Annotated in this window: 102 protein-coding genes, 1 tRNA gene, 2 rRNA genes and 2 pseudogenes (2 of these 107 cut by a window edge); 59 read left to right on the forward strand and 48 right to left on the reverse strand. The window is 70.1% G+C overall.

Translation table 11 applies throughout. The features are described 5' to 3' along the window. Nucleotides 1–3,048 (forward strand): 23S ribosomal RNA (locus OG711_RS21180) (it extends 74 nt beyond the left edge of the window). Nucleotides 3,049–3,163: 115 nt separating this feature from the next. Next, a 5S ribosomal RNA gene (rrf, locus tag OG711_RS21185) occupies nt 3,164–3,280 on the forward strand. A gap of 126 nt (nt 3,281–3,406) precedes the next feature. Here the strand turns inward: rrf and OG711_RS21190 are convergent. Both OG711_RS21190 and OG711_RS21195 read right to left on the reverse strand, forming a co-directional pair. Next, nucleotides 3,407–4,078, reverse strand: coding sequence for a response regulator (locus OG711_RS21190; protein ID WP_266517417.1), 672 nt, complete (start codon nt 4,076–4,078; stop codon nt 3,407–3,409). Next, on the reverse strand, nt 4,075–5,412 hold the full coding sequence (locus OG711_RS21195) for a sensor histidine kinase (protein ID WP_456341300.1): 1,338 nt from the start codon (nt 5,410–5,412) through the stop codon (nt 4,075–4,077). Before OG711_RS21195 ends, OG711_RS21190 begins: the two co-directional genes overlap by 4 nt. A gap of 190 nt (nt 5,413–5,602) precedes the next feature. On the opposite strand from OG711_RS21195, the gene OG711_RS21200 reads away from it, so the two are divergent. Beyond that, nucleotides 5,603–6,163 carry a GNAT family N-acetyltransferase gene (locus OG711_RS21200; RefSeq protein WP_329560062.1) on the forward strand — a complete coding sequence of 187 codons (561 nt, stop codon included), beginning with the start codon at nt 5,603–5,605 and terminating at the stop codon, nt 6,161–6,163. 299 nt (nt 6,164–6,462) lie between these two features. Here the strand turns inward: OG711_RS21200 and OG711_RS21205 are convergent, their stop codons facing one another. From OG711_RS21205 to OG711_RS21235, 7 genes are all read right to left on the reverse strand, one after another. Further along, nucleotides 6,463–7,566, reverse strand: a complete 1,104-nt coding sequence (locus tag OG711_RS21205) for an IS110 family RNA-guided transposase (protein ID WP_405673086.1) — start codon at nt 7,564–7,566, stop codon at nt 6,463–6,465. Between the two features lie 209 nt (nt 7,567–7,775). Next, nucleotides 7,776–9,551, reverse strand: coding sequence for a type IV secretory system conjugative DNA transfer family protein (locus OG711_RS21210; RefSeq protein ID WP_329560063.1), 1,776 nt, complete (start codon nt 9,549–9,551; stop codon nt 7,776–7,778). 96 nt (nt 9,552–9,647) lie between these two features. Next, entirely contained in the window at nt 9,648–11,057 is a 1,410-nt protein-coding gene (locus OG711_RS21215; protein WP_073796121.1) for an ATP-binding protein, read from the reverse strand. Between the two features lie 222 nt (nt 11,058–11,279). Further along, nucleotides 11,280–12,845, reverse strand: coding sequence for an SCO6880 family protein (locus tag OG711_RS21220; protein WP_073796117.1), 1,566 nt, complete (start codon nt 12,843–12,845; stop codon nt 11,280–11,282). After that, nucleotides 12,842–14,164, reverse strand: coding sequence for a hypothetical protein (locus OG711_RS21225; RefSeq protein ID WP_073796157.1), 1,323 nt, complete (start codon nt 14,162–14,164; stop codon nt 12,842–12,844). Before OG711_RS21225 ends, OG711_RS21220 begins: the two co-directional genes overlap by 4 nt. Nucleotides 14,165–14,246: 82 nt before the next feature. Further along, nucleotides 14,247–15,128 (reverse strand): hypothetical protein, encoded by an 882-nt coding sequence (locus OG711_RS21230; protein WP_073796115.1) that lies wholly within the window; start codon nt 15,126–15,128, stop codon nt 14,247–14,249. Between the two features lie 637 nt (nt 15,129–15,765). Continuing rightward, nucleotides 15,766–16,074: a hypothetical protein gene (locus OG711_RS21235; protein ID WP_073796155.1), complete on the reverse strand. Its 309-nt coding sequence runs from the start codon at nt 16,072–16,074 to the stop codon at nt 15,766–15,768. 452 nt (nt 16,075–16,526) lie between these two features. Here OG711_RS21235 and OG711_RS21240 point away from each other — a divergent pair, with 452 nt between their 5' ends. Then, a complete protein-coding gene (locus OG711_RS21240) occupies nt 16,527–17,540 on the forward strand; it encodes a C40 family peptidase (protein ID WP_073796113.1) in 1,014 nt (337 codons plus the stop codon). Between the two features lie 395 nt (nt 17,541–17,935). Then, nucleotides 17,936–18,637 (forward strand): phosphatase PAP2 family protein, encoded by a 702-nt coding sequence (locus OG711_RS21245; protein ID WP_073796111.1) that lies wholly within the window; start codon nt 17,936–17,938, stop codon nt 18,635–18,637. A 65-nt stretch (nt 18,638–18,702) separates the two neighbouring features. Here OG711_RS21245 and OG711_RS21250 read toward each other — a convergent pair whose 3' ends face one another. Both OG711_RS21250 and OG711_RS21255 read right to left on the reverse strand, forming a co-directional pair. After that, entirely contained in the window at nt 18,703–20,337 is a 1,635-nt protein-coding gene (locus OG711_RS21250; RefSeq protein ID WP_329560064.1) for an FAD-dependent oxidoreductase, read from the reverse strand. A 219-nt stretch (nt 20,338–20,556) separates the two neighbouring features. After that, nucleotides 20,557–20,745 carry a hypothetical protein gene (locus tag OG711_RS21255; RefSeq protein ID WP_266517401.1) on the reverse strand — a complete coding sequence of 63 codons (189 nt, stop codon included), beginning with the start codon at nt 20,743–20,745 and terminating at the stop codon, nt 20,557–20,559. Between the two features lie 183 nt (nt 20,746–20,928). Between OG711_RS21255 and OG711_RS21260 the strand changes: the two genes are divergently transcribed. Then, a complete protein-coding gene (locus OG711_RS21260; protein WP_073796153.1) occupies nt 20,929–21,717 on the forward strand; it encodes a hypothetical protein in 789 nt (262 codons plus the stop codon). Nucleotides 21,718–21,810: 93 nt separating this feature from the next. Continuing rightward, nucleotides 21,811–21,990: a hypothetical protein gene (locus OG711_RS21265; RefSeq protein WP_073796105.1), complete on the forward strand. Its 180-nt coding sequence runs from the start codon at nt 21,811–21,813 to the stop codon at nt 21,988–21,990. A 110-nt stretch (nt 21,991–22,100) separates the two neighbouring features. Here the strand turns inward: OG711_RS21265 and OG711_RS21270 are convergent, their stop codons facing one another. Next, nucleotides 22,101–22,487 carry a metal-sensitive transcriptional regulator gene (locus OG711_RS21270; RefSeq protein WP_073796103.1) on the reverse strand — a complete coding sequence of 129 codons (387 nt, stop codon included), beginning with the start codon at nt 22,485–22,487 and terminating at the stop codon, nt 22,101–22,103. A gap of 218 nt (nt 22,488–22,705) precedes the next feature. Here OG711_RS21270 and OG711_RS21275 point away from each other — a divergent pair, with 218 nt between their 5' ends. Then, entirely contained in the window at nt 22,706–23,326 is a 621-nt protein-coding gene (locus tag OG711_RS21275; protein ID WP_073796101.1) for a DUF47 domain-containing protein, read from the forward strand. Nucleotides 23,327–23,332: 6 nt separating this feature from the next. Continuing rightward, complete coding sequence (locus OG711_RS21280; protein WP_073796099.1) at nt 23,333–24,331, forward strand: inorganic phosphate transporter; 999 nt, start codon at nt 23,333–23,335, stop codon at nt 24,329–24,331. A 728-nt stretch (nt 24,332–25,059) separates the two neighbouring features. Here the strand turns inward: OG711_RS21280 and OG711_RS21285 are convergent. Then, complete coding sequence (locus OG711_RS21285) at nt 25,060–26,061, reverse strand: asparaginase (protein WP_329560065.1); 1,002 nt, start codon at nt 26,059–26,061, stop codon at nt 25,060–25,062. A 62-nt stretch (nt 26,062–26,123) separates the two neighbouring features. After that, a complete protein-coding gene (locus tag OG711_RS21290) occupies nt 26,124–26,759 on the reverse strand; it encodes an RsiG family protein (RefSeq protein WP_073796095.1) in 636 nt (211 codons plus the stop codon). Between the two features lie 181 nt (nt 26,760–26,940). Between OG711_RS21290 and dtd the strand changes: the two genes are divergently transcribed. After that, nucleotides 26,941–27,366: a D-aminoacyl-tRNA deacylase gene (gene dtd, locus OG711_RS21295; protein ID WP_073796093.1), complete on the forward strand. Its 426-nt coding sequence runs from the start codon at nt 26,941–26,943 to the stop codon at nt 27,364–27,366. Nucleotides 27,367–27,412: 46 nt separating this feature from the next. Here dtd and ygfZ read toward each other — a convergent pair whose 3' ends face one another. The 3 genes from ygfZ to OG711_RS21310 all read right to left on the reverse strand — a co-directional run bounded on the left by ygfZ (nt 27,413) and on the right by OG711_RS21310 (nt 29,634). Then, entirely contained in the window at nt 27,413–28,384 is a 972-nt protein-coding gene (gene ygfZ, locus OG711_RS21300) for a CAF17-like 4Fe-4S cluster assembly/insertion protein YgfZ (protein ID WP_266517386.1), read from the reverse strand. Between the two features lie 34 nt (nt 28,385–28,418). After that, nucleotides 28,419–28,919, reverse strand: coding sequence for a Fur family transcriptional regulator (locus OG711_RS21305; protein WP_329560066.1), 501 nt, complete (start codon nt 28,917–28,919; stop codon nt 28,419–28,421). Nucleotides 28,920–29,061: 142 nt separating this feature from the next. Beyond that, a complete protein-coding gene (locus OG711_RS21310; RefSeq protein WP_073796089.1) occupies nt 29,062–29,634 on the reverse strand; it encodes an FABP family protein in 573 nt (190 codons plus the stop codon). Nucleotides 29,635–29,914: 280 nt separating this feature from the next. On the opposite strand from OG711_RS21310, the gene OG711_RS21315 reads away from it, so the two are divergent. Continuing rightward, the gene (locus OG711_RS21315; RefSeq protein ID WP_329560067.1) at nt 29,915–30,277 is read left to right on the forward strand and encodes a DsrE family protein; all 363 of its coding nucleotides are present in this window, start codon (nt 29,915–29,917) and stop codon (nt 30,275–30,277) included. A 29-nt stretch (nt 30,278–30,306) separates the two neighbouring features. On the opposite strand, the gene OG711_RS21320 is transcribed toward OG711_RS21315, so the two are convergent. The 7 genes from OG711_RS21320 to OG711_RS21345 form a co-directional block, all read right to left on the reverse strand. Next, complete coding sequence (locus OG711_RS21320; protein WP_073796087.1) at nt 30,307–30,558, reverse strand: DUF3099 domain-containing protein; 252 nt, start codon at nt 30,556–30,558, stop codon at nt 30,307–30,309. Between the two features lie 174 nt (nt 30,559–30,732). Further along, nucleotides 30,733–31,020 carry a DUF1416 domain-containing protein gene (locus OG711_RS21325; protein WP_073796085.1) on the reverse strand — a complete coding sequence of 96 codons (288 nt, stop codon included), beginning with the start codon at nt 31,018–31,020 and terminating at the stop codon, nt 30,733–30,735. A gap of 36 nt (nt 31,021–31,056) precedes the next feature. Then, nucleotides 31,057–31,896 carry a sulfurtransferase gene (locus OG711_RS21330; protein ID WP_073796083.1) on the reverse strand — a complete coding sequence of 280 codons (840 nt, stop codon included), beginning with the start codon at nt 31,894–31,896 and terminating at the stop codon, nt 31,057–31,059. 200 nt (nt 31,897–32,096) lie between these two features. After that, complete coding sequence (locus OG711_RS39170; protein WP_353961799.1) at nt 32,097–32,204, reverse strand: putative leader peptide; 108 nt, start codon at nt 32,202–32,204, stop codon at nt 32,097–32,099. Between the two features lie 214 nt (nt 32,205–32,418). Next, entirely contained in the window at nt 32,419–33,159 is a 741-nt protein-coding gene (locus OG711_RS21335) for an LmeA family phospholipid-binding protein (protein ID WP_266517369.1), read from the reverse strand. Between the two features lie 493 nt (nt 33,160–33,652). Continuing rightward, on the reverse strand, nt 33,653–34,978 hold the full coding sequence (locus tag OG711_RS21340; protein ID WP_329560068.1) for a hypothetical protein: 1,326 nt from the start codon (nt 34,976–34,978) through the stop codon (nt 33,653–33,655). Between the two features lie 10 nt (nt 34,979–34,988). After that, the gene (locus OG711_RS21345) at nt 34,989–35,243 is read right to left on the reverse strand and encodes a MoaD/ThiS family protein (RefSeq protein WP_073796077.1); all 255 of its coding nucleotides are present in this window, start codon (nt 35,241–35,243) and stop codon (nt 34,989–34,991) included. A gap of 1,173 nt (nt 35,244–36,416) precedes the next feature. On the opposite strand from OG711_RS21345, the gene OG711_RS21350 reads away from it, so the two are divergent. Both OG711_RS21350 and OG711_RS21355 read left to right on the forward strand, forming a co-directional pair. After that, complete coding sequence (locus tag OG711_RS21350; protein ID WP_073796075.1) at nt 36,417–37,172, forward strand: response regulator transcription factor; 756 nt, start codon at nt 36,417–36,419, stop codon at nt 37,170–37,172. Nucleotides 37,173–37,384: 212 nt separating this feature from the next. Further along, on the forward strand, nt 37,385–38,407 hold the full coding sequence (locus tag OG711_RS21355) for a LacI family DNA-binding transcriptional regulator (RefSeq protein WP_073796072.1): 1,023 nt from the start codon (nt 37,385–37,387) through the stop codon (nt 38,405–38,407). Between the two features lie 952 nt (nt 38,408–39,359). Here OG711_RS21355 and mshD read toward each other — a convergent pair. Then, a complete protein-coding gene (gene mshD / locus OG711_RS21360) occupies nt 39,360–40,283 on the reverse strand; it encodes a mycothiol synthase (RefSeq protein WP_329560069.1) in 924 nt (307 codons plus the stop codon). 201 nt (nt 40,284–40,484) lie between these two features. Here mshD and OG711_RS21365 point away from each other — a divergent pair, with 201 nt between their 5' ends. From OG711_RS21365 to OG711_RS21375, 3 genes are all read left to right on the forward strand, one after another. Beyond that, nucleotides 40,485–42,323 (forward strand): bifunctional metallophosphatase/5'-nucleotidase, encoded by a 1,839-nt coding sequence (locus OG711_RS21365; RefSeq protein ID WP_073796066.1) that lies wholly within the window; start codon nt 40,485–40,487, stop codon nt 42,321–42,323. 216 nt (nt 42,324–42,539) lie between these two features. After that, complete coding sequence (locus tag OG711_RS21370; RefSeq protein ID WP_073796063.1) at nt 42,540–42,842, forward strand: DUF6087 family protein; 303 nt, start codon at nt 42,540–42,542, stop codon at nt 42,840–42,842. Between the two features lie 233 nt (nt 42,843–43,075). Beyond that, entirely contained in the window at nt 43,076–43,543 is a 468-nt protein-coding gene (locus tag OG711_RS21375; RefSeq protein WP_329560070.1) for a MarR family winged helix-turn-helix transcriptional regulator, read from the forward strand. 13 nt (nt 43,544–43,556) lie between these two features. Here OG711_RS21375 and OG711_RS21380 read toward each other — a convergent pair whose 3' ends face one another. Next, nucleotides 43,557–44,180, reverse strand: a complete 624-nt coding sequence (locus OG711_RS21380; protein WP_329560071.1) for an NAD(P)-dependent oxidoreductase — start codon at nt 44,178–44,180, stop codon at nt 43,557–43,559. Between the two features lie 59 nt (nt 44,181–44,239). Here OG711_RS21380 and OG711_RS21385 point away from each other — a divergent pair, with 59 nt between their 5' ends. The 5 genes from OG711_RS21385 (at nt 44,240) to OG711_RS21405 (ending at nt 48,288) form a co-directional block, all read left to right on the forward strand. After that, complete coding sequence (locus OG711_RS21385; RefSeq protein ID WP_329560072.1) at nt 44,240–44,656, forward strand: winged helix-turn-helix transcriptional regulator; 417 nt, start codon at nt 44,240–44,242, stop codon at nt 44,654–44,656. 159 nt (nt 44,657–44,815) lie between these two features. Beyond that, nucleotides 44,816–45,808, forward strand: coding sequence for a hypothetical protein (locus tag OG711_RS21390; protein ID WP_329560073.1), 993 nt, complete (start codon nt 44,816–44,818; stop codon nt 45,806–45,808). 75 nt (nt 45,809–45,883) lie between these two features. After that, nucleotides 45,884–46,759 (forward strand): glycosyltransferase family 2 protein, encoded by an 876-nt coding sequence (locus OG711_RS21395; RefSeq protein WP_329560074.1) that lies wholly within the window; start codon nt 45,884–45,886, stop codon nt 46,757–46,759. A gap of 180 nt (nt 46,760–46,939) precedes the next feature. Further along, a complete protein-coding gene (locus OG711_RS21400; protein WP_266517344.1) occupies nt 46,940–47,080 on the forward strand; it encodes a hypothetical protein in 141 nt (46 codons plus the stop codon). A gap of 92 nt (nt 47,081–47,172) precedes the next feature. Beyond that, nucleotides 47,173–48,288 carry a methyltransferase domain-containing protein gene (locus OG711_RS21405; RefSeq protein ID WP_329560075.1) on the forward strand — a complete coding sequence of 372 codons (1,116 nt, stop codon included), beginning with the start codon at nt 47,173–47,175 and terminating at the stop codon, nt 48,286–48,288. A gap of 72 nt (nt 48,289–48,360) precedes the next feature. Here OG711_RS21405 and OG711_RS21410 read toward each other — a convergent pair whose 3' ends face one another. The 3 genes from OG711_RS21410 to OG711_RS21420 are packed head-to-tail and all read right to left on the reverse strand — an operon-like array spanning nt 48,361 to nt 49,610. After that, nucleotides 48,361–48,585 carry a DUF397 domain-containing protein gene (locus OG711_RS21410; RefSeq protein ID WP_329560076.1) on the reverse strand — a complete coding sequence of 75 codons (225 nt, stop codon included), beginning with the start codon at nt 48,583–48,585 and terminating at the stop codon, nt 48,361–48,363. Next, a complete protein-coding gene (locus OG711_RS21415) occupies nt 48,566–48,742 on the reverse strand; it encodes a DUF397 domain-containing protein (protein WP_329563942.1) in 177 nt (58 codons plus the stop codon). The genes OG711_RS21410 and OG711_RS21415 overlap by 20 nt, the downstream gene beginning before the upstream one ends. Further along, nucleotides 48,660–49,610 (reverse strand): helix-turn-helix domain-containing protein, encoded by a 951-nt coding sequence (locus tag OG711_RS21420; protein ID WP_329560077.1) that lies wholly within the window; start codon nt 49,608–49,610, stop codon nt 48,660–48,662. Before OG711_RS21420 ends, OG711_RS21415 begins: the two co-directional genes overlap by 83 nt. A gap of 188 nt (nt 49,611–49,798) precedes the next feature. On the opposite strand from OG711_RS21420, the gene OG711_RS21425 reads away from it, so the two are divergent. Together OG711_RS21425 and OG711_RS21430 are read left to right on the forward strand one after the other, a co-directional pair. Beyond that, entirely contained in the window at nt 49,799–49,987 is a 189-nt protein-coding gene (locus OG711_RS21425; RefSeq protein WP_329560078.1) for a hypothetical protein, read from the forward strand. Continuing rightward, complete coding sequence (locus OG711_RS21430) at nt 49,984–50,304, forward strand: DUF7848 domain-containing protein (protein ID WP_245877072.1); 321 nt, start codon at nt 49,984–49,986, stop codon at nt 50,302–50,304. The genes OG711_RS21425 and OG711_RS21430 overlap by 4 nt, the downstream gene beginning before the upstream one ends. Nucleotides 50,305–50,799: 495 nt before the next feature. On the opposite strand, the gene OG711_RS21435 is transcribed toward OG711_RS21430, so the two are convergent. After that, entirely contained in the window at nt 50,800–51,348 is a 549-nt protein-coding gene (locus tag OG711_RS21435; RefSeq protein WP_073796141.1) for a GNAT family N-acetyltransferase, read from the reverse strand. 230 nt (nt 51,349–51,578) lie between these two features. Between OG711_RS21435 and OG711_RS21440 the strand changes: the two genes are divergently transcribed. The 9 genes from OG711_RS21440 (at nt 51,579) to lysA (ending at nt 59,571) form a co-directional block, all read left to right on the forward strand. Continuing rightward, on the forward strand, nt 51,579–52,133 hold the full coding sequence (locus OG711_RS21440) for an RNA polymerase sigma factor (protein WP_329560079.1): 555 nt from the start codon (nt 51,579–51,581) through the stop codon (nt 52,131–52,133). Then, nucleotides 52,130–52,990 carry a zf-HC2 domain-containing protein gene (locus OG711_RS21445; protein WP_329560080.1) on the forward strand — a complete coding sequence of 287 codons (861 nt, stop codon included), beginning with the start codon at nt 52,130–52,132 and terminating at the stop codon, nt 52,988–52,990. Before OG711_RS21440 ends, OG711_RS21445 begins: the two co-directional genes overlap by 4 nt. Before the next feature lie 357 nt (nt 52,991–53,347). After that, entirely contained in the window at nt 53,348–54,154 is an 807-nt protein-coding gene (locus OG711_RS21450) for an ABC transporter ATP-binding protein (RefSeq protein ID WP_073796042.1), read from the forward strand. After that, nucleotides 54,151–55,542: a hypothetical protein gene (locus tag OG711_RS21455; protein ID WP_329560081.1), complete on the forward strand. Its 1,392-nt coding sequence runs from the start codon at nt 54,151–54,153 to the stop codon at nt 55,540–55,542. The genes OG711_RS21450 and OG711_RS21455 overlap by 4 nt, the downstream gene beginning before the upstream one ends. Continuing rightward, on the forward strand, nt 55,539–56,129 hold the full coding sequence (locus OG711_RS21460) for a hypothetical protein (RefSeq protein WP_266517316.1): 591 nt from the start codon (nt 55,539–55,541) through the stop codon (nt 56,127–56,129). The genes OG711_RS21455 and OG711_RS21460 overlap by 4 nt, the downstream gene beginning before the upstream one ends. 287 nt (nt 56,130–56,416) lie before the next feature. Continuing rightward, the gene (locus OG711_RS21465; protein ID WP_329560082.1) at nt 56,417–56,818 is read left to right on the forward strand and encodes a hypothetical protein; all 402 of its coding nucleotides are present in this window, start codon (nt 56,417–56,419) and stop codon (nt 56,816–56,818) included. 156 nt (nt 56,819–56,974) lie between these two features. Beyond that, nucleotides 56,975–57,613: a class I SAM-dependent methyltransferase gene (locus tag OG711_RS21470; RefSeq protein ID WP_329560083.1), complete on the forward strand. Its 639-nt coding sequence runs from the start codon at nt 56,975–56,977 to the stop codon at nt 57,611–57,613. Nucleotides 57,614–57,869: 256 nt separating this feature from the next. Then, nucleotides 57,870–58,220 (forward strand): SAV_915 family protein, encoded by a 351-nt coding sequence (locus OG711_RS21475; protein ID WP_329560084.1) that lies wholly within the window; start codon nt 57,870–57,872, stop codon nt 58,218–58,220. Between the two features lie 4 nt (nt 58,221–58,224). Beyond that, nucleotides 58,225–59,571, forward strand: a complete 1,347-nt coding sequence (lysA, locus tag OG711_RS21480; RefSeq protein WP_329560085.1) for a diaminopimelate decarboxylase — start codon at nt 58,225–58,227, stop codon at nt 59,569–59,571. Between the two features lie 158 nt (nt 59,572–59,729). Here the strand turns inward: lysA and OG711_RS21485 are convergent, their stop codons facing one another. Continuing rightward, nucleotides 59,730–60,371, reverse strand: a complete 642-nt coding sequence (locus tag OG711_RS21485; RefSeq protein ID WP_329560086.1) for a histidine phosphatase family protein — start codon at nt 60,369–60,371, stop codon at nt 59,730–59,732. A 403-nt stretch (nt 60,372–60,774) separates the two neighbouring features. On the opposite strand from OG711_RS21485, the gene OG711_RS21490 reads away from it, so the two are divergent. From OG711_RS21490 to OG711_RS21515, 6 genes are all read left to right on the forward strand, one after another. After that, a complete protein-coding gene (locus tag OG711_RS21490; RefSeq protein WP_266517308.1) occupies nt 60,775–61,005 on the forward strand; it encodes a CbtB domain-containing protein in 231 nt (76 codons plus the stop codon). Between the two features lie 19 nt (nt 61,006–61,024). Continuing rightward, nucleotides 61,025–61,861: a CbtA family protein gene (locus OG711_RS21495; RefSeq protein ID WP_329560087.1), complete on the forward strand. Its 837-nt coding sequence runs from the start codon at nt 61,025–61,027 to the stop codon at nt 61,859–61,861. Between the two features lie 273 nt (nt 61,862–62,134). After that, on the forward strand, nt 62,135–62,533 hold the full coding sequence (locus OG711_RS21500) for a DUF6507 family protein (protein ID WP_329560088.1): 399 nt from the start codon (nt 62,135–62,137) through the stop codon (nt 62,531–62,533). A gap of 5 nt (nt 62,534–62,538) precedes the next feature. Next, nucleotides 62,539–64,752, forward strand: coding sequence for a hypothetical protein (locus OG711_RS21505; protein WP_329560089.1), 2,214 nt, complete (start codon nt 62,539–62,541; stop codon nt 64,750–64,752). Beyond that, entirely contained in the window at nt 64,749–65,774 is a 1,026-nt protein-coding gene (locus tag OG711_RS21510) for a hypothetical protein (RefSeq protein ID WP_329560090.1), read from the forward strand. The genes OG711_RS21505 and OG711_RS21510 overlap by 4 nt, the downstream gene beginning before the upstream one ends. A gap of 121 nt (nt 65,775–65,895) precedes the next feature. Then, nucleotides 65,896–67,305, forward strand: coding sequence for a DUF6177 family protein (locus OG711_RS21515; protein WP_329560091.1), 1,410 nt, complete (start codon nt 65,896–65,898; stop codon nt 67,303–67,305). A 49-nt stretch (nt 67,306–67,354) separates the two neighbouring features. On the opposite strand, the gene OG711_RS21520 is transcribed toward OG711_RS21515, so the two are convergent. After that, nucleotides 67,355–69,415 (reverse strand): alkyl/aryl-sulfatase, encoded by a 2,061-nt coding sequence (locus OG711_RS21520; RefSeq protein WP_329560092.1) that lies wholly within the window; start codon nt 69,413–69,415, stop codon nt 67,355–67,357. 361 nt (nt 69,416–69,776) lie between these two features. Here OG711_RS21520 and OG711_RS21525 point away from each other — a divergent pair, with 361 nt between their 5' ends. From OG711_RS21525 to OG711_RS21560, 8 genes are all read left to right on the forward strand, one after another. After that, the gene (locus tag OG711_RS21525) at nt 69,777–70,418 is read left to right on the forward strand and encodes a Crp/Fnr family transcriptional regulator (protein ID WP_073796011.1); all 642 of its coding nucleotides are present in this window, start codon (nt 69,777–69,779) and stop codon (nt 70,416–70,418) included. A gap of 135 nt (nt 70,419–70,553) precedes the next feature. Then, nucleotides 70,554–71,459 carry a hypothetical protein gene (locus OG711_RS21530; RefSeq protein ID WP_329560093.1) on the forward strand — a complete coding sequence of 302 codons (906 nt, stop codon included), beginning with the start codon at nt 70,554–70,556 and terminating at the stop codon, nt 71,457–71,459. Then, nucleotides 71,456–73,603 carry a hypothetical protein gene (locus tag OG711_RS21535; RefSeq protein WP_329560094.1) on the forward strand — a complete coding sequence of 716 codons (2,148 nt, stop codon included), beginning with the start codon at nt 71,456–71,458 and terminating at the stop codon, nt 73,601–73,603. The genes OG711_RS21530 and OG711_RS21535 overlap by 4 nt, the downstream gene beginning before the upstream one ends. Next, a complete protein-coding gene (locus tag OG711_RS21540) occupies nt 73,600–74,529 on the forward strand; it encodes a hypothetical protein (RefSeq protein WP_329560095.1) in 930 nt (309 codons plus the stop codon). The genes OG711_RS21535 and OG711_RS21540 overlap by 4 nt, the downstream gene beginning before the upstream one ends. Further along, on the forward strand, nt 74,526–75,029 hold the full coding sequence (locus tag OG711_RS21545; protein WP_329560096.1) for a Pycsar system effector family protein: 504 nt from the start codon (nt 74,526–74,528) through the stop codon (nt 75,027–75,029). Before OG711_RS21540 ends, OG711_RS21545 begins: the two co-directional genes overlap by 4 nt. A 165-nt stretch (nt 75,030–75,194) precedes the next feature. Then, nucleotides 75,195–77,885: an ATP/GTP-binding protein gene (locus tag OG711_RS21550; RefSeq protein WP_329560097.1), complete on the forward strand. Its 2,691-nt coding sequence runs from the start codon at nt 75,195–75,197 to the stop codon at nt 77,883–77,885. A 295-nt stretch (nt 77,886–78,180) separates the two neighbouring features. Beyond that, complete coding sequence (locus tag OG711_RS21555) at nt 78,181–79,827, forward strand: GmrSD restriction endonuclease domain-containing protein (RefSeq protein WP_266517269.1); 1,647 nt, start codon at nt 78,181–78,183, stop codon at nt 79,825–79,827. A gap of 327 nt (nt 79,828–80,154) precedes the next feature. Beyond that, nucleotides 80,155–80,430: a hypothetical protein gene (locus OG711_RS21560; RefSeq protein ID WP_329560098.1), complete on the forward strand. Its 276-nt coding sequence runs from the start codon at nt 80,155–80,157 to the stop codon at nt 80,428–80,430. A gap of 475 nt (nt 80,431–80,905) precedes the next feature. On the opposite strand, the gene OG711_RS21565 is transcribed toward OG711_RS21560, so the two are convergent. From OG711_RS21565 to OG711_RS21590, 6 genes are all read right to left on the reverse strand, one after another. Next, on the reverse strand, nt 80,906–81,538 hold the full coding sequence (locus OG711_RS21565) for a hypothetical protein (RefSeq protein ID WP_266517263.1): 633 nt from the start codon (nt 81,536–81,538) through the stop codon (nt 80,906–80,908). 5 nt (nt 81,539–81,543) lie between these two features. Next, a complete protein-coding gene (locus OG711_RS21570; RefSeq protein WP_329560099.1) occupies nt 81,544–83,202 on the reverse strand; it encodes a DEAD/DEAH box helicase family protein in 1,659 nt (552 codons plus the stop codon). Nucleotides 83,203–83,213: 11 nt separating this feature from the next. After that, complete coding sequence (locus OG711_RS21575; RefSeq protein WP_329560100.1) at nt 83,214–85,559, reverse strand: ATP-binding protein; 2,346 nt, start codon at nt 85,557–85,559, stop codon at nt 83,214–83,216. A 418-nt stretch (nt 85,560–85,977) separates the two neighbouring features. After that, entirely contained in the window at nt 85,978–86,589 is a 612-nt protein-coding gene (locus OG711_RS21580) for a very short patch repair endonuclease (protein WP_329560101.1), read from the reverse strand. 161 nt (nt 86,590–86,750) lie between these two features. After that, nucleotides 86,751–88,076: a DNA cytosine methyltransferase gene (locus OG711_RS21585; protein ID WP_329560102.1), complete on the reverse strand. Its 1,326-nt coding sequence runs from the start codon at nt 88,074–88,076 to the stop codon at nt 86,751–86,753. Between the two features lie 422 nt (nt 88,077–88,498). After that, complete coding sequence (locus OG711_RS21590) at nt 88,499–88,732, reverse strand: hypothetical protein (protein WP_266517246.1); 234 nt, start codon at nt 88,730–88,732, stop codon at nt 88,499–88,501. 200 nt (nt 88,733–88,932) lie between these two features. Here OG711_RS21590 and OG711_RS21595 point away from each other — a divergent pair, with 200 nt between their 5' ends. Continuing rightward, complete coding sequence (locus OG711_RS21595; protein ID WP_329560103.1) at nt 88,933–91,380, forward strand: WD40 repeat domain-containing protein; 2,448 nt, start codon at nt 88,933–88,935, stop codon at nt 91,378–91,380. Between the two features lie 143 nt (nt 91,381–91,523). Here the strand turns inward: OG711_RS21595 and OG711_RS21600 are convergent, their stop codons facing one another. The 4 genes and pseudogenes from OG711_RS21600 to OG711_RS21610 all read right to left on the reverse strand — a co-directional run bounded on the left by OG711_RS21600 (nt 91,524) and on the right by OG711_RS21610 (nt 93,261). Then, nucleotides 91,524–92,066 carry a hypothetical protein gene (locus OG711_RS21600; protein ID WP_266517241.1) on the reverse strand — a complete coding sequence of 181 codons (543 nt, stop codon included), beginning with the start codon at nt 92,064–92,066 and terminating at the stop codon, nt 91,524–91,526. Nucleotides 92,067–92,080: 14 nt separating this feature from the next. Further along, a pseudogene (locus OG711_RS21605) lies at nt 92,081–92,521 on the reverse strand (IS3 family transposase); the annotation flags it as partial. Then, on the reverse strand, nt 92,470–92,859 hold the full coding sequence (locus tag OG711_RS39175; RefSeq protein WP_405673930.1) for an IS3 family transposase: 390 nt from the start codon (nt 92,857–92,859) through the stop codon (nt 92,470–92,472). The pseudogene OG711_RS21605 and the gene OG711_RS39175, both read right to left, overlap by 52 nt. Before the next feature lie 90 nt (nt 92,860–92,949). Beyond that, nucleotides 92,950–93,261, reverse strand: a complete 312-nt coding sequence (locus OG711_RS21610) for a transposase (RefSeq protein ID WP_329560104.1) — start codon at nt 93,259–93,261, stop codon at nt 92,950–92,952. 486 nt (nt 93,262–93,747) lie between these two features. Between OG711_RS21610 and OG711_RS21615 the strand changes: the two genes are divergently transcribed. Both OG711_RS21615 and OG711_RS21620 read left to right on the forward strand, forming a co-directional pair. Beyond that, complete coding sequence (locus OG711_RS21615; RefSeq protein ID WP_266517233.1) at nt 93,748–95,310, forward strand: ATP-binding protein; 1,563 nt, start codon at nt 93,748–93,750, stop codon at nt 95,308–95,310. Continuing rightward, on the forward strand, nt 95,307–96,563 hold the full coding sequence (locus tag OG711_RS21620) for a P-loop NTPase family protein (protein ID WP_329560105.1): 1,257 nt from the start codon (nt 95,307–95,309) through the stop codon (nt 96,561–96,563). The genes OG711_RS21615 and OG711_RS21620 overlap by 4 nt, the downstream gene beginning before the upstream one ends. A gap of 261 nt (nt 96,564–96,824) precedes the next feature. Here OG711_RS21620 and OG711_RS21625 read toward each other — a convergent pair. Beyond that, nucleotides 96,825–96,898, reverse strand: a tRNA-Pro gene (locus OG711_RS21625). A 279-nt stretch (nt 96,899–97,177) separates the two neighbouring features. Next, nucleotides 97,178–98,104, reverse strand: coding sequence for a metallophosphoesterase (locus OG711_RS21630; RefSeq protein WP_329560106.1), 927 nt, complete (start codon nt 98,102–98,104; stop codon nt 97,178–97,180). A 289-nt stretch (nt 98,105–98,393) separates the two neighbouring features. Between OG711_RS21630 and OG711_RS21635 the strand changes: the two genes are divergently transcribed. Then, a complete protein-coding gene (locus tag OG711_RS21635) occupies nt 98,394–98,858 on the forward strand; it encodes a GatB/YqeY domain-containing protein (RefSeq protein WP_073795549.1) in 465 nt (154 codons plus the stop codon). A 355-nt stretch (nt 98,859–99,213) separates the two neighbouring features. Here the strand turns inward: OG711_RS21635 and OG711_RS21640 are convergent, their stop codons facing one another. Beyond that, nucleotides 99,214–101,427 carry a transglycosylase domain-containing protein gene (locus tag OG711_RS21640; protein ID WP_329560107.1) on the reverse strand — a complete coding sequence of 738 codons (2,214 nt, stop codon included), beginning with the start codon at nt 101,425–101,427 and terminating at the stop codon, nt 99,214–99,216. Between the two features lie 428 nt (nt 101,428–101,855). Between OG711_RS21640 and OG711_RS21645 the strand changes: the two genes are divergently transcribed. Then, a complete protein-coding gene (locus tag OG711_RS21645; protein ID WP_178391209.1) occupies nt 101,856–102,236 on the forward strand; it encodes a WhiB family transcriptional regulator in 381 nt (126 codons plus the stop codon). A gap of 638 nt (nt 102,237–102,874) precedes the next feature. Here the strand turns inward: OG711_RS21645 and OG711_RS21650 are convergent. Then, nucleotides 102,875–104,494: an ArsA family ATPase gene (locus tag OG711_RS21650; RefSeq protein WP_329560108.1), complete on the reverse strand. Its 1,620-nt coding sequence runs from the start codon at nt 104,492–104,494 to the stop codon at nt 102,875–102,877. Beyond that, nucleotides 104,491–105,498: an ArsA-related P-loop ATPase gene (locus tag OG711_RS21655; protein WP_073795539.1), complete on the reverse strand. Its 1,008-nt coding sequence runs from the start codon at nt 105,496–105,498 to the stop codon at nt 104,491–104,493. The genes OG711_RS21650 and OG711_RS21655 overlap by 4 nt, the downstream gene beginning before the upstream one ends. A gap of 71 nt (nt 105,499–105,569) precedes the next feature. Between OG711_RS21655 and OG711_RS21660 the strand changes: the two genes are divergently transcribed. The 4 genes from OG711_RS21660 to OG711_RS21675 all read left to right on the forward strand — a co-directional run bounded on the left by OG711_RS21660 (nt 105,570) and on the right by OG711_RS21675 (nt 108,163). Further along, entirely contained in the window at nt 105,570–105,728 is a 159-nt protein-coding gene (locus tag OG711_RS21660) for a DUF4177 domain-containing protein (protein WP_099282727.1), read from the forward strand. Further along, nucleotides 105,725–106,195, forward strand: coding sequence for a RidA family protein (locus OG711_RS21665; protein ID WP_073795536.1), 471 nt, complete (start codon nt 105,725–105,727; stop codon nt 106,193–106,195). The genes OG711_RS21660 and OG711_RS21665 overlap by 4 nt, the downstream gene beginning before the upstream one ends. A gap of 181 nt (nt 106,196–106,376) precedes the next feature. Next, nucleotides 106,377–107,336 (forward strand): NUDIX hydrolase, encoded by a 960-nt coding sequence (locus tag OG711_RS21670; protein ID WP_329560109.1) that lies wholly within the window; start codon nt 106,377–106,379, stop codon nt 107,334–107,336. After that, nucleotides 107,333–108,163 carry an MBL fold metallo-hydrolase gene (locus tag OG711_RS21675; protein ID WP_329560110.1) on the forward strand — a complete coding sequence of 277 codons (831 nt, stop codon included), beginning with the start codon at nt 107,333–107,335 and terminating at the stop codon, nt 108,161–108,163. The genes OG711_RS21670 and OG711_RS21675 overlap by 4 nt, the downstream gene beginning before the upstream one ends. Before the next feature lie 114 nt (nt 108,164–108,277). Here OG711_RS21675 and OG711_RS21680 read toward each other — a convergent pair whose 3' ends face one another. Continuing rightward, a complete protein-coding gene (locus OG711_RS21680) occupies nt 108,278–108,952 on the reverse strand; it encodes a Crp/Fnr family transcriptional regulator (RefSeq protein ID WP_016642758.1) in 675 nt (224 codons plus the stop codon). A gap of 361 nt (nt 108,953–109,313) precedes the next feature. Between OG711_RS21680 and OG711_RS21685 the strand changes: the two are divergent. From OG711_RS21685 to OG711_RS21700, 4 genes and pseudogenes are all read left to right on the forward strand, one after another. Then, nucleotides 109,314–110,066 (forward strand): annotated as a pseudogene (locus tag OG711_RS21685) (endonuclease III domain-containing protein); the annotation flags it as partial. 88 nt (nt 110,067–110,154) lie between these two features. After that, nucleotides 110,155–111,939 carry a recombinase family protein gene (locus OG711_RS21690; protein WP_329560111.1) on the forward strand — a complete coding sequence of 595 codons (1,785 nt, stop codon included), beginning with the start codon at nt 110,155–110,157 and terminating at the stop codon, nt 111,937–111,939. A 441-nt stretch (nt 111,940–112,380) separates the two neighbouring features. Further along, nucleotides 112,381–112,605 carry a hypothetical protein gene (locus OG711_RS21695; protein WP_329560112.1) on the forward strand — a complete coding sequence of 75 codons (225 nt, stop codon included), beginning with the start codon at nt 112,381–112,383 and terminating at the stop codon, nt 112,603–112,605. After that, nucleotides 112,602–113,718, forward strand: the 5' portion of a protein-coding gene (locus OG711_RS21700) for a DNA primase family protein (protein ID WP_329560113.1). The gene runs 335 nt beyond the window's last position; the window shows 1,117 of its 1,452 coding nt (coding positions 1–1,117); it begins with the start codon at nt 112,602–112,604; the stop codon falls past the right edge of the window. The genes OG711_RS21695 and OG711_RS21700 overlap by 4 nt, the downstream gene beginning before the upstream one ends.

The following is a 113,718-nucleotide window of genomic DNA, read 5'->3' on the forward strand; positions in this document are numbered from 1 at the left end:
TCCCCGGGGAGCCGTCAACCAGGCTTTGATCCGGGGGTTTCCGAATGGGGAAACCCGGCAGTCGTCATGGGCTGTCACCCATGCCTGAACACATAGGGCATGTGGAGGGAACGCGGGGAAGTGAAACATCTCAGTACCCGCAGGAAGAGAAAACAACCGTGATTCCGGGAGTAGTGGCGAGCGAAACCGGATGAGGCTAAACCCTGTATGTGTGAGACCCGGCAGGGGTTGCATGCAGGGGGTTGTGGGATCTCTTTGGATCGGTCTGCCGGCCGGTCGGCGAGTTATAAACCGTTGGTGTAGGCGAAGGGCATGCGAAAGGCCCGGCGTAGAGGGTAAGACCCCCGTAGCTGAAACGTCAACGGCTCGTTGGAAGAGACACCCAAGTAGCACGGGGCCCGAGAAATCCCGTGTGAATCTGGCGGGACCACCCGCTAAGCCTAAATATTCCCTGGTGACCGATAGCGGATAGTACCGTGAGGGAATGGTGAAAAGTACCCCGGGAGGGGAGTGAAATAGTACCTGAAACCGTGTGCCTACAAGCCGTGGGAGCGTCGCATGCAAGCTTGCTTGCATGTCGTGACTGCGTGCCTTTTGAAGAATGAGCCTGCGAGTTTGCGGTGTGTTGCGAGGTTAACCCGTGTGGGGAAGCCGTAGCGAAAGCGAGTCCGAACAGGGCGATATAGTAGCGCGCTCAAGACCCGAAGCGGAGTGATCTAGCCATGGGCAGGTTGAAGCGGCTGTAAGAGGTCGTGGAGGACCGAACCCACCAGGGTTGAAAACCTGGGGGATGACCTGTGGTTAGGGGTGAAAGGCCAATCAAACTCCGTGATAGCTGGTTCTCCCCGAAATGCATTTAGGTGCAGCGTCGTGTGTTTCTTGCCGGAGGTAGAGCACTGGATAGGCGATGGGCCCTACCGGGTTACTGACCTTAGCCAAACTCCGAATGCCGGTAAGTGAGAGCGCGGCAGTGAGACTGTGGGGGATAAGCTCCATGGTCGAGAGGGAAACAGCCCAGAGCATCGACTAAGGCCCCTAAGCGTACGCTAAGTGGGAAAGGATGTGGAGTCGCACAGACAACCAGGAGGTTGGCTTAGAAGCAGCCACCCTTGAAAGAGTGCGTAATAGCTCACTGGTCTAGTGATTCCGCGCCGACAATGTAGCGGGGCTCAAGCGTACCGCCGAAGTCGTGTCATTGCAGCATGAGGGCCAACGCCCGCTGTGATGGGTAGGGGAGCGTCGTGTGCCGGGTGAAGCCGCGCCGTAAGGCAGTGGTGGACGGTTCACGAGTGAGAATGCAGGCATGAGTAGCGATACACACGTGGGAAACGTGTGCGCCGATTGACTAAGGGTTCCTGGGTCAAGCTGATCTGCCCAGGGTAAGTCGGGACCTAAGGCGAGGCCGACAGGCGTAGTCGATGGATAACCGGTTGATATTCCGGTACCCGCTGTGAAGCGTCAAACATCGAATCAGGCGATGCTAAGCCCGTGAAGCCGTTCCGGACCCTTCGGGGAAAGGAAAGTGGTGGAGCCGGTGACCCGGACTTGTAGTAGGTGAGTGATGGGGTGACGCAGGAAGGTAGTCCATCCCGGGCGGTGGTTGTCCCGGGGTAAGGGTGTAGGCCGAGTGGCAGGTAAATCCGCCGCTCATCAAGGCTGAGACCTGATGCCGAGCCGATTGTGGTGAAGTGGATGATCCTATGCTGTCGAGAAAAGCCTCTAGCGAGTTTCATGGCGGCCCGTACCCTAAACCGACTCAGGTGGTCAGGTAGAGAATACCGAGGCGTTCGGGTGAACTATGGTTAAGGAACTCGGCAAAATGCCCCCGTAACTTCGGGAGAAGGGGGGCCATTTCTGGTGATAGCACTTGCTGCTTGAGCTGGGGGTGGCCGCAGAGACCAGCGAGAAGCGACTGTTTACTAAAAACACAGGTCCGTGCGAAGCCGTAAGGCGATGTATACGGACTGACGCCTGCCCGGTGCTGGAACGTTAAGGGGACCGGTTAGCTCACTTTCGGGTGGGCGAGGCTGAGAACTTAAGCGCCAGTAAACGGCGGTGGTAACTATAACCATCCTAAGGTAGCGAAATTCCTTGTCGGGTAAGTTCCGACCTGCACGAATGGCGTAACGACTTCTCGACTGTCTCAACCATAGGCCCGGTGAAATTGCACTACGAGTAAAGATGCTCGTTTCGCGCAGCAGGACGGAAAGACCCCGGGACCTTTACTATAGTTTGATATTGGTGTTCGGTTCGGCTTGTGTAGGATAGGTGGGAGACTTTGAAGCGGCCACGCCAGTGGTTGTGGAGTCGCTGTTGAAATACCACTCTGGTCGTGCTGGATGTCTAACCTGGGTCCGTGATCCGGATCAGGGACAGTGTCTGATGGGTAGTTTAACTGGGGCGGTTGCCTCCTAAAGAGTAACGGAGGCGCCCAAAGGTTCCCTCAGCCTGGTTGGTAATCAGGTGTTGAGTGTAAGTGCACAAGGGAGCTTGACTGTGAGACCGACGGGTCGAGCAGGGACGAAAGTCGGGACTAGTGATCCGGCGGTGGCTTGTGGAAGCGCCGTCGCTCAACGGATAAAAGGTACCCCGGGGATAACAGGCTGATCTTCCCCAAGAGTCCATATCGACGGGATGGTTTGGCACCTCGATGTCGGCTCGTCGCATCCTGGGGCTGGAGTCGGTCCCAAGGGTTGGGCTGTTCGCCCATTAAAGCGGTACGCGAGCTGGGTTTAGAACGTCGTGAGACAGTTCGGTCCCTATCCGCTGCGCGCGCAGGAGTCTTGAGAAGGGCTGTCCCTAGTACGAGAGGACCGGGACGGACGAACCTCTGGTGTGCCAGTTGTCCTGCCAAGGGCATGGCTGGTTGGCTACGTTCGGGAGGGATAACCGCTGAAAGCATCTAAGCGGGAAGCCTGCTTCGAGATGAGGACTCCCACCCACTTGATGGGGTAAGGCTCCCAGTAGACGACTGGGTTGATAGGCCAGATATGGAAGCCGGGTGACCGGTGGAGTTGACTGGTACTAATAGGCCGAGGGCTTGTCCTCAGTTGCTCGCGTCCACTGTGTTGGTTCTGAAACCACGAACAACCAACACCCCCCTGCCCCGACCAGCAATGGTTGTGTGGGCCGGTGGGGGTGTGCGGGGTGTGTTTCGTAGTGTTTCGGTGGTCATAGCGTGAGGGAAACGCCCGGTTACATTCCGAACCCGGAAGCTAAGCCTTACAGCGCCGATGGTACTGCAGGGGGGACCCTGTGGGAGAGTAGGACACCGCCGAACTAACTTTATAGAGAAGGCCGTGGTCTTCAAGAGAACTTGTTTCTCTTGAAGACCACGGCCTTCTTTGCGTTCCCGGCCTTTTTCCTTACTGGAGGGACGGGAATCCGCAGGGGCGGTGTCATGACGTCACGTCGGTTCCACGAGGCGTGCGTCGTAGGCGAGGATCACCGCCTGGACGCGGTCCCGGGCGCCGGTCTTCGCGAGGATGCGGCCCACATGGGACTTCACGGTCGACTCCGCGAGATGGAGACGTGCCGCGATCTCCGGATTCGTCCAGCCCTGACCGATGACCGTGAGGATCTCGCGCTCCCTTTCGGTGAGGGCGGCGATCCGTTCGTCCATGACCGGGGCACCGCCCTGTGATCCGTCGGCGGGGAGATGTTTGACGTACGCGTCGAGGAGACGACGGGTCAGGCTCGGGGCGACCACCGCGTCGCCCGTCGCCACCGCGCGTATACCGGACAGCAGCTCCTCGGGAAGGGCGTCCTTGACGAGGAACCCGCTCGCGCCGGCCCGGAGACCCGCGTACGCGTACTCGTCCAGGTCGAACGTGGTCAGGATGAGGACCCGGGTGCGGTCGCCCGTAGCGACGATCTGGCGGGTGGCCTCGATGCCGTCCTGGCCCGGCATCCTGATGTCCATCAGGACCACATCGGGGCGGAGTCGCGCGGTCAGACGGACGGCCTCCATGCCGTTCGTCGCCTCGCCCACGACCGTCAGGTCGTCCTGACTCTCCAGGAGCATGCGGAAGCCGAGCCGCTGCAGGTGCTGGTCGTCGGCGATGAGAACGGTGGTCACGTCGTGGTTTCCTCGGGGAGGGGAAGAAGGGCATGGACCCGCCAGCCGACCGGCCGGCCCCGGCCGTCGGTGAGCGGACCCGCGTCAAGTGTGCCGCTGTACAAGGCCGTGCGTTCACGCATACCGGTGAGCCCGCGCCCCGCGTCAGCGCGTGGCTCGTCGCCATCCACGGGCAGCGGATGCGGCGGCTCCGCGGAACTGTCCGGCCGGCCGCCCCTGTCCGTCACCGCCAGACGGACCTCGTCCGGTTCGTACCGGACCTGGATCTCCGCGGTGGCGCCCGGCCCGGCGTGTTTCATCGTGTTCGTGAGCGCCTCCTGGAGCAGCCGGTACACCGTGAGCTGGAGCCCGGGAGGCACGGCGTCCGGAGTGCCGTGCACCGTCGTATGGACGGGAAGACCGGCGGCACGTACCCGCTCCACCAGCCCGTCGAGGTCCACGAGAGCCGGCTGGGGTGACAGGTCGGGCTCCCGCGCGCCCGGCGCTTCCTCGCGCAGGACGTCCAGCAGACGCCGGAGCTCGCCGAGGGCCTGACGGCTCGTCGTCGCTATCCCCTCCAGCGCTTGCCCGGCACGTTCCGGCGATTTCCTCGACGCGTACGCGCCACCGTCGGCGAGACCGGTGATGACCGACAGGTTGTGGCCGATGATGTCGTGCATCTCCCGCGCGATGCGGGCGCGTTCCGCGGCGGCGGCGAGACGGGTCTGCTGGTCCCGTTCGGTCTCCAGCTGACGGGCGCGTTCCACCAGTGCTCTGGTGTAGTCACGGCGGCTGCGGACCACCACGCCCATGAGCGCGACGAACAGCGTGGCCCACAGGAACTGCGCTCCCCGGTCCCACCAGGCCGAATCGGGGAAGCGCACCGCACCCGCCGTCTGCGGAGCCGCGATCAGGGCCCCCACCCACCAGAAGCTCCGGAACGGCAGCCGGTACGCGATGTTGTAGACGACGATGAGCTGGAGGGTCTCCGCCTGAAGCACCGCTCCGGACAGCGAGTTCGCGAAGGCGGGGACAGCGGTGGCCACCATGACGGTGAACGGGTGGCTGCGACGCCAGTACAGCGGCACCGTGAAGGACACCGTGATCAGCAGCAGGAGCCAGCCGGGCACGTTCTTGTTGATCGCGACCATCCGCCAGCCGCCGTCGTTCAAGTCGATCAGGACCGCGATGAGCCAGAAACTCGTGAGCAGCGCGTCCCAGACGCGTGGACGCCGCTGATCGGCGGCGCGGACAGCCTGCTGGACACGCTGGGGGAACGGGACGAAGTCCCGCGCGCAGGAGGCCGGGCCCCGTCCTCCCTTCAGAAGGAGCAGCCTGCGCCCCAGGCTCCTCAGCCCGTCCGTTCTCCTCAGTTCACCCAGCTCCCCCGGCCGAAGTCCCGCCTACCCGGCCATCGTCCTACGCCGCGGGCACTCGCCACATCGGACCCAGGTCCCGATGCGGCAGATCTCCGCTCATACCCCGGTACTACCCGCGTCTCGGATTTTCTTGCGGCCGACGGACGTCGGCACGGATCATCCGGGTATGGAATACGACGTTCGCGCGATCCGCGCAGAGGAGTGGGCGCCGGCCCGGGAGCTGCGGCTGGCGGCCCTGAGCGACCCCCTGGCATCGGTCGCGTTCCTGGAGACCTATGAGAAGGCGGTGGAGCGGTCGGAGGCCTGGTGGCGGGAGCGGACCGCGCTGCTGGCGTCCGGCGACGGGCAGTGCCAGTTCGTGGCGGTGGGGCCTGACACGGTGTTCGCCGGGTCGGTGGGTGCCGTCCTGGAGCGTCCGGGCGCCGTGGACGAGGTCGTCGGGCTGCCCGTCGACCGGCTCCAGGCGCACCTCTACGGCGTCTACGTACGGCCGGAGCGCCGGGGCAGCGGGCTGACCGACGCGTTGTTCGCCGCCGCTCTCGACTGGGCCTGGTCGCAGCCGGGCGTCGAGCGGGTACGGCTGATCGTCAACGGTGCCAACCCCAGGGCCGAGGGCTTCTACCGGCGGGCCGGTTTCGTCCGCACCGGGCTGACCCTGCCGTTCGCCCTGAACCCCGCACTACTGGAGTACGAGATGGAGATGCTACGCCAGTCCGATGCGCGGTGACTCTCCGTCATGGTCCTCTGTCCCTGCGAGGGCGCCCCGCCCTCGTGCTTCACCGCACCTGCGGCTGTCCGGTACCCCGGTGCCCGGCTGACCGGCTGCGCGGTGGGCGCTGGTGGGACAGGTCGGGAAGGACGTGTGGAAGGGATGTCGATGCGGACGATGACGGCGGTGAGGGCACCGATGCTCGTGCCTGGCCGGGAGCGGGACGGGGACCAGCACCGGGCGTTGGACCTGGGCCGGGGCTTGGAGTTGGTGCCGGTGGCGGTACCGGAGGTTGGGGGTGGATGCTCTTATGGATGTCAAGCAGCGGTTGTGAGGTGGCTTGGGGCCGCTGCTGTGGCGTTCGTGGTGGTCAGGGCGTGGTAGATCTCGCGGGCGACGAACCGCTTGAGGCAGCGAATGATCTCTTTCTTCGACAGGCCCTGCCTGGTGCGACGTTCCATGTAGGTGCGGGTGCGCTGGTCCCAGCGCAGGCGGCAGAGAACGATCCGGTAGAGGGCCGCGTTCGCGGCCCGGTCGCCGCCCCGGTTGAGGCGGTGGCGGTGGGTTCGGCCGGATGACGCGGGCAGCGGGGCGACGCCGCAGAGCATGGCGAACGCCGCTTCCGAGCGGAGCCGGTCGGGGTTGTCCCCGGCCGTGACCAGCAGCTGGCCCGCGACGTCCGGGCCGACGCCGTTCAGTTCGGTCAGGGCAGGGTTGATCTTCTGGGTGAGCGGGGCTATCAGCTCGTCCAGTTCGTCGATCTCCTGGCCCAGGCCTCGGTGGCGGCGGGCGAGGGACCGCAGGGCGATCTTCGTCGCGGTGACCGGATCGCCCGCCTGGTCCAGGCCCGGGCGGAAGCCCGTGCAGACGGCCAGGAGGTCCTTGTCCTTCAGGTACCGCAGCATCGTGCGGACGCCTTCCGGCGCGGTGACGATCAGGTTCTTGATCTGCCGGGTGACGTCGGCCCGCTGCTGGACCGCGCTGCGGCGGGCGACCCGCAGCGCCCGCAGGGCCTCGACCCGGCCGTCCCGGAACTTCGGGGTGCCGGTGCGGCGTTCGGCGAGCGCGGCCCGCGCCGCCGCCTCGGCGTCGACCGGGTCGGACTTGCCCTGCCAGCGGCGTGTCTTGCGGTCCGGGCGGTCGATCTCGACCACCCTCACGTCGTGTTCACGCAGGTAGCGGGCAAGGCCGGCGCCGTAGGCGCCGGTGCCCTCGACCCCGACCATCAGCAGGGTGCCGAAGGAAGAGAGCCAGGTCAGAAGCTTGCGGTAGCCGAGCGCGGAAGCGGGGAACTGGGCCGAGCCCAGGACCCGGCCCGCCGAATCGATCGCCGCCGCGGTGTGGGTGTCCTTGTGGGTGTCGACGCCGCCGGTGACCTCGACCTGGTGCTGTGCCATCGTGGGTTGTGCCGTCCTGTCCATTCGACCGGGTGGGATGGCACCCGTCGGCCGGGAGGGCGGACAAGACAGTGATGGGGCCTCTGGCCAGGCTCTTATGAAGTCACGTCCCCCGGCCCGACGGATGCACACGAGCGCCCCCCGAACGGGGCCGACAGATCCCGTTGAGGACCCTGAGTCAGTCAGGCGGTGGGTCAGACCCCGCCGGGGAACGCTCACGAACATCCTCACTGTCAGGCGGGGATGGGGAGCTCGTCGTGCGGCCAGCGGGCGCGGGCCTGTTCACGTGAGCGGAGCAATGCGAGGGTCGGCATCCCCCGGTCGGCGCCGCTGGCGAGCAGTGCGGGGAGCTGGGGGATCGGGGCGACCGCCGCCACATCGTCGAGGACGAGGGCGAATGGTGGGTCGAGCCGACCGGAGGATGACCGTTCGGCCATGCGCCGGCCGTGCTCGACCACGCTTGAGGCCAGAGCCGTGAGCAAAGGCATGGCTCCGGGGCGGGACTTGGGATCTTCGATCGCCTCTCCCACCAGATAGAGCGTGCCCCCTTCGGCCACGAAGGAATCCAGGGTGAGCGCGTCAGTTCGGTTCGGTGTGCACGCCTCGCGGACGTTCACGGTGAAAAGGGCCGACAGCGCACGTGCCGTCAGTTCCTGTGCGATGTCGCGGCGTTCGGGATAGGCGGTGAGGGCGGCTTCCAGCTCGCCCGCGCTGCCGGACGCGGCCGCGGGGTTGGTCCGCAGTGCCCGTACCGCCTCCTGCACCTGACTGCCCTGTGCCCAGCGGTGGACGTGGCGGAACTGGCGTCCGTCCACGGCCGCGGCGTGCAGGAAGCAGCACAGCAGGGTCTCGGCGGTGTCGGCGACCGCCGTGTCGAGCTTCGCGCTGGGCCTTATCGGGGCGAGCAGTGCCTTCGCCCGCAGGGCCGCCGTGTCCCGGTCCTCACAGCCCCTGCTCGGTGACCAATGGAGGCGGGCCGGGGTGTCGCAGAGGTGGAGAGGGTCGTAGAGGAGCACAGGGCCGAGCTTGGCGCGGGCGTCCTTGGTCTCCGCCCAGATCGCGGGGTCGGAGGTGATGACGAGAGCGGGTCCCTCCGCGTCGCGTACGGCCTGCACCGCGAGCGGCTGCCGGGCGTCCGGGGGGCCGAGGAACAACGGACTGGGGGAGGGCGGGACGGGATGTGGTACGGGGAGCGGGGCTGCGGCCTGAGCCGGTGCGGTGCCGGCTGCGGTTGCGGTCGGGGTCGCGGGTGCGGGGGCGGCGGGTCCCGGGTGGGCGGGGGTTGCTGTGACGGAGGGCGCGGGCAGGGCTGGTGCGGTGCTGGGGGACGGGTGGGTGGTGCTCGGGGTGAGGGGGGCTTCCTGGGGTGTTGCTGCCGGTGCCTCGTACCGGTTCGGGTGGAGCTGCTTCCGTTCGGGCCGTTCATCCACGGGCCGTTCGTCGGCGTGGTGGAGGGCCCCGTCCCGTCCGGGGTCGCCGTACCGGTCGTCCCCGTACCGTCCCCGGTCTTCGGGGGTGTCGTACCGGTTCTCGGCGTGGCGGGGGTACGGGTGGTCGGCCTTGCGGGCTCTGGCGCGGTCCTGAGCGCGTTGGGCTCGGGTGCGGCCGGTGGTGAGGAAGGTGGCGAGCCGTGTGACGTAGACGCCGAGGACGATCAGCAGGGTCAGCTGGGTGAGGAAGAGCGTCCAGAAGAGGCCGGGGCCGGAGAGATGGTCGGCGGGGGTGGCGGACCAGGCGCCGGTGAGGTCACCGGGGTTGGTGATCAGATGGCGCAGGGCGGCCGGGGTGTGGTCGAAGGTGACGCCGCCCGGCCAGGAGCCGTGGGCGAATCGGGCCGCCAGACTCGTGGAGGACCAGACGAGGAGGGTCGTACCGAGGAGGAAGGCGAGGCCGCCGACGAGCAGGGAGTCGGGTACCCCGCGTTCGTTGCGGCGGGGTCCGCCGCCACCGCCCCGGGGCGGGTCGCTGTCGTACTCCGCCGTGTACCCCCCACGGTCCTGTCCCGGCATGTCACCTCTCCGTCCGTCCCCGCATCGCGCCTCCGTCCGTCAGGGCGCGGTCACCGTCGTCCCGGTCCCGGTCGCCGACGCCGTCGCTCCGGGGCATCAGGCGACCGTCGATTCCGAGGATTCGCCGATCTGTTGTTCGACGAAGGCCGCCGCGCGTTCCTCCGCCTCCAGTTCCGCCGCGTGCAGGGCCTCGTCGCGGGTGGCGGAGGACTCGGTCATCGCGCGGTCGGTGAAGACGAGGGGGCGTTCGGCCTCGGTGATCAGGTGTTTGACGACCTGGACGTTGCCGTTGACGTCCCAGACGGCGATACCGGGGGTGAGGGTGGGGATGATCTCGACGGCCCAGCGGGGCAGGCCGAGGACCCGGCCGGTGGCGCGGGCCTCGTCGGCCTTCTGCGCGTAGACGGTGCGGGTGGAGGCCATCTTGAGGATCGCGGCGGCCTCCTTCGCGGCGGCGCCGTCGACCACGTCGGAGAGGTGGTGGACGACCGCGACGAAGGACAGTCCGAGGCGGCGGCCGAACTTGAGGAGACGCTGGAAGAGCTGGGCGACGAAGGGGCTGTTGATGATGTGCCAGGCCTCTTCGACCAGGAAGATGCGCTTCTTGCGGTCGGGGCGGATCCAGGTGTGTTCGAGCCAGACGCCGACGATGGCCATGAGGATGGGCATGGCGATCGAGTTGCGGTCGATATGGGACAGGTCGAACACGATGAGCGGGGCGTCCAGGTCGATGCCGACCGTGGTGGGGCCGTCGAACATGCCGCGCAGGTCACCGTCGACCAGGCGGTCCAGCACCAGGGCGACATCGAGGCCCCACGCGCGGACGTCGTCTATGGCGACGTTCATGGCCTGCGCGGACTCGGGTTCGGGGTGGCGGAGCTGTTCGACGATGTCGGTGAGGACGGGCTGACGCGTCACGATGGTCTCGTTGACGAAGGCGTGGGCGACCTTCAGCGCGAAGCCGGAGCGCTCGTCGAGGCCGTGGCCCATCGCGACCTCGATGATGGTCCGCAGCAGGGCGAGCTGCCCGGTGGTGGTGATCGCGGGGTCGAGCGGGTTGAGCCGGATGCCCATGTCGAGGGCGGCGGTCGGGTCGAGCCGGATGGGGGTTATGCCCAGCTCCTGCGCGATGAGGTTCCATTCGCCGGCGCCGTCCTCGCCCTGGGCGTCCAGGACGACGACCTGACGGTCGCGGAACCGGAGCTGGCGCAGGACGTAGGTCTTCTCCAGCGCGGACTTGCCGTTGCCGGACTCGCCGAGCACCAGCCAGTGGGGCGCCGGGAGCTGCTGCCCGTACAGCTGGAAGGGGTCGTAGATGTAGCCCTTGCCGGAGTAGACCTCGCGGCCGATGATCACGCCGGAGTCGCCGAGGCCGGGGGCGGCGGTCGGCAGGTAGACGGCCTGGGCCTGGCCCGTGGAGGTGCGCACGGGCAGCCGGGTCGTCTCCACCTTCCCGAAGAGGAACGCCGTGAAGGCGTCCGTAAGGATGGACAGCGGGTCCCGCATCAGTTCATCAGCTCCCGTCCACGCGCATCTCCGTGTCCCCGCACATCGATCGTCCTCGGTGGGTCTGGTTCACGTTCACCGGCCTGGTTCGGGTGTTCTGGGACCTGGTTCATCTGTGCGTGGCCTGGTTCTGTCCGTGGGGGCCTGGTGCGCGTCATGGACCTGGTCCGTCCGCATCGCCTGGTCGTTCCTGTGTGCCGTCGTCACCTGGTCGGGGGCGGGTTATTTGCGGATGCCGGTGGCGAACGGCAGCGTGTTGACGAATGCCCGGTGGTGTTCCCGGTCGCACCATTCCAGCTTGAGGTACGACTTGCCCGCCGAGGCGCGGATGGTGCGTTTGTCGCGGGCGAGAGCCTCGGGGGAGCGGGCGGACACGGTGATGTAGCCGACGAGGTTGACCCCGGCGGCACCGGACGCGAGGTCCTCGCCGCGCTGGTCGAGCCGGGAGTGCGCGGCGATGTCCCGGGGGTCGACCGTGCGGTTCATCTTCGCGGCGCGGCTGGCGTCGGCCTCGTCGTTGGTCTTCTCGGTGAGCATCCGCTCGATGGCGATCTCGGTGGGTTCGAGGTCCATGGTCACGGCGACGGTGCGGATGACGTCCGGGGTGTGGACGAGCAGCGGGGCGAGGAAGTTGACGCCGACGGGCGTCATCGGCCACTCCTTGACCCAGGCGGTGGCGTGGCACCAGGGGGCGCGGGTGCTGGACTCGCGGGTCTTGGCCTGGAGGTACGTGGGCTCCATGGCGTCGAGCTCGGCGGGCCAGGCGTTGCGCTTGGTCATGGCCTGGATGTGGTCGATGGGGTGGTCCGGGTCGTACATGGAGTGCACGAGGGACGCGAGGCGGCTCTGGCCCAGCGGCTGGCGCAGCCGGATGTCGGCTTCCTGGAGGCGGGAGCAGATGTCGGTGAGTTCGCGGGCCATGACGATGGCGAGTCCGGCGTCGCGGTCGAGCTTGCGGCCGGTCTGGGCGCGGGTGGCGCGGGCCATGGTGCTGGCTTCGGCGGCGAGTTCCCGGCTGTGGTGCATACAGGCGACGAGGTACGCGCGGTGCTGCTCGCTGCTGGTGGACACCATGGACTGGAGTTGTTCGTAGGACTCCTGGAGCCATGGCGGCGCCTGGTGGTCGCCGCGCTGGGCGACGTCCTTGGCGTGGGCGTCGGGGTCGGCGGGCAGGGTGCGGGCGAGCATCTGGATGCGGGTGACGAAGCCGTCGCCGTTGGCGACATGCTTGAGCAGGGTGCCGAAGCGGTCGACGAGGGCTTCCTGGTCCTCGGAGTCGCGCAGCCCTACGCCGGGTCCCTCGATCTCGATGGCGGCGGTGATGGTCTTGCGGTCGGCGTGCAGGAGGACGGCGAGCTCGTCGGGGCCGAAGGGCGCGGACAGCCAGGTGATACGGCCGATGCCGGGCGGGGGGCCGACCTCGACCTCGCGTCCGTCGAGGTTCAGTCCCGCTTCGGGTGCTTCGGAGCGGTACGTGGTGCCCTGCTTGACGCGGCGCTTGTAGCTGCGGTTGATCTCGAACCACTTGTAGAACGTGCGCCGTTTGTAGGGGACGTAGACGGCGGCGAACGCGAGCATGGGGAAGCCGACGAGGAGCACGATCCGCAGGGACAGCACGGGGACGAGGAGTCCGCACATCATGCCGACGAAGGCGCCGCCGATGATCAGGGCGATCTCGCCGGTCTCCCGGTTGCGGCCGACGACGGCGTTGGGCCGGGCCCGGCCGATGAGATAGGTGCGGCGGGGTGAGACCGGGTGGGACGCGTGGGACAGCGATTCGGTCGTCAACGCCCTTCACCTCCCGTGCGGTTGTTCGTGCGGTTGGCGCTTGCGTGCGGGGAGTTCATGGGGCTGGTGCGGGGGGCGGGTGCGGCGCCCCCGCCGCCTCCCTGTCCGCCGCCGCCGCGGTTGCCGTGGGCGGCGACCCCGCCGCTCGCCGGGTTGCTCGGGCGTGGTGCGGAGCCGCCGGTGTTGTCGGCGCGGGCGCTGTGGGTCTTGATGCCCTGGGAGACGAGTGCGGCCGGGGAGCTGATGACGGCGGCGGCGCGGCTCTCGGCGCCCTGCTGGAGGCGGTTGTTGCGGGAGTTCGCGATCTCGTCGCCGAAGCCGGGCACGAAGCGGTAGATCATGGCGCTGGCGAAGATGGCGAGCAGGATGATCGCGAGACCGGAGACGACGGCGGAGAACGCGTCGGGGCCCTCGTCGGAGCCGCTGAGGGCACCGGCGAGGCCGAGGACGATCACGATGACGGGTTTCACCAGGATGACCGCGATCATGATGCCGGCCCAGCGGCGGACATGGCCCCACAGGTTCTTGTCGACGAGTCCGGCGTAGACCACCGTCCCGAGCAGCGCACCGACGTACAGGAGGGCGGCGCGGATCACGAGTTCGAGCCAGAGGACGCCGGCCGCGAGGACGGAGACGAGGGAGACGACGATCAGCATGATGGGGCCGCCGCCGATGTCGTCGCCCTTGGTGAGGGCTTCGGAGAACGAACCGAAGAACACATCGGTCTGGCCGCCGGTGGAGCGGGCGAGGACATCGGTGACGCCGTCGGTCGCGGAGACGACGGTGTAGAGGATCAGCGGGGTGAAGGCGGACGCGATGACGGTCAGCCACAGGAACCCGACGGCCTCGGTGAGGGCGGTGCTGAGCGGTACGCCGCGGACGGCCCGCTTGGCCACGGCCAGCAGCCACAGGAGCAGGGTGAGGACGGTGGACGCCGCGAAGACGACGGCGTACTGCTGGAGGAAGGTCGGGTTGGTGAAGTCGACCTCGGCGGTCTCCTTGACGGCTTCGGAGAGCTTCCCGACGGTCCAGGCGGCGGCGTCGGCGCAGCCCTTGGCCAGGGAGGTGAGGGGGTCGAGGGTGCCGGTGAGGGAGTCGGCGGGGGAGTCCCCACCGCTGCGGCCGCCGGACCTGCCGCCTTCCTCGCAGTACTCCCGTGCGGGTCCCTGGATGAGGTCGCAGTTGTTGTCACTGGCCGACGGGGACGGTGTCGGGGTGGGTGTGGGCGCGGCGGTCGCGCGGGTGGCCAGCAGCAGGACGGCGACGGGCGCGGCCGTGAGCGTGGCGGCGAGCCGCAGCGGGCGGCGGCGGGAGGGCATGGTGTCCGGCTGTCTGCCGGGGGTCCGGCGGCCGGGGCGCGCTTGCGTGCCGGACGGGGTGCCGTCCGGCACAGGTGAACGGCTACCGCGCATAGGTGAACCCTCCGTACCCCTCGACTGCCTTCGCGATGTCGTCGGCGCTGGACGCCTGATTGTCGCCGGGGACAGGCGCCGGGCCCTCCTTCTGGGAGTGGGCCACGATCTTCCAGTCGCCGTCGGTCCACTCCAGGTTCACGGTGAGGGTGAACCAGGTGTGGGTGACCGGGTTGGTGGAGTTCTCACCGGCGAGGCCGACGAGTCCGCCGCACCACACCTCCACGGTGGCGCGTTCGGCGTCGACGGTGGTCGCCTTGGTACCGATCGGGCTGGTGCGGGAGACGAAGGTGAAGCCCTGGGGTGTGCTGCCGTCGTCGTTGAGGCCGACGGCCTTGTAGAACCCGGGGGAGTACGACTTGTCCAGGGCGGTCGCGAAGCCGGCCACCTTCGACGGGACGATGATGGCGCGCAGGATCTGGTCCCGGCGTCCCTTGTCGAACATCTCCGCCGAGCCCAGGGCCACCGCGTAGTTCGCCGCGGCGGACTGCGCTCCCTGGGTGTCGTGGGCGTAGCCGGAGGCGATGCCGTTGTTCTCGCTGTCGACGGGCCGGGTGCCGGTCGCGGCGGTGGTGTCGGCGCGGGGGCGGTCGGCCCCGGCTCCGGCGTCCGGCTCCTCGTCGGCGCGGTTGGCGAAGGCGATGGCGGCGATGAGCAGGACGACGATGCCGACGACGGTGACGAGCCCGCGTGAGGACGTGCGGGATCTGCGGGCGCCGCCGTGGTGGTCGCCGGCGCGTTCGGGCAGCCGGGTGCGGGTCTGGCCGCTGCCGCCGTAGCCGGACGTGGCGTAGTCGTCCGGCGGGCCGTCGCCGCGTCCGGGTCCGCCGTGGCGTCCGCTGTCGCCGTAGCCGTCGTCGTCCGGACTCATCGCGTGTACGTCCCCTCGATGTCGTACCGGCCCCCGCGGTACCGTCCGGTGGGTTCCCGTAGGACGGCGTACCGCACCTCGGCACCTGGCCGTGCTCCTGGACCGGCCACCCGCGCACCGCTGCCGGCCGGGGAGCCGGTGCCCCCGGCTCCGACGGCCCGGGCACCCATGGCCGAGGGACCCGGAACGGAACCCGCACCCAGAACCGCACCCGCACCCGGACCCAGAACCGGACCGAGATCCGGACCCGAACCCGCACCCAGGCCCAGGTCCGGACCCCGAACCCCACGCGGGGTCGGCGGCAGGTGTGCCGGTGGTGACGGTGGCCGTGCTGGTGTCCGCGTGGGCGCGGTGTGGTGACTCGGCATCAGGAGACGCAACCTCGGCGGTGGGCGCGACGGGCGGGTGGGTGGAGGGGACCGGGGCGGTGCCCGGACACGGCCGTGCGGCGCCCCGGGCGGGACGCCGGCGCGCGGTCGGGGCGTGTGGTCCGGGTCGGGTCGGGCCCGGGGGCCCCGGCACGCGCGTCCGCCGGGCGGTCGTCGGTCGGCATGGCTCGCCATGCCTCCCTTCCCCGCCTCGCGATCGCCCGCGCCGGACCCCGCTCCCTGATCCGGCCTGGTCCGCGGGACACGTCCTAGACGGCCATGCCGTACACGATGGTGAAGACCGTGCCGAGCGAACCGATGATGAAGACCCCGGTGAGGCCCGCGACGATGAGGCCCTTGCCCTGTTCCGCGCTGAAGGTGTCGCGCAGCGCGGTCGCGCCGATGCGCTGTTTGGCCGCACCCCAGATCGCAATGCCGAGGCACAGCAGGATGGCTGCCGCCATCACCACCTGGATCATCACCCGAGCCTCGTTGCCCAGGCTCCCGAAGGGGCCCCAGTCCGGGGCGATCCCGCCGATGATGGTGGTGATATCGCCCTTTTCGGCTGCCATAAGCATGTAACTCACCGCCCCTGTATGGGTAGTTCCTGACCCTCTGCGAGCGCGCAGAGGTCACGCCTCATTGTTGCCGACGAATCCGCCTTCGTATGTCGACTTGGCGTCTTTGGTTGGCAGGTTTCGTACGAATTATTGTCCACCGGCTCACGCGGGGGGCGCGAAGCGGCATACAAAGGGTCGTATGGTCACTCTGTGTATCACGTGGTGTCACGCCGGGCAATGATGACCTTGCGAAACCTGAGGGGCGGTTCGGTCGTTGTGCCCTGATCGCCCGCCAGGCCCGTGTGGCATGCCCGGTGTTCACCATCGCACGCGCGTGCCATATGCCGTCGCGGTCGCGTGAGGGGGCGCACCGGTGCGGATCGCACCCCTCCGTTGCGCTCCTGCTGCCCCGCCGTCCCCGGCCTACACTGGCGGGCGGTGGACTCCCGGGCGCTGAGGAGTGGTTGACGGTGCGTAAGGCTGGGCTGATCGCCGGGGCCGCCGTCGGTGGTGCGCTCGGGCTGGTGATGCTGCTGGTCATCGGTACGTTCCTGGTCGCCGGGAACATCGCGGGCGGAGGCGGCGGGGGTGCCGCCGTCGGGCTGGCGAAGGGCGCCGTTCCGGCGGCGTACCAGCCGCTGGTGCAGCGGTGGGGCAATCTCTGCCCCGCGATCAATCCGGCGCTGCTCGCGGCCCAGCTCTACCAGGAGTCCGGCTGGAACCCGCGCGCGCAGAGCCACGCGGCGGCGCAGGGGATCGCGCAGTTCATCCCCGGCACCTGGGCGGCGCACGGCCTCGACGGGGACGGCGACGGGGACCGCGATGTGTGGGACCCGGCGGACGCGATCCCGTCGGCGGCGTCGTACGACTGCAAGCTCGCGGGGTACGTCAAGGACGCGCCGGGCGATCCCACGCACAACATGCTCGCCGCGTACAACGCGGGCGCCTACGCCGTCATCCGGTACGGCGGGGTGCCCCCGTACAAGGAGACACAGAACTATGTGAAGATCATCACGAGTCTGGAGAAGAGCTTCGCGCGGCCCGTCGGCCGGGTGGAGCCCTCCCGGCAGGCGGCCGGCGCGATCCACTACGCGCAGACGAAGCTCGGCACCCCCTATCTGTGGGGCGGTACGGGCACCGCCGCGCAGGGCGGCCGGTTCGACTGCTCGGGACTGACCCAGGCCGCGTACCGCACGATGGACATCGAGCTGCCGCGGGTCGCCAACGACCAGTACAACGCCGGACCGCACCCCGCGCGCGCCGAGCTGCTCCCCGGTGACCTGGTGTTCTTCTCGGACGATCTCACCAACTCGCGGGCCATCCGGCACGTGGGCATCTACGTGGGAGGCGGGTACATGATCGACGCGCCGCGGACGGGTGCTGTGATCCGGTTCACGAAGATCGATACGCCGGACTACTTCGGGGCGACGAGAGTGACCGAGGACGGCGCGAAAGCGCTGCCGAAGCCGCCGCCCTCGATCTGAGGAAACCGGCCTTGACCAGCGTCGCAGCGCGGCGGCGGGGTCGGTCCGGACATGTGAGGATGGAGGGTCCCCCGCCCCTTCTGGCCGGAATGCCTCCCGGGCACAACGGTCCGAACTGTGACCACGAGTCTCTCTTCGGTAACGTCTCAGTGATCTTTCGGTGGAGTGCGGAACGCAACCCAGGTGGCTGTGCGTTCCTCGTATACGTGGCCGAAGGGCCGGTCACGGGCCGACCGGAGCGGGAGACCGTTAGGGCGCCCGTGGCCTCCGGTGCGACCGTCGACGGACGGACCGGCAGCCGGCCACCGGGCGGGATGGACCAACGGGGGTTGGTGAGGAGGCGCACAGCCAGGTGCGCCCCGGGAAACGCTGAACGATGAAGGGGCCGCGGCACCATGGCTGGACTCGAAGACTCCGGGTCGAACCCCGACGTCAGTCTGCTCTACGAGATCAATGGCCTGGCCAAGGACGCCCCGACGTGGTTCGACCACACCATGGAGTACGTCGGCGAGTACGGGCTGATGTTCGGTCTCGTGCTGCTCGGGGTGTGGACGTGGTGGAAGCTGCGGGCCCGCGCCGGATCGCTGGAGGAGGCCGCGCAGTCGGCCGCCGCCGTGATCTGGGTGCCGCTGGCCGCCGCCATCGCCGTCATCGTGAACATCCCCATCCGCGGCTTCGTGGAACGGCCCAGACCCTTCCTCGACCATGAGGGCCTGGAGGTCCTGATCGAGGGGAAGACGGACTACTCGTTCGTCAGCGACCACTCCACGCTCGCCATGGCGATGGCCGTCGGCATCTTCATCGCCCACCGCAAGTACGGGCTGTACGCCATCGCGATGGCGTTCCTCGCGGGTGTCTCCCGGATCTACATGGGCGTCCACTACCCCACGGACGTCATCGGCGGATTCGCCCTCGGCACGGCCGTCGCCCTGCTGCTCGCCCCGCTCGCCGCGCTGCTGCTGACCCCGCTGACCCGCGCCGTCGGCCGCTCCCGGCACGGCGCGTGGCTGATCCGCCCGAATTCGATGTCCGACGCCTCCCGCGAGTCCCACCGCAGCCCGGACCCCCGCCCCGAGGAACGGGACCTCGCGGCCTGAACCCCCGGGGCGGCTCCTGAGAGTCCGGGGCGGCCCCATGAGGTCCGGGAGCGACCGCGTGCGCCTCACAGCGACTGCGGGAAGGTGAAGAAGCCCGACGGGTCGTACCGCCGTTTCACCGCCCGCAGCCGGGCCGCCGCCGCGCCGTAGTAGGCGCCCCGCCAGCCGGTCAGCGACGGGTCGGTGTAGTTCTGGTAGGCGGCGCCCGAGGCATGGCGCCGCATCGCGCCGTGCGTCCGCCCGAGCCACTCCCGGGCCGCCGCGCCTCCCGTACCGGACGGCCAGGCCACCGTGTACTGGGCCAGGGTCCGGGACCGCCGGTGCACAAAGGCCGTCGCGGTCGGCGCGACCCGGTTGACGGCCCCGCCCAGCGCGGTCAGCGAGACGGTGCCCGGCCCGCCGCGCACCCCCTCGATCCCGCCGATCAGCGCCCGCACGCCCTCCTCGGACAGCGGACGGTCGAAGAAGTCGGAGCGCGCCGCGTACGTCTCCCGGCCCAGTGCCCCCTCGGGCGAACGGCCGGGGGTGGACCCCGGCAGACGGCAGCGGTCGTCGTCACCGAATCCGGCGCAGCCCGCGTAGACCTCCATCGCCTCCTCGTACGAGCGCCGCCGCAGGGTGACCCGGCTCGCGGAGGCCCCGATCCGGTCCGCCAGCCGGTCCACGGCGTTCTGGAGATCGCCGTACGTGCCGAGCGAGAAGCAGCTCACGGTGACCGTCGGGGAGCCGCCGGGGGAGCGGGACAGATGGACCACCGACCAGATCTCGTCGGGCTGGGCGGGCCCCCACTCCTGCCAGGCACGCACCACGGCCGCCGCCCGGCTCCACGGCCAGCTCATGTACCCGGTGACCGCGCGCGGCGCGGGGCGGGTCCGGAAGCGGAGCTCCGTGACGACACCGAAGTTGCCGTTGCCCGCGCCGCGCAGCGCCCAGAACAGTTCGCTGTTCTCCCGCGCGTCCGCCACCCGCCGCCGGCCGTCGGCGGTGATCACGGTGGCCCCCGTGAGGTGGTCGCAGGTCAGCCCGTACGCGCGGGACACCACGCCGTGGCCGCCGCCGAGGGTGAGCCCGGAGATCCCCACGGTCGGACAGGAACCGGCGGGTATGGTCACGCCCCGTCCGGCCAGCGCCCGGTACACATCGATCAGTTTCGCCCCGGCCCCCACGACGGCGCTGTCGCCGTCGGCGCGGATCGCCGACATCGGTGACACATCGACGATCAGCCGTCCGTCGCCCGAGGACCAGCCCGCGTACGAGTGGCCGCCGTTGCGGATCGCCACCGGCACCCGGCGGGCCCGCGCGTAGGCGAGCACGGTACGGACGTCGTCGGCGTGGGCGGTGTACGCGACGGCGGCGGGCCGCAGCGAGTCGAAGCGGGTGTTGTACAGCAGCCGGGCGGTTCCCCAGTCCTGGTCCCCGGGCCGGACGAGGCTGCCGTCGAGATCCCGCGCCAGGTCCCCCCACCCACGGGCCACCGCCCTGGACGGCGCGACGGAGGGCCCGCCCCCGGGTTCCGCGCCCGGCCCCGTACCCGAGGCACCCGCGCCCCCCGTCCCGCCCGGCGAAGGCGAAGGCGAGGACGAAGGTGAGCGCGACGGCGACGACGCGGCGCCCCCGTCCCCGCCCCCACCCCCGCACGCGGTCACCCCGGCCACGACCGTGACCCCCAGCCCCGCACCGATGAATCCCCGACGTTCCATGTCCGTCTCCCCCAGGACCGCCCCCGCGGGCGGCACGCCCCAAGCATGCCGTCGACCCGCGGCCCGTACCCCATGTGTATCCCCCGCGGCACGGGAGGTGAGGCGCCACCGGCGAAAACCTCGGGGGCACGGGGGACACACACCCACGGACAACCCGCATGGGACAGGGGAACGCTCACCCGTGAAGCCCCGGGCACCGGACGGGACCGGCGAAACCGATCAGCGGCCCGCGGGGTCGCCCTGGTGCTCCTGCGCGTCGGACCGCGCCCTGCTGCGGGCCCGCCGCGCGGGTCCCCGCCAGCCGCAGTCGCACCGCGCGCCGACGAACCGCCCCTGCTCCGCGGTGGTCGTGCGGTGGCCCCCGACGCCGAGGTCGGGGACTTCGCTCAGGTCCAGCTCGTACGCCACCACTCCACGGTAGCCCCCACCCGTCCACCCCACGCGCGCCCGGGGCGGACCGGGGGCGTGACGGGCGCCCGTACCGGTCGTTAGGGGGAACAACAGGGCCCTGACTCGTATCGACAGGCTTGGGGGTCGGCGGTGGTGCGACAGCACAGACGGACGGGCGGCACGCTGGTCGTGGCCGCCGCCATGGCGGGGCTGCTGACGGGAACCGCCGGGTGCGCCGGGGACGACGCCGCCGCCGAGCCGCCGCCCGTGCCGGAGCCGCTCGACGCGGTGCACCGGGCCGCCGCCGAACTCGTCCGCGCGGGCACCTCCAAGGCCCGGACCGCGATGGAGATGGCGACCGGCGGCACCCGCGTCACCATCCGCGGGGAGGGCGTCTACGACTACGGCCGCCGCGTCGGCCGGCTCAAGCTGGTACTGCCCCCGGGCCCCACGGGCACCACCCGCCGGCCGCCGATCACCGAACTGCTCGCGCCGGGCGCGCTGTACATGCGCAACCGGGGCGCGGGGGTCCCCGCCGACAAGTGGGTACGGGTCGACACCGCGTCGGTCTCCGACGGGAACCTCGTCACCGGCGGTGCCACCGATCCACTGGCCGCCGCCGAACTGCTGCGCGGCGCCCGGACGGTGACGTACGAGGGGCCGGGCCGGGTCGCGGGGACCGCCGTACGGCACTACCGGGGGACCACGGACCTGGCGCGCGCGGCGCGCTTCTCGTCGGGTGACACCCGGCGGGCGCTCGCGGCGGCGGCGAAAGGGTTCTCCACGACCGCCGTCCCGTTCGACGTGTATCTCGACGAACGGGGAAGGGTACGCAAGGTGCGGCACCGGTTCAGCTTTGTGAACGACCACCGTGAGGGAGCGGTCGCCGTCGCGTCGACGACGCTGCTGTTCGCGTTCGGGGTGCCGGTCGAGGTGCGGTTGCCGGCGGAGGGGGACATCTACGCGGGGAGGATCGCGGACGAGGCGTAGTCGGGAGGGCGGGTCGGAAATGGTCCGTCCGTGCCATGCGCGGTGTGTAGTCGCTGCCTACTCTAGGAAGTCGGTGGCGGCCAGGAAGAGGTGATGTGGGTGGCTCCGTCCAGTGGTACGGCCGTGCAGGACCACGTCGCCCTCGCCGAGATCGAGCTGTGCGGCGACTTGATGATCGCGGCGAGCGCGTCGCGGGAGGAGCGGCTGAGTCCCGACCTCATCGACGAGGTGCTCCGTGTCCATGTCCTGCCGGACGGCGAGCCTTACGTATGACCCGGGGCCGCGCGCAGCTCGCGCGGCCCGTGCGGTGATCCGGTGAGGGCGCGCGGCCGTTTCGCTCCCCTCCCCGCGCTCCTTGACGGGCGCGGGGGGAGGCGGGCGGTTCAGGTGCGCAGCATGCGGGCGATGGCCTTGGTGGCTTCCTCGACCTTCTCGTCGATCTCGGAGCCGCCCTTGAGGGCCGCGTCGGCGACACAGTGGCGCAGATGCTCCTCCAGCAGCTGGAGCGCGAAGGACTGGAGCGCCTTGGTGGACGCGGACACCTGCGTGAGGATGTCGATGCAGTAGACATCCTCGTCGACCATCCGCTGAAGGCCGCGGACCTGGCCCTCGATGCGCCGCAGCCGCTTGAGGTGCTCGCTCTTCTCCTTGTGGTAGCCGTGGATGCCGAGATCGTGATCGGTGATCACTTCGGTGGACCCCTCGACCGCCGTGCCGGAACCGGAGCAGCACGCGCCTGTCGCCGTCGAGTCCGTCTCGGTGCTCGTCATCGCGTCCTCCGTTTGTCGCCGCAATAAGGGGCATCCACGTAGATGCATACCCCTGGTGGGTATATGATACCGAACTTTCCTGGGTACGGGATGGTAGGCCGGACCCGGTGCCGTACGCGCTGCCCCATGAGCGACACTGGTGGAACGCCGGTTAGCCGTGACTGGATGATGCGCCTAGCATCAGCCTGACCGAAACCACAGCATCCCGAGGACCCCACGTGCGTTTTCGTCTGACCCCCAGGGAGACGAGCTTCTACGACATGTTCGCCGCGTCCGCGGACAACATCGTCACCGGCTCGAAGCTCCTGATGGAACTGCTCGGGGCCGACGCGTCCGGCCGGGCCGAGATCGCGGAACGGATGCGGGCGGCCGAGCACGCCGGGGACGACGCCACACACGCCATCTTCCACCAGCTGAACTCCTCCTTCATCACGCCCTTCGACCGCGAGGACATCTACACCCTCGCGTCCTCCCTCGACGACATCATGGACTTCATGGAGGAGGCCGTCGACCTCGTCGTCCTCTACCAGGTCGAGGAACTGCCGAAGGGCGTCGAGCAGCAGATCGAGGTGCTGGCGCGGGCGGCCGATCTGACGGCCGAGGCGATGCCGCATCTGCGCACGATGGAGAACCTCACGGAGTACTGGATCGAGGTCAACCGGCTGGAGAACCAGGCCGACCAGATCCACCGCAAGCTCCTCGCGCACCTCTTCAACGGCAAGTACGACGCCATCGAGGTGCTGAAGCTGAAGCAGATCGTCGATGTGCTGGAAGAGGCCGCCGACGCGTTCGAGCATGTGGCGAACACGGTGGAGACCATCGCCGTCAAGGAGTCCTGACCCTTCGTGGACACCTTCGCACTGGTCGTGACCATCGGGGTCGCGCTCCTCTTCACGTACACCAACGGGTTCCACGACTCGGCGAACGCGATCGCCACCTCCGTCTCCACCCGGGCGCTGACGCCCAAGGCCGCGCTGGCGATGGCCGCGGTGATGAACCTGATCGGCGCGTTCCTCGGCAGCGGGGTCGCCAAGACGGTCAGCGAGGGGCTGATCGAGACCCCGCACGGCAGCAAGGGCATGGGCATCCTCTTCGCCGCGCTGGTCGGGGCGATCATCTGGAACCTGGTGACCTGGTACCTGGGGCTGCCGTCGTCCTCGTCCCACGCGCTGTTCGGCGGGATGGTCGGCGCGGCGCTCGCCGGGGGCACGGAGGTCATCTGGTCCGGGGTCCTGGACAAGATCGTCATCCCGATGTTCGTGTCGCCGGTCGTCGGCCTGATCGTCGGCTACCTCGTGATGTGCGCGATCCTGTGGATGTTCCGCAAGTCGAACCCCCACAAGACGAAGCGGGGCTTCCGGATCGCGCAGACCGTCTCCGCGGCGGGGATGGCCCTCGGGCACGGGCTCCAGGACGCGCAGAAGACGATGGGCATCGTCGTGATGGCCCTCGTCATCGCCGATGTCCAGGACTCCGGTGACGAGATCCCGGTCTGGGTGAAGATCGCCTGTGCGGTGATGCTGTCGCTCGGTACGTACGCCGGCGGGTGGCGGATCATGCGGACGCTGGGGCGGAAGATCATCGAGCTGGATCCGCCGCAGGGGTTCGCGGCGGAGACGACGGGGGCGTCGATCATGTTCGGGTCCGCGTTCCTGTTCCACGCGCCGATCTCCACGACGCATGTGATCACGTCCGCGATCATGGGTGTGGGGGCGACGAAGCGGGTCAAGGCGGTGCGGTGGGGGGTGGCCAAGAACATCGTTCTCGGCTGGTTCATCACGATGCCGGCCGCTGCGGTGGCGGCAGCCCTGAGCTTCTGGCTGATCCAACTCACCTTCGGCTGAGTGTCCTCCCCCGGGCCCCGGGTCACCCCGAGGTCTGTCCGGCTGGGCGTACCTGTTTCCGTGCGGGTCGGACGGGGGTGCGCAGTTCCCCGCAGGCCGCCTTCGCTTGCGCTTCCGAGGTCTGTCCGGCTGGATGTACTTGTTCCCGTGCGGGTCGGACGTGGGTGCGCAGTTCCCCGCGCCCCTGGGTTGCGCCCCTTGCGGTTCCTGTTCGGCTGCGGGTGGTCCTTGGTTGCTCGCGCAGTTCCCCGCGCCCCTGAGGTGCTGCCCTCTTGCGGTCGCTCTTCGGGTGCGGGTTGGCCCTCGTTTTTGCGCAGTTCCCCGCGCCCCTTAAGGGGCACTCCTCTCCTCGCGCAGTCGCGCTGCTGCGGGAGGGGGTGGGCGGGAATCTCTGCTCGCAGACTCCGATGCTCTTCAGTAGCTCCGCTGGACGTCGTGCCGAGCGTGTCGGATCGAGGACGGAGAATCCCGACCGGCACCGACCCGAAAGACGGCAGAACGCGCCCCAAAGGGGCGCGGGGAACTGCGCGAAAACGACGGGCGACGGCACAGGGACAAGTACGTCCCGCCGGACGGACCTGGGAAGCGCAAGCGAAGGCGACCCGCGGGGAACTGCGCGAAAACGACGAGCGACGGCACAGGAATGAAGTACGTCCAGCCGGACAGACCTGGGAAGCGCAAGCGAAGGCGGCCCGCACAGCAACGAAGTACGTTCAGCCGGACGGACCTCAGAACGCCGCGCGTACCTCGCCGACCGGGACCGGGCCGCCCATGAGGGGGGCCGAACCGACAAGGTCGAGCACCGCGTCCCGTACGCCCGCCATCGACAGCGCACGCGAGAGCACGGGCCCCACAGCCCGCCCCCCACCGTCCTCGATCTTGAACGCCAGCGCCCGCCCGCAGGGCAACGCGACGGCCTGAACCGCCTCCGCGCCCATCTTCGCGAGCGCCCCGGGCACCGCCCGCATCAGCCAGGTGTCGGCCCGCCGCGTCCCGGCGACATACTCCGGGTGCGCCCGCATCGCGTCGGCCACCGCCCGCTCCGCCGACCCCTCGCCGGCCCCGGCGAACGCCCGGAACGCCCGCGCCAGCCCCGTCAGGGACAGCGCGAGCAACGGCGCCCCGCACCCGTCCGTACCGCTCACCGCGACCCGCTCGCCCGCGGCCGTCTCGACCGTCTCCCGTACCAGCAGCTGGAGGGGGTGCGCGGGGTCGAGATAGGAGTCGAGGGGCCAGCCGCGGCGCAGACAGGCCGCGAGCATCGCCGTGTGCTTGCCGGAGCAGTTCATGGTGATCCGCTCACGGACACCCCCGGCCGCCAGATACGCCTCGGCCTCCACCGGGTCCAGCGGCAGGTCCGGTGGGCACCCGAGCTGCCCGGCGGTGAGCCCGTACTCGTCCAGCATCAGGCGGACCAGCGAGAGGTGAAACGATTCGCCGGAGTGGCTGGCGGCGGCGAGCGCGAGCCGTTCCCCGGCGAGGGGGAGCCCGGCCCGCAGGACAGCCGCGGCCTGCATCGGCTTGTTCGCGGAGCGGGGGAAGACGGGCGAGGTGACATCGCCGAGCACCAGCTCGGGCGTCCCGTCCGGGTCCAGCAGGACGAGGCTCCCGCGGTGCCGCCCCTCGACGAAACCGGAACGCACGACCTCGGCGAGCACGGGGGGCGCCGGATCGCCGCCGCCCGCCGGTGTACGGGGCTGGGGACCGGGACCGGGGGTGCTGGTGGGCATGGGCGGGTGGCCTTCCGCGGTGGCCCGCCCCGCGAGGGCCCGGGATCGCCGGGCCCGTCGCGTCAGGCGAGCAGATCGTCTACTTGCGCTTCGCCTTCACGGTACCTGCGGGTGATCTCCGCGCTGCATCCGTCGGCGGTCCGCTGGAGCCGCTGCCGGCGCCCGGAGACCTGCTGCTCGTACTGGACGAGCCTGCTCTTCGCGTCGTGCAGCTCCTTGTCGGTGCGGGCGGCGAGGTCGGACAGTTCGACCTCGCCGAGCATCTCGGCGGCCAGCCGCCGGTACTCCTCGTTGTGGGGGGTGCCCAGTGTGAGGTGCCGGGCGGACGAGCGGTACCGCGCGGGCTGGTCGGTGAGGATCTCGGACAGCCGGTCGACCACGGGCGCCTTGGGCGCGCGGCGCCGGGCGAGTTCGGCGCGCAGGATGTCGATCCGGCCCTGGAGCAGCCGTCGCACATAGCTGAGGTCGGCCTCGTCCCGCTGGGCGTCCCGGCGTACCGCGCGCAGCTCGGGCAGGCTCAGGCCGGGCAGGTCCGGGTCCGGCAGCAGCCGGTCGAGGAGCTGGTTGCCCGCGAGCCGCTGGGCGGGGGGCCGCGCGCCGCCCCGGGTGCCGCCTCTCACCCCGCTTCTGGTCCGCGGGGTCGTCCGGGTCAGTGACACGGGGACAGGCTGCTGCTGCCCGGTACTCGGTGTGCTCATGCGTCCTTACCGTCCCCTCGACCGGCGCGGGCTGCCGCGTCACCAGCATCGTGCCACTCCGAGTGGGCGCTATGTGACCGAGTGCCCCCGATCGGCCCCGGATGGGGGGTTCGGGGGCATGCGTGTGCCCCCGGATGGGCGCTGGAACACGCGGCCGGGGGGTGAGGGCATGATGGGGCGCATGCGAGCGGTGGTGCAGCGGGTGGACGGGGCGGAGGTCGTCGTCGACGGGGTGACCGTCGGGGAGATCGCCGGGGAGGGACTGTGCGTCCTGGTGGGGGTGACCCATGGAGACACGCCCGAGCAGGCGGAGCGGCTGGCCCGCAAGCTGTGGACGCTGCGCGTCCTGAGCGAGGAGCGGTCCTGCTCGGACATGGGCGCCCCGCTGCTGGTGATCAGCCAGTTCACGCTGTACGGGGACGCCCGCAAGGGGCGGCGGCCCACCTGGAACGCGGCGGCGCCCGGCGAGGTCGCGGAGCCGCTGGTGGACGAGGTCGTGGCGCGGCTGCGGGCCCTGGGCGCGACGGTGGCGACGGGCCGCTTCGGCGCGGCGATGCGGGTGTCCCTGACGAACGACGGTCCGTTCACGGTGCTGCTGGACGTATGAGTCCCGTGCCGGGCACGGGACTCATCGTGTCTGCCGCCGGGCGGGCTCAGGGTTCTACGACGGTCTCCTGGGCGGCGGCGGTGCCGTCCGCGACGAGCCGGGCGTCCACGGGGACGTTCCGCTTGACCAGCGCGAGGGCGATGGGCCCCAGCTCGTGGTGGCGGGCGGAGGTGGTGACGAAGCCGAGCTTGCGTCCGTCGGGGCCGTCGTCGGCGAGCCGCAGTTCGGTGCCGCGCGGCGGCAGGTGCACCTCGCTGCCGTCGAGGTGCAGGAACACCAGCCGCCGCGGGGGCTTGCCGAGGTTCTGCACCCGGGCCACGGTCTCCTGGCCCCGGTAGCAGCCCTTCTGGAGGTGCACGGCGGACCCGATCCAGCCCAGCTCGTGGGGGATGGTCCGGTGGTCGGTCTCGAAGCCGACCCGCGGCCGGTGGCCCTCCACCCGCAGCGCCTCGTACGCGAGAAGGCCGACCGCGGGCCCGTACCGTCCGTCCTCGGTGAGCGCGGCGAGGTCCGCGCGGGGCAGGAACAGATCGCGGCCGTGGGGGGTCTCGCGGACGGCGACCCCTTCGGGCACGGGGGCGATGGAACCGGCGGGCAGATGCACGACGGCGGTGTCGGCGGTGCGGTCGGCGACCTCGGCCCGGTAGAAGAACTTCATCGACTCCAGATACGCGACGAGCGCGTCCTGGGTGCCGGGCTCCACATGGGCCCATACGGTCGTGCCGTCGTCGACGAGGTACAGCGCGTGTTCGATATGGCCGTTCGCGGAGAGGATCAGCGCTTCGGTGGCCTGGCCGGGCGGCAGCGCGCTCATGTGCTGGGTGAGCAGCAGATGCAGCCAGCTCAGCCGGTCCTCACCGGTGACGGTGACGACACCGCGGTGGGAGAGGTCGACGAATCCGGTCCCGCCGGCGAGGGAGCGCTGTTCGCGGAACAGATCGCCGTAGTGGCCCGCGACGCCTTCGTCCACGCCCTCCGCGGAGACGGCACCGGGCAGCGACAACAAGGGGCTCTTCATATCCACTCAGGGTACGACCCCTGGGCGCCGCGGTTCATTCCCCGCCGTCGGCTGCGCCGGTCCGGCCGCCGTTCCCGCCGCTCTGCTCGGTGTCCTGCGCGGCGCTCTGCCCGGCGTGGGCGCGGGCGCACCGCTCGCAGCGGCCGAAGATCGCGAAGTGCTTCATATCGGTCTCGAAGCCGAAGGTGTCCCGCAGCTTGGCGGTGAACTCCCCGGCGACGGTGACGTCCGCCTCGATGACGCCGGAGCAGTCCCGGCACACCAGATGGATGTGGTGGTGGCGGTCCGCGAGGTGGTAGGTCGGCGCCCCGTGCCCGAGGTGGGCATGGCTGACCAGCCCCAGCTCCTCCAGCAGCTCCAGGGTCCGGTACACCGTGGAGATGTTGATCCCGGACGCGGTCTTGCGCACCTCGCACAGGAGGTCGTCGGGGGTCGCGTGCTCCAGGGTGTCGACAGCCTCCAGCACCAGCTGACGCTGCGGCGTCAGGCGGTATCCGCGGCGCCTCAGATCGGTCTTCCAGTCGGTGCTCACCACGCGTCCAGTGTAAGCAGCGGCGGCGCGGTCACGGCCCGGACGGAGGATTTCCGGCCCCGGGCGGGACGACGGGAACGGCCCCGGTACGGGTACCGGGGCCGTGGGCGTCGTCGGGGCGGTGCGGGCCGGACCGCTTGGCGGGCTACTTGAAGAAGGCGATGCCGTCGTCCGGGAGGTCGCCCAGGTCCTTCGCCCATTCGGCGACGTCCTCGGGGCTGACGACCTTCTTGAGGTGGGCCGACATGTAGGGGCGCAGCGGGACGTCGGGCGTCTGCTTCTCGCCGACCCACATGAGGTCGCTCTTGACGTAGCCGTACAGGCGCTTGCCGCCGGTGTAGGGGCCGGAGGCGGCGGTACGGGCGACGGCGTCGGTGACGATGTCGATCTGGGGCTTCTTGTCGGCGAGCTCGCCGTACCAGACCTCGACCACACCGTCGTCGCGGACCATGGTGACCTCGACCTTGCGGTCGGCGTCGATCCGCCAGAAGCCGGACTCCGACTCCAGGGGCTTCACCTTGTTGCCGTCGTTGTCCAGGATCCACGTGTGGGAGTGGTACTCCAGGAAGTCCCGCCCGTCGTGGGTGAAGCTGACCTCCTGGCCGAAGTTGGCCTTCTCGGCCCCGGGGAAGTCGGTGACGCCCGCGCCCGCCCAGTTCCCGAGCAGGAACACGAGGGGGACGACGTCTTTGTGCAGGTCGGACGGGATCTGGATCATGTGCGATCGGCTTCCTGGGTGGGGGTCAGCGCTGGCCCTGGTAGAGCTTCTTCACGGCGAGTCCGGTGAAGGCGAGGACGCCGACGCAGACGAGGACGAGAAGAGCTTCGAAAAAGATGACCACGGGGTGCTCCTCGGTGGGCAAGGGTGAGCGGTGCAGAGCCGGGCCCAGTTTAGTGTGCGGGCGCCGGGCGCTCGCGGCGAGGTCGGCGGACGGGTGGCGGCCGTGCGGCGGGGACCGGCGGGGACCGGCGGCGCGGGGCGCGCCTACGATGCGGTCATGGCGAAGAAGCTCGTGATCAAGGTGACGGCCGGGGCGGACTCGCCCGAGCGGTGCTCCCAGGCGTTCACGGTGGCGGTGGTGGCCGTCGCCAGCGGGGTCGAGGTGTCGATGTGGCTGACGGGTGAGTCGGCGTGGTTCGCGCTGCCGGGCCGGGCTGCGGAGTTCGAGCTTCCGCACGCGGCGCCGCTGCCCGAGCTGATCGAGGGCATCCTGGCGGGCGGCAGTCTCACGCTCTGCACCCAGTGCGCGGCCCGGCGTGACATCGCGCCGGCGGATGTGATCGACGGGGTGCGGATCGCGGGAGCGCAGGTCTTCGTCCAGGAGTCCCTCGCCGACGACACCCAGGCCCTCGTGTACTAGCCGGGCGGGGGTGGCGACGGGCCGGGGGCTCACTTCTTCCCGTCGAGTTCGTCCCACCACTTGTCGGACTGGGGGTCGCCGGAGGGGTCGTCCCACCAGCGGTCGTCGGGGCCCCGGCGGTTCGCCATGATCGCGGCTATGGGCGGGATGACCATCGCGACCAGGCACATCACCACGGCCGCCGGTACGGACCACAGGCGCACCACCGACCACGCCAGGACGAAGAGCACCACGCACGTGCCCATCATGGCGAAGTACACATGACGCCTGCGCGCGTACATACCTCCAGCGTACGACCGGGCGCCCGCACGGGCCCTGTCGCGACGGGTCCGGTGCCGGGCCGTCCGGTCGGGGGGAACGGGCCCGGAAAAGCGCCCGGAGGGCCGTACCCCCGGTCAAGTGGCGTCCAACCCCCTGGGGCACGGCCCTCCGGGCCGTCCTGTCGCGCGTCGTCGTCAGACGGCGATCGCGACCTCGGCGAGTCCGCCGGTCTGCGCGACCACGGTGCGGTCGGCGGAGCCGCCGGGCACCAGCGCGCGGAGGGTCCAGGTGCCCTCGGCGGCGTAGAAGCGGAACTGACCGGTCGCCGAGGTGGGCACCTCGGCCGTGAACTCGCCGGTCGAGTCCAGCAGCCGGACGTAGCCGGTCACGGGCTCACCGTCACGGGTCACCTGGCCCTGGATGGTGGTCTCACCGGGCTTGATCGTCGAGGCGTCGGGGCCGCCGACCTGCGCTCCACACATATGCGTCTTCTCCAGACTGGCTGTCGGTCGGTGCGGTTACTTGGCGGGGCCGAGCTCGATCGGCACACCCACGAGGGAGCCGTACTCGGTCCACGAACCGTCGTAGTTCTTGACGTTGTCCACGCCCAGCAGCTCGTGCAGCACGAACCAGGTCAGGGCGGAGCGCTCACCGATGCGGCAGTACGCGATGGTGTCCTTCGCGAGGTCGACCTGCTCGTCGGCGTAGAGGGCCGTGAGCTGCTCGTCCGACTTGAAGGTGCCGTCGTCGTTGGCGTTCTTGGACCACGGGATGTTGCGGGCGGACGGGACGTGACCCGGGCGCTGCGACTGCTCCTGCGGCAGGTGGGCCGGGGCGAGGAGCTTGCCGGAGAACTCGTCGGGGGAGCGGACGTCCACCAGGTTCTGGGCGCCGATCGCGGCGATCACGTCGTCGCGGTAGGCGCGGATCGAGGTGTCCTGCTCCTTGGCCTTGTACTCGGTGGCCGCGCGGGCGGGCACCTCGGTGACCAGGTCGCGGGAGTCGAGCTCCCACTTCTTGCGGCCGCCGTCGAGAAGCTTCACGGACTGGTGACCGTAGAGCTTGAAGTACCAGTAGGCGTAGGACGCGAACCAGTTGTTGTTGCCGCCGTAGAGGACGACGGTGTCGTCGCCTGCGATGCCGCGCTCGGAGAGGAGCTTCTCGAAGCCGGCCTGGTCGACGAAGTCACGGCGGACCGGGTCCTGGAGGTCCGTGCGCCAGTCGATCTTGACGGCGTTCCTGATGTGGTTCTTGTCGTACGCGGCGGTGTCCTCGTCGACCTCGACGATGACGACCTTCGGGCTGTCGAGGTTGGCCTCGACCCAGTCGGCGTCTACCAGGACGTCGCTGCGGCTCATGTTCGTTCTCCTCCGGGGCAGTTGCGGCGGGATGACACGTCGTACGGGGCGGGTGCGGGTACGGCTCCCGGTGGTCCGGGGCCGGGTGCCGGGGTGGCCTCGGGAAACCGGCCGGTCGGGGGGCGGTGGTCCGCCGGAAGCGGGGTCCGCCCGGCCCTCGCGGTCGGAGACCGGGGCCGTGGGGTCCGCACGGGACTCGCTCAGACGGTGCGACAGAGCATGGCGGCGACGCGGCACAGGTCGACTGCCCGCCGCTTCGTCAGATCCGCCTGTCCCCGCGAACGGAGACCGCTCAAATAGCACCGCATGGGGACGATCGTAGGGAGGCCCGGGCCGCCATGTCACCGCTGTGTCATATCCTGAGACAGGATCGTCCGGGATGTGGGAATGAGTCACCCGCCGGACGGACGGCCGGGCGCGCGGGTCCGCCCGTCCGGGGCGTCATATCTGCGGTACGGACTTCGTCGTCTCGCACTGTGGACATGGGGCGGATGCGGGCCGCCGGGCGGGGCTGCCGGGGAACTACCCGACGAGCCGGATGTCCGAACCCTTCACCGTGATGTCCACCCCGTCGGGGGCGGCCTCGACCTTGTCCAGCTCGATCCCGGCGGGCAGGTCCCCGATCCGCTGCTGGAAGTCCGTGATCTCCCGGATCTTGGCGTCCGCGATCGGCACCCCGAAGTCCGGCAGCGAGTCCGCGTCCACCTTCACCTGGCCGTCGCGGACCGTCGCCGAGCTGAGCACGGAGATCGGCTGGGGGAGCTTGCGGCCCATGACCGTCGCCTCGACCGCGACCTTGATCTTGCCGTTGCCGCCGTCCGACAGCCCCACGACCTGGGCCTCCACCCCCGGTCCCAGCTCGACCGGTTCGACGCGGGCGGCCTTCAGCAGCTCCGGGTACGAGACCCTGGCCGTGCCGGACGCGCTGTCCGCGGTCGCGGAGGAGAAGTCACCGGTGAAGCCGACGCCCGACATCCGGGCGGTCAGCTCGTCGATCCGGATCGTCGAGGCCGCGCCGCCGGTCCGGCCGGAGGCGTCGAAGTCCTTGATCCCGATCTCCACCTCGTCCAGCGTGCCGCCCGCGAGCTGGGTCAGGAACGGGAAGCCGTTGATCGACACATCGGGGGTGTTCTCCAGCCCCTCGTTCGCGCGGATGCGGTCGGCGGCCTCGCTCTCGGCGAAGTTCACGGCGAGACGGTCCGCGGCGATGAACAGGCCGCCGAGGATGACGGCGACGATCAGGAGTATTCGCAGTGCGCGCATGGCCGGTGGTTCCCCCCGAGGCATTGGTCGTGTGCCGCGAGCCTAACGGGCCGCCTTCGCTTGCGCTTTCGAGGTCTTCCGGGGCGGGCGCGCTTGTCCCTGTGCGGGTCGCCTTCGCTTGCGCTTCCGAGGTCTGTCCGGCGGGACGCACTTGTCCCTGTGCCGTCGCTCGGTGGTTTCGCGCAGTTCCCCGCGCCCCTTTGGGGGCGCCTCAGCCGCCTGGGGTTGCTTTTCACCCTTCTCCTCCCGCAGTCGCGTGGCTGCGGGAGGGGGTGGGCGGGAATCTCTGCTCGCAGACTCCGATGCTCTTCAGTCGGACCACTGGACGTCGTACCGAGCGTGTCGGATCGAGGACGGAGAATCCCGACCGGCACCGACCCGAAGAACCGGCCGGGTGCGCCCCAAAGGGGCGCGGGGAACTGCGCACCCCACGAACGACGGCACAGGAACGAAGTACGCCCAGCCGGACGGACCTCAGAGGCGCAAGCGGCTGCTACGGGAGGATCTGGGCGAGGATGTAGGTCGCGGGGGCCGCCGCCGCCAGGGGGAGGGCCACTCCCGCCGTCATATGGACGAACCGCGACGGGTAGTCGTAGCTCGCCGCCCGGTGGCCGATCAGCGCACACGCGCCGGCGGCCAGCCCCAGCAGCGCCCCGTCGGTCCCCCAGTCGGAGAACCGCCCGGCCGCGATCCCCGCACCCGCCGCCGCGAGCAGCGCGACCAGCACCGACGCGGCGGTCGGCAGCGGCAGCGCCCGTGCCAGCACCGCCGCGGCGACGGCGATACCCGCGATCACCACCGCGTCCGTCGCCGCGCCCAGATACCCGGCGCCGATCACCGCCAGCGCGGACGACACGACGGTGGCCAGCAGTCCCGCGAGCCGCTCGTCCGGTCCCGCGTGGCTGCGCAGCCCGAGGACGATGGACAGCAGCACCCAGACGCCGAGCGTGCCGAGGATCGCGGCGGGCGCGTTCTCGCGGCCCGCCACCAGCAGCGCCGCGTTCGCCGCGAGGCCGCCGAGGAACGCCAGCGCGATGCCCTGCCGCGCGGGCCACATGCCGTTGAGCCGGAACCACCCCGCGGCGGTCACGGCCTGGAGCAGCACCAGCGGGACCAGCGTCGCGTACTCGTGCAGCGCGGCGGCCCCGGAGAGCAGCAGCGCGAGGACGGCGGTGACCGCGGCGGGCTGGAGTCCCGGTTCCAGGATCTGCGGTCGGCCCTCCGCGCGGGCCCGGTCGGCGGCGGTCGCGTACTGGGGCTCGGCCGCGGCGGTGGTGCTCGCCCCGCCGGTGACTGTGCCGGTGCCGGTGAACCCGGGCGGGTCCATGGCCGGGGCCGGTGCGGGTGGCGGGGTGTGCACGGGGGTGTGCGCGGGGTACTGCTGCTGGGTCATCGGGCCCGGTGCCTGGGGCTGGGCGGCCGCGTACGGCTGGGGCTGCTGCTGTCCGTACTGGCCGGTGGGGTGGCCGGTCTGCCCGTACTGGCCGGTGCTGCCGTACTGGCCGCTCTGGTCGTACTGGCCGGTGTTGCCGTACGGCTGGGGTGTCCCGTACGGGGGTGAGGTGCCCTGGCCCTGCTGCGTTCCGTGCTGCGGGGTGCCGTACCCGGTGCCGTACTCCTGCGGAGGCGGGCCGTAGCCCTGCGGCGCGCCGTACCGCTCGGGCGGCGGGGTGCTGTCGGTGATGGGGGGCTGGAGCTCGGTCTCCCAGGTCGGGGCCTGCCACTGCTGGGTCTGCGGACCCTCGTCGTACGGCTCCGGGTACCCCGACTGCGGATATCCGGGGTCCGTACCGTACGGCTGGTCGGGCTGGTTGGTCATGAGTGGGTGGTCACCCTCCTGCGAACGGTGGGAGCACCTCGACCGTGCCGCCCTCGGCCAGCCGTACCGTCTCATGCTCCCGGGTGCCGACGGGGTCCCCGTCGACGAGGAACGAGCAGCGGTCCAGCACCCGGACCAGTTCTCCGGGGTGGCGCGTGCGGGCGCCGGCCAGTGCCTCGGCCAGGTTCCCGGCGTCGAACGGTTCCTCCGCCACGCCTGCGGCGGCTTTCGCCGCGGCCCAGTAGCGGATCGTCCCCCTCGCCATGTCTCGCTCCTCCGGAGTGCTGTGTACGGTCCTCCATCATGCCGTGCGGGTCGCCTTCGCTTGCGCTTCCGAGGTTTCCTGCGCTGGACGTACTCCGTTCCTGGGCCGTCGCTCGTGGGTGCGCAGTTCCCCGCGGGTCGCCTTCGCTTGCGCTTCCGAGGTCTGTCCGGCGGGACGCGCTTGTTTCCTGTGCGGGTCGAACGGGGGTGCGCAGTTCCCCGCGCCCCTGGGTGGTGCCCCTTGCGGTTTTCGTCCGGCTGCGGATGGTCCTTGGTTGCTCGCGCAGTTCCCCGCGCCCCTGAGGTGGTGCCTCATTGCGGTCGCTCTTCGGGTGCGGGCCGGTTCTCGTCTTTGCGCAGTTCCCCGCGCCCCTGAAGGGGCACCCCTCTCCTCCCGCAGTCGCTCGGCTGCGGGAGGGGGTGGGCGGGAATCTCTGCTCGCAGACTCCGATGCTCTTCAGTAGCTCCGCTGGACGTCGTACCGAGCGTGTCGGATCGAGGACGGAGAATCCCGACCGGCACCGACCCGAAGAACCGGCAGAACGCGCCCCAAAGGGGCGCGGGGAACTGCGCGAAACCACCGAGCGACGGCACAGGAACGGAGTGCGCCCCGCCGGACAGACCCGGGGAGCGCAAGCGAAGGCGACCTGCGGGGAACTGCGCACCCCACGAGCGACGGCACAGGAACGGAGTGCGCCCCGCCGGACAGACCCGGGGAGCGCAAGCGAAGGCGACCTGCGGGGAACTGCGCACCCCACGAGCGACGGCACAGGAACGGAGTGCGCCCCGCCGGACAGACCCGGGGGCGCGAGCGAAGGCGCCCGCGCTCCGCGAGTACCTCGTGCTTCCGGGGCCGGATCGGGCCCGTTTCGTGGGGGCGTGCGGGGCCTCCCGGGGGCGGCCGGAGGGCCGATCAGCGCGTTCGGCCTGCCCGTGGGGTGGCCATGTGGGTTATTCTGCTGCGCAAGAAGGACTCGGGCGACGCCGCCTCCGGGTCCTTTTGTGCTTTCCGGCGCGTTGTATACGACCCTGGTGTCGTAGCCGGAAAGCCGCGAAAGCGACAGCGCAGTACGAGGCAGTGCCGTAAACGTCCTCGCAGGGACCGAGGAGGAACCGACGTTATGGGCGAGCGAACCGTGCACGTAGGCCGGACGACCCGGGCGGGTGGGGAGTGATGAGCTCTCTGCTGCTCCTGACCAATGCCCTCCAGCCGTCGGCGGAGGTGCTTCCCGCGCTCGGCCTGCTGCTGCACAACGTGCGGGTGGCCCCCGCCGAGGGCCCCGCCCTGATCGACACCCCCGGCGCGGACGTGATCCTCGTGGACGGGCGGCGGGATCTGCCGCAGGTGCGCAGCCTGTGCCAGCTGCTGCGGTCCACCGGGCCCGGGTGTCCGCTGATCCTGGTGGTGACGGAGGGCGGGCTCGCCGCCGTCACCGCGGACTGGGGCGTGGACGACGTCCTGCTCGACACGGCGGGCCCCGCCGAGGTCGAGGCGCGGCTCCGGCTGGCGCTGGGCCGCAGGCAGATCGTGGACGACGACTCCCCGATGGAGATCCGCAACGGTGATCTGTCGGTGGACGAGGCGACGTACAGCGCCAAGCTCAAGGGGCGGGTGCTGGACCTCACGTTCAAGGAGTTCGAGCTGCTGAAGTACCTCGCGCAGCACCCCGGGCGGGTGTTCACCCGGGCGCAGCTCCTCCAGGAGGTGTGGGGGTACGACTACTTCGGCGGCACCCGGACCGTGGACGTCCATGTGCGACGGCTGCGGGCGAAGCTGGGGCCTGAGCACGAGTCGCTGATCGGGACCGTCCGGAATGTGGGATACCGCTTCGTCACCCCGGAGAAGCCGGTCCCCGAGTCGGTCTCCGTCCCGGACACGGTGCCGGACACCGTCCAGGGCATCCAGGGCGTTCAGGGCTTCCAGGGGTAGGGGGCCGGGACCCGACTGTTCCGGTTCGTGTTCGGCCCGGGTGCGGGCCCGGCGCCGTCGGCTGTGGTCGGCGGCGCCGTGGGTCCCCCGTGCCCGGAGCGCGCGCGGACCTGTGCGTGGGCTGTGCGTGATCGTCGGGGGCCTGTCCGGGGCGGGGATTTGGTCGCCGGACGACCTGCTCAAACGGGTGTCTCTCCGCGTAGACTTCGCGCGTGGCCAAGGTGACTCGGGACGATGTGGCGCGACTGGCGGGTACGTCGACCGCGGTTGTCAGCTATGTGATCAACAACGGACCCAGACCGGTCGCCCCGGCGACGCGTGAGCGGGTGCTCGCCGCGATCAAGGAACTGCACTACCGCCCGGACCGGGTGGCGCAGGCGATGGCGTCCCGTCGCACGGATCTCATAGGAATGATCGTCCCGGACGCGCGCCAGCCGTTCTTCGCCGAGATGACCCATGCCGTGGAACAGGCGGCGGCCGAGCGGGGCAAGATGGTCCTGGTCGGCAACTCCGACTATCTGGACGAGCGCGAGGTCCACTATCTGCGGGCGTTCCTCGGGATGCGGGTCTCCGGGCTGATCCTGGTGAGCCAGGGCCCGAGCGAGACCGCCGCGGCGGAGATCGACGCCTGGGACGCGCGGGTGGTGCTGCTGCACCGCAGGCCGGAGGCGATCGAGGACGTCGCCGTCGTCATCGACGACGTGGGCGGCGCGCAGCTCGTCACCCGGCATCTGCTGGAGCACGGGTACCCGTATGTCGCGTGTCTCGGCGGGAACGAGGCGACGCCGACGGTGGGCGACCCGGTCACCGACCATGTCGAGGGCTGGCGGCGGGCCATGGCGGAGGCGGGGCGGTCCACCGAGGGGCGGCTGTTCGAGGCTCCGTACAACCGGTACGACGCGTATCAGGTGGCGCTGGGGCTGCTCGCCGGTCCGGACCGGCCGCCCGCGATCGTGTGCGCGACCGACGACCAGGCGATCGGGGTGCTGCGGGCCGCGCGGGAGCTGCGGATCGATGTGCCCGGGGAGCTGGCGGTCGCGGGGTTCGACGATGTGAAGGAAGCGGGGTTGACCGATCCGCCGCTGACCACTGTCGCGTCGGATCGGCCCGCGATGGCGCGGGAGGCGGTGGACCTGGTGCTGGACGAGGGGCTGCGGGTGGCCGGGTCGCGCCGGGAGCGGTTGAAGTTGTTCCCGTCGCGGTTGGTGGTGCGGCGGTCCTGCGGTTGCCACTGATCGCCTTCGCTTGCGCTTCCTAGGTCCGTCCGGCTGGACGTACTTCGTTCCTGTGCCGTCGCTCGGTGGTTTCGCGCAGTTCCCCGCGCCCCTTTGGGGCGCATCCGGTCGGTTCTTCGGGTCGGTGCCGGTCGGGATTCTCCGTCCTCGCTCCAACGCGCTCGGTCGGACGTTCCCCTTGCCCGACTGAAGAGCATCGGAGTCTGCGGGCAGAGATTCCCGCCCACCCCCTTACGTGAGTCCTGCGACTGCGCGAGGAGGGTGCTTTGAACCCCGCCCCCGGTCGCTGACAGCCCGCAGCCGGACGGCAGCCCCAGGAGGGCGCCCCCAAAGGGGCGCGGGGAACTGCGCAAAGGCGAGGGCAGACCCGCACCCGACGAACAAGCCCGAAGGGGCAGCATCCAGGGGCGCGGGGAACTGCGCACCCCACGGGCGACGGCACAGGAACGGAGTGCGTCCAGCCGGACGGACCTGGGAAGCGCAAGCGAAGGCGACCCGCGGGGAACTGCGCAAAGGCGAGGGCAGACCCGCACCCGACGAACAAGCCCGAAGGGGCAGCATCCAGGGGCGCGGGGAACTGCGCATCCCACGGGCGACGGCACGGGAACGGAGTGCGTCCAGCCGGGCGGACCTCGGAAGCGCAAGCGAAGGCGACCCGCGGGGAACTGCGCAAAGGCGAGGGCAGACCCGCACCCGACGAACAAGCCCGAAGGGGCAGCATCCAGGGGCGCGGGGAACTGCGCACCCCACGGGCGACGGCGCAGGAACGGAGTACGTCCAGCCGGACGGACCTCGGAAGCGCAAGCGAAGGCGACCCGCGGGGAACTGCGCATCCCACGGGCGACGGCGCAGGGACGGAGTACGTCCAGCCGGGCGGACCTCGGAAGCGCAAGCGAAGGCGACCCGTGCAGGGACAAGTGCGTTCAGCTGGGGTAACTCGGGGCGGCGGATGTCAAGACTCTGTGCGGTACATCAAGTCCGTCTCGTGGGTGAGGAAGCCGAGGCGTTCGTAGACCCGCACAGCGGGGACGTTGTCGGCGTCGACGTAGAGCATGGCCGTCGACGCCCCCGTCCCCGCGAGATGCCGCAGCCCCACCGTGGTGAGCGCCTTGCCGAGGCCGCCGCCCTGGGCGCCGGGGCGTACCCCGACGACGTACACCTCGCCGAGTCCCTCCGCGGCGTGCACCTTCGTCCAGTGGAAGCCGACCAGTTCGCCGTCACGCTCCGCGAGGAAGAATCCCGCCGGGTCGAACCACGGTTCCGCCTTGCGGTCGTCGAGGTCGCGCTGGGTGAGCGAGCCCTGCTCGGGGTGGTGGGCGAAGGCCGCCGCGTTCACCGCGAGCCAGGCCGTGTCGTCCTGGCCCGGGACGAAGGTCCGTACGGTGACGCCCTCCGGCCAGACGGGGTCCGGCAGGTCCAGGTCCGTCAACGGGCGCCGCATCTGACGCAGTTCCCGGAACAGGGTCAGCCCGAGGACCTGGGCGAGATGCCGGGCCGCCGAGTGCCCGCCGTGCGCCCAGATCCGCAGCCGCTTGCCGGACGCGGCGAGCAGCGCGTTGCCGAGGGCGCGGCCGTGGCCCCGGCCCCGGTGCGCGGGGTGGACGACCAGCTCGGCGGCGGGCGCCTCGACCGGGTCCGTGTCCTCCAGCTGCGCGTATCCGAGGAGTTCGGCGCCGAGGAACAGCAGCAGATGGCGCACGCCCGCGCGCGGGCCGCCGCGCAGCTGGAGCCTGCCCTGTTCCGACACGGCCTGCTGGCCGTCCTCCCGCGCCGCCGCCGTGAGCAGCTCCAGCACGGCGTCCGCCTGTTCGGCGGTCACCTCGGTCAGGGTCTCGATCCGCCGGGGGCCCGTGGCGGGAACGGTCTCACTCGTCATACCCCGACCCTACGACGCCCCGTCCGAAGCGGTCGGGTCCCCGGGCCCGCCCACCCGTACCGGCGCGCCCGCGGCGCCCCGCCCGGCGGCCTCCGGGGGCACCGCGCCGGCCAACGGCAATCAGTCCGTGACCCTTACCCCCTGTTGCGCTACGCGCGTTGACCTTAGGCTGCCGACCGCACCTCCCGTGTCCACCCACCCATGCCAGGGGGCCCCGTGCCAACGAAATCGACCCCGTCCGGAAGAACGATCCGGGTACTCGCCGCGCTGGCGGCCGCCGCCACGGTCGGCGCCCTGACCGCCGCGCTCCCCGCCTCGGCGGAGACCGGCCGCGGTGACCGTGACGACGACCACCGGGGCCACGGTCACAAGCCCCGCACGGTGGACGTGCAGCTCCTCTCGTTCAACGATCTGCACGGGCATCTGGAGCCCCCGTCGGGTTCCTCCGGCACGCTGACCGAACGCCAGCCGGACGGGACGACGAAGCAGGTGACGGCCGGTGGCGTCGAGTACCTGGCCAGCTCGCTGCGCACCGCGCGCAAGGGCAAGCCGTACTCGGTGACGACCGCCGCCGGTGACCTGATCGGCGGCAGCCCGCTGCTGTCGGGGCTGTTCCACGACGAGCCGACGATCGAGGCGCTGAACAAGCTGGACCTGGATGTCGCGGGGGTCGGCAACCACGAGTTCGACGAGGGCACCAAGGAACTCCAGCGCATCCAGAACGGCGGCTGCCATCCCACCGCCGGATGCTTCGAGCCGGGCCGCAAGTTCAAGGGCGCCGACTTCCCCTACCTCGCGGCGAACGTGACGGTCGAGAAGACCAAGCGTCCCGTGCTCGCCCCGTACTGGGTGTGGAAGGAGAAGGGCGTCAAGGTCGGCTTCATCGGGATCACGCTGGAGGGCACCCCCGACATCGTCTCGGCGGACGGCATCAAGGGCCTGAAGTTCCACGACGAGGTCGAGACGGTCAACAAGTACGCCAAGGTGCTGGAGCGCCAGGGCGTCAAGTCCATCGTCGCGGTGATCCACGAGGGCGGCTACCCGGCCTCCACCTCGTACAACTACGACTGCGACTCGCCGGGTGCCGGTGACGGGATCTCCGGCCCGATCGTCGACATCGCCAAGGGCATCTCCCCGCAGGTCGACGCGCTTGTGACGGGGCACACCCACCAGCCGTACGCGTGCTCGATCCCCGACCCGTCGGGCAAGCCGCGCACGGTGACCTCGGCGTCGTCGTTCGGCCGGCTGTACACCGAGACGACGCTGACGTACGACCGCCGGACGAACGACATCGTCCGTACGAGTGTGAAGTCCGCCAACCACGTGGTGCGCCGTGACCAGCCCAGGGCCGCGGACATGACGGAACTGATCGGCCGCTGGAACAAGCTGGCCGCGCCGATCGCCAGCCGTCCCGTCGGCTTCATCGCCGGTGACATCCCGGGCCGGGGCGCCACCACGCTGGAGTCCCCGCTGGGCGATCTGATCTCGGACGCGCAGCTCGCGCAGGCCCGGACGCTGGACCCGAAGGCCGTGGTCGCGCTGATGAACCCGGGCGGTATCCGCGCGGATCTCGTCCACAAGGCGGTCGGCACCGAAGGGGACGGGGTCGTCACCTACGGCGAGGGCTTCACCGTCCAGCCGTTCGGCAACACGGTGAACCTGGTGGACCTGACCGGCGCGCAGCTCGTCACCGCGCTCCAGCAGCAGGTCAGCGGCCCGAACACGGCCGCCCCGAAGATCCTCCAGGTCTCCGACGGCCTCACCTACACGCTGGACATGACGAAGGCGGGCGCGGACCGCGTGGTGACCGGTTCGATCCGGCTGAACGGTCAGCCCCTCGACCCGGCGGCCACGTACCGCGTCGTGCTGAACAACTTCCTGACCGGTGGCGGCGACGGCTTCACCGAGCTCGCCAAGGGCAAGAACCCGCTGGTCGGCGGCGACGACCTGAAGGCGCTGACCGACTACCTGGGCGCCAACTCCTCGGCCGCGGCCCCGCTGGTCCCGCCGAAGGCGGACCGCATCACGGTCATCCGCTGACCCTGGAGCCGTTCGGCAAGTCGTAGAGCCCTGCGCGGGTAGAGCTCTGTGAGGGCGGAGCCCTTTGAGGGGTGGGAGGGGCCGTTCCGGATTCGTCCGGGGCGGTCCCTCTTCCTGTGTCCGTGCACCGAGGCGGACTTGGGGCGGGGCGGGTCCCGTCCGCCGTCCCGTTACCCTCCTGGTGCGACCGCCTGCCGGACCTAGGGACGGGACACCATGGACGAGGAACCGCTGGCCGACTTCGCGGAGCGCCGTGACGCGCGGATCGGACGGCTGCGCGCGGTCCCGGTCGTGGACGGCCGGGCTCCCCGGGCCGCGCACGTCAGCCCGGCCGAGCCCCGGGTGGTCGAGCGGTGGAACGGCCATGTGTGGGAGATGCACGCGGTGGTCCCGGACCTGGCCGCGGCGAAGGCGCTCCTGTACCCCGGACCCCGTACCCCGCCCCCCGCCGAGGGCCCGCCCCTGGGGAAGGGCCCCGGCCGCCACCGCAAGCCGAGGGTTCCGCCCACGGCGACCTGAGCCCGGTGGCGAGTTGTCCGACGGTCGGGGTGTCGCCCGACTGAGCTTGCTGCGAACGCGTTACCCGCACACGGCAGTTGCGAGGCAGCGACGGGTCCCAGCCCCCCGACCCAGGTATTCGATACCCGGCGGCTCGCTCACGCGGTGACCCCTTGACCTCAACCTTGATTGCGGTTCTACGTTTCTCCTAGCAGCAGGAAAACACCGGGGAACACGTAACAGGGAGCGCCGACATGACCGCCCAGCACCTCTCCGACGCCGAACTCGCCACCCAGCCCGCCGCCTACTGGACCGGGGTCGCCTACGAGGCGCTGATCGCGTACATCCGGGCCCAGCAGGCGGAACTCGGTTTCACGCAGCCGCAGTACTGGCTGCTGCGGAATCTGTCGAAGAACGACATCTCCGCCGACGGCCAGGGCATGACGATCCCCGAACTCCAGCGGGCCATGGCCACCTACCTCCGGGAGGAGGACGATCTGGCCGCCGAGTCGGAGGGGCTGCTGGAGCGCGGTTGGCTCACCCGGGACGGCGAGGGGCGGCTGTGGATCACCGAGGCGGGCGACGAGGCCCGCGCGGGTCTCAAGCGGCACGCCCCGGTCATCCGCGACCGTATCCACGAGGGCATCGACGACGCCGACTACGTCACCACGCTGAAGGTCCTCCGGCAGATGCTCCGGAACACCGGCAGTGAGCTGGTCTAGCCGTCCGGCCGGTTCACCTCACGCGCTCCGGTCGTACGGCGGTGACCCCCGCGTGCGTCCGGTGCAGGGTCGGGGCCTCTGTCTCGTCCAGCAGGGCGCGGGCGAAGTCCGCGGGGGCGATCCGGTCGTCCGGCGCGGCCGGGGCGAACGTGTACCCGCCGGACGGGACGCCCTCGTGGTCGAAGTCCCCCGCCGGGCTCAGGACCACCCAGTCCAGCGCGTCGGGCGCGGCCACGCGCAGCGCCTCGGTACCGGCCGCGTGTCCGGCGCTGAACTCCCGCCACTGCGTGGGGAAGCCGGGGCTGTCCATCAGCAAGTCCCCCGTGGGGGTGGGCAGTACGGACGCGATGCCGACCGAGACCAGTCGCTTCACCCCGGCCGCCGCTAGCCCTTCCGCGACGGCCCGGGCGACCGCCGGGAAGAAGGTGCCGGGGGCCGCCCCGGGGTCGTACACGGCGACGATCGCCGCGTCGTGCCCGGCCGCGAGCCGCGCCACGGCCGCCGGGTCCGTCACCTCACCGTCGGCCCGCCGGGCCTCCGTCACCTCATGACCCCGCCGCCGGGCCTCCGCCACGGCCGCCCGGCCGACCCTGCCGCCCGCCCCGAACACGATGATCCTGCCGTTCCTGTTCTCCATGGCCGGGAGCGTAGGCCGCGCGCTGGTTTCCGTCCGGATACCGCTCTACGGTGTAGGGCATGCCGAAGCCGCAGGCCGAACAGGCCCCGGGCGCAGCTTCCTTGGCGCCCCTGGACCCTGGGATGTTCGACCCCGTCTGCCCGTCCACGCTGGTGCCGTTCCGCGTGGTCGACAAGTGGGCACCGCTCGTCCTGCGCTGTCTTGAGGACGGTCCGCGCCGCTTCTCGGAGCTGCGGGTTCCGCTGCGCGGCATCACGGCCAAGTCGCTGACCCACTCGCTGCGCGCCCTGGAACGGGACGGCTTCGTCGTCCGCGCGGAGCACGAGGGGGCGCCGCGCCACGTCGAGTACGCCATGACCCCGCTGGGCCGGGGTCTGCTGGGCTCGCTGGACACCGTCTGCGCGTGGACCCGGGAGCACTGGGACGAGTTGCTCGACGCGCGTGAGGCGGGCCTTTCGCGGGCGGACGTGCGCTGACCTGTCCCTGGGCGCGGGTGCTGACGCGCCGGTCAGGTGGGCCGGGCGGTGGAGGTTCGCGGACCGGTCGGGTGACCGTCGCGCCGGGCATGCGGGCGTCCGGGCGCATCCGTCGGGAACATGGGCGGAGTCGCGGTGCCGAGGGATGGCGGATCTGCTGTGGAGGACTCCGGGCCGCGTGCCCTGGTACGGAAGGCGTGGGCGGCCAACCCGCCGATGCTCGCGACCACGGTCGTCGCGGGCCTGATCACGGTCGCCGCGCTGGTGGGGCTGGCCGTGGACCCGCGCACGATCACCGGGCAGCCCGCGTGGGCCAAGCCCGCCCGGTTCGCGTTCTCCTTCGGCCTGTTCGGCGTGACCCTGATCTGGCTGCTGACGTTCGTCCGGGGCCACGACCGTCTGGTGCGGGTGATGTCCTGGACGGCGGTGGTCTGCGTGACCGTCGAGGCGTCGGGGGCCTCCTGGGCGGCGGCGGCCGGGACCACCAGCCACTTCAACTTCACCACCGCCGTGTCCGGCGCGAGGGCCTTCGGGATGCTGACGGCCTCACTGGTGCTGGTCCTCATGGCCTTGGTGGCCGTGGTCCTGCTGCTGCGGGAACGGGTCGAGCCGCCCGCGCTGGCGTGGGCCCTGCGGCTGGGGCTGGTCGTGACCGTCGCGAGCATGGTCGTCGCGTATCTCATGGTGCAGTCCACGCCCGCGCAGGAGGCCGCGGCGGACCCCCGGCCCGATTCGCCGTACCTCGGCGGGATGCCCTACATCGGCGCGCACACCGTGGGCCCGCCCGACGGCGGCCCGGGGATGCCGGTCACCAACTTCAGTACCGTCGGCGGGGACTGGCGCGTGGCGCACTTCGTCGGCGTCCACTCCCTTCAGGTCCTGATCCTGCTGGGCCTGCTCCTCACCCTCGGCCCCCGGATGCTCGGTCCCCGTCACCGCACGGCCCTGGTCTGGATCGCCGGGGGCGGCTGTCTCGCCCTGACCGGCGTCCTCACCTGGCAGGCCCACCGCGGCCAGCCCTTCACCGCCCCGGACACCACGACCGGCCTCGCACTGACGTCCCTGGCCGTCGCCGTCGCAGCGGCCACCGCGACCGTATTCCTCCACGCCCGCGCGACCTGGAATCCGATCGGGGCCGGGCGTCCTGGGTGAGCGGTCGTGTGGTCTGCCGGGACGTTTGGGGGCGTTAGCATCGGCGCCATCGGTCCCGAGGAACGGAGTTCGTCCGTGGGTCAACAGCGCGTCGGTGTCGCCGTCCTGACCATGGGCAACCGGCCCGCAGAGCTCACCCGGCTGCTGGACTCGGTGGCGGCGCAGGACACGCCCGCGACCCGCGTGGTGGTGGTCGGCAACGGAACGCCGTTGCCCGCGTTGCCCGATGGCGTCACCGGAGTCGAGCTTCCGGAGAATCTTGGGGTCTCCGGCGGCCGGAACGTCGCGCTGGACCGGTTGCGGGAGTTCGGGGACGTCGATCTGGTGGTGGATCTGGACGACGACGGGCTGCTGATCGCGCCGGACGTGTTCACCCGGCTCGTGGCGCGGTACGAGGCGGACGACCGGCTGGGAATTGTGAGCTTCCGGATCGCGGACGAGCGCGGCCGTACCCAGCGGCGCCATGTTCCCCGACTGCGCTCGGCCGACCCGATGCGGGGCGGACCCGTGACCACGTTCCTCGGCGGAGGACACGCGTTGTCGGCACGGATGCTGGACGAGACCGGGGGCTGGCCGGACGCGTTCTTCTACGCCCATGAGGAGACGGATCTGGCCTGGCGCGCGCTGGACGCGGGATGGAAGATCCTCTACGACCCGGAAGTGGTCCTCCAGCACCCGTGGACGGAACCGACCAGGCACGCCGTCTTCCACCGCATGGTCGCCCGCAACCGCGTCTGGCTCGCGAAACGGCATCTGCCCGCTCCGCTGGTGCCCGTGTACCTCGGGGTGTGGACCGTCCTCACGCTCACCCGGACACGCTCGGTGGCGGGGCTGCGCGCGTGGTGCGGCGGCTTCGCCGAGGGGCTGCGTACGCCGTGCCCGCCGCGACGGCCGATGCGGTGGGCCACGGTGCGGCGGATGACCCGGCTGGGAAGGCCCCCGGTCATCTGAACCGGTTGCCGGACGTGGGCCTGTCGTGGGTCGGTTGTGCCGGTTGCGGAGAGGGGAGCGCGGGCGGGGCGGTGGCTCCGGCTGAGGGCTTGTGCGCCGGTGCGTCGTCCGTCGGGTGACTGCTATACAGCTTCCACTCGGACGCGTCGGGCTTCCGTTGCGAGGAGGGAGCGGGGAATCATGAGCGAGGTCGAACCGGCACGTGCGGGCTCCGGCGGGGACGACGACGGTGACGGGCTGCCCGGGGAGCCGTGGCCCGGTCCGCCTCTCCCGCCGACCCCTGACGGCGGACCGGGTGTGCCCAATCCGCCGAAGAAGTGAACGCGTCGCGCGTGGACCCGGAACCCGGGGACGGCCCGAACAGCATGGACGGATGGACCTTACTGGGGCGGCGGCTCCGGGAGGCCGGGGTCATGGATGCCGACTGGACCGGCGCCTTCGACGCCGTGCCCCGGCACCCGTTCCTGCCGGACGTGATGTGGCCGCACGACATGGCCACCGGGCGTACCGTCACCGTGTCCCGGGCAGAGCGGCCCGAGCTGTGGCGGTCCTACGCCGACTCCGATGTGCCGATCGTGACGCAGTGGGACGACGGATCGCACACCGGTCCGGGACCGGGCGCCCTCGCGACCAGTTCCGCGTCCATGCCGAGCGTGGTCCTGCGGATGCTCCGGGACCTCGACGCGCGCCCCGGTCACCGGGTCCTCGACATCGGTACGGGCACCGGATGGAACGCCGCGCTGCTCGCCCACCGGGTCGGGGCCGATCACGTCGTCACGGTCGAGGTCGACGGTGTGCTGGCCGAGCGTGCCCGACCAGCCCTGGGCCGAGCCGGGTTCCCGGTCGGTGTCGTCCACGGGGACGGGCTGCTCGGGCATCCGCCCGCCGCGCCCTACGACCGCGTCATCGTGACGTGCGGCCTGCGGGCCCTCCCGTACGCGTGGGTGCGGCAGACCCGGCCCGGCGGGGTCGTCGTCGTCCCCTGGGGTACGGAGTACGGCCAGCAGGACGCCGTCGCCCGGCTCGTCGTCGCCCCGGACGGCCGGTCCGCCTCCGGACGCCTCACCGGACCCGTCGAGTTCATGAAGCTGCGGTCCCAGCGCGGGCCGGACCCCGACCACTCCTCGTACGTCGGCGGCTCCGTCCGTGACAGCGCCGACTCGACCTCCGTCACCGAACTGACCGAGTCGCGGTACCTCGGTGAAACCCCCTTCGCCGTACAGCGGTTCGTCCTGGGGCTGCGACTGCGCGGCTGCCGTCACGTCGTCGCCGAACGCCGTCACGGGGCCCGGCCCGTCTGGCTGTACGGGCTCACCGACCGTTCCTGGGCGTGCGCGCTGTTCCGTGACGGACACGCAGACGCGCCCGTCTGGCAGGGCGGGCCGCGCCGCCTCTGGGACGAGGCGGAGGCCGCGTACGCCTGGTGGCGGGACCGGGGAAGTCCCGGCTATGAACGGTTCGGCCTCACCGTCACCCCGGACGGCACGCGGGCATGGCTCGATGAGCCGGAACGCTCCTGGGCTGTGTGACCCGTGACCGGTGCGGGACCCGGGCTTGTGGTGCTCGTGCCGCCCTGGTCCCGTCCGGTTCGTACGTTCCGTTCAGGCGCGGGTGTCCGTCGCCGTCCAGTCCACCAGGCGCGTCCACGCCTGGTGGGTGAGGTGCAGTACGGGGTTCCCGGGCCGGGTGCGCTTGCTGTCCCGTACGGCTACCTTGCCGTGGACCTCGGCGTGCTCGGGTGACCACTCGACGCAGTCACCGGCATTGGGGCCGCTGTACGTGGAGCGATGCCAGGTGGCGGTTCGTTCAGGCTGTGAAGTTGCCATCTTTGACTCCCGATATGAACGTCGACCACGCGGTGTGCGTGACCATCAATGCGGGGGCGTGCGGGGTCTTCGTGTCACCTATGGGGACGAAGTCGGGGATACCGGGGGCGATTTCGATGCAGTTTCCGCCGTCGTTCCCGCTGTAGCTGCTCCTGATCCACTTCGTGACTCTGAGGCCGTGCTTGTCCATGGTGGCCATACCCTTCCATTGCCTCGCTGATCAGAGCGGCGGAATCCGGTGCCGAGAGGGCATTTGCCCTGAGCGCATCATAGATAAAGCTGTGACGTGCAATCACGCCCGGATCATTGTGGAAGTGACCGCTCTCCATTGACTCCGAGTAGGCCCACTGATCACCTTCGGGCAGCGTGAGCAGCGACATCGAGGTCTTGGGTCGCGCGAGCCCCGGTTGGTTGGTGGGTGCGACCTGCACATGGATGTTGGGCAGTTGGCTCACTGCAAGCAGATGGGCGCACTGGTCGTACATGACGCTGGGCTCCCCGACGATGCTACGAAGGCAGCTTTCGTCCAATACCACGACGTATAGCGGGCCACCTGGGGCGAGGAAGCGCTGTTGTCGGCTCAATCGAGCCCGAACTCGTTCTTCGACCACGTCGCCAGTCATGACGGGTGAGAACAGTGCGCGGGCGTATCCCTCGATCTGCAACAAACCTGGAATGTCTTGCGTCTGGTACTCGCGGACGGCGACGGCCACCGCGTCCATATCCGCCCGCCGCTGGAACCAGTCCGGATGTTCCACCGCCGGGTACCAGTCGATGCGGCCCCAGAGCTGTATCAGGACGCCGCCCGTGGTCAGGACGGCGTCGCACCTGCGGACGAAGCTGTCCTGCGGGACGCGGGTGCCTGCCTCGACACGTGCCACCAGGGAGCGGTCGCACGGGATCTGGCCGGCGAGGCCGTCCTGGGTGAGGTCGGCGGAGCGTCTGAAGTGGCGGAGTACGTCGCCGAAGACTCCGGCCGTCGTGGCGGCTTCTGTCGATTCCCCCGTGGCGTCGCGTTGGCTCACAAGGGTGCCCCTTCCGTGACATGGATCAGTGGAACGCGCGCGGCATTGAGCGGCGCGGTTCCGCTGCGCAACGCTGCACGTACGAACAGTAATTGAGCATCCGTCGGGTGTGGGCGGGTTCGGCGTACGGAGTGCACATGGTGAAGCAACTGGACACGGACGGCACGGGATTGGAAAGAGGTGCTGTCGTGTTCGATTCCGAGCGGCGGAAGGTCGGGGAGTACCAGGACGAGTCCGGGCCGTACGCGGTGCTGCGGCCCCTCGGTGGGGGACGGGAGTGGGAGGCGGAGTTCGGGCAGCTCAGGGGGGCCACGGCGGAGGAGCGGCTGAGCGCGGAGCTGCGCGCGGCGAACGAGCGATCGGAGCGGCGGCCGTGAGCGGGGCGGGCGGGACGGGCGGCTTCGGCGGTACGGGGCCGGGGCCGCGTCGGCGGTTGCGGCGGGTGTTCCGGTACGTGCCGTTCACGATCGTGCAGGACCCGACGGCGGAGCCGGAGTACGCGGCGCGGTGCGTGTCGGGGGCGGAGGCGGACTGCGGGGCGGAGTCGGGGGCGTGGGGCCACCCGGCGGACGTGGAGGACTGGCAGCGGCTGCACACGCAGGAGACCCGGCATCTGCGGTACCGGCGGACGTTCTCGGACTACGCGGTGCTGGAGCGGTCGGACGGCGTGCCCGATTCGGCGGGGTGGACATGAGGCACGTGGGTACAGGGACGGGTCGGCGCAGGTCGCGGCGGGGGCGTCGGCGCAGGGACCCGTACCGGCGCCGGGTGCGGGTGACCGCCGACGGGGTGTTCTGGGGCGGGGTGCTGATGGTCAGCACGGTCACGGGGCTGCTCGGGGTGATCGTGATGGCCGTCTTCCACCGCACGCCGCCCTGACGGGGGTGGGGGCCGTGTCAGGCAAGTGAGGACCGTTGGCTGTCGGCTCTCATCGGCCAGGTATCGGCCAGTCCCATGGCTGAGGCGTTCGGAGGTCGTCGAAGAGGCGCTGATCTCACATGGCGCGGACCTGCTTGTCGGCATGTTGGCATCGGGCTCGCCCCTCCTGGACTCGGGGCTCATCGACCCCGGAGGGCTTCGCGACGGGGTACGAGAACTACGGCATGGGGCTTACGACGAGATGCGCCATTCCCAGCTGATCGAGGTCGTCCACCTTCATCTCGCGGCAACGGCATATCTGTGAACCCGGCTATGCGTAGGGGAGCGTTGTCCCGTCGAACCTGTCCTGAAGGTCCTTGACCGGCTCGGCCCGCCGCGCCATCAGGTACATCGGGCCACGGGACTTCCGCATCTCGTGGACCACCGCGAAGCCCTGGTGCTGGTAGTACGTCACCAGGCCGGGGAAGCGGCAGCCGCGCCTCAGCCAGGTCTTGCCCTCCTGGAAGGCGCGGTCCAGGGCCCATAGCGCCAGCAGTGTGCCGGGCTTCCAGGTCCGGACGGCGGGGTCGGTGACCGTCGTGTACAGGTACAGCGAGGGTTCGCTGAGTTCCTGTTCCGTCCACGCCATGGGCGGAGTCGAGTCCGTCACGGTCGTACAGCCCACGGGTCTGCCGTCGGCCTCAAGAATCCACATCGATCCGTCCGGGTTGGCCGTCAGCGCGCTGACCAGTCCGGCATCGTCGCGCCAGCTCGGCAGCCCTCTCTCCTCCAGCCAGTCCGACCGCGCGAGGACGAGCGTCTCGACGGCGGACGCGTCGCCGGACGTGGCGGGCCGGACGCCGAACCGGAGCGAGGGCATCGGGTTCCGCCGTTCAGCGTCCGGGCTTCCCTCGGACCCAGTTCCGACCGGCCCGGGGACAGCCTGTTCATCCATGTCGGTCACCGTACCGAGGATCGGCCGTGGCGCGGGGTGCTTCTCCACCGCCGCGACCGTCACCCTTCCCGGGCCCCGGTCCGGGGGACGTGACCCGGATCACGTCCCCCGGAAAACCTCGCGGCCCGCCACCGCGTCTAGCAGGTGTGCAATGGGTGAGGGCGGCAGCGCCGGAGGAACTGGACGAGGAGCGGCTGCTCCGGCGGGTGGCCCGGGGTGACCGGGCCGCCTTCGAGGAGCTGTACCGGCGTACGTCGCCCTGGCTGGCGGTACGGCTGGGGCGGCGCTGTGCCGATCAGCAGATCGTCGCCGAGGTGATGCAGGAGACGTATCTCGCGGTGTGGCGGGCGGCGGGTTCCTTCGCCGGGAGCCGGACCGGGGGGAGCGCCGTCGGCTGGCTGTGGACGATCGCGGCCCGCCGGCTCGTGGACGCGTTCCGGCGCCGGGCCCACCACGCGCAGCCGCCGCCCGCCGCCGCCGCGCACCCCGTCGCGCCCGCCGCCGAGGAAGAGGCGCTGCGGGGAGCCGTCGGCGGTGACGTCGGGGACGCGCTGCGGCGTCTCGCGCCGGAGCTCAGGGACGTACTTCAGGCCATGGTGCTCGACGGACTCTCCGTCCGCGAGACCGCCGTTCTGCTCGGACTGCCCGAGGGAACGGTCAAGACCCGCGCCCGCCGGGCCCGGACCGCGATGCGGGAGGCGCTGTCATGAACGCCGAACACACCTCACCCACCTCACCCACCTCACCCACCTCACCCCCGTCCCACGCGTCGGCGCGGCTCATCGCCGGGTACGCGCGCGGCGACACGGACCTCGTCCCGGACGAGGTGTGGGCCCTGGAGGCCCATCTGGAAGGGTGCCGGAGCTGCCGCGACCGGCTGTCGGACGCCGTCGACGCCGGGGCGCCGGCCGTCGCGGCGCTGACCGCGTCCGTCTGGTCGGACCTCGGACCGCAGCTGGCCGCCGCCGTCCCGGCGCCACCGCGCCGCCGCCGCGCGCGGCTGTCGGTGTGGACGACGCCCGTCATGACGCCGTGGCTCGCCATGGTCCTGGCCGTGACGCTGCTCGCCCTGCTGCTGGACCTGGTGGGCCCCGGGCCCGGCCAGGTGTCCCTGATGCTGCTGCTCGCTCCCGTCCTGCCCGTGTGCGGGGTGGCGGCCTCTTGGTCACGCGGCCTGGACCCGGCGTACGAGCTGACCGCGTCCTCGCCGAGAGCGGGGCTGCAACTGGTGCTGCGGCGGACGGCCGCCGTGCTCGCCGTGGTGATCCCCGCGCTGCTGGCGGGGGGATGGGCGACGGGGGTGATGGCCGCGCAATGGCTGCTGCCCTGTCTGGCCTTCACCGCGGCGACCCTGGCGCTCGGCGGGGTGATCGGGGTGACCCGGGCCGCCGTCGCCGTGGTCGCGGTGTGGGCCGTCGTGGTGGCGGCGCCGACCCTGGCCACCAGCCGTACGGCCGTCGCGCTGGAGCCGGAGGTCCTGCCGGTGTGGGGGCTGGTCCTCGCGCTCGGCGCGGGTGCGGTGATCGTCCGCAGGGGCGCGTACACCGTGCTGGGGGCCCACCGTTGAAGCCGGACCGTTCGGACCCCGGCCGCTGAACCCCGGCCGTTGACCTGATTGCTGGGGGCCGGCCGCTGAACGCCCGGCCGTCGGCGCCCCGTTCCTGAGTGCGGCGGTCTGCCGGAGCCCTGTTCCCGGTTCCGGCGTACCCGTTACCGCGTCGCCCCAGGTCCGGTTCCGGCGTGCCTGCCGGACGCCCGGCCCGGTTCCGGCGTGCCCGTTTCATGCCCCCATGCCCTCATGCGTGCTTGCGGCGTGCGGCGTACCCGTCCGACGAGAACCTTCGGGCCAAGAGACACACAGCGACACACAGCGACACACAGCGACAGACATAGACAGACAGACAGAGAGAAGGGGAAGCGCGTCATGCGTGCAGTGAGCGGGGCCGACATCGCCCCCACCGCCTACGCCTGGGAGATCCGGGCGAACGGGCTGAAGGTGAGGGCCGGACGGAAACGGATGGCCGTCGACGGGCTCGATCTGACCCTGGGCACCGGTGTGCACGGGCTGCTCGGTCCCAACGGGGCGGGCAAGACCACCCTCATCCGGGCCCTGGCCACCGTGCTGCGGCCCGCCGGAGGCGAACTGGAGCTGCTCGGGGAGTCCGTGGCCGGACTGGGCGAGCACCGCGCGCTGCGCCGCCGGATCGGTTATCTGCCGCAGGAGTTCGGCTACTACAAGCGGTTCACCGTCAGGGAGTTCGTCGAGTACATGGCGTGGCTGAAGGAGGTGCCGAAGGCGGACATCCCCGCGGCGGTGCAGCGCGCCGTGGAGCGGGTCGGCCTGGCCGACCGCGCCGACGAGCGGATGAAGGCCCTGTCGGGCGGGATGGTGCGCCGGGCCGGGATCGCCCAGGCCATCGTCAACGACCCGTCGATCCTGCTGCTGGACGAGCCGACGGCCGGGCTGGACCCGGCGCAGCGGCTGCGCTTCCGTGAACTGCTCCAGGAGCTGGGGACGGACACCTGTGTGGTCGTCTCGACGCATCTCGTGGAGGACGTGGCCGCCGCCTGCACCGATGTGGTGCTGTTCGCCGAGGGGCGGCTGGTCTTCCAGGGCACCCCGCGCGAACTGGCCGAGGCGGGCGGCCCCGACCATGTGGGCGACAGTCCGCTGGAGCGCGGCTACTCGGCGCTGCTGGCCGGACCGGTGGGGACGAGGGGTGCCTGGTGAATCCGCGTATCGCACGTATCGAACTGCGGCGCTCCGCCGCCCCGTGGACCGGGGCGGTCGTCCTGGCGGCCGCGCTCGTGTTCCTGTGTCTCATACCCGGACCGTGGTCGACGGGCAGCGCGCTGTGGACGGCCCAGTGGACCTCCATGGCCATGTGGACCCGGCACATGCTGGTCTTCCTGTGGCCGCTCGCCGTGGGACTCGGGGCGCTCCAGGGGCTGCGTGACCGGCGCTCGAAGATGACCGAACTGCTGGCCGGCACCCCGCGTCCCGCATGGCACCGGGCGGCCGTCCAGGCGGGCACGACGGCGTTCACGCTGGTCTCGGCCTTCGCGCTGCTCCTCCTGGTGGGCGCGGTACTGGTGCTCGCGGGTGACGCCTCGTACTTCCACCTCGGCTGGCTGCCCATCTCGCTGGTGGGGGCGCTCGGGCTGGGCGCGGGGGCCGTGTTCGGGATGGGGGCCGCGCGTGCGATGCCGTCGATCCTGACCCCGCCCGCGCTGGCCGTGGCCGCCCTGATGGTCACCAACTTCCTGCGGCACCACCGGTCCTCGGACGCCGAGGTGCCGCTCGCCCTCGTGCCGAACCCGGTCGCGCTGTTGGCACCGACGGTGGCGGAGGTGCACGAGACGCTGCTGACGCTCTCCGCCCCCGTGCATCTCGGGCAGACGGTCTGGCTGCTCGGCATGGCCGCGACGGGTGTCGCGCTGCTGGCCGCCGCGGGCCCGAGGGCCCGGCTGCTGGCCCTCACGCCTCTGGTGGTGGGCGGGGTCTTCGCCCTGCTCCTGTTCCCGGCCGGCCCGCGCGACACGTACGTCGTCGACCGGGAAGCGGCGGCGCAGGTGTGCGACGGGCCGGTGTGCGTGACGACGGTCCGGCAGGCGCGGCTCGACGGTATGGCGGGTCCCGCCAAGGAGGCGCTGCGGCTGCTGAGCGGCGCGCTGGGGGAGCGGGCGCCCGTCGGTGTCCGCGAGACCACCGCCCTGCGGGCGCTCAGCGCCACGCCGGAACGCCCGCGTGACGCCGTGCTCGTGGACTTCGACGACGGGGCGCTGGCCGGTGCCCGGGGCGAGCGGCTGACCCGGTTCCTGATCGGGCAGGGCATCGTCCCGCTGTGCAGCCCCCGCAGCCGCACCGAGAGCGGTACGTGGGAGGACGCCGCCGCGCAGAGCATCGCCGCCGCGTGGGTCCTCGGGGAGCAGCCCCGGCCGCTCGGCGGGACCATGATCTCCGCCAAGGGCCAGGCCGAGACGTCCGGTCCGGTGTGGAAGCGTTTCAGCGCGCTGCCGCGGGCGGAGCAGCGGGAGCGGATCGACGCCGCGCACACCGCCGCGCTCTCCTGCAAGGGCGACGCGCTCACCGAGCTGAACGGCGGTGCGCTCCGGTGAGATGGCTGACGCTGTACGCGCGTTCGCGGCACGCGCCCGCCTCGCTCGCCGTGGTGCTGATCAGCGCGCTGGCGGTGTGGGCGCTCGCCCGGACCGGCGACGGGAAGCCGTGGAGCGGATGGCTGCCCGTGCTGGTCCTCGTCGCGGGGGCGGCGGCGGTCTCGGTCGGACTCGGCGGGCAGGACCCCGCGCTGGAGCGGACGGCCGCGATCCGCTGGATGCCCCGCAGGGTGGCGCACGTACTGCTCGGCGGTGTGCTGATCGGCGCGGTGCTGCTGGCGGTGCAGACGATGGACGGGCAGCAGACCTCCCCCGCCCTCGTCCTGCGCAACAGCGCGGGGCTGATGGGGCTCGTCGCCGTGGGGGCGGCCTGCTGGGGGAGGCAGTACGCGTGGACGCTGCCGTGCGTGTGGCTGGCGTTCTCCATGGTCGTCCCGCCCTCGACGGACGTGGTGACGCAGGTGCTGACCTGGATGCTGCTGCCGTCCGGCACGGCGGTCGGTACGTGGACGGCCCTCGTCCTGGCCGCCGCGGGGACCGCCGCCCACGCGGCCGTCGGCGTCGGGGGCGGGGGTGTGCGGCGCTGACGGGGTCGGGGTCGCGCGGTGCTGACGGGGTCGGTGGTGGGGGTACGCGGTGCTGACGGGGAGTGCGGTGTGCGGCTGGGGACCGGTGGCGGGTGGGTGGGGCGGGGTGCCGGTGCGCGGGGTGGGTGCGGTACGCGGGGCGGGCTGACAAGTTGGCGGGCGGGACGGCGGGACGGCGGGGTGGCGGGACGGCGGGACGGCGGGGTGGCGGGACGGCGGGACGGCGGGGTGGCGGGACGGCGCCCCGGGGTTGACCTCAACCGCGGTTGACGTTCGAGGATCGGTCCATGACCACCAGTGACGACGCCATCCTGCTCTTCCACAACACCATGCGGATCACCGACGGACATGTGGAGGGCTTCCGGGAGGCCATCGCCCAGGCGGTGGGGTTCGCCGAGCGGCACGGGCCCCAGCTCATGGTCGAGGTCTTCGTCGACGAGCGGCGGATGACCGCCCACAGCTTCCAGCTCTTCCGGGACTCGGACGCGGTCCGCGCGCACTGGAAGCTCGCGGACCCGTACATCCAGGGGGTGATGGAGCACTGCCGGGTGGAGCGCTTCGAGGTGTACGGCGAGCCGGACGACGACGTGCTGGCGGGGGTGCGGGCGGGGATCGGGGACGGCGAGCTCGCGATCGCCCCGCGTACCGCCGGTTTCCTGAGCTTCGGTCAGGGGGCGGCGGGGGCGTAAGGGTCCGGTCACCGGTGTGAAGGGGAAACCGTGCGGTGGGGACTCCGGGCCGTGCTTGTTGCCGGACCGGCAACAATGTTTGACGTTTCCCGGGGTGTCCGGCGAGCTTGGGGGCAGGTGCCGCAGGCATCGCGCAGCCGTCACGGAGGAGCCTCGATGTCGATCCCGCAGATCACCGACCCGGCGGAGTTCTGGGAAGACCGCTACCGTTCCGACGCGCGCGTCTGGAGCGGCAACCCCAACCCGCTGCTCGTACGGGAGGCCGCCGGCCTGGCGCCGGGCACCGCCCTGGACCTGGGCTGCGGTGAGGGCGGTGACGTCCTGTGGCTGGCCGCGCGCGGCTGGCGGGTGACCGGCGTCGACATCTCCGCCACCGCGCTGGAGCGGGCGGCGGCCCATGCCGCGGAGGCCGGTTTCGCGGACCGGGTCGCGTTCGAGCGGCACGAACTCGGGGTGACGTTCCCGCAGGGCAGCTTCGACCTGGTCAGCGCCCAGTTCCTCCAGTCGCCCGTGGCCCTGGACCAGGACGGTGTGCTCAAGCGGGCCGCCGGGGCGGTCGCGCCCGGGGGCACCCTGCTGATCGGTATGCACGGCGGCTGGCCGACCTGGATGGAGAAGCACGAGCACCCGTTCGACGCCGACTTCCCCACCCTCCAGGGCGTCCTCACGGCCCTCGCCCTGCCGGACACCTGGCGCGTGGACACCCTGGAGGCCGTGGAACGCCCCTCACCGTCCCCCGAGGGCAAGCCGGGCACCCGTGCGGACAATGTGTGGCGGCTGACCCGGACGGTGTGAGCGGCTGGCGGTCCGCTTTCGGTGGTCCTGGGCCGACCTGCGTATACGTGTTCGCAGTGGCCCGGCGCACGTGTTCGCGCGGCAGCCGTTCGGGGCGCCTCGCGTATGGCCTGTGTCAACGTCCGGGCCCGGGGCGTCAGCGTCCCGTCAGGGGGCGGGGCGTGGGCGGTGGGGGCGGGCATAGCGTCGTCGGACAGGTCCCGGACACCCCCCCCGGACCGCCCCGGGCACCCGTCCGGAACCGACGGAGGACCGTATGCCCGACACGCCCCTCACCGACGACCCCGAACCCGCCGAACGGACCCCGGCCGGACCCCCGCGCACGCTGTACGTGCCGGTCCGGCCGGGGTCCGCCGGGTGCTCGGCCCGGACGTTCCGTACGCCGCTGGGCGAACGTACGGCCGTCGGGTTCACGAGTGCCGACCGGCTGGTGGCCGCCCTCGGCGGCGGACAGCCCTGGGTCAGGCTCGCCGCGACCGCGCTGCGCGCGCTGACCGCACCGCTCGGGGTCGCCCGGATCACCGTGGACCCCGCCTTCGTGGCCCCGGTCGTCACACCGGTGATCCCGGTCGCGCCCGTCCGCGCCGCCGCACTCGTGGAGGTCTGACGCCATGACCGCACTCGACACCGCCCCCGCCGCGCCCGTCCGCCGGCCCGAGGACCTCTCCGTCTGGCCCGCGTCGGCCGGGCTCCTCGCCCACGGCGACCTCGCCGTCGGCGGGGTGTCGCCGGCCGGGCTCGCCCAGCGGTACGGCACCCCCGCGTACGTCCTGGACGAGGGCGAGGTGCGCGAGCGCTGCCGCCGCTACAAGGCCGCGTTCCCGGAGGCCGAGGCCGAAGTCGTCTACGCCGCCAAGGCGTTCCTGTGCCGGGCCATGGTCAACTGGGTCCGCGAGGAGGGGCTCGGGCTCGACGTGTGCTCCGCCGGGGAGCTCGAACTCGCCGTGACCAGCGGGTTCCCCGCCGACCGGATCGTCCTGCACGGCAACGCCAAGAGCCCGTACGACCTCGCGACCGCGCTGCGCCTCGGGGTCGGACGCATCGTCATCGACAGCGCCTCGGAGGTCGCGAGGCTCGCCGCCGCGGTCGGTCCCGGCGGTACGCAGCGGGTCATGGTCCGGGTCGTGCCCGGGATCGTCGCCGGAGGGCACGAGAAGATCCGTACCGGCGGCGAGGACCAGAAGTTCGGGCTGTCGCTCACCGACGGGTCCGCCCAGCACACCATCGCGCGGATACTCGACCAGCCCCAGTTGCGGCTGACCGGGCTGCACGTCCATCTCGGATCGCAGATCACCACGGTGAAGCCGTATCTCGCGGCCGTGCGCAGGGTCGTCGGGCTGATGGCCGCGCTGCGGCGGCGGCACGGGCTCGTGCTGCCGGAACTCGACCTCGGCGGCGGCCACGGGATCGCCTACCGGGCCGGTGAGGACGCCCTCGACGTGACCTCCCTCGCCCGCAAGGTCCGCGCCGAACTGGCCTCCGGATGCGCCGCCGCGGGGATCGGGGTGCCCCGGCTGATCGTGGAGCCGGGGCGGGCCGTCGCCGGTCCGGCCGGGGTCGCCCTGTACCGGGTGCTCGCCGTGAAGCGCACCGGCAAGCGGCTGTTCGTCGCCGTGGACGGGGGCATGAGCGACAACCCGAGACCCGCGCTGTACGGCGTCCGGTACGCGCCCCGGCTCATCGGGCGGGCCTCGCGCGCCGAACCCGCGAACGTGACGGTCGTGGGACGGCACTGCGAGGCCGGGGACATCCTCGCCGCCGAGACGGCGCTGCCCGGTGACGTCCGCCCCGGCGATCTGCTCGCGGTGCCGGTCGCCGGGGCGTACCAGCTGTCGATGGCGTCCGGCTACAACCTCGTCGGCCGGCCGCCCGTGGTCGCCGTACGGGACGGGCGCGCCCGGCTGCTCGTACGCCGTGAGTCACTGGAGGACATGTGCGGACGGGACGTGGGGGTGTAGGCCGGGTACGTCCGCGGGGGTGGCCGGGGGTGGGCCGCGGTGGGCCGTCGTGCCTCCCCCCGCTTCCGGCCCGCCCGTCCGCATGTCCTTCGGTGGTTCCGTCGTCCGTCGTTCCTGGGGGTTCCGCCGTGCTCATGTGTCGCGCGGGCCGGGGGCGTTCAGTCCAGGGCGCGGGCGACGCGGAGGTTCCAGCGGCCCGACCGGCCGGTGAGTTCCACGGCGCCGAGGGGTTCCACGTCGAGGCGCCGGAACGCGGGGGCGGGCAGGTCCAGGGCGTGGGCGACGGCCGCGCGGACGACGTCCGGTTCGACGACGGCGACCAACCGGCCGGTACCGGAGGCGCGTTCCGCGTCCCGGGTGGTGTCCAGCCAGGCGCCCACGCGGGTGCGCAGGCTCAGCAGGGACTCGCCGCCGTGCGGGGCGGCGGCCGGGTCCGACAGCCAGCTGACCAGGGCCTTCGGGTCCTCGGCGGAGACCTCCGCGAGGGTGCGGCCCCGCCAGCGGCCCATGTCCGGCCCGGCCAGCGCGGGCACCTCCTCGGGCATCTCCCCGGGCGCGGGAACGGCGTCCGGGGCGGGTCCCCGGAGGGCGTCGGCGGTGGCTCGGCAGCGGTGGCACGGGGACACCACCCAGCGGGCCGTCCCGCGCGGGAACGTGCCGCGCAGGGCCGCGCCCGCCCCCGCCGCACGGGCCAGCGCCGCCGGGTCCACGGGGCCGTCGCCGGAGAACCGCGCCTCCCGCAGATCCCGGCCGCCGGCCGGGGCGATCAGCGTCAGCCGGATGGTCGTCGTACCGCTCATCTCAGTGCCTCGTTCCCGTCCGCCGGACCCGTGGTGCCGGTGCGTCCCGGGTCGGCCCTCTTTCCCGGGCCCCGGCCGCGCGGTACGTTCTCGTGGCGCTTGAACGGGCAACCAGCCGGGCGCGGTCAGTGACATCGGCCGACGACGGCCGGTCGACGACGGTCAGTCGGTGGCGTCCAGCCGCTGACGGACGGTCGGGGACAGGCCGTCGGCGGCAGAGGGCGTGACCTCAACAGACAACCGACGAGGGCGGGACGGAAGCCGGTGGGACTCCGGCACGGTCGCGCCACTGTAAGCCCGTACGGCCGCTCCCCGGGAGGGGACCGGTGGGCGAAGTCAGACCCGTGGCCCTCGTCACCCGCACCACCGAGCAGGGACGCGAGTTCCCCAGGAGGTCCTTCATATGGCGCAGTCCGCCGTCCAGCCGGGTGTCTCACCGGTCTCACCCGTCGTACTCCCCGACAAGCTCCCGCTGAAGGTCATCGCGCCCTGGGCCGTCTTCGGCGGGGTGCTGATGCTGATACTGCTGTACTTCGTCGGCGCCGAACAGGGCGCCGTGGCCCTGGTCTCCGGCGAGGGCGTGCACGAATGGGTGCACGACGCACGCCATCTGCTCGGCTACCCCTGCCACTGACGGAGGCAGGACAGCGCTCATGAACTCCACCACCGTCAGACAGCTCCTGGTGCGCGGGATGCTCGCGGGACTCGCCGCGGGCGTCCTCGCCCTCCTCGTCGCCTACTTCGTCGGGGAGCCGCAGGTCGACGCGGCCATCGCCTACGAGGACGCGCACGCCTCCGGCCACGATCACGGCGCCGCGGAGCCCGGCGCCGGACCCGAGCAGGAGGAGGCGCCGCTGGTCAGCCGGGACGCGCAGGCCACCGGCGGACTCGCCACCGGCATCCTCCTCTACGGCGTCGCCTTCGGCGGGATCGCGGCCCTCGCCTACTGCTACGCGCTGGGCCGCACCGGCCGGTTCTCGCCGCGCGCCACCGCGCTGCTGCTCGCCGTCGCGGGACTCGTCGCCGTGTACGTCGTCCCGTTCCTCAAGTACCCGGCGAACCCGCCGGCCGTCGGCGCCGACGACAGTGTCGGGCGGCGCACCACCCTCTATCTGCTGATGCTCGTACTGAGCGTGCTGCTCACGGTCGCCGCGGTGATCCTCGGACAGCGGCTCGCGCCCCGGCTCGGCAACTGGAACGCGACGGTCGTGGCGGCCGCGGCCCTGATCGCCGCGATCGGCCTCGCGTACGCGTTCCTGCCCTCGGTGAACGAGATGCCGTCGGACTTCCCGCCGACGGTGGTGTGGAAGTTCCGCGTCGCCGCGCTGGCCGTCCAGGCGACCTTGTGGACGGCGTTCGGCCTGCTCTTCGGCGAACTGGCCCAGCGGTTGCTGGCACCGGGCCCGGCCGGTCCGGCGTCCGCCACGGTCCGGGACACCGCCGCCGACCGGGACACCGCCGCCGCGGGCCGAGGGGGGACGGCCGGGTAGCGGGGCAGGTCCTTGCGGCTCTTGTACGGCGTCCCGGGGGTTGCGGGGCGCCGTACGGGGTTCGGGGGCGGGGGAGGGGGCCGAGGTGGTGGCCGGGGGCGCTTGTCGGACGGTGTCTGTCCGGAACGGGGCGGATCGACGGCTCTGTCAGTGGCGTCTGAGATGCTGGAATCCGCTCGCCTGAACGGGATGTGACGATGCGTCATGTCATCTGGGTCAGGTGGGCGGGGGGCAAGGCACGCAGTCCGGCAGCGGCTCTTCCGGGGGGAATAAGTGACCAAGTGGGACATCGATCCTGGCGGAGTGGCGTCGATCCTGTCGCTGGTGGGCCTCGCCGCCGATGACATGAGCAAGGACGTGAAGGGGTACGGCGAGGCCGTGACGGACGCGGCGGCATGGGCGGGCACCATCAGCGGCCCGTACTGCGGCAGCGCACCGGCCGGTCCGGTGGGAGTGGCCGTCGCGACGTTCGCCTCCGACACCGAGGCGAAGATCAGGTTCCTGGCCGCCCGGACGAAGAAGTCGCTGGACGGCACGGTCCAGGCGACCACCGCCTACGTCAACGGCGATCTGGACATGGCCGCCGAGGCCCAGCGCGCGGCGGCCAGGACGCCGGACCCGGCCGAGCTCAGAGCCGTCGCGCAGAAGGACGACGGCCAGGGCGGGGGGTAGCCGGCGTGATCTCCCCGGGTGGCATACCCCAGTACACCGGCGACTTCGCCGAACTGACGCGGTCCGTCGAGCGGCTGCGCACCCGTGCCGTCGGCATCCGCGAGGGCGGGCAGGACGTGCACTCCCGGTTCCAGGCGACCGCCGGGTACTACGAGGCCCCCGAGGCGGAACAGCTCTTCGCGTCGACCGCACCCGTCATGGACACCGCAGAGGAGTTCGCGGGGAACATCGAGGCACTGGCCGACGCGCTGGAGACCTTCGTCGCGCAGGCCAGGCCGTACGCCGACCAGCTGCGGCAGCTCAAGCAGGACGCGTTCGACTTCGTCGAGGGCGTCGCGGACGACGACGACTGGACCGAGGACCAGGACAAGGTCGACGAGCACCAAGGGCTCATGGACGGTGTGGCGGCGGCGCGCGAGGGCTTCCAGACGGCGGAACGCGACGCTGCCAACGAGATCGGTGCGATCAGCCCGGTCATGTGCCGCCCCGACTGGGCCGTGGACGACGGTACGCACGCTCCGGGGATGTACGGCCAGGACGCCGCGGCCCTGAAGGGCGCCGGAGACCTGCCGTGGGGAAGCCCGGAGGGGCTCACGCACGAGCGCTGGAGCCTGGGCTGGTGGGGCCAGGGCGCCAAGAGCTGGGTGTGGGACGGGCTGGTCAAGGACAGCGTCTGGGGTGGGGTCCAGGGCCTGGGCACCCTCGCCGGGTTCGACGGGGACCAGGCGCGCGACGACGCGTGGAACGGGCTGCGGCGTACCTTCGTCGGCGGCTACGCCTACGGGATGGACCTCGTCGGACAGGACGAGCACCTGTCCGGCTGGCAGCGCGGCAGCCAGCAGTACGCCAAGGAGTTCGGCAAACAGTTCATCGCGTACGACATGTGGCAGGAAGATCCCGCCCGCGCCCACGCGGCGGTGTCGTTCAACCTGCTCACGCTCGGCGCCGGTCCGCTCGCCGCAGCCTCGAAGCTCGGCAAGGGTGGTGTGGCCGCCAGGTCGGCGGGGGTCATGGGGCGGATCGGTGACGCCCTCGATCCGCTCTCCGGCGGTCTGAACGCCGCGAGGGCGGTCGCGGACCTGCCGAAGGTCTCCCAGGCACTGGCGAACATCAGCGACAGCCTGAAGTTCCCGCCCCCACGGTTCCCGGACGGCGCCCTCGACCTGAACGACCGGTACCGGGTCGACAAGGACGGCACCCTCGTCCCCCTTGATCCGGACGGCAGCCCCAGCACCGGCCCGGTCGCCCGTGAACCCTCGGCCGCTGAGCGCGGCGCGGAGCGTGGAGCGGATGCCGCGCGGGAGCGGGACCGCGCGCGGGAACCGGAGTTGGTCGGTGCGGGGGGCCGGGGGCCGGAACAGTCCGGGGGTTCCGGGGCTGGTGGGTCCGGCGGTGCCGGGGACGGTTCTGATGGGGACGCCGGTGGTGGCTCCGGTGGGGACGGCCCGGGGGGTGGCTTCGGCGGGCCGGAGGGTCCCGGTGGGGGTGGCGAGGGGGGCGGCGGGGGCGGTGGTCCTGCGCGGCCCGGTGGGCCGTCACCCGGGGGGGAGCCCGCGCCGATGGTCCGGGGCGGTGAGACGGAACAGCGCTTCCGCGAGGCGGTCAAGGGCATGCCGGGCGCCAAGCGGCCGAAGCCCGACGTCCTCGAACGGGTGCTGGACCGGCTGGCGGCCGCGCCCGACGGTGAGCGGGTGGCCGAGGTCGTCGCGTCAGGCAAGTTCAGCCAGAGGACGAACTTCAGCGTTGTCGTCTCCGCGCTCGGCGCACGGAGGGAGGGGATGTTCGGGCCCGCCGTCGACCAGATCCTCTTCGCCGAGGACCTGGTGCGGAGCGGAATCCCGGCACGCACCATCGACTTCGATCACCAGGTCCCGGCGACTTCCGACCTGGACGTCCGCATCGTCGACGATTCCGGAGAGGTCTACGGGTACCAGATGAAGCACCTCAAGGACCCGCTCGACCCTCTCGCCGAGATCACCCGGAAGAAGTACCTGGTGCAGCTCACGACATCCACAGCCGACCACAAGGTGCTGCTCGTGGACGCGGCACGGGGAACGCGTGCGGACTGGATGGCCGACGGTTCCTACGATGCCCTCATGGACATCCACCGGGGCGGCCGCGGCGGCAATGGTAAAGGCGTCGTCTTCGTCATACGCCTGGAGGAAGGATCGCTCGTGATCCCGCCGGGCAGCAAGACCGATCCCAAGGACATGCTGTGATCACTTCAAGGGACCCAGTCGGTGACTGGACATGGGGAATCGATCCGCCGGCGGACGCGGGCGCCGTCCCGCCCTCCCGCGCGGCGGAGATCGCCTTCCAGGTGCGGGAGATCCTGGCACGGTACGAGCTGGCGGTGCCCACCGGAAAGGTCGACTTCCAGGTCCGGGCCACGTCCGACGGGCGGGACACCCCCGTCGATGCCGAGGGGATCGCCTGGGAGGAGGCGCCGCTTGCCCCGGGAACGGCACTCTCGCGGATCGCGGCGCGGGCCGATGAGCTCCAGGAGTGGTTCATGGTGTTCCTGGGCCTGCAATGCCCCGGGATCTGGGTGGAGTCGGGGGTCAAGCACCGTGCGGAGAAACTGTTCAGCATCTACGTCTATGTCCTGAGCGGCGGGTCCGTCGTGGTGACGCTGTCGACCTACTCCGACGCGTGGCTGACCCTCGACACCCGTGAGCGTGAGCAGACGGACATCCACGCGGCGAACGCGCCCCGGCTCGCGGCGGCCTTGGCGGACATCTCCGCGCTGATGGGCGGACCGCCCGACCCCGGGGACCAGAACCGGCACGCGGCGCCCACGGAGACAGGGTTCGAGGACCAGCGGGACGAGGGCACCGCCTTTGTGGACTCCTGGGGAACGTTCGAGATCCTGGCGCGGAACGGGCGGATGTATCCCGCCGCGTCATCGGCCGAGGACGAATACGAGGTCTTCACCGAGCACCCCGTGCGGTACCTCGCGGTGCGGCGTGGTGAACGGGTCCTCGGGTACCTCTGGGTCTCCGTCGCCGGTGACGCCGTCGGGTACGAGCCGCGGACCGCAGCCGGTGACGAGGCGTTCGAGGCCGGGGCGCGGTGGGTGGCTCTGCTGGGCGCGGCCCACCGGGAGGGGCTCACGGCGCTCGCCGCGTTCGAACGGCTTCTCGGCCTCCCGCCCGAGGAGGAGAGGGGCACCCTCGCCGGACGGACCCCGGAGGAAGCGCCTTCGCTGGACGCCTTGCAGGACCTCTCCGGCCGTTACTAACCCTCCCCGTCCCCCCTTTCGCCGACACCGGTTGCCCGGGAGCCGCCTCCCGGAGGCACGCCTGCGGCACCTCCATGGGGCCCCTCCACGGCCCCGCCCAGAGCCCTTCGGAAGGCAGCGGATGACCCAGGACGCCATAGCCCTGACCCTCGTGATGCCGGACATCAGGACCCTGCTGGCCGCCTTGTACGCCGGGGGTCCCGATCTGCGGGTGAACCGGGCGGCGGGCGGCGCTGTCGCCCAGCTGTGCACGGACGACGGGCAGGTGCTCGTCTCGCTGGAGGCGCCCCGGTTCCTCCAGGTCCCGGGGGAGGTGGCGAGACTGCTCGGGCCGGGGACCGCCGCCGACGCGCCCGTGTGGTGGACGGAGGCACGGGCCACCACGGCGTCCGGCGAGGCCGGACGGCTGGCCGGGGCGATGGCCGGACGGCTGTCGGCCGTGCTCGGCGGCACGGTCTGGCCGCCGGAGGCCGCCCGTACGGACATCGTCAGCGTGCCGCCCCGCACCGGTGCCGTGGTGCCGGGCGGTGTCGACGTGTGCACGGAGCGGACCCTCGTCGTCATCCAGGACCGTCCCGTCGTCGCGGCCACGGCATGGCTCACGGACCTGATGCGCACCTCCGTCGCCACCGGCCGTGAGCTGGGTGTCGTCACTCCGCCGGACACCCGGCTCACCATGGCGGCACGCGGTCTGCTCGGCCGCGGGCCCTTCCGCTGGGTCGTGTCCGACCCGGGGTGCGGCTACTACGACGGACTCACAGGAGTGGTCCTCGGCTGGGTGGACGGACGGTTCGTCCCGGCCGCCGGACCCGACGGCGAGCCGTGCGTCGCGGACGCCTTCCACACCCGGCCCGGCGCGGGGGACGGCGCGCGGCTGGCGTTGTCGATCCGCACCCTGCGTCCCGCCGACGGACAGCTCGTCCTCGGCGGTGCGCTGGAGCACGTCTGCCGGGTGCTGACCGGGGCGCCGCCCGCAGGCTGGTCCACCGCCGAGCCCGTCAACGTCCCTTGGTCACCGAGGCAGTTGACGGACCTCGCGCGGAGCCGGGCCCGGCGTTCGCTGCCCACCTGGTTCGCCGCCGTCGGCGGGCCCGGCCGCCCGCTGGCCGCCACCGTCCGCGTCGCCCACACAGCGGCCGGGATCGAGGAGCGGATCACCGTGACCGTGCCGCACCAGGCCGGTCACGCGCCGCCCGTGGAGACGCTCGCCGAAGTGGCCGGGACCCTGGCGCAGCGGCACGACCTCGCCACGATGGTCACCGAACTGCGTGCCGGGCGGACCGACCTGACCACGCCGGCCCGCTGGGAACCGCCGCCGGTGCCGTGCTCGGTCACCCTCGGCCCCGCTGCCGTGGCCGCGGCGGGAGCCGCGCGCCTGCGGCGCGCGCTGCCTGATGTCGTCCCCGACCCGCTCGGACCGCCCAGGGCTCCCGCCCTGCACTACCCGCTGGGGGACACCGCCCCGGCCGAAGCGTGGCGGCGTCTGGGACGGCTACGGGACGTGCTCGGCGGTCCCCCGGGAACCGGCTGACCCGTACCGGCCGAGGTACCGGCCGACGCGCCCCCGAGGACCCACCGGATCACGGGGTGACGATCGCGAAGTCCGGGTCCGCGGTGTCCAGGACGGACAGCAGGGTCGTGAGGACCGCCGGGTCGCCGGTGTGGCGGACGGCGGTGAGGTCCGGGGGGTCCGGGGAGGCCGCCGCGTCCGCCAGGAGGGCCAGGAGCTGGGGGCGGGTCAGGGTGAGGGCGAGGTCGGTGTCGTCCACGGGGAGGGTGCTGCGGGTGTGGGTCAGGACGCCGTTGCGCAGGGTCATCCGGTACAGCTCACCGAGGTCGGTGAACGTCCAGCCCAGGGTGACCGAGTGGTCCCACGCGCGGGGGCCGTCCACCCGGATCGCGAGCGAGTCGAACAGCTGGCCCACGGTCAGGGCGCCCGCGAGGCTGCCCGCCCCGATGATCGTCGGCTTGACGCCGTGCCGCAGTTCGTCGGCGCCCGTGAGGTAGCAGTTGCGCCAGGTCGCGTTCTCCGCCCCGTACGCCAGCTTCTCGTAGACGGTGGCGAGCAGTTCGCGGGCGTCCGCGCTGTCCGGCGCGGCGAACACCGCGTGCTTCAGGAGCTGCGCCGCGAACCGGAGGTCGCCCTCGGCCACGTACCGCCGGGCCTTCTCCAGGACGGCGTCCGGGCCGCCGACGCAGTCGACGTACCGCTTGGCGCTCTCGGTCGGCGGATGCTCCCACAGGGACGACGGGTTGCCGTCGTACCAGCCCATGTACCGCTGGTAGACGGCCTTCACGTTGTGGCTGACCGAGCCGTAGTAGCCACGGGTGTGCCAGGCCCGCGCGAGGACGGGCGGGAGTTCGATCAGCTCCGCGATCTCCGGGCCCGTGCGCCCCTGGTTCGTGAGCCGCAGCGTCTGGTCGTGGAGGTACGCGTAGAGGTCCCGCTGTTCGGAGAGGAACCGCCGCAGATCGTCCTTGCCCCAGGTGGGCCAGTGGTGGGAGGCGAAGAGGACCTCGGCGTCGTGCGTGAACAGCTCGATCGCCTCGGTGAGGTACCGCGACCAGATCCGCGCGTCCCTGACCTGGGCGCCCCGCAGGGTCAGGATGTTGTGCAGGTTGTGCGTCGCGTTCTCCGCCATGCACAGCGCGCGGTGCTCCGGCAGCAGGAAGTTCATCTCCGAGGGCGCCTCGGTGCCCGGTGTCATCTGGAACCGGAACCGCACCCCGTCGATCGTCTCCTCCTGGCCGGTGTGCCGGATCTCCAGGGTCGGCGCCAGCAGCCCGGTCGAACCGGTCGACGCCGTGAAGCCGAGGCCCATCCCGATGAGGCCGGCCGGGCCGCGCACCAGGTTCGATCCGGCGTAGTACGTGCCGCGCCGCAGCATGGCCGTCCCCGCGTAGACGTTCTCCGAGACGCTGTGCGCCAGGAACCCCTCCGGGGCGACGATCGGTACGTCGTCCGCCGCTGAGACCACCCCGAGCACCCCGCCGAAGTGGTCCAGGTGGGAGTGGGTGTAGACGACGCCGGTCACCGGGCGGTCGCCGAGGTGGGCGCGGTACAGGGCGAGGCCCGCGGCGGAGCACTCCGCGGAGACCAGCGGATCGACGACGATCACCCCGCGCTCGCCTTCGATCAGCGTCATGTTCGACAGGTCGTAGCCGCGGATCTGGTGCACCCCGTCGGTGACCTCGTACAGCCCCGCCCGGGCGCACAGCTGCGACTGACGCCACAGGCTCGGGTGGGCGGTGTCCGGGCAGTCACCCCCGAGGAACGCGGTGGAGCCGAAGTCCCAGACGACCCGGCCGGGGTCGTCGGCGGCGGTGATGGTGGGGTGGGCGGGGGAGGCGACGAGACCACGGTCGGCGTTGACGAAGTCGGTGGTGTCCGGGGAGTCGGTGGAGTCGGGGGAGCCCGGGGAGTCGGTGGAGTTGTCGGGGGCGGTGGCCGGGTCGGCTGGGGCGGTGGTGTCGGTCGCGTTGGTGGGGGTGGCCGGCTCGGCGGGGGCGTCCGGTGCGGCGGGGGTGGGCGGCCCGTTCGCGGTGCCCGGGGTGTTCCCGGCGGGCGGGGCGGGGGTGCCGTCCGGGGTGGCGCCGGCGGCCGAGGGGTCGCGGGGCTCGGGGGTGTCGGGGGCCGTCATGGGTGCTCCGTCCGTCCGCTCGGGGGCGTGGCCCGGTCCGCCGCCGCCTCGGTCCATGGGAACAGGTGGGGGAGCGGGGCGCATGTCGGTGGGGGCCGGAGGTGGGGTTCCCCGTACCCGCTGCCGTCCGACCTGGGTGGCCGCGCTCGCCGGACGACCGGTGCCACCGAGGGCTCCGCCCGGGACGAGCTCCCGCGCACCGCCCGCTTTCCCCGGAGTCCCCGTCCCCGGGTCGTCGTCCCCGGATTCCCCGCCCCCGGGTCGTCGTCACCGGGGTGCGGACCGGGTACGTCTTCGCCTGGTACGTCACACGTGGCAGGAGGCCGGACACGTGGGGGGCCGGATACAGGGAAGGCGACGGGTGCTGTCCGACGACGTGTGGTGCGAGTTACGGGGCCAGGGAACACCGAAGGTCTTCCGGGAACGCGGCGTGATGCTGCGCCAAGGGTCCCCGGGTACACATCTGCTGGCGCTCACGGCCGGGCTGGCGAAGGTCGTCCACCGGGAGCCGGGCGGCGCGGTGACCTGGCTCGCGTTCCGGGGGCCGGGGGATCTGCTGGGCGAGGTCTCGGTGTTCAACGGCACCGCGCGGACGGCGGAGGTCGTCGCCCTGACCCCTTGCACGGCCGTGGTCCTGGAGGCCACGCGGTTCGTACGGTTCGTCGAGGAACGGGGCCTGGTGATCCATCTGATGCGTGAGGCACTCGGCAGGCTCCGGGAGTCCGACGCCCACCGCGCCGAACTCCTCACCGCGCCGCTGCTCGTCCGGCTGGCCCGGACGCTGCTGCGGCTCGCCGAACTGACCGCCCCGGGCACGGGCGCCGGGACGGTCCGGCTGACGGGCCTCAGCCAGGAGGAGATCGCGCAGGCCATCGGGGTGACGCGGAACGCGGTCGCCGACGGTCTGCGGCAACTCCGGGCGGACGGTGCGGTGGAGACGGCCCGCCGGGTCGTCGTCATCAAGGACACCCGGCGGTTGCGGCGCTTCGCCGCCATGGACTGAGCGCCGTCCCGGTGTGATCCGGGGCACGCGGGAAGTGCCCAGCGCTGTGCACTTCGTCCCGGGCGGCGGCCGGATGCTCGATGTGTCCGGTCCCGCCGCCGGGTTCACCGCCCGGCCCCCGCGAGGAGATCACCCATGTCCGCGATCCCGCCCGTCCCGTACGGCGAGAGCCGTCCCCTGCCCCCCTACCGTGCCCTGTTCGCCGTCGACGCCAAGGACTTCACCGGGCTGCCCGCGGCCCAGCACGGCCCGGTCAGCGAACTGATCCCGCAGCTGGTCGACACCGCCCTCGAACGGGCCGGGCTGCATGAGTTGCGGGACGCCAAGCGCTTCCCCGCGAGCACCGGGGACGGGGTGATCTTCGGGTTCGACCCGGTCCATCTCCCGTTCGTCCTCTGGCCGTTCCTCGGGGTGCTCGACGAGGTGCTCGGCGCGTACAACCAGCAGTCGGTGGGACCGCAGGTCCGGCTCAGGGCCAGCGTCCATGTCGGCCCGCTGCCCGACGACGGCCGGCCGGGCGACGGGAACGGCACCGCCCGCAACGACACCCACCGGCTGCTGGACGCCCGCGCGGTCAAGGCGATCCTCGCCGAGGGGAGCGAGCAGGTCACCCATCTCGCCGCGATCATCTCCGAACGCGTTTACGAGGACGTCGTACTCGGCGCCTACACCCGTCTGCACCCCGACCGCTGTGTCGAGGTCGCGGCCACCGTCGACGGCAAGAACTTCTCGCGGCGCGCCTGGCTCTACGTCCCCTCCCCGTCCGGGAACCTGGTCCGGGCCGGCGTCCTGCCCCGCGAGGAGCCCGCCCCGCCCGCCGCACCGCGGGAGGAGTCCGCCGGGTCGACGGAGACGGGGCCGGGGCCGGGGCACACGGGGAACACCCAGCGGGTCGGCGAGGGGATCGCCCTGATGGGCGATGTCGGCCGTGACCTCACCTACACCGGCGGCACCACGTACCGGGGCACCAACCAGCACTGGGGCGGCGGGGACAACGTCGCGGGCGAGAAGCGCGTCGGCGGGCCGGAGGACTCCCGGTGAACGCGGAGCCCGGTCCTGTACCGCCCCGTGCGCCCGGTCAGGACGGCCGGCTGGACAGCGGCCCACTCTCCGGCCCGGCCCACGCCCCGGGCGGCAGTGAGGACGGCGCCGGTCGGGGAACCGGCGACGGGTTCGCCCCGTACCCCGACCGGGGCGCCGATTTCCGGGACAACCGCCAGTCGGTCGAACAGGGCGCGGCGATCATGGGCGGCGTCCAGGGCGATGTCTACAACGTGGTGTCCGGCGGCCCGCTGGACGAGGCCCTCATCGAGGCCATCCGCAAACCACGGCTGCGCGAGGGCCCCTATCCGGCGGACGAGGTACGCGAACGGCTCGCCGGGTTCGTCGAGCCGCCCTCCTACCCCGAGGCACGCAAGGTGCTCGACGGCCGGGTGCTCCTGCTGCGCGGCGGGCCTGGCGCGGGCGCGGCCACGGCGGCGTTCGCCCTGCTCGCCGAGCGGTACGGGGAGGGCGGCGTCACGGGGCTCGACTCCGCCCAGGACCTCCTGGCCTGGCGGCCGAAGGGCCCGGGCGGCTACCTCCTCCAGGGACTGCCCCGGGACTCCGGGGAACCGCTCGGCGAGGTCGCGCTCACGGCCCTGGCCCGGACCCTGCGGCACGCCGGAGCCCATCTGGTCGTCACCCTGGCGGGCGAGGTCCGCCTGCCCGCCGACACCGGACGATGGCAGGCATGGCACCTCCCGCCCGCGTCCCACAAGGTGGCCGCCCGGCGGCTGCGCTTCAACGTGCGGGAAGGCGGTCTCGACCCCGCCCACCTGGACGCGGCGCTCGGGTCCCTGGCATCCGCCCCGTTCACGGACTACCTCGCCGCGCACCCGCTGCCCGGGGACGCGGTCGACGTCGCCGACGCACTGTGCACCGCGGCGGCGACGGGGACCTCACCCGGCACCGTCCTGGACGAGCTGCGTCCCGGCAGCGCCACGGCCGCCCGGGTCGCGCTCGACCGGGCCCGGCACAGTGCGGGCGCGCTCTCCCTGATGGCCGCCATCGCGCTGCTGGCCGAACAGGACCGTACGGTGATCGAACAGTTCGCCGCGGTGCTGCGGCCCCTCATCGACGAGCGGGCCGGCCCGGCGCGGCACGCGCCCGCGACCGGGAACGACCACCCTCCCGACCTCCTCGGCCCGTCCTTCGAGGACCGGCTGGAGGCGGTCGGAGCGCGGCTGCTGCCGCCTGGCGAGACCTCCACGGTCCGGCACGGCCATCCGGTGCGCCGCGTCGTCTTCGCCGGGCGCCACCGCTCCGAGGCCGTACTGGGACAGTTGTGGCTGGACCACGAGGGCATGCCGGAACTGCTGTCGCGCGCCCTCACCGCACTGCCGCCCCTGCCCGGCGCCCAACTCGCCGCAGGGCTCGCCCTCGGCCGGGTCCTGGCCCACGCGACCGGTCCCGGGGCGCTCGGTCCGCTGCCGCGCTTCGCGGCCTCCGAGGAACGGCGGGAGCGCAGGCTCGCCGCCGTCGCCCTGGGCGAACTCGTCCAGCACCCCGCCCGCGGCGGCACCGTACGGGAACTGCTGCGCCGCTGGAGCTGCGCCACCTCGCTGCCGCTGCGCTGCACCGTCGCCGAAACCTGCGGGAGCGGTTTCGGCCTGGCCCGTCCGGCTCTCGCGCTGCGGTTTCTGGACAACGTCCTGGACGGGCCGGAGAGCAGGTCAGGACCACCCCTGCGGACGGCGGTGTCCTTCGCGTTGAGCGTGCTGCTGACCGAGGAGCCCCACCACCCGCTCGTCCTCGACACCCTGCGGGAGTGGCTGACCGCACCGCCCGGAACCGCGCGCCGCGCCCAGGCCGGACATGTGATCGATGCGATGAGCCGGTCGGCCTTCCCACCAGGGGTGAACTCCGGGGCGAGCCGCACCACCCTGGCCATGCTCCTGCGCGACCACCCCGACCGCGCCCCCGGACTCGTCGCCCTCGCACTGGGCGACCCCGCCGTCCATGAGGCGACCGCCCAGGGACTCGCCCGGATCGAGGCGGACCCGGACACCCGTATGAGCACGGCGTTCCCGCACTTCCTGAGCGCCCTGTCCACGCTGGCACCCGGCCACCGCGGAGTCGTCCGCTATCTGCTGCACCGCCACCGCGCCCGTACGACCGTGCCGACGGAAGAGGCCCTGACATGACCGGACCGCTGACCATCCCCGTCCCCGCACCCCTGCCGGCCCTGTTCCGGCAGCTCCTCGCCGCACGCCGGGACCACGCACTGGTGTTCCTGTCCTCCCGGGGCGAGGACTGTGTGCAGCTCCCGCGCGCCCATGACCGGTGGGGATACCCCCGGCCGGGCCTGGGCCAGGTGCGCCGGGGCGAGTTCTCCGTCGCCGCGTGGATCTCGCTCGTGCGCCGGGACCTGATGCTGGACATCCGCCTGCCCGAGGCCGCCCACCCTGCCCGCTACCAACTCGCCTGGGCGGTCTCCGACCCGGTGCTCGCCGTACGTGCGGAGGTCACCGAGGACCAGGTGGGGCAGCTGATCCGGGACGACCTGGGCCAGGGTGCCGCCCTGCCTGGTCCCCCCGACCCGTTGCGCGCGCCGCCCGGCCACCGCGGAACCGTACCGATCGGGCGGCCCGGCAGCCCCCGGGAACTCCAAGGCCGGGGACTGACGTACTGGTTCATGGACCCGCCCGAAGCGTTCCACCCGCTCACCGGCCCGGACACGGCACCGTCCCCGCCGCCGGGTTACGGCGAGGCGTACCGCTTCTACCGGGAGGTGGTGGCGGGAGGCCCCGTCGGCCTGGCCGCCCTGTGGCTGCTCCAAAAACCCGCGGAGGCCAGGGAGGTGCTCGACTGGACCGTCGCCCACGCGGACCTCCTCACCGACCGGGACGGCTGGGAGCGCACCCTCGCGGCGACACTCAAGGGACTGAACCGGGACGACCGGGCGTACGTGGGCGTGAACGCGGCCCGCCTCCTCGCCGATGTGCGCGTCCCCCAGGGCGAGGAGGTCCTGACCCGGATCACGGGCGAGCCCGGAAGGGGCGCGGGCGACACCGGCGGGCCCATGGGCGGTCCCACCCACCCGGGAGGGCCGTACGGGGGCACCCGATGAGCGACGGCGGGGACCCGATCCGTACCCGCCCCGAGGACGACGTATCCGAGGGCGCGCTGTCCCGGGAGCTGATCGCGCAGAACCAGCACGAGATCGGCCGCGCCGACGGCAAGGCCGCGATCCTGCTGGTCACGGGTGTCTCCTTGGTCGGCCTTCTGTTCGTCCACCGCCCCACGGCACCCGGTCTCCTGTGGTGGACGGCGTCGGCCACCACGACCACGGCGATCGTGTGCCTCCTGCTGGCCCTCTTCCCCCGCGGACGGGTCGCGCCCGGCGGTGATGTCCTCGCTCACACGGAAGACATCGTCCACGCCCACCACAGGGCGTCACTCACGACGTCCCTCCGCCGCGACACCGCCGACCCCCGCCCCCGCCTGCACCGCTCCCTCACGGAGACCAGCAGGATCGCCCGCACCAAGAACCGCTGCATACGCCACGCGGTCCGCCTCCTGCTCCCCGCGGTCCTCGCGACCCTGCTCACCCCTTTGGCGTCCCGGTGAGTACGGCGGGCACGAGCCGCGGCCGCGGCGCCCGTCGGGACGCACCGGGCTGTAGCGCCCCGAGCTGCTCTTCCCCGCCTCCGGGATGCTCTTCGGCAGAGCATTCCCAACAGGACTAGGCTGCAGTCAAGTTGACGACAAAGTGATCTTCATTGGAGGGCTGGGGTGGCAGGGAGGGACCTGCGAGCACTGTTCAGTACGAACGACCACACGCTTGGGACCGCGGAGGCATTCACGAACCGCCAGGCGCAGTGGGAGTTCGCGGTAGCCGCGCTCGCCGAGCACCTGCGACATGTCGACAACCCTGCCTTCGACCCCGAGGACCTGGAGGCCGCCCGGGACAACGTGGTGGTCTTCCATGGGATCGGTGGCATCGGGAAGTCCACGCTGTCGCGCAAGTTCGAGGCGTCCCTCGCCGACCCGGGGCAGCGCCCCTCTCAGTGGGTCGCTCCCGAATGGAGTCAGGCACGGATCCTGCCCGTACGAGTCGATCTCGCGCGCTCCGCCAGTCCCGACTTCGAGAAGGTCGTGCTCTCCGTCCGCCTCGCGCTGGCCGCCGCGGGCCGGCCTCTTCCCGCCTTCGACTTGGCGTTGCGCCGCTACTGGGAGCATCAGCACCCCGGTGACCCGCTGGAGGACTTCCTGAACCGCGGCGGCCTGACCGCCCGGTTCGGCAAGGCGCTGCCGCAGCAGATGCAGTCTGCGCTTGCCGACGTCGCCCAGGCCCTGCTGCTGCCCGGCACGGTCGGCTCCGCGGTCGGGCAGGTGACCGGGGCACTCGTAGGAGCACTTCGCGAGCGTCGGCAGACCGTGCGTGCGCTCGCCGGCTGCGTGCGCCTCGCCGACCTTCTGGAAAGCGAACCGGATCTGGAATCCCTCTCCTACTACCCGCATCTGCTCGCCTGGGAGCTTGCCCGGACACCTGCCGCGAAGAGGATCACCCCAGTGATCCTGCTGGACGCCTTCGAGGAGATCGGGGACCGTACCCACCGGGACTTCGAGCGACTCCTGCAGCGCCTGGTGTGGCTGATGCCGAACGCCTTCTTCGTCATCACGGGACGCTCCCGCCTGCAATGGGCCGAAGAGTCTCTCCAAGGGCAGCTCGACTTCACCGGCCCCACCGCCTGGCCCGGCCTGGCCGCCCACGACATCCCCGGGCCTCGCTCGGAGTCCCAGGCCCCCGGCCGCGAACGGCAGATGCTGATCGGGGATTTCTCCTTCGAGGACTGCGACGACTACCTGGCCCGTCGTCTCTCCGCCCATGGCCGTCCCCTCATCAGCGACCCCATCCGCACGGTGATCGGACAGCGCTCGCACGGTCTGCCCCTGTACCTGGACCTCTCCGTGATGAGGTTCCTGGAACTCCGCCGCGGTGGGCGCGCCCCACAGCCGGCCGACTTCGACCATGACTTCCCCGCGCTGATTGCTCGCACTCTGTCCGACCTCACCGCCTCGGAGCGCCACGTCCTGCGCTCCGTCAGCCTCTTCTCCTCCTTTGACATCGCGCTGGCGACCCGGGCCGCGGGTGTGCCCCAACAAGCCTCGGCACTGCGGCTCGTCGAGCGTCCCTTCGTACGCGAGACCCCGTTCGGGCTGTGGCCCTTCCACCTCCATGGCCTCATCCGCGCGACGATCCGGGACGCCGACGACCGGACCGACGACCGGTGGTCCCCCGCCGACTGGCAGCAGGCCGCCATCCGGGCCCTCGCCGCCCTCGGAGAGCAGTGGAGCGGTGGCTCGGACCGGGACCGGCGGCTTCTTGTGGGCTGCTTGCGCCAAGGGCTGGCCATCGCCCGCGACTACCGCCTGGACCTCGGCTGGCTCACCGAGGCCGCCTGGACCTATGTCGGGGACTCCGTGTGGGAGCCGCTCGACCTGGCCGCCGGCCCTGAGGGGGCGGGCGCCGCGGCCACGGCCGCCGACGCACTGGTGGAGTTGCTCAGCGCGCTCGCCCGTCGGCAGCACGAGAACCGGGCCCGCACCGTGGAGCGGCTGGCGGCGGTCGCGGATACCGGGTTGCTGCCTGCGGAGCTGTCTGAAATGGCCGTCTACTACCGGGCCAAGGCGCAGCGCGACCTCGGGCACACCGAGGGGTCCCGACAGGGCATGCAGGTGGTCGCCGGCGGTGGTGGGCGCCTGGCACCGAACGCCCGACGTGGGCTCGTCCACCTCTCACGGCTCGCCGGCGACTTCCCGACGGCTCTTGAGTCCGCTGAACGCCTGGGCTGGGAGGGGCGGCACCATCGCGTCGTGGGCGACGTGCAGTGGGTGCAGGGCGACATGTCTCTGGCCGCGCGCGCCTTCGGAGCGGCGCGTGCGGAGGGCGAAGAGCACGGCAAGATCGGGGAGGCGGCCATGTCGCAGGCCATGCGGGCTTTCGCTCTCGCCTTCACGAACGACCCCGGCATCGACGACGAGATCGACCTCGGTGAACACCTCCTGGCCCAGGTCGATCTGCGCGCCGCGACTCTGGACGTACGGATCGCGTCCCTTCTGCGTGACGCCGGCACCGACACGGGCGTCGAGGACCGGGCGCGGGTGCTCGCGGCGGAGATCAGCACGTCGGGATTGCTCTTCGTCCAGGCCAAGCTGGAGTTGGCACGCGCCTTCCACCATGCCGTCCGCGGCGACCGAGCGGGCGTCGCCTCCAGCGTCATCCGACTCCGTGAGCTGACCCGTGAGGGCTACTACGCCTACTACGTCGACATCGCCCACTTCATGGCCGACCTCGCGCTCGACACTTCCTCCCGCGCTCGGTGGCTCGACGATCAGCGGACGGTGCGCCGACGGTGGCGCGGCATGGTCATCGACCGACGGGCTCTGCTCACGTCAAGGCCAGGCACCGGAGCGCCGTAGCCACCATGGCGATGAATGCGCACAGGAGTTGTCGTCCCGGGCGGGCTACGGCGACAGCACCCGGCTCCATGGAGGCGTTCCCGAGCAACCTTGTGGGAACGCGTACGTCACCACCGGCGTCCCCGTCCAGGCGTGACCGATCTCCCCGTCACCGAGCAACCGCCAGGCACCCGACCGTCGGCTTCGAAGGGCATGAGCAGGTCCGAGCTGAGGCATCCGACACTCTGATTCCACCACGATGCGCTACAGGGGCCGCTAGGCTCAGAGTACCGCAGAAAAGCAGCTAGGAGTTGGAATGCCTAATTGGGTGAATCTAGATGCCCTAATCCCTCGCGAAGACTTTGAGGCAATAGATTCCGGGGGGCTCACTCAACCGTCCGCCATCTCGAGTACGCTCCGCGTTACGGACCTACTTCCGGACAGTATCGGCTATAGCGTTTTGCGAAAGCCGGATTTTCAGCGCGAAACAGCCAACTGGACGCCAGAAAAAGTAGCAGCGCTTGTCCGGAGCTTCCTGGAAGGTGACCTAATCCCTTCTATCATTCTCTGGCGTTCACCAAAGAGCGGCAGCGTTTTCGTTATTGACGGCGCTCACCGATTGAGCGCGCTTATGGCCTGGGCTCACGATGATTATGGAGACCGTCACACCTCCCGTCAATTCTTCGATAACGTAATCCCTGAAGATCAGAGAAAAGCTGCGGAGGCGACTCGACGTCTGATTCAGGAGAATGTAGGTTCGTTCAGCGACCTGAGTCTCGCCCTCAAAAATCCGCGCACAGTTTCTGAAGAAAAACTGCTCCTAGCGCGGAATCTGAGCGTCTTCTCTCTGCACCTGCAATGGGTGAACGGGGAGGCCGAAAAGGCGGAGAGCTCGTTCTTTCGGATCAATCAGCAGGCGACGCCGATTGATCCCACAGAGCTCGACATGATTAAGGCGCGACGTAAGCCAAACGCCCTTTCGGCGCGTGCATTCATTCGGGCCGGTACAGGGCACAAGTACTGGTCATCGTTCGATGAAACCACACAGTCGGAGATCGAGACTATCGCGAAGGAGGTATACGACCTCATCTTCCAACCCAACGTAGACCTCGCTATCAAATCTGCCGATCTCCCCGTTGCGGGAAGCAGATACTCGGCAGATAGCGTGAAGATGGTCTTCGAACTCGTCAACTTCACCAACGGCATGCAACCAGAGATGTGGCGCGATGAGACGGGGACCCGCCGCCGCAAGAGGAGCGGTGAGGTAGAACTAGCTCCACTCGGCGATGATCCCGACGGCACGGCCACCATTCAGTTCATGCGAGTTGTGAAAAGGGCATCCGAGCGAATCGCTGGAAATACCCCTGGCTCGCTAGGCCTGCACCCTGCGGTGTACTTCTACAGCTTCACTGGACGCTTTCAGCCGGCGGCCTTCTTGGCCGCAGTGGCCTTCGTTCAGGATCTCGCCGAAAAACGTCGCCTCTTGAAGTTCTCAGAAAAGCGGAGAGAGTTCGAAGAGTTCCTGGTCAAGCATAAGTATTTTTTGAATCAAATCGTACGGCGCTATGGTAGTCTGCAGCGCTCCGTTCCGCCAATTCAAAAGCTGTACACCGTCCTCTTTGAAGGCCTAAGGGATAGTAAATCGGAAGGCGAGATTATTTCTCAACTTCAGGATTCCGCAACAAATCGTCTCCCCGTCAAGCTCGTCGATGCGGGCGACCGCGAGCATGGACGTGATTTTTCGACGAAGACGGCTAACGCGGTCTACCTGGAATCAGTGCTACAGAGCGCCCCTAGGTGTGGTATCTGTGAGGCGCGCCTGCATATGAAGTCCGCAACCGTAGACCATAAGATTCGAAAAGAAGACGGAGGCACGGGAGCCCCGGCAAACGGGCAGTTGACCCACCCATATTGCAACTCCGGATACAAGGAGCATCTCCATTCCGTCAAGTTGAAATCCTAACTGCGGTGCGTTGGCCGTCGACCTTTCGAGATGTGCGACAGTGGCGACCAAGTGGGATGACCAATGGCCGCAGCTCGGAAAGTAGTTGATGGGCCGCTGGCGGCGGCGCAACGCTGAGTTTGTCTGGACTGACATGGGCGGTGTGACTCCTGGAGCCCTGCTGGATTCACAGGCTCCAGGACCCAGCTCCTTTGGCCAGCGGGTGGCTACGCTGCTGCACGTGGATGATCTCTTGAGTAAGGTCATGGACCTGCTGCCGGTTTGGCAGGCGAAGAATTGGCCTTGGGAGCTCGGACGAAGCTTGGCCGCGGCTATGATCCGGGCCATGTGACCGCCATCGAGTACCGGCGCGACGCGCTGCCCGCGCCGAAGAGCCTTGCCGAGAATCTGCTGTTCATGGCGGGTCTCCTCGGGACCTTGTACAAGGCCGAAGAGGCTGCCGCCCAGGTATCGGGCGACGTCCCTGCCGTAGTACGTGAGGCACAACAGAGTGCTAACAACACGGCTGGCCGACGTGCGTCACGAGGCTCGCGGCAAGGGTTCCTTCTGACCTCCGAGGAGCGCCAGGCGATCGAGCTACGGGCCGCCCTCCTTGCGACATAGCTTTCGAGGCCGGGGGGGGGGATCCGCCGAGGATGTCGGCGCTACTCGCTCCTACGAACTACTCCTGACCCGCAATGAGGAACGTCTGCATGTGGAGGTGAAGGGAACGACCTCCGATGGGCAGTCAGGTGATCCTGACACGCTCCGAGGTCGAACAGCAGCGCAAACTCGCCCCACACAATGCCCTCGTGGTCGTCCACTCGATCAGTCTCGACCGGACGGTGACACCCGCCTACGGCCACTGGCGGCACACTGCACCGAACCTCCCCCTGGTTTATCGAGGACGAGAGCCTGACCGTCATCTGTACGAAAGAGGCCATCACTGGGCCGCCCCTCCTGGGAGGAGGCAGGGCGGCACCGTACTCGCGGATGGCCAGTAGTGCGGTGAACGCGGCGAGCCACTGGTTAGACGTCCTTTGCGGTGGGCGAGGCTGATCGAATGGACCGGTGGCTAGTCCAGGAGTGTGGGCTGCAATTAGCTGCGGCTGCCGTCTGTCGCCCCGAGGTAGTCCGGGTTGGGGACCATCTCACGATGCAGGTACCGGAGGTCCGCTCCACAACGCAGCGCGAGGCGATCCTGGCGCGTGTGCTCGGCCGTTGAGACAGTTTCGCCGTTGCGGGTCGTGATGACGATCGCGGGCCGCTCAGTCGAGTCGATGGCCTCGTTCAGCGCGGCCCAGACGAGGTCACGGAAGTTTGCGGCGCGGCCCCAACAAACGTATCGAGTGGCGTCGCCAGCGACGGCGTAGCAGTGGTTCGGCTTCTCCCCAACGGAATCGGGCTTGATCGTCCAGCCGCTGCCACATGCCGCACGAACAATTTCCGCCGGACCCTGGAATCGATTTACCGCATAGCGGACATAGTTCCCGATCCCTTCCTGTGCTCGGGCGTACTCCTTCATCGGGACGTCCTTGATCCAGACCCTGGCGTCCTTCTCTGGCCCGTAGGCGAGCAGGACGCCGCCAACCTTGGGGTCCTCGATCCATCGCCGGTACTGATTCGTCTTTTCTGTGTTACTCAAGAACTCCCAGTCCATGTCGTTGGCCTGTTGGTAGATCTCGATGAGAAGGCGCTCGCGAATGGGCGCAGGCAGATGCTGCAAGGCCACGGTGACTACTCCTGGGGGGCGCGGGTGGAGGGGAATTGGAGTCGATGCTCGTCGTACGCGGTCTCAAGGCTGGCAGCATCCTTGATCCACTCGTCCATGAGGGTGGCCACCTTCTGGTCACTGAAGTCGATGTTCGACGGGGTGATCTTCGCCAGGGTCTCGATCTCGCCCTCTCCGCCGAGCGCGCGTTTGAGCTTGAGCGCGGCGGCGATGCGGCGGAGGTCACTGACGAAGTCCAGCACTGTGACCCGATTCTTTCCCTCGCGCAAGCGGAGGCCTCGCCCAAGCTGCTGAACGAAGATGCGGCGGGAGTGAGTGACTCGCGCGAAGCAGAGGATATTCACGTCCGGCACATCGACGCCCTCGTTGAGGATGTCGATCGCCGTCAGGATGGGCACTTCGCCGGCCCGGAAGGCGAGTAGGCGGTTCTGTCGTTCCCTCTTGGCGAGTCCCGCGTGGATGGCGAGAGCGCCTGACCAAAGAGGGGTGCGTCGCAGCATGTCAGCGAGCCGCTCGGCATGTTCGATAGTGCGGCAGAAGACGAGTGCCCGGGGATTACGCGTGCTGGCCCACGCGGTGGCCAGCTCGTCGCGGATGGCTTCATCCCGCTGCGGCAAAAACAGCTTGGCGTTGAGTTCGGCCAGTCCGTATGAGTGGTCGCTGGCCTCGCGGACGATGTCCCAGTCGATGTCGTCGACGAACAGGCGGTAGTCGACCTGAGCGAGGTAGCCGCGCCGCATGCCCTCCTCGATCCCCAGGCTGAAGCTGGGGGCGCCGAGCTGATGGGTGATGTCGTGCTTGTCACCGCGCCAAGGGGTCGCCGTGACGCCCAGGTACCTCGCCGAGCTGAGAAATTCCAGCAGTTCGTCGTACTGGCCCTCTTCCCCCACGTGGTGCGCTTCGTCGATCATGACGAGGCCCGGTCGGTATCCGAATCGCGCGGCCGACAGCGCCGAGCCGACCGTCGCGCAGGTGAGACCGGAGAGATCGTCGGGGCGGGTGTCACCCGTGAGGAGCCGCGTCGGGACATCTTTGGGAAGGTGCCGCCAGAGCGCCCGCTCTAGTTGCTGGACGAGGTCTTTCGCGTGCGCGACGACCAGGACCTGGTCGTGGGGGACGCGTCGCAGGTGCGCCGCGATCATCTCGCCCCCGACGACCGTTTTGCCCAGACCGGTGGCCAGGACGAGGAGCGCACGACCCGAGGCGTCGAGATCGGCGGTCAGTTCCTGAAGTGCCTCGGTCTGGTACGGGCGCGGTGTCACTTGGCCGAAGCGGGGCGGTACCCGGTCGAAGCTCATCGTCAGGTCGGTTCCGCCCCACAGGAGGATCCCAGGACCGAGGCGTGCCAGATTCGCCACCCGCTTCCGGGCGTTAGGGCTGAAGCGGGTGTTGGTGACGACGACGGCTTCGTAGGCGCGATAGTGATCCCGGGCACGAGCGACCTCATCCACCGCGTCGGCCCCTACGGCTCCGTGCCGCTTCCACTTGCACTGAATCACCCAGGTCTCGCCCTTGTGGAGGGCAAGGATGTCGCCTCCCTTGTCACCGGAGCCATCGATGTTGGACACATCGGAGAAGCCCAAGTGCCACAGGAGGCGTTCGATGCGGCGAGGGAACTGCAGTGGGCCCGAGTCCAGCAGCGAGGCGGCGTCAAGGAATCGCATTCCGCTCCCCCCTACGCGTTGTCGGCGAGGTCGCGCGCGATGAGTCTGCAGCTGATTCTGATCCGGGACAGCTCCTCCACGTCGAGGCGTGGACGGTGCTGTTCCAGGAGCGCGAGGTCCCCCAAGGGGTTGATCAGTCGTTCCACGACGAGCGCCCGAGCGCCGGGATCGCTCAGAGCGATGTACCCGCGCTTGAAGACGCAGCCGTCGAGGAAACTCTCCGGGGAGTCCTGGACAATACGGATGACCGCACTGGCCGGGACATAGCGTATGAATTCACCGCTGGAGATCGTGTCGTTCCAAGGAGACGTTCCGCCAGCTTCGACCGCGAACCGGCGCTCAGCATCGGCTCGTTCATCTTTCGTAAGTAGTAGCCAGTGCACCGCTGGGTTCGCCGAAACTGGCGCCACCATCGCCATGCGTACCTGTTCCAGCAGCCTCTCGGACTCCTCCGCAGTCGCCGCTGGCGTCAGCCGAGGACTGGAGGTGTGGCTCTTGAGCTGCGCCACGATCTCACTCAAGGGCATCGAGACGATGTTGGCCCGTACCCGCATAAACTCCGCGACCTCGACGAGTGCCAGGTCACGCAGGTCAGCCCCATGCTCTCGGAAGAGCGAGTGGCCGGTGTCGACGAAAACATCGAGGTGCGGGGCTCGGACCATCGAGACGATCGCAGGTGCGGGCCGCTCATCCTTGGTTACGAGATTCTGTCCGCGGACCGCCCAGGCCGTCAGATCCACGCGGCCCAGTTCTTCAAGGTAGTACGGGCCTGTCAGGTCCACGATGAGGTCGGCGTTATCTCGGTATCGCTGGAGCCTTTGGTCCAGCGTCTCCGCCGGTGCGACTTCGCCCTCGGGGGGTTCTTGACCAGTTGCGGTCATGCTCGTCGCACCCGTCGCCGCACCGTCTTCCGGCTCGTCATCGAGGTCGAGGAGTCCAGCCCCGAACCCGGGGAGGATGTCGTCATTCTCCGGCTGCGGGTCCACCGCTATCGGGTTGTCGTGCTGATGAGCGGCTCGGTACCACACCTCATCGGTCTGGTACTCGTAGCCGCCCTTCCGCATCAATCCGGCCCACTTCGCCGCCGTCTCGTGGAGAGCGTTACGTCCGTCGCCGGGGATCAGGTAGTTGAGCCCCGGGTCCTGGCGTCGGAAGCCCGCGTAGAGCAGGGCGAGAGGACTGCGATTCTCCGGCAGCCCAAGGTTCTTGGCGATCTTAGGGCGGAGGGGACTGGTCCCGCGGACCTCGCGTAGGGCGTGACGCCATTCGGCAGTATCGAACTCGAAGGCGGTCTTCTGGTAGTTCGGAGTGACGTGGTCGCAATGGATCTCGCCGACGATCCGGCCCATCGGCACGGCTCCGGAGTCGATGGGGTACTCCAGCTCGGCCTCCGCGATGCCGTCCTCGTCCTCCCAGTAGAAGGCGCGCTTGTCCTTGAGCATGATCTTGCGCCCGTTACGGAGGAAGTCCAACCCGTAGTCGGTGCGGTGGAGGTAGCGCTGGATCCCGATCCAGCCCCAGATCCTGCGTTCCCGCAGTTCCAGGCGGTCCTGTCCGCATTCCTCGCAGCGTTCCGCGTCGGCGGTGCTCCAGTATCCGCACGCCATGCAGGCGTTCTTGGTACTCAGAACGCGGTCGACCCTCTGTACGGCATGGATCTCCACGCCCTGGCGTGTGACGGTCCGCTTCTCATCCCAGACACAGGGCAGACGTGGCCTGACCTTCTTGCTGTTGAGCGTGAGCAGGAAGCCTTTCTCCGCCAGCAGGTAGCTATAGACGTCTCCGAGCTTCTCCCTGATCACGGTCTGTGTCTGAGGGCGGCAGAGCGTCGCGTATTGCTCTTGCTTGAGCTCGCTGATGGTGACCGTGGTGCCGTGCTCGTCACGGCTGGCCTTTGGCATCAAGCGGTACGGTGCCTGGTACTCGGCGGAGTTGGCGATCCGGGTCAGATCCAGGGTCACCTCGATCCAGTCCGGATCGCCCGCACGACTGGTGCGTACCGTGGTACACCGGCCGAGCCGGGCGGTGCTGATGTTGAAGCCCATGCCGAACAGTCCGAGGGAACCATGTCGACCGTTGCTCGTCCAGCCCGCGCTGATGGCGTTGGTGACAGCCTCCAGGCTCATGCCCCGGCCGTTGTCCTGCACCTTGATCTCAGCCGTCGCGCGTTGTGAGTTCGCCGGCGGGAGCGAGACCGCGACCGAGGGGCGGTCCACAGTCCCGGCAGCCGCTTGGAACTCGTCGAAGGAGTTGTCGATCAACTCAGCCAGGCACTGCCAGTGAGAGAACTCGATGTCGCCCAGCACACCCAAGATGCGCGGGTGTGGCGTGACGTTGATGTACTGGCTCTCGGTCACAGTCGGCCCCCGTCTTCGTCATGAACGAACGCGTTGCTGGCAGCCTCGAAGGGCGCCCACCAGCGTCTAGACGCCCCCACCGCTCCCGGCCCCAGCGCATTCACCAGCATGGCGTCAACCCTAATGGGCGGCACCGGTACCTGCGGGACATACATCTCGAAACCCCTGCTGGACCCCACTCCGCACCCCGCCGCCGCGGTTCGCCGCGCGCCAGGATCGCCTCAAGCTCTGGGAACACGCGTAGGCCACCATCGACGCGAGCGGCCAGGTGCAGATCTCCGTGGGGCCCCTCGGCGAGGCAGGTGTCGACGCGGGGAGTGCCGTCCTCGCATGCAGCGATGTCTACGGCCGCATCGTCCTAAGCAGGTTGGCCGATGAGATCGGCGGCCTACTACATGGAGAGGAGCTGAAGGCACAGCTAGGCGGTCGCACGGCGGACAGCTGAGATGACCCGTCGCATCACCTTCTCCGGCGCCTCGTGCTCCCAAGCCCGGATGACCGTCCAGCCCGCCTCCTCAAGGATCCGGTTGGTCTCGGCGTCCCGCCGCTGGTTCTCGGTGGACTTCTCCGTCCAGAACTCCTTGTTCTTCGTCGACGGTCGATAATGCTCCGGACAGACGTGCCAGAAGCATCCGTCGACGAACACCGCGACTCGCGCCTTCGGGAACAGCACATCCGCGCTACGCCGGAGGCCCTGGATCGGCTGTGCGTTGACCCGGTAGCGAAGCCCTTCCTTGAAGAGGAGCGACCTGAGTACCTTCTCGGGCTTCGTGTCCCTTCCACGGTTGCCTTTCATGGAGGCACGGACCGCCGGCGTCGAAGCCGTCGAGCCTTCCGGCAAGGTCTGCTCCCGCAGAAGGCCCTTGACCCAGGCCAGTCGCCACCCCTCAGCGAGGTTGGCCTGACGGCTGGCGTGTTCGACCTCCCCCAGATAGCGCTCCGGGGACCTCCTCCCATCGCCCCAGCGCAGTGACGCGCGGATGCGTCGCGTCTTGGGCAGGACCCTCAAGGAGACCGAGGCGTGAACCACGCGGCCGTCACCCAGGTCAACCTCGCGCCGATGGCGACCACCCGCAGCTTTGTCCTGTTCTGCGGACAGTGCCTTCCGGGTCCTTCCCGATCGCCCTTTCCAGGCGCGGTCGGGGGGCAACCTGTCGTTCCAACGACCCTGAGGCGGCCTCGACACGTCAATCACGTCCTCGGACCCGACGCCGTATCGAGGGCCTTGGCCACCGCATTGGCGAACACCGCGCCGAGCTTCACCGGGACCGCGTTGCCGAGCTGCCGCATCTTCTCTCCACGAGGCCCTTCAAGCTTCCAATCGTCGGGGAAGGTCATGACGCGGGCCGTCTCTCGCACGGTCATATACCTGTGCTTGTAGGTAGTGCCTCCGGGAGTCTCCAGATCATCGGTCAGCATCACTGACTCCCCGCCCGGGACACCGTGCACGCCAGCCTTCACGGTCTTGGCGGGACGGTCCAGCTCATTGGGTGTGTGGCCCTTATAGATCCGAGCCCCGGGCCACCCGATGTGGTCAGTGAACCCCCCAGCGCGATGTTCCTGGCGGTCGAGCCTGTCCCAGGAGATCTTCGGCAGTGGATCACCCTCGTTCTCGTCGATACCGGCGATGGCGTCCCGGAAGGTCCGCCAGGGCTTCGATCCGTCCGGAATGAGCGCGACGCCCTTAGCGATCCCGGCCCTAGCCCTGGCCCTGGCCGCGGCGCGTACGGGTTCGGGAACCTCGGGATGGCGGCTCCAGTAGGAATCATCGAGCATGGCCCGAAAGAGCGCCTCCTCGGAGTACTGGGGAAGTACATCCTTCTTGAACTGCTCGACGTCGACACCGAGGTCCTCCCGGAAGGCGACGATGATGATGCGATGCCTGATCTGCGGGACGCCGTAGTCCGCGGCGTTCACGCGCGTCATCACCACCTTGTAGCGCTCCGCCGGGTCACCCGAAGCCCTGTCTCTGGCCTCGATGAGGTCCATGAGGTCCTGATTGTGCCTCTGCCAAGGGGTGTTGGGGTCTCGCAGCTCGAAGGGCATCTCCATCTCACGCAGGATGTACTCGAGGTACCGCTTGAAGGACGGCCTAAGCAGCCCCACGACGTTCTCGCAGATCACGGCCTTGGGCCGGATCTGGCGCATCGCCTTGAACATCTGCGGGAACATGTTCCGCTTGTCCTCGTCCCCCTTCGCGATCCCCCCGAGGCTGAAAGGCTGACAGGGAGGGCCGCCGGCGAGCACGTCGACACGACCGAGCAGATAGCTCATGTCCAGGTCTTGGACGTCACCCGCCACCAGCGGCCACGGCTCCCCAGGCTCGGGGATGCGCTCCTCGTCCCCCCGAGGCTTCGCCCCGTTCGCCTCCAGGGTCTGACAGGCTCGCGGGGCGAACTCATTGAACAGCAATGGCCGGAAGCCCGCCTGATGGACCGCCATGGCCAGGCCGCCCGCCCCCGCGAACAACTCGACCCCGGTGCGATCACGCTTTGGCTCTTCTTGCAGCTCAAGCATTGCGAAAGCATACCGCGGATTAGATGGTACATGTAACCGTTGTCGAGGAAGTTCGCTTCATTCCTGTGGGTGGCTGAGCATGGCGCGATTGGTGATCCCAACGTGGAGGGCGATCACTCGTCGTAGGTGGTCGACCACCGACTTCAAGGGACGAGGGCGTCTCGCCCAGGCCACGCACGGGCGGTGCCAGACAGGTCCGGGAGAGCGCGGCCTGCACGAGACCGCCGGGACATCGATGGGGGCATCCGTCGGATAAGTGCCGACGCGCTGCGTGCGCCGCTCGGTGATGGAGCCGGCGTCGGCCCGCCCTGCCGATCCATACGGGGATCGCTCGATGGATCGCGCGTGGGCCCGAGGGGCGCCTCGCGTGGTCCCATCAACAGGAGGCGAACATCGGCAACCGTCGGGGCCTTCACCGCGACTCACGGTCTCGGCGGCCGGCCACGCCAGGCCGCGAACAGCCCCAACCCGACACTGCTGACCGCGGTGAACGCCTCGGGGCCGGCGAGCATGAAGACGCCCGTCGCCAAGGTGATCAGGATCAGCAGCGCGGCCAGGTCGAGCATCCGTTCGTGGATCGGCGCCTCCGGTGCCGGCTCCGCCGTGGCGGGAGTCCGAGGAGCGGGTGGCGCGGTGGTCTCTTCGTTTTCATCCATGCCCTCAGCACACCAGCCCGGCCAGCAATGCCCGGCACGGCACGATGAAACCCGGACAAGCTCGATCGGCGCAGGCCATCGCCGTACCGTGTGACCCGCCGAGCGAACGCACACTATGTATGGTGATGTTCGGCAGAGTTCGGTCCTGTTCGGTAAACCGCGTCCTAAGCTGAATTCCACAGACCATCAGGGGGACGCACGTGGCGGACGAGGACGCTCCCGGAGCCGTGTTCCAGCGCGAACTCGAGGACTTCGCCTCCAATCTCGAGACGCTGCGGATCGATTGCGGCAAACCGGCCCAACGCGCGATCAGCCGTGCCGCGCCTCCGGGGCAAAGGTTGTCAGCCTCCGCGATCAGTGAAGCCCTTAACGCGAAACGTCTGCCCCGCCTCGACTTCCTCATCGCGCTCGTCCAGACACTTCTCAGCATCTCGAGCGGCAGCCGTCCAGTAGGCCGAGATCATCCAACAGTCGAGTGGTGGCGCGCGGAGTGGACGCGACTCGAAAAGCTACGGGTTAGGGTCCGCCACGCGCGCTCGACATCCAAGTCCATGCGGACGCCCGTCCCGGCTAACGCCTCGCCGAACGCGTCGCTCTCCGATACGCCAGGACATTCGGCGAACTCGGCCGCATCCGTGGAGGGCGGTCGCGGCTCAAGATCTCGTCTCGAGACGCCGACGCTTCCACACTCCGGTTTCGTGTGGTCAGTGGCGTTTCGCTCCGCCGACAACCTGATGGCGACCGCTAGCGCATCTGGAGTGGTGACGCTCTGGGACCCGGTCACCCAAGAAGCGGTCGGTGAGCCCCTGCTTGGTCGCGCGAACATCACGCGGTCGGTCGTGTTCTCCCCCGATGGCAGCTTGCTCGCGACGGCCAACGACTACGGTGAGGTGAGCCTTTGGGATCCCGGCACCCACGAGGGGGTCAAGGCGTTCCTTACCACGGAGGATGTCGCGGTCACGGAGGTGGCGTTCTCCCCCGACGGCAGTCTGCTGGCCGCCGCCAGCTTCGATTGCACGGTACGCCTATGGGATCGATTCAGCCACGAACCCATAGGCAAGCCGCTGGCCGGCCACTCCGGACCCGTCACAGCGGTGAGGTTCTCCCCTGACGGCGGCCTGTTCGCTACGGCGAGCTTCGACGGCATGGTGCACCTTTGGGACCCGACAACTCGCCGTACAGTCGGCAAACCCCTGATGGGCCACTCAGGCGCCGTCAGATCGGTCGCCTTCTCCCCTGACGGCGACCTGCTCGCCACCGCCAGTGACGACGGCACGGTGCACCTTTGGAATCCCGCGACCCGGCGGACAGTCGGAGCGCCCCTCACAGGACACACAGGCTCCGCCACGGCCGTAGCGTTCTCCCCTGATGGCGAACTGCTCGCCACCACCGACTTCGATGGCGTGGTGCGGCTTTGGGATCCCGCCACCGGGCAGGCTGTCGGCGCGCCCCTGATCGGCCATACCGGCAAGGCCACAGCCGTAGCCTTTTCCCCCGACGGTGGCTTGCTCGCCACCGCCGGATTTGATGGCACGGTGCGGCTGTGGACGGCCGAGGACATCCTGCCAGCGCCGGTTCCGACACAGCGTGCGCGGCATGAAAGCGACCCGCACGAGAACCTGATCACACAGCGCGCCGAACCACGTACCCGGCTCGATTTCCTGACCGCACGGGGGCTCGCCAGCAGGAGTGTCCTCACCGCACTCAAGAACGGGGAAGCCATCTCCTTGGCGCCTATGGTCGGGCACCGCGACGCGGTCCGCGCTGTGGTGTTCTCGCCGGACGGGACCCAACTCGCGACTGCCGGCGCTGACGATACAGTGCGCTTCTGGGACCCAGCCAGTCGGCGATCAGTCGGCCGGCCCCTGACCAATCACCGTGACTCCGTGAGTGCGGTGACCTTCTCTCCCGACGGCACCCTGATCGCCACGGCAGACCGTGGCGGCGCGGTACGTCTATGGGATGCGGCCACTCGGACGCCAGCGGGCAGCCCTTTGACCGACCACCTCGGCCCCATCACGTCAGTGGTCTTCTCGCCCACCGGAACCCTCCTCGCCGTCGCCAATGACGGAGGCGCCGTACGGCTGTGGGTGCCAACCACCCAGCAAGCCGCAGGTGAGCCGTTGACCGGCCACGACGGGCTCGTCACCGGCATCGCGTTCTCCCCCGACGGCAGGTTGATCGCAACCGCCACCGACGCCGGCACGGTGTGGCTGTGGGACTCCACGAGCCGAGTGTCAACAGGCAGGCTCCTGGACGGCCACGGTGGCTCCGTCACCTCGGTGGGCTTTTCGCCCGACGGCAGCCTGATCGCTACCGCTGGAGATGATCACTTGATTCAACTGTGGGACGTACCCACCCACCAGCCGGTAGGAAAGCCCCTGAAGGGCCATGATGATGCCGTTGCGGCCCTTGTTTTCTCTCCCGACGGTGGCTTGCTTGCTACGGCCAGCAACGATCGCACCGTCCGCCTTTGGGATCCTGTCACCCACCAGCCCGTCGGAGAGCCTCTCGCCGGTCACCACGACGCAGTGACGGCAGTCACCTTCTCGCCGGACAGCTCCGTGCTCGCCAGCGCTAGCGTCGACCGCACCGTTCGGTTGTGGGTGCCTCCGGCGGCAAGCAGCCCGCCTGGGCCCCAAGTTTGATCTGGCAGGGGACCGAATAGACGACATGGGACCTGTTCCGCCCAAGGATGAGCAGACCGAACCGAGCTGATGGCCACTTCCTGGGCTCAGGGAGGGGTAGCGCGCCTGCTCGGCGGCCCCTGCGGGGCTTCCAGAAGTTCCGATCAGTAGTCGTTGATCCGCTCGAGCTGCTCCGCGAGGCCATCGACCCACTTCGGTTCTGGAAGCGCGTCAAACGCCTCTCGCTGTTCCAGGATCAACTGCCCAAGGGTGTGCATAGAGCTCACCGACTCGGCATACAGGTACCAGCGGCCCCACTGCTGCCCCATTCCGCAGCCGGCGCGTTCCACGAGTTCGGCGAGCAGGCTCGCTCGCTGAGCGTCAGGCACGACGCCCACCAGCGGGTACTCGGCATGGTGGTGACTATCGAGACCGCTGGAGCAGGAGTAGAAGGTGGCTCCCCGAGCCGCGTTGAGGGCCAAGCTCAGGCCAGCCACTCCGACATCGTTCCCGTAGAACGCCGCCATGAGCTCGGCGAATTCCACCCCGTCCTCGTCGTCGATCGCGTCAAGTACTTCTTTGATGCCGTCAGGAGCACTCGACTGCGCAGCCTGCGCGAGGATCTCGGCCTCAGTGCTGAGGCACTCCGCGACGTCCTGCCAACTGGGCAGGCCGAGGCTCTGGGCTTGTTCCGCTGTGACGGACACCTTTGGTGTGGTGGTCAGGCTGCGAGTGCGGTCTCGTAATAGGCGGGGCTGCGGTAGCCGAGGCTGCTGTGCAGTCGGTGCAAGTTGTACCAGCCCTCGATGAAATCGAAGATCGCGGTGCGGGCCGCGGCCCGGCTGGGCCAGGCGGAGGTGCCGAGCAGTTCGCGTTTGACGGTCGAGAAGAACGACTCGGCGAGCGCGTTGTCCCAGCACTGGCCGGTTCGTCCGACCGACAGCCGGATACCGAACTCGGCTGCCAGAGAAGTGAACTGTTGACTGGTGTACTGGCACCCGCGATCCGACTGGAAGATCACGGGGCGGGTGGGACGACGCTGCCTGCAGGCCGCTTTCAACGCGTCGGCCACCAGCTCGGTCCGCAGGTGATCGGCGGTCGCCCAGCCGACTACGCGCCGGGAGGCGATGTCGATGACCGTGGCCGGACAGAGCCGGCCCTCCTCGGTCGGAACATACTGATGTCACCGCACCAGCGGGCATCGAGCCCGGTGCGGTCGGGCCGGAAGTCCCGGACGATGAGGTCAGGACGGAGAGCCGCCCGGGGATCGGAGATCGTGGTCACATGCCGTCGTCGGCTGTGTCGGCCCTGCAGTCCGGCGGCCCGCATCAGCCGTGCGACGCGACGGCGGCCGCACCCGGCACCCTCGCGCTTGAGCACAGCATGCACGCGCGGGGCCCCGTAGGTTCCGCGCGATTTCGCATGGACCGCAGTGATCTGCTCGGTCAGCCCGGCATCCCGCACCGCGCGAGGGCCGGACAGGGCGGGAGCGACGGGCACAGAAGGCGGTCCGGGAGACCTTCATCAGCTCACACGCCCGCTTGACGCTGTGACCTGCCTGCTTCTCCGCCTCGATGAACGGTTGCACCGTCACCGGGTCTCCTTCGCGAAGAAAGCTGTGGCCCGCTTGAGGACGTCGACATCATCGCGCAGCCGGCGGTTCTCCCGCCGCAACGCGGCCAGTTCCTCGCGCTCGCTGCTGGTCGGCCCGTTGCGCTCGCCCGCGTCGACCTCAGCCTGCTTCACCCGGTCCCGCACCGCGGTCCCGGTGAGCTCGAAGTCCTTGGCGACCTGCCCGACCGAGCGGTCACCCCGTCGGCAGAGCCCGACGATCTCGGCCTTGAACTCCGGCGTGAACGAACGGCGAGGGCGGCGAGGCTTCTTCTTCCCCATGCTCTCCATGATGGACATCCTCTCGGGGCTGAACCCCTGATCTCGAATGTCCGTCAAAGCGGATCAAGCCCAGTACCCCAGGTCGCCAGTGCGGGTACTCGACGCACTCCTGCGGTCACATGTGGCCGCATCGTAGCCGTCTGCAGGTGTCTGCGCCTCGGAACCGGGGCGCGACACCTATCGTGGCCAACGCCGGGCGACACCGGACCGGGGATGACGTCATCCATGTGTTCCTTGAGCGCATGCACAAGGTTGGTGCCGTCTAGTTCGGGTCGCGTACCGCCGTTGGCGAACGCCTCGTTGGCCTGCCCGAACCCGGACGCCGTCACCAGAAGGCCCTTCGGTGTCGGCTTGTGTTCTAGGGCGTCGGCGTGTGCGGACACTGTCTCGAAGGTCTCACCTTGCTGGTGCGTTTGGCCTGTCCCGTTGGGAAACATCAGCAAGCCCTCGCCGCGCTCACTACCATGTGGGCAAAATCCCCGCTGAGAGGCGCACGTGGCGAGCACCCGTAACCAGCAAGTTCTGGCGGCGCACAAGGCAAGGTTTGAGCAGCAGGTCTCCGGCGGACGGGAGTTCACCAAACTCCTGCGGGAGATAGGTGCGGAGGCATACCGGTTCGAAGAGGACCAGTCTGATAGAGCACGCTGGTGGATCTACATCACCCTGCCTGCAAACGTCCGAGAGACCTTTGACCTGCGCCTCGATGTCCTCTGTCTGTCTGCCTCGTACGAGAGGGTGGAACCGCGAACCCTCACCCTCATCGCGGAACGGCTGCACGATCGCGACGCCCGAGTAGACCCGGACTTCGCCATCCTCCTGACTTCGGATCCAGGTGCGTCTGAACTCGTTAAACGGCGCCGCGGCCAGCTCGCCATCCTTACGATCAACTCGCACGAATTGCTCAGCGGGCCTGGGATAGGGCTCCGTGAGCGCATCGCGGAGATCATGGTCACCCACGACCACTACGATCTGACGCGTCCCATTACCGAACCTGCTGCGTTCTACGGTCGACAGGCCGAGGTGGCTGAGCTCGAGTTCGCCTTGGACCGGGGGCAGTCCGTCGGAGTCTTCGGACTCCGCAAGGCAGGCAAGACTTCGCTGCTTAACTTCGTTGCTCGACAGCGCGAAGGCAGCGGCAAGCCCATGGTCTGGTTGGACATCAGCGTGTTGCAGGCCTCTGAGGCGTTCCAGCTCGCCTTGCTGGAGAAGTGCCACACGATCGTCCGGCAGCTTGGACAAAGGCCGCCCCGGCTGATGACGCTCACCCGAGAGGGCAACCCGAATCCAGCAGTCCAGATCGGCAGCTATTGGATTCGTGACCTTAACCTCCTGCTGGATGCGCTGCCAGATCGTCTGGAGTTGTTTATCGACGAGATCGATCAGGCGTGGCCTAGCCGCTCCAATCTTGGCGCGGAACAGGCGACGGCTGTTTTGAGGTGTCTGACCCAGCTGCGTGGTGTGGTCCAGAGCCGTGAGGCCGAAGGCAAGCACGGCATCGGTGTTGTCTGTGCTGGGGTGGATCCCGCCATCTTCGAGAGGCCGCTCCTGGACGGGCGTGACAACCTGCTGTACAAGTTCGCCAGACTGGCCTTCCTCTCTCCCATGAAGCGCGAAGAGATGCAGGAGATGGTGCGTAGCCTCGGAAAGCGGATGGCGCTGCGCTACACGGACCACCGCACGATCGACTTCCTGTTTCAAGAGTTCGGTGGCCACCCGCTACTGACCCGGAAGGCGTGCTCTGTCGCGTCCCGCAAGCGGCCCCAGAACGAGATCCCCTGGCATGTTCCGCTCTCTGCGCTTGAAGAGGCGGCAGAGAGACGGGGGCCCAATACGCCCCAGTCGGAGGTTAAGGACGTGTTGGCCTCCTTCACCGAATGGTTCGGGGACGAGGCCGCCATGCTTCCACTGCTATGGTCCGAAGATCCGCAGGAGCGTGAGGAAGCGACGGAATGGGCTCGGAACGAGCCTGACACGGCGGCGCACTTGGTGTCGTATGGCATCACCGACGAGAACTGGTCGCCACGGATTCACGCCATGCGCGCGCTGGTGTTGCGATGAAGCTCTTGCCGTCGCAGGGGCAATGGGTTCAGGCCGTATGCGAGCACTTGATCGACGGAGAGATCGTCATAGTCCGGGGAGTACCGGGCTCGGGCAAGACCACTCTGCTCAACGCGGTGGAGCGGGAACTGGGGGGCACGAGCGTGTCCACCCGCGGGCGCAGTTACACCGAGCAGGACCAAGACGTGCGCAGCTCGGACTTTCAGAGGCGGCTTGGCGAAGCACTCGGCAGGCATGGCACGGCACACCTCCTCTTCGATGACTACCCACACGCCCTTCGTCGGTCGCATGGTCTGAGGCTGCAGCGGCAGCTGCTGCATCTATTGGTTGATGGCGAGCAGGCGGTCGACACCGGTGCCTTGCTGATGGGGCAGTGGGCGCGCAGCATGCACCTGGTCAGCAGTGGTTCTCCACTCGTGGCGCGGGCGCGGGTAGTGCCTCTGCCAAGCACGATCGAGTCCGACTTCGAGGCAGTCGGCTGCCCCCAGTCACGGGATGCCGCAGTAGCCGTAGGCGGCAATACCGCGCTGCTGGCGAAGGTGACTTCGGTCCTGGGCAGGCCAGCCCTCCACCAGATTCGCGAGGCGGCTGAGCTGCGAGCCCCCCAGTGGGTCCGGGACGTGCCGTGGGATGCCGTTCAATGGATCAAGAATGTAGTGCGTGACGGGCCGACCACGCTACCTTCAGACGACTTCGCAGCCGAGGCCCTTGCTCCGTTGGTCTTCACTGTGGGCGACGGACGGTACGACGTGGTGAGCGCGCTTAGGTCGGGCGCGGCCCTCGCCGCACTGGACGGTAGGGCACCGACATGGCCCGATCGCTGGGCGGAGTCAGTTGCCACCTTCTGCGGGCTCCTCGCCGGTGCGTCGGCGGTTGTGTGGGTGGACCGGTACCTGGCCGTCGACCCACCAAGGCTGCTGCGATTCCTTCAGGCCGTGCGTGCGACCTGTGGGACTCAGATCCGGATACTTATCGCCAAGGACCAGGCCAAGAAGATCGACGCCTCTGCCATGGCCGCCTTCTCGGCGCTGGACTGCGCGATCAAGACGATGCATCCGGGTGACCGCAAACAGCTCCACGACCGGCATCTGATCTTCCTGGGCGGTCGCCAGGGCGGTGTGGTGATGCCGACGGGCGGGGTCGTGCTGTGCAAGGACCCCCCGGGAGCGGCTATGGCCGTTCAAGCACCGTTGCTTGACCAAAACCTGATACGCGAGGCTTGGGACAGGGGCCAAGTGCCTGTTGGGCCCTGACCTCCGGACCGCAGCCAGTGCCTTTCGGTCCACCATGGGGACGATGGATGGGTGGTTGGTTGTCAGCCTCGCAGTTGTTGCTCATCCAGGCGCGAACCCTGCGGTGTGTTCACCAGCCGAGGCCCATGGTTGGCCCAGCGAGCTAGCTTCTGGGAGCCGAAAATCGAGGTCGGCTCCCCGACGGCTCCCAAGACAGGGGCAAACGCCAAACAGGGGCCTGATCCACTGAGTGGATCAGGCCCCTGACCTGGTCTTACGAAGTCGGGGTGGCGGGATTTGAACCCACGACCTCTTCGTCCCGAACGAAGCGCGCTGCCAAGCTGCGCCACACCCCGATGTCCCCGCTTGCGCGGCGACGACGCTTACTTTAGCCCACGGGGCCCCGGAGACGAAATCCGGTTTCGTCGGCGCTGAGCGGTCGTGACGGGTGGGTCCGGGCCGGGTTCCGGCGGGGGCCGGGGCGGCTCGGGCAGGCCGTGGGGCGCGGTACGCGGCGCTCCGTACAGCTGCTCGACTCCGTGGCGTCGGACCCGTCCAGCCGCTCCGCCCCGCGGGCGAGGGACGTCGGACGCTTTGCCCCGGGCCACCTGCGTCCGCGAGGGCCGTCGGACGCGCTACCCCCGCGCCACCAGCGTCAGCAACGACACCTCCGGGGGGCACGCGAAGCGGACCGGGGTGTAGCGGTTGGTTCCGCAGCCCGCGGATACGTGGAGGTACGACGTCCGCTCGTCGACCGTGTGTGTCGACAGGCCCTTCACCCGGTCGGTGTCCAGGTCGCAGTTGGTGACCAGCGCCCCGTAGAAGGGGATGCAGAGCTGGCCGCCGTGGGTGTGGCCCGCCAGGATCAGCGGGTAGCCGTCATCGGTGAACGCGTCCAGGACCCGCAGATACGGGGCGTGGACCACGCCCATCGAGAAGTCGGCGGCCTTGTCGGGTCCGCCGGGCACCAGTGTGTAGCGGTCCCGCTTGATGTGCGGGTCGTCGAGGCCCGTGAGCCCGATCTCGACGCCTTCCACCTTCAGCGTGCCCCGCGTGTTCGTGAGGTTCAGCCAGCCCGCCGCGTCGAAGCCGTCCCGCAGGTCCTCCCACGGATTACGGAGCACGTTCACCGCGGGCGGGTTCCCGTTCAGGCCGTGCTGCCCCCGGGCCTTCTCGAACAGATACTTCGCGGGATTGCCCAGCCTCGGCGCGTAGTAGTCGTTCGACCCGAACACATACGCGCCGGGGAACTCCATCAGCGGGCCCAGCGCGTCCAGGACCTCCGGGACGCCCTCCTGGTCGGACAGGTTGTCCCCGGTGTTGATCACGAAGTCGGGCCGCAGACCCGCCAGCGACTGCAACCACCGCTGCTTCTTCCGCTGACCGCTCACCATGTGGATGTCCGACACCTGAAGAACCCGCAGCGGGCGCATCCCGGGCGGCAGGACGGGGACGGTCACTCGTCGAAGGCGGTACGAACGGGCTTCGAACCCCGCCGAGTAGAGCAGACCGGCGGCGCCCGCCGCCGCAATTCCGAGGGGTACTCCATATCGCGCGCGCATACCCCTATCGTGTCAGACTCGATCAACTCCGCCACGTTCCGATGTGATCATCCGCCCGTCGGGCGCCCCGGTCCGGCCCCATCCCGAGCCCCCCGGTCCGCTGCGCGACCTGGCCCCCCCGGAAGCCCCGGCCCCCCGGATCACCCCCAGCCCCCGGACACCCCGGGACCCAGCGCCCCGATCACACCGATCACCCTGATCACCCCGGACACACCGATCACACCGGACACCGACCACCCCGACCCGAAATCCCGCGCGGCCCCGCCCCCACAGCTGCGACAATCCCCCCATGACCACGCTCAAGGCCAAGCTCAAGGAAGACCTCACCGCCGCCATCAGGGCGCGTGACGAACTGCGCTCGTCGACGCTCCGGCTGACCCTTACCGCTGTCACCAAGGAAGAGGTCGCGGGGACGACGGCGCGTGAGCTGTCCGACGACGAGGTGCGGCAGGTGATCGCCCGCGAGGCGAAGAAGCGGCGTGAGGCCGCGGACGCCTTCGCGCAGGGCGGCCGGGCGGAGTCGGCCGAGCGGGAGACCGCCGAAGGCGTGGTCCTCGCGGAGTACCTGCCCAAGCAGCTCTCCGACGACGAGCTGCGGGAGATCGTCACGCAGGCCGTCGCGGAGGCCCGCGCGGCCGGTGCGGAAGGGCCCCGCGCGATGGGCCAGGTCATGAAGATCGTCAACCCGAAGGTCGCGGGCCTGGCCGAGGGCGGCCGGGTCGCCGCCCTCGTCAAGCAGCAGCTGGCCGGCTGACCGGCCGTACACACGGCCGTCCACGGTCGTACGGCGGCTGTGCACGGGGGCGCACCCGGCTGTGAACGGGAGGTCGTACGCGGAAGGTCGTACGGCGGCTGTGCGCGGACCTGTACGAAGGGCGCCCCCGGTCGATGAGACCGGGGGCGCCCTTCGTATGTGCGTCAGGCCGGGTACCGCCTGCTCCAGCCGCGTACCGCCTTGCTCAAGCCAGGCCCGGGTGACCCGCAGCCTTGGCCCCGACGCCGGAATCCGCCCCGGCCCGGACCTCAGCCCCGACCGCCGCCCATCCCAGCTCCGGGATGAATCCTGAGACCGGCCCCTGGGAGAGTCCCCGGGACCACCAGCCCCGGGATCAGTCCTGCTCGTTGCCGTCACCGCGGCCGTCGCCGTCGTTGCCGCCGAGGAGGCCGGCGATCACGTTCTCGCCGGGCTTGCCGTCCTCCCGGTCGGGGTCACGGTCGCCGTCGCCGTCCTCTTCCTTGTCGCCCTTGTCCTTGTCCTTCTTCGGCGGGTCGGGGATGTCGATGATGTTGAAGCCGGTGGCGGGCCTGTCGGCGACGGCGCCGCTCATCGCGTCCCGCCAGATCGGACCCGGTACCTGACCACCGAAGACCTTGTCGTGGTAGACACCGCCGATGGTGATGTCGATCATCTTGCGCTCATGGGCCGGGTCGCCGACCCACACCGCGCCCGCGGCGTTCGGCGTGTACCCGACGAACCAGGCCGCGTAGCGGAAGTCCGTCGTACCGGTCTTGCCCGCGCTCGGCCGGGAGCCGAGACCGGCCTCCTGGCCGGTGCCGGCCTCGACCACGCCCTTCAGGAGGGTGTTGACGGTGTCGGCGGTCTTCTCGGACATCGCACGTGAGCACGTCGACTTCGGGACCGGCAGGGACTTCTTCTCGGCGTCGGTGATCGACTGGATCGCCACGGGGGTGCAGTACGTCCCGCGCGAGGCGAAGGTGGCGTACGCGTTCGCCATGGTCAGCGGGGACATCTCCTGGGTGCCCAGGGCGATCGACGGCTCCAGCTGGAGCTTGCCGCCGTCGGCGCGCTCGGCGCCCATCTTCTTGGCCAGCTCGGTGACCGGGCAGATGCCGATGTCGCTGATCAGCTCGACGTAGTAGGTGTTGACCGACTTCGCGGTCGCCTCCTTCATGTCGTACGGGCCGACCTCGGTCTCGGTCTCGTTCTCCAGCTTCTGGCCGCTGGTGTTCAGCCAGGTCTTGCCGTCGCAGTTCGCGATCGGGCTCGGGTAGTCCATCTCGTACGGCGAGTCGTACACCTGGGTGGGGGGCTTGCCGCCCTCCATGGCCGCCGCCGCCACGATCGGCTTGAACGTCGAACCGGGCTGGAAGCCCGCGCCGCCGCCCATGTCGCTGTCGACCGAGAGGTTCAGCACGGTCTCGTGCTTGCCGAGGCCGTAGGGCCGGGACTGGCCCATCGCGAGGATCTTGCCGGAGCCGGGTTCCACGATCGACATGGCCGAGGCGACGTCGTCGGACTTGTAGACGTGGTCCTTGATCGAGTTCTGGACGGACTCCTGTGCCTTGCGGTCCAGGGTCGTGCGGATCGTGAGACCGCCGCGGTTCCAGATCCTCGCGCGGTCCGCCTTCGTCTTGCCGAAGGTGGGATCGGTGAGGAAGACGTTGCGCACGTAGTCGCAGAAGAAGCCGCCGCCGTTGACCGCGGTGATGCAGCCGTTCTGCGGCTTCTTCACCTTCAGGCCGAGGGGCTTGGACCTGGCCCGGACCTCGTCGGCCCGGCTGATGTCACCGACCTCGGCCATCCGCTGGAGGACGACGTTACGCCGCTTGGTGGCCTCGGCCTCGTCGTTCACCGGGTCGTAGCGGCTGGGCGACTGGACGACACCGGCCAGCAGCGCGGCCTCCTCGACGGCCAGGTCCTTGGCGGGCTTGGAGAAGTAGCGCTGGGCCGCGGCCTCGACGCCGTACGCCTGCTGCCCGAAGAACGTGATGTTCAGATAGTTCTCCAGGATGCGCTTCTTGCCCAGCTCCTCCTCGACCTGGATCGCGTACTTCAGCTCGCGGACCTTGCGGCCGACGGTCTGCTGGGTGGCCTGCGCGACCTTGGTCGGGTCGTCGCCCGCCTCCTCCACGAAGACGTTCTTCACGTACTGCTGGGTGAGGGTGGACGCGCCCTGGGTGACGCCACCGCTCTGCGCGTTCTCGTTCAGCGCGCGCAGGATGCCCTTGGCGTCGATCGCCCCGTGCTCGTAGAAGCGGGAGTCCTCGATCGCGATGATCGCCTTCTGCATGTACGGCGAGATGTCCTTGAGGGGCACCACCGTGCGGTCGCGCGAGTAGACCGTGGCGATCTGGCCGCCCGCGGAGTCCAGGATCGTGGTCCGCTGGCTCAGCGGGGGGCGCTTCAGGTTGGCGGGGATCTCGTCGAACCCCTCGACCGAGCCCTTCGCCGCGAGGCCGAGCGCGCCCGCCGCGGGCAGTGCGATGCCTGCCAGCACCACGCCGGCGAGGACGCTGACACCGAGGAACTTGGCGGCCTGTTGTGTGGGGGACAGCCCGCCGCCCGAGCGCTTGTTTGGCATGGAGGCAGCCTACGTTCTGATTCGCCGGACACACGTATATGCCTTGGCCTAAGCTGCTGCCAACTGTCACAGCAGTACGCCCGGGCATCAACCCTTCAGATGGTCAAACCCCCTTCGCCCCCGGAAAGTTCCCCCTCCCGCGGAGCGCGTGGCGGACGCCGGGCGGCTGCCCGAATCCGCACCCTGTGTCACCCGCCGTCCGATGTGGCGTCAGGGATCTGTCCCGCTTTGTGGCCTACGTCACGTATGCCCCGGGCTCACTCCGTTGGGTGATCTGCCGCGTACGCATAGTCCGTTCGGACCATTCAAGATTGGGCCCGAAGGGGGTGTTGCGCTGTGCCCACCTTCCGTAACGTCCTCAACTGGCGGCGGTGCATATGCCGCTGCCGCCGTGGGGGAGCCTCGATTCGGGAGAGGACGGCGCCGGTATGGGCTGGGTAACCGACTGGAGTGCGCAGGCGGCCTGCCGCACTACCGATCCGGACGAACTGTTCGTACAAGGAGCAGCGCAGAACAGGGCCAAGGCGGTGTGCACCGGATGTCCGGTGCGTACGGAGTGCCTGGCCGACGCGCTGGACAATCGCGTCGAGTTCGGCGTCTGGGGTGGCATGACCGAGCGGGAACGCCGCGCGCTGCTGCGCAGGCGGCCGACGGTCACGTCCTGGCGCAGACTGCTGGAGACCGCGCGCACCGAGTACGAACGAGCCGCGGGCCTGCTGCCCGTGGCCATGGGTGAAGAGGAGACATACGACCAGACGTACGAGGACAGGTACGAGGACGCGTACGAGAGCTACGCGGCCGTCGGGTAGACGGAACGCGCGGATCCGCTCCGCCGGACGCCGCCCTGGTGGCGGACGTGGGCGGGGGCGTGGGTACGCGGGAGTGTCCCGTGGTGTCCGCTTCCGCGCGGCTGTACGTCGTGTGTCACCGTGCGCCGACCTCGTCTCGTCGTCGGGGGTCCGCCGGTACAGGACCGGATGCGGTCCGGTCCGTGCCGACGTGGGCATCCGCGACCGGGGCACGCGCGTGCGTGCTCGCGCCGGGGGCGTTCGCGGCCCGCCGGTGCCTGTCCGTGCGCGGTGTACGGGTGCGCCCGCGGGTGTCCCCGTGGCCGCTCCGCCGTACGCGCGCGTCCCGCTGGTGCTGGTCGGGTCGCGCCGGGTGTGGTGGGGGCTGTTCGTCAGGGAAGACGTGGTTTCGCGGCCGGAGGTTGCCCGGCCGTACGCACGGATCGCTCCGGCGGCCCGGTGGCCGTCGGTGTCCCGCGTACAGCCGTTCGGACGCGGTGTCCCACCGGCTGCCAGGTCGTACGTGGAGCTGTTCGGAGCGGTGACGGCGGTGACGCGAGCCGCTCGGCGCGGTGCTTTCCCGGCCGGTCGGCCGACCCGGTCGTCGTGTGTGCGGCGGGTCGGGCCGGTGTCGTCCCGGCCGTCCTTCGCGCGACCGCTCAGGCCGGTGGTTCCCCGGTGGGTCCGGGGCCGGCGAGGCGGTCACCGATGTCGCGCAGTCCCGCCAGGTCGTGGACGTCGCCGGGCAGCGCGCCCACCTCCGCCACGGCCACTTCGGGGTGCAGCGCGGTGAAGCGGTCGCGGGTGCGCCGTTCGCGGTCGAGGAGCTGCATCCGCTCGGCGTGCAGGCGCAGCAGACCGACCGTCAGCCGGGCCGGTCCCTGGGGGTCGGCGGAACGCTTCGTACGGTGCGTGTCACGTGGTGCGGGGGTGTCGTCGTGGTGCTCGGGGGAGTCCGGACGGGGCCGGTCGTGGTGCTCGGGGGGCGTGGGTGATCCGGGAGAAGCGGGGGTGCTCCGAAGTCCAGCTTGCCCGGCCGTCTGATCGACAATGCCGCTGTCGGCAAGATTTTCCGGATCGAGATGTTCCGCAGCCGGACCATCCGTATCCGGATGTCCACCGGGGGCGGCCCCCGCGCGCGTGGCGGACGGCTCCGCGGCCCGGGCGTGGTGATCGTCCGCACCGGGGCCGCGGCGGTGATCGTCCGCACCCGTCCCGTCGAGGTGATCGTCCGCACTCGGGCCGGTGTGGTGACCGTCCGTACCGGTCCCGGTGAGGTGCTCGCCGAGGCTCTCGGCGGCGGCCAGCGCGCGTTCGGCCGGGAGATGGGCCGCACCGCTCACATGCACCCGGTTGAGGACCAGTCCGGCGAGCGGCATGTCCTCCGCCGCGAGGCGTTCCACGAAGTACGCGGCCTCCCGCAGGGCGTCCCGCTCCGGCGCGGCGACCACCAGGAACGCCGTACCGGGGGCCTGGAGCAGCCGGTACGTGGCGTCCGCGCGGGTGCGGAAGCCGCCGAACATCGTGTCCATGGCGGCGACGAACGTCTGCACGTCCCGCAGCAGTTGGCCGCCGAGGAGCTTGCCGAGGGCGCCGGTCATCATCGACATCCCGACGTTCAGGAACTTCATACCGGCCCGGCCGCCGACCTTCGCGGGGGCCATCAGCACCCGGATGAGCTTGCCGTCCAGGAACGAGCCGAGCCGCTTGGGGGCGTCCAGGAAGTCGAGCGCGGAACGCGAGGGCGGGGTGTCCACGACGATGAGGTCCCACTCGTCCCGCGCGCGCAGCTGCCCCAGCTTCTCCATCGCCATGTACTCCTGGGTGCCCGCGAAACCGGCCGACAGCGACTGGTAGAAGGGGTTCCCCAGGATCGCGGCGGCCCGTTCGGGGTCCGCGTGCGCCTCGACGATCTCGTCGAACGTGCGCTTCATGTCCAGCATCATCGCGTGCAGTTCGCCGCCCGCGCCGTTGTCGATGCCCTTCACACGGCGTGGTGTGTTGTCCAGGGAGTCGATGCCCATGGACTGCGCCAGCCTGCGTGCCGGGTCGATGGTCAGGACGACCACCTTCCGGCCGCGTTCGGCGGCGCGCAGTCCGAGTGCGGCGGCCGTGGTCGTCTTGCCGACGCCTCCGGCGCCGCAGCACACGACGATGCGGGTCCTCGGGTCGTCCAGGAGGGGGTCCACGGCGAGCGTCCGCCGGGCGCGCAGCCCGTCCTCGCTGCCCGCGTCCTCGGCGGGCCCGCTGCCCGCGGTCCGGTCGGCGGATGGCGTCATACGGCGTCCTGCTTCCTCGGGTCCGTGTCCTGCTTCCTCAGGTCCGCGGCGAGGCGGTACAGGCCCGCGAGGTCCATTCCCCCGGCCAGCAGGGGCAGTTCCCCCAGCGGCAGCCCCAGATCGGCCAGGACGGCCCGCTGGGCGTGCTCCAGGGCATGCCGCTCGGCGTACTCGGCGGCCTGCGCGAGCAGCGGGTCGACGAGCCGCTCGGCGTTGCCGCCCTTGCGCGCGCCGCCGAGTCCGGCGCCGGCGAGCGACTTGGCGACCGCGGTCCGCGCGATACGGCCCTCCCCGCGCACCAGCGCGAGGGAGTCGTCGTCGAGGAGCTGGGGGCGTACCAGGTTGACGATGATCCGGCCCACCGGCAGCCCCGCGGCACGCAGTTCGGCGATGCCGTCGGCGGTCTCCTGGACCGGCATCTCCTCCAGGAGCGTCACCAGGTGCACGGCGGTCTGCGGTGACTTGAGGACCCGCATCACGGCCTGGGCCTGGTGATGTATCGGGCCGATCTTCGCGAGGCCCGCCACCTCGTCGTTCACATTGAGGAAGCGGGTCACCCGGCCCGTCGGCGGCGCGTCCATCACCACGTGGTCGTACACGAAACGGCCGCTCTTGTCCTTGCGGCGGACCGCCTCGCACGCCTTGCCGGTCAGCAGGACGTCACGCAGACCGGGAGCGATGGTGGTGGCGAAGTCGATGGCCCCGAGTTTCTTGAGGGCCCGGCCCGCGCCGCCGAGTTTGTAGAACATCTGGAGGTAGTCCAGCAGCGCCAGCTCGGGGTCGATGGCCAGGGCGAACACCTCCCCGCCCCCGGGAGCCACCGCGATCTTGCGCTCCTCGTACGGAAGGCTTTCCGTCTCGAAGAGCTGCGCGATGCCCTGCCGGCCCTCGACCTCGACCAGGAGGGTGCGCTTGCCCTCGGTCGCGAGGGCGAGCGCCAGTGCGGCGGCGACCGTGGTCTTGCCGGTACCGCCCTTGCCGCTGACGACCTGGAACCTGCTCACGTATTCGAGCCTAACCACTGGCGCGGCGGCCTACGCAGGAGGCCGCCTTTCGCAGCGGATACAGTCGCCGCATGACCAAGTGGGAATACGCAACTGTGCCGCTGCTCGTCCATGCCACGAAGCAGATCCTGGACACCTGGGGCGAGGACGGCTGGGAACTGGTCCAGGTCGTCCCCGGACCGAACCCCGAGCAGCTCGTCGCCTATCTGAAGCGCGCGAGGTCGGCGTGAGCGGCGCCGTCGAGGCCCGTCTCGCGGAGCTGGGTCTGACCCTGCCCCAGGTCGCCGCCCCGCTGGCCGCCTACCAGCCCGCCGTACGCACCGGCTCGCATGTGTACACCGCCGGGCAGCTGCCCATGGTGGAGGGCACGCTCGCGGTGACCGGCAAGGTCGGCGCCGAGGTCACCGCCGAGGAGGCGAAGGAGCTCGCGCGCGTGTGCGCGCTGAACGCCCTGGCCGCCGTGAAGTCGGTCGTGGGCGATCTGGACCGGGTGGCGCGCGTGGTGAAGGTCGTCGGGTTCGTCGCCTCGGCGTCGGACTTCACCGGCCAGCCCGGGGTCCTCAACGGCGCCAGTGAGCTGCTGGGCGAGGTCTTCGGCGAGAAGGGCGTGCACGCGCGCAGCGCGGTGGGCGTCGCGGTGCTCCCGCTGGACGCCCCGGTCGAGGTCGAGCTCCTGGTGGAGCTCACCGCCGACTGACGGCCCGCCTGCCGGTCGGTGGGCCCATGGGGGCCCGACGGTCGGCGGACCGCCCCACAGGGGCCCTGTGGGGCGGGTACGCGCGTTCCGGCCGTGCCCGTCGGCGCGCGGCCCAAAACGGTGTGATCCCGCACAACGGCGAACCCTCGAAGATCCACGCCCCCCGGGATAGCCTCCCGCCATGGCGAACGGGCAGTGGTACCCCCCTGAGTGGCCGGACCGTATCCGCGCGCTGGCGGACGGCACGCTCGTACCCGCTCCGCCCAGACGCGCCTCCACCGTGATGCTGCTGCGGGACACCGCGCGCGGCCCCGCCGTGCACCTGCTGCGCCGCCGCGCCTCCATGGCCTTCGCCGGGGGCGCGTACGCGTATCCGGGCGGCGGCGTCGACCCCCGTGACGACGACCCCGGCCTCCGCTGGGCGGGCCCCCCGCGCGCGTGGTGGGCCGAGCGGCTCGGCACCGACGAGGCCACCGCCCAGGCGATCGTGTGCGCGGCCGTCCGTGAGACGTACGAGGAGGCCGGGGTGCTGCTCGCGGGCCCCACGCCCGACGCGGTGGTCTCCGACACCACAGGGGCGGACTGGGAGGCCGACAGAGCGGCCCTGGCGGCCCGTGGGACATCGTTCGCGGAGTTCCTGGACCGCAGGGGCCTGGTGCTGCGCTCGGACCTCCTGGGCGCCTGGGCGCGCTGGATCACCCCCGAGTTCGAGCCGCGCCGCTACGACACCTGGTTCTTCGTCGCCGTCCTGCCGCCCGGCCAGCGCACCCGCAACGCCTCCACGGAGGCCGACCGCACGGTGTGGGCGCGCCCGGCCGAGGCCGCCGCCCGCTACGACCGGGGCGAGCTGACGATGATGCCGCCGACCATCGCGACCCTGCGCGGGCTCGCGGGCTTCGCCACCGCCGCCGACGCGCTCGCCGCCTCGGCGGACCAGGACCTGACGCCGGTCCTCGCGCGGGCCCGGCTGGAGGGCGACCAGGTGGTGCTGTCGTGGCCGGGGCACGAGGAGTTCACCAAGCAGGTGCCCGCCGGGGGCGCCGACGGGGGTGGCGGGGGTACTGATCAAGGCTTGAGCAGTGGGGTGTCCTCCGGCGGCGCGGCCCGGGGCGGTACGTCCGGGGGAGAGGCCGCGCGATGACGGACGCCGCCGCACTTCCCGGCCAGCCGCGCGGCGAGGTCGTCTCCGGAGCGGCGACCACGCGCGCGGTGAACGTCCTCGCGCCGAACCCTTCGGTGATGACCCTGGACGGCACCAACACCTGGATCGTCTCCGAACCCGACTCCCCGCTCGCGGTGGTCATCGACCCCGGACCGCTGCACGACGGTCATCTGCGTGCCGTCGTCGCGGCGGCCGAGCGGGCGGGCAAGCGGGTCGCCCTGACCCTGCTGACCCATGGCCACCCGGACCACGCGGAGGGCGCGGCCCGCTTCGCGGAACTGACCGGTACGCCGGTGCGCGCGCTCGACCCGGCACTGAGGCTCGGGGACGAGGGGCTGGCGGCCGGTGACGTCGTCGGCACGGGTGGTCTGGAGCTGCGGGTGGTCGCCGCCCCGGGACACACCGCCGACTCGCTGTGCTTCCATCTCCCGGCCGATCAGGCCGTCCTCACCGGGGACACCGTCCTGGGCCGCGGCACGACCATGGTGGCCCATCCTGACGGCAGGCTGGGCGACTATCTGGACTCGCTGCGCCGGCTGCGCTCGCTCACGGTCGACGACGGCGTCCGTACGGTGCTGCCGGGCCATGGCCCGGTCCTCGACGACGCACAGGGTGCCGTCGAGTTCTATCTGGCCCACCGTGCCCACCGGCTCGCCCAGGTGGAGACCGCCGTCGAGGACGGTGTCGTCACGCCCGAGGCGGTCGTCGCCCGTGTCTACGCGGACGTGGACCGCTCGCTGTGGCCCGCGGCGGAACTGTCGGTGCGCGCGCAGCTGGAGTACCTGCGGGAGCACGGGCTCATCTAGGACACCGGGTGCCGCCGGATGCCGTCCGGCGGCGGTGCCCGACGGGGTGGCCGGCCGTGCGGGGGTGACATGCCGAGGGCCCGCCTCGGTGGGCGGGCCCTCGGGTCACGCGCGTCAGCGGGAGCGCTTCGCCAGCCGCTCCACGTCCAGCAGGATGACCGCGCGGGCCTCCAGCCGGAGCCAGCCACGGCCCGCGAAGTCCGCGAGGGCCTTGTTGACCGTCTCGCGGGAGGCGCCGACGAGCTGGGCCAGCTCCTCCTGGGTGAGGTCGTGCACCACGTGGATGCCTTCCTCGGACTGCACGCCGAAGCGGCGGGACAGGTCCAGCAGGGCGCGGGCGACCCGGCCGGGCACATCGGAGAAGACCAGGTCGGACATCTGGTCGTTGGTCTTGCGCAGGCGCCGGGCGACGGCGCGCAGCAGTGCGGCGGCCACCTCGGGGCGGGCGTTCAGCCAGGGCTGGAGGTCGCCGTGGCCGAGGCCGAGCAGCTTGACCTCGGTGAGCGCGCTCGCCGTGGCGGTCCGCGGGCCGGGGTCGAACAGCGACAGCTCGCCGATCAGCTCACCCGGGCCGAGCACGGCCAGCATGTTCTCGCGGCCGTCCGGGGAGGTGCGGTGGAGCTTCACCTTGCCCTCGGTGACCACGTACAGCCGGTCCCCCGGGTCACCCTCGTGGAACAGGGCGTCACCGCGCGCGAGGGTCACCTCACTCATGGAGGCGCGCAGCTCCGCGGCCTGCTCGTCATCGAGCGCCGCGAAGAGCGGGGCGCGCCGCAGAACGTCGTCCACGAGTTCTCTCCTTGTCGACCTGACTTGACGGGGTGCGTGCTCCCCATCTTGCCGGACGGTCCAAACAGTGTGACCAGTCACAAGTCTGCCGCACGTACGTCCCACACAGTGCCCGTGGGGGCCAATTGGGGGCCGATCCTCCAGGTCCCGGGCAGGTGTCGGTGCCGGGCTCTAGGCTGGCCGGGTGTCCAAATCGCCGGTGAGAGCACAGGCCAAGGGGGCTGGGGAGGTGACGGTGCGCAGTGATTCCGCTGTGGGCGAACATTCGTCCGGGCCTGTCGCAAATGCGGCAAAACGGTCGGGTGGTTCGAGTGGCAGGAGTGGTTCGGGTGCTGGCGCGACGTCGTCCGGCGAGGCTCCGGTGACGGCCTCCGGCGCGGCGTCGACCAGCGATTCCGGAGGGGCCGCGGGGCGGGACGGGTCGGCCGCCGGGTCGGCTGCGGGAGCGTCCGGGGGCGCCCCGGCTGGTGCGTCCGGCGGTGCGCCCGCCAAGAGGTCCGCCAAGGCGCCCGCGAAGGCATCCAGGAAGGCGCCCGCGAAGGCGTCCACCGAGGCGGCCGCGAAGGCTGAGGCGAAGGGGGCGTCCAAGGCACCCCCCAAAGCCGCGGCGAAGGGGGCGTCCAAGGAGCCCGCCAAGGCACCCGCCAAGGAGCCCGCCAAGGCGCCCGCCAAGAGCTCCGCGAAGCCACCCGTGAAGGCGGCACGCGGCGAGTCCCGTACCGCTCTCGTGCGGCGGGCGCGGCGGATCAACCGGGAGCTGGCCGAGGTCTATCCCTACGCGCACCCCGAGCTGGACTTCGAGGACAGCTTCCAGCTCCTCGTGGCCACGGTCCTGTCCGCGCAGACCACGGACTTGCGGGTCAACCAGACCACCCCGGCCCTCTTCGCCGCGTACCCGGCCCCCGAGGACCTCGCCGCCGCCGACCCCGCGCGCGTGGAGGAACTGATCCGGCCCACCGGGTTCTTCCGGGCCAAGACCAGGTCGATCATCGGGCTCTCCACGGCCCTGCGCGACGACTTCGGGGGCGAGGTCCCGGGCGAGCTCAAGGACCTGGTCAAGCTGCCCGGGGTGGGCCGCAAGACGGCGTTCGTGGTGCTCGGCAATGCCTTCGGGTTCGCCACTTAGGTACCACGGTCTTAACAGACTCGCTCCCTCCTAAGTAGCGGCCCGCAGGGGTCACTACGACCCCAGGAGACAGAGCGTGTCCACTACTCAGCTTGCCGACGTACCGGCTAGCTTCCTCTCGGCCCCGGCCCTTGAGGCCGTTGCTGTCGGCTACGTCCGCCAGTCGTCGGCCAAGTCCAACAAGACAGAGGCATCCCCCCTCACACAGCGCGCAGCCATCGAGACGCGGGCCGCTGAGCTGAACGCGCGGTTCGTCCGGCACTACGAGGACATAGGCGTCTCCGGCTGGAACCCCGACGCCGAACGCCCCGGCTTTGAGGACATGCTGAAGGCCGCCCGCGCTGGCGCGTTCAACATGCTGATCGTCTACGACATCAGCCGCTTTTCCCGTCGTGAAGTAGTGGACGCGATTCCTATCGTCACCGAACTTCACAGACTCGGCGTGACGATTGTCAGTGTCTGCGACGGCGTGTTCGCCCCGCGCGACACAATGGCGCTCATTTACCTAATCATGCGGCTTGACGCTGCCAATAAGGAATCGGCGGTCAAGTCCAAGAAGGTGCGCGACATAAAGGCGGCGCAGCGCGCTATGGGCTCATGGCTTGGGGGGCAAACCCCGTACGGTCTCGACGGCGAGAAGTACACGGCGGGAAAGCTCGACCTTATGCGTCTCGTCCACAACAAGGATGAGGCTGCAAACCTCCGCCGCATTGGCGCACTCATCATCAAGCACATGCACGACCCGGTTACTCGCAAGCCTGGCCAGCGAAACCCCGGCACCCTCTCCGCGCTGTGCGACGACATGAATGCGAAGGGCATACCGACGCGTGGTCAGCGCACGGGGAAGGAACGGAAAAATTCCACTTGGCAGATTCGTACGCTCAAGTGGATTCTTCTCAATCCCTCTGTCGCCGGTATGCGCGCAGAGCCGATTTACAAGCTGCGCGACAACGGCACCCGGACTAGCACTCTGATCGGGTACCGGATCATCCGGGATGAGGACGGCCGCCCGGAAATGAGCTGTGAGCCGATCATTCCCCCGGCTCAATGGTTCATCATCCGGGATTGGCTGTTGGGGCGTGGCCAGGGCGAGGGGGTGGCGCACGGAACCTCTCTCCTTAGCGGCCTGCGGAGTGCTCCCCGTACACCGGTTCTCACGTGTGAATGCGGACGGCCCGGTAAGGCACAGAACAGCGGAGACAAGCCGGTGTATCTATGCACCCGAGGGACGACCGCTGCGACCAACGGCGACCACTCGGGGCTGAACAGGGTGATGCAAAGCCACCTCGATGACTACGTGGCGCGGCGCATCTTCGGTTTGATTCAGAGCGCCACAGATGGCACAGCAGACGACGACACGGCGGACATCGTGGCGGAGGCAACGCGCGTGTTCTCACGATCGGTTGAACTGCCCGAGACGGCCGCAGAGCGCACCGAGGTAGTCACGGAACGGGCCGACGCGAACAACGCGCTGAGCGACCTTTACGACGACCTAGACGCGGGTCTCTATGAGGGCCGCATGGGACGCGATCGGTTCAAGGTAAAGAAGTCCCGCATTGAGGCCCGACTCAGCGCAGCGGAAACCCGCCTAGAGGAACTGTCCGACCCGGAAGCCGTGGAACTCCCCTTCTCCGAATGGCTGGAGGGTTCCGAGGATGGTGACCCCCTTGGTAAGGGTTCGTGGTGGGCAAGGGTGGACATGGCCGACCGGCGCAAGTTCGTTGAGTTGTTCGTGCGCCGGATCACGGTTACGGCAGTGGCGAACTCACACCGTGGCCGGGTGCGTGGGGGGTACGACGTGTCGTCGCGCATCACGCTGGAATTCGTCCGACCGCAGCAGGAGGGAGAGACCGAAGACTGACGGCCCCTGAGCGGCACTGAGAGCCGTTGAGAGCCCCGGTGAGGGTATTCCCTTGCCGGGGCTCTCCCGCGTCCACAGGCGGGCGTACGGCCCCTCTCGCACCTGCGCTTGAAGCAAGTGGCCAGCGCACCCGAGAGAGGTTCTGCGGCCTAGCCGGGCTCGCTGTCCTTAACAAACACCCCCCCCTGTATGGCGAGGTGCCCGCCGAGGGTGCCTTTTCTTTGGCCCGCTTTTGGATTAATCCAAAAAGGAGATCTGCCCATGAGTATCAAGTGCCCTTGCGGTACTCCGCTCCCCCTGTATTACGGGTCTGGACGGCACCCCATCTATTGCAGTCGATCATGCCGCAGCCGCGCCTACTACCGGCGCAAGACGTGCGGCGCCGACCGCTAAACACACCCTAACTGTTTGGGTGTGCTCACCCCGAGAGGAATCCGAGTAATGACCGAAGTAGAAAAGCAACGTGCTCGCGTAGACGCGCTCATTGTGTGGGTTGAGGAAAAGGTAGAAGCCCTCAACTGCTACGGCGCTGGCTCGCTAAACCAAACCGACCTGATATTCCCCGATCCGCACCGGACGACTGATGCTCCCGAGAGCAAGCCGCGCCGTGACCGTAACACCCTCAACACCGCCGCCGCCCTCGCATTTCTGGAGAACGAAAAGTGACCACCTTTGGTGACGCCTACTGGGCGCGGCAGCGCGAACTACTAACCATTGACCCCGAGGTTCGGCACGTGAACTTCGCGCGATTTGTTGCCGACCAGTGCGCGCACAAATTGCGGCACGTCCAGCACGTCGGCTGGTACCGCTGGAACGGAAGCATCTGGGAGGCGACCGGCGACGATGGTGCGGCAATGCGGGCCGTCACGGATGCTGCACGAGGCCTCATGTTGCACGGTGCTGAAAATTCCGCCGATATGAATTGGGCCGCAGCGGCAGCAAACAAAATGCTCGTAAACCACCAACGGCGCGCCATGGTTTCGGAAATGGCGGTTCTCCCGCAGTTCCGCGCCACGGTCGATGAGCTGGACGCACAGCGGCACCTACTCACTTTCCGGAACGGCACGGTGGACCTTCGCACCGGCGCACTCGGCCCCCACGATCCGGCCAACATGCTCACGCAAACGGCGAACGTCGAATATGTGCCCGATGCGGAATGCCCGCGCTGGCTGCAATTCGTTGAGGAAGTGTTTCCCGGCGAAACCGAGCTACAGCGGTACTATCAGACCTTCCTAGGAATGGCGATTACCGGCGAGGTGCGAGAGCACGCGCTAGGCGTTTGGTACGGCGAGCACGGCCGGAACGGAAAGGGCGCCACCATTCGCACCATGCAAAAGGTGTTCGGGCACGACGTAGTCCATGAGGTGCCGTTTACCATCTTTGAGAACGTGCGCGGTCAGGCCGTTCACACCGAACAAATTGCAGCGCTGCGAGGAAAGCGGCTAGTTGTCGCGCAGGAGGGTAACCAGGGCGTGCCGATGAATACGGCGCTAATCAAGAATCTTTCCGGCGGGGACCGAATAAGCACGCGCCACCTTCACGGAAAGGTGTTCTCTTTCGACCCCACGTTTACCATCGTGCTCGCTACCAACTACCTCCCAGAATTTGGCTCCGGCGGAGCCGCGCTGTGGGCCCGCAGTAAAGCAATGCTGTTCGGCGTCTCGTTTGCTGACCGGCGCGACCCGGACCTAGAGCCGACCATTCAGGGGCCCGAGCGGGAGGGCGTGGCCGCATGGGTAGTACGCGGTGCCGTCCGGTACTACAGCGAGGGGCTGAGCG

The organism is Streptomyces uncialis (genome assembly GCF_036250755.1).
Classification (GTDB): domain Bacteria; phylum Actinomycetota; class Actinomycetes; order Streptomycetales; family Streptomycetaceae; genus Streptomyces; species Streptomyces uncialis.

Coding starts and splice junctions, on each gene's coding strand:
- OG711_RS21200 (WP_329560062.1), top strand. CDS start 5,603: ATGGAATACGACGTTCGCGCGATCCGCGCAGAGGAGTGGGCGCCGGCC.
- OG711_RS21205 (WP_405673086.1), bottom strand. CDS start 7,566: ATGGACAGGACGGCACAACCCACGATGGCACAGCACCAGGTCGAGGTC.
- OG711_RS21210 (WP_329560063.1), bottom strand. CDS start 9,551: ATGCCGGGACAGGACCGTGGGGGGTACACGGCGGAGTACGACAGCGAC.
- OG711_RS21215 (WP_073796121.1), bottom strand. CDS start 11,057: ATGCGGGACCCGCTGTCCATCCTTACGGACGCCTTCACGGCGTTCCTC.
- OG711_RS21225 (WP_073796157.1), bottom strand. CDS start 14,164: ATGCCCTCCCGCCGCCGCCCGCTGCGGCTCGCCGCCACGCTCACGGCC.
- OG711_RS21230 (WP_073796115.1), bottom strand. CDS start 15,128: ATGAGTCCGGACGACGACGGCTACGGCGACAGCGGACGCCACGGCGGA.
- OG711_RS21235 (WP_073796155.1), bottom strand. CDS start 16,074: ATGCTTATGGCAGCCGAAAAGGGCGATATCACCACCATCATCGGCGGG.
- OG711_RS21245 (WP_073796111.1), top strand. CDS start 17,936: ATGGCTGGACTCGAAGACTCCGGGTCGAACCCCGACGTCAGTCTGCTC.
- OG711_RS21250 (WP_329560064.1), bottom strand. CDS start 20,337: ATGGAACGTCGGGGATTCATCGGTGCGGGGCTGGGGGTCACGGTCGTG.
- OG711_RS21260 (WP_073796153.1), top strand. CDS start 20,929: ATGGCGGGGCTGCTGACGGGAACCGCCGGGTGCGCCGGGGACGACGCC.
- OG711_RS21265 (WP_073796105.1), top strand. CDS start 21,811: ATGTGGGTGGCTCCGTCCAGTGGTACGGCCGTGCAGGACCACGTCGCC.
- OG711_RS21270 (WP_073796103.1), bottom strand. CDS start 22,487: ATGACGAGCACCGAGACGGACTCGACGGCGACAGGCGCGTGCTGCTCC.
- OG711_RS21285 (WP_329560065.1), bottom strand. CDS start 26,061: ATGCCCACCAGCACCCCCGGTCCCGGTCCCCAGCCCCGTACACCGGCG.
- OG711_RS21290 (WP_073796095.1), bottom strand. CDS start 26,759: ATGAGCACACCGAGTACCGGGCAGCAGCAGCCTGTCCCCGTGTCACTG.
- dtd (WP_073796093.1), top strand. CDS start 26,941: ATGCGAGCGGTGGTGCAGCGGGTGGACGGGGCGGAGGTCGTCGTCGAC.
- ygfZ (WP_266517386.1), bottom strand. CDS start 28,384: ATGAAGAGCCCCTTGTTGTCGCTGCCCGGTGCCGTCTCCGCGGAGGGC.
- OG711_RS21310 (WP_073796089.1), bottom strand. CDS start 29,634: ATGATCCAGATCCCGTCCGACCTGCACAAAGACGTCGTCCCCCTCGTG.
- OG711_RS21315 (WP_329560067.1), top strand. CDS start 29,915: ATGGCGAAGAAGCTCGTGATCAAGGTGACGGCCGGGGCGGACTCGCCC.
- OG711_RS21320 (WP_073796087.1), bottom strand. CDS start 30,558: ATGTACGCGCGCAGGCGTCATGTGTACTTCGCCATGATGGGCACGTGC.
- OG711_RS21325 (WP_073796085.1), bottom strand. CDS start 31,020: ATGTGTGGAGCGCAGGTCGGCGGCCCCGACGCCTCGACGATCAAGCCC.
- OG711_RS21330 (WP_073796083.1), bottom strand. CDS start 31,896: ATGAGCCGCAGCGACGTCCTGGTAGACGCCGACTGGGTCGAGGCCAAC.
- OG711_RS39170 (WP_353961799.1), bottom strand. CDS start 32,204: ATGCGGTGCTATTTGAGCGGTCTCCGTTCGCGGGGACAGGCGGATCTG.
- OG711_RS21335 (WP_266517369.1), bottom strand. CDS start 33,159: ATGCGCGCACTGCGAATACTCCTGATCGTCGCCGTCATCCTCGGCGGC.
- OG711_RS21340 (WP_329560068.1), bottom strand. CDS start 34,978: ATGACCAACCAGCCCGACCAGCCGTACGGTACGGACCCCGGATATCCG.
- OG711_RS21345 (WP_073796077.1), bottom strand. CDS start 35,243: ATGGCGAGGGGGACGATCCGCTACTGGGCCGCGGCGAAAGCCGCCGCA.
- OG711_RS21350 (WP_073796075.1), top strand. CDS start 36,417: ATGAGCTCTCTGCTGCTCCTGACCAATGCCCTCCAGCCGTCGGCGGAG.
- mshD (WP_329560069.1), bottom strand. CDS start 40,283: ATGACGAGTGAGACCGTTCCCGCCACGGGCCCCCGGCGGATCGAGACC.
- OG711_RS21365 (WP_073796066.1), top strand. CDS start 40,485: ATGCCAGGGGGCCCCGTGCCAACGAAATCGACCCCGTCCGGAAGAACG.
- OG711_RS21370 (WP_073796063.1), top strand. CDS start 42,540: ATGGACGAGGAACCGCTGGCCGACTTCGCGGAGCGCCGTGACGCGCGG.
- OG711_RS21375 (WP_329560070.1), top strand. CDS start 43,076: ATGACCGCCCAGCACCTCTCCGACGCCGAACTCGCCACCCAGCCCGCC.
- OG711_RS21380 (WP_329560071.1), bottom strand. CDS start 44,180: ATGGAGAACAGGAACGGCAGGATCATCGTGTTCGGGGCGGGCGGCAGG.
- OG711_RS21385 (WP_329560072.1), top strand. CDS start 44,240: ATGCCGAAGCCGCAGGCCGAACAGGCCCCGGGCGCAGCTTCCTTGGCG.
- OG711_RS21400 (WP_266517344.1), top strand. CDS start 46,940: ATGAGCGAGGTCGAACCGGCACGTGCGGGCTCCGGCGGGGACGACGAC.
- OG711_RS21405 (WP_329560075.1), top strand. CDS start 47,173: ATGGATGCCGACTGGACCGGCGCCTTCGACGCCGTGCCCCGGCACCCG.
- OG711_RS21410 (WP_329560076.1), bottom strand. CDS start 48,585: ATGGCAACTTCACAGCCTGAACGAACCGCCACCTGGCATCGCTCCACG.
- OG711_RS21435 (WP_073796141.1), bottom strand. CDS start 51,348: ATGCCCTCGCTCCGGTTCGGCGTCCGGCCCGCCACGTCCGGCGACGCG.
- OG711_RS21445 (WP_329560080.1), top strand. CDS start 52,130: ATGAACGCCGAACACACCTCACCCACCTCACCCACCTCACCCACCTCA.
- OG711_RS21450 (WP_073796042.1), top strand. CDS start 53,348: ATGCGTGCAGTGAGCGGGGCCGACATCGCCCCCACCGCCTACGCCTGG.
- OG711_RS21465 (WP_329560082.1), top strand. CDS start 56,417: ATGACCACCAGTGACGACGCCATCCTGCTCTTCCACAACACCATGCGG.
- OG711_RS21470 (WP_329560083.1), top strand. CDS start 56,975: ATGTCGATCCCGCAGATCACCGACCCGGCGGAGTTCTGGGAAGACCGC.
- OG711_RS21475 (WP_329560084.1), top strand. CDS start 57,870: ATGCCCGACACGCCCCTCACCGACGACCCCGAACCCGCCGAACGGACC.
- lysA (WP_329560085.1), top strand. CDS start 58,225: ATGACCGCACTCGACACCGCCCCCGCCGCGCCCGTCCGCCGGCCCGAG.
- OG711_RS21485 (WP_329560086.1), bottom strand. CDS start 60,371: ATGAGCGGTACGACGACCATCCGGCTGACGCTGATCGCCCCGGCCGGC.
- OG711_RS21490 (WP_266517308.1), top strand. CDS start 60,775: ATGGCGCAGTCCGCCGTCCAGCCGGGTGTCTCACCGGTCTCACCCGTC.
- OG711_RS21495 (WP_329560087.1), top strand. CDS start 61,025: ATGAACTCCACCACCGTCAGACAGCTCCTGGTGCGCGGGATGCTCGCG.
- OG711_RS21515 (WP_329560091.1), top strand. CDS start 65,896: ATGACCCAGGACGCCATAGCCCTGACCCTCGTGATGCCGGACATCAGG.
- OG711_RS21520 (WP_329560092.1), bottom strand. CDS start 69,415: ATGACGGCCCCCGACACCCCCGAGCCCCGCGACCCCTCGGCCGCCGGC.
- OG711_RS21530 (WP_329560093.1), top strand. CDS start 70,554: ATGTCCGCGATCCCGCCCGTCCCGTACGGCGAGAGCCGTCCCCTGCCC.
- OG711_RS21540 (WP_329560095.1), top strand. CDS start 73,600: ATGACCGGACCGCTGACCATCCCCGTCCCCGCACCCCTGCCGGCCCTG.
- OG711_RS21545 (WP_329560096.1), top strand. CDS start 74,526: ATGAGCGACGGCGGGGACCCGATCCGTACCCGCCCCGAGGACGACGTA.
- OG711_RS21555 (WP_266517269.1), top strand. CDS start 78,181: ATGCCTAATTGGGTGAATCTAGATGCCCTAATCCCTCGCGAAGACTTT.
- OG711_RS21570 (WP_329560099.1), bottom strand. CDS start 83,202: ATGCGATTCCTTGACGCCGCCTCGCTGCTGGACTCGGGCCCACTGCAG.
- OG711_RS21585 (WP_329560102.1), bottom strand. CDS start 88,076: ATGCTTGAGCTGCAAGAAGAGCCAAAGCGTGATCGCACCGGGGTCGAG.
- OG711_RS21590 (WP_266517246.1), bottom strand. CDS start 88,732: ATGGATGAAAACGAAGAGACCACCGCGCCACCCGCTCCTCGGACTCCC.
- OG711_RS21610 (WP_329560104.1), bottom strand. CDS start 93,261: ATGGAGAGCATGGGGAAGAAGAAGCCTCGCCGCCCTCGCCGTTCGTTC.
- OG711_RS21620 (WP_329560105.1), top strand. CDS start 95,307: ATGAAGCTCTTGCCGTCGCAGGGGCAATGGGTTCAGGCCGTATGCGAG.
- OG711_RS21630 (WP_329560106.1), bottom strand. CDS start 98,104: ATGCGCGCGCGATATGGAGTACCCCTCGGAATTGCGGCGGCGGGCGCC.
- OG711_RS21635 (WP_073795549.1), top strand. CDS start 98,394: ATGACCACGCTCAAGGCCAAGCTCAAGGAAGACCTCACCGCCGCCATC.
- OG711_RS21640 (WP_329560107.1), bottom strand. CDS start 101,427: ATGCCAAACAAGCGCTCGGGCGGCGGGCTGTCCCCCACACAACAGGCC.
- OG711_RS21645 (WP_178391209.1), top strand. CDS start 101,856: ATGGGCTGGGTAACCGACTGGAGTGCGCAGGCGGCCTGCCGCACTACC.
- OG711_RS21650 (WP_329560108.1), bottom strand. CDS start 104,494: ATGACGCCATCCGCCGACCGGACCGCGGGCAGCGGGCCCGCCGAGGAC.
- OG711_RS21660 (WP_099282727.1), top strand. CDS start 105,570: ATGACCAAGTGGGAATACGCAACTGTGCCGCTGCTCGTCCATGCCACG.
- OG711_RS21670 (WP_329560109.1), top strand. CDS start 106,377: ATGGCGAACGGGCAGTGGTACCCCCCTGAGTGGCCGGACCGTATCCGC.
- OG711_RS21675 (WP_329560110.1), top strand. CDS start 107,333: ATGACGGACGCCGCCGCACTTCCCGGCCAGCCGCGCGGCGAGGTCGTC.
- OG711_RS21695 (WP_329560112.1), top strand. CDS start 112,381: ATGACCGAAGTAGAAAAGCAACGTGCTCGCGTAGACGCGCTCATTGTG.